The following is a 115,343-nucleotide window of genomic DNA, read 5'->3' on the forward strand; positions in this document are numbered from 1 at the left end:
CCATGTGGATCTATCAAAGATTTTGCTGTCTTTTTGATCACACATTTTTGTTTGTGTGATCCCATCCACAGTATCCGGTTGTCAAGGTGCCAAAGGTGTTTAACCTTTGCGCCGTTTTGCGGCGCGAGAAGATATAATAGCAATCACGCAACAGCAATTCAACAACTTTTTTGCAATTTTTCAAATTATTTTTTGATTGGAGTGAATTTAGCGCGAAAAGACCGGTGTATAACCACTGTATATAAGCAATATGGCTAAACACAAACTGGCAAACTTCGCCATAAAAAAGCCAAAATGACTAGTAAGGCAAAAAATTGACTTCATTTAACGAATGCATTGAAGTTCATATCGACATTCCAAAGCACGCCGAACAAACACTGCAATTATTAGAGGATGCAGGATTCGAGGCTTGGGTTGTTGGAGGCTTTGTTCGCGATGCGCTACTGAACCGCCCAGCAACCGATATAGATATTGCGACTAATGCACACTGGCGCGATGTTCAATCTGTATGCGAAAACTTCGGAATGCGCACATACGAAATAGGGGTGAAGCACGGAACACTTACTGTAGTGCCGCCAGATGCAAGCGCAATTGAAATTACCACATATCGCGCCGATGGCAATTACGCCGACAGGCGCCATCCTGACAGTGTGGAATTTCTTAATAATATAGAAGAGGATTTGAAGCGACGAGACTTTACTATAAATGCTATGGCTTACCATCCGCAGCGCGGATTGCTAGACCCGCAAGGCGGAATGCAAGATATGCAAGAAAAGCAGATCCGCATAGTAGGTAATCCGGAAAAGCGCTTTCAGGAAGATGCGCTGCGCATATTGCGGGCGTGCAGGTTTTCGTCGCAGCTAGGTTTTCGCATAGAAGAATCGACCTATAAAGCAATGGTGATGAACAAGCATTTACTTGCTGGAGTTTCTACGGAACGCATAACACACGAACTAGATCATTTGTTAATGGGCGACTATGTGCATGATGCAATAATGCAATGTGTTGACACGTTGGTCTTTGTGGTGCCAGAACTTGCAGCAATGGATGGATGCGAACAAGTAACTAAATGGCATATGTTCGATGTTTTGGAACACACGGCTTATGCGGTGCAATATTGTCCCAAAAACAGGCTGATACGCTGGGCTGCATTTGCACACGACATGGGTAAACCCGCAGCTGCCTTTTTCTCGGATGACGGAGTGGAGCATTTCTACGGACACGCAAAGGTAAGCGCGAAGATTGCCCGCGGCATGGCCGAGCGATTACTTATGTCGCAAAAATTCCGCGCCGATTTGGAAGTTTTGGTGCTTCGCCATGACGACACAATAGAGCCCACACCGCGTTCAGTAAGAAGAGCTATTGCGCATTTAGGCGGTCGTGTGGATTTATTCCGAGCGTTGCTTGCATTGAAGAGAGCTGACACGATGGCGCATTCCACAGAAAGCGCTGCATATCTTGAAGTTATAGACCAGTTAGAACGCGTGCTTGAAAATGTTTTAGAAAGCGATACTGCGTTTTCCGTTAAAGATTTAGAGGTTAACGGCAGCGACGTGTTGGCTATTGGCGTACCCGAAGGACCACAAGTTGGGCAACTTTTGAATGCAGCTTTAGATGCGGTCATGGACGAGCGCGTGCCCAACCGCCGCAAAGAGCTGATCGAATTTCTTAAATCGGTTGAAATTGCTTGACGATGGTGCCGGCAATCCGTAATATATCGGGTTGCGCTAAAGTCCAATCGGACGCGCGAGATGTCGTTGGGGTGTCGTCTAATGGCAGGACAGCGGTTTCTGGTGCCGTATGTGAGGGTTCGACTCCTTCCACCCCAGCCACAATTTCGTGTATACTAGCGTGGCACATTGAAATGGCTCCGTCGTCTAGCGGTTTAGGACGCCGCCCTCTCAAGGCGGAGGTCGCCGGTTCGAATCCGGTCGGAGCTACCAGTAATTACGAGCCGCCCGCGGGCGGCTCTTTTCTTAACCAAGCACCATGATATTAGTGATCTTCTCTCTTCTGCTTCTTCTTTTCCTGCTTTTGGGAGAAGCGTGCTTCCTGTGCTTCGCGCCTTGATTGAGCGCGGTGCGCTTTCATAAGGTCTGGCGGCTTAATCATAAGATTAGGCATATAGGCAGAAAAGTGTGTCTGTTTTAGTCGATTGCATATTGATAGGACGCGCTGTTGTGGAACTCTGACCAAACCAGACCGTGTGTTGCCTTCGTCACTTTTTAGGCGAAAAATGGTCAAAACTTCCGACTTTCCACAGTCTATAATGCCAAATTACGCCAATTACGAATCAAAATAGAATTGGAGAACCTTGTTTGCCCAGTGTTCTCCACAATTCAAGTTAGCTATGTGGCGCTATGACCATGGAAAGCCGGAAGTTTTGACCATTTTTCTAACTTTTTTGAACTAGTATGCGGATGAGTTGAATCGTAATCTAGCGTCCGGGGTGTTGAGAGTTTACCCAAAAGCCATTCAACAAACACTTTAAGCCATCTTGCGGAGGTATCGTTTTCCTAACGCTAGAGCCTCCGCATAAGCTACATCTTCACCTCTGCCTTCAGGCTTTTGTAAATCCTTTTTCTTCATCTTGCCGCCACAGATTGCATATTTTCTAGTAAACACAGCTCACACCTGTTCATAACTGACTTTTTCTTGGAAAAAGCTTGTCTGAACAGGCATGTCAAGTCAGAATCCTACACACTTTTTTGCCTATATGAAAGTCGAGCGGCATCGACTTCAAAGGCATCTATTTGGTATCTGAACAGGGAAAACAGCATGAACTTTTACACACTTTTCTGCCTATATGTCTAAGATTACTATTGACAGAATATACTTTATAGAGAATAATCATAACTAAGTATTATTCTTATTTATGGTGAAAGGAATAATTATGCAACTTTCCGCGCGTAACGTACTTAAAGGAACAATACAAAACATAGATGAGGGTGCTGTTAATGGCGTTGTAGCGATTGACATGAACGGACAAACCGTAAAAGCTGACATAACCATGGACGCCATTAAATCAATGGGTCTGAAAACCGGAGAGCAAGCATATGCTGTCATAAAAGCAAGTTCTGTAATGTTTGCAGCGGGCAACGAGCGAATCAATAATCTTTCAGCACGAAATCAGATTCATGGAACTATTGCAGACATCCAACAAGGCGCGGTTAATGGAATAATAACGTTAGAAATTGCCGATGGGATATGCATTAAAGGATCTATCACCAATGAAGCCATCAATCAATTAGATTTTAAGGCGGGCGAAAAAGCCCTAGCTGTTATTAAATCGACCGACGTTATGGTTGCGATTGATTAGCGAATTTTTACGCCAAGTTATTTCAGCTTTCTTCTCTTCTTCTTTGAGCCATGTTTGCTTAATTGCAAACATGGCTTTTTATTTTCAAACGCTTTGACGTATGCAGCATCCACTATAACGCGGCGATTATTGCCTCTACTGAGTCTTTTGCATCACCTAGCAGCATTTCAGTGTTTTCATTAAAGAACAGTGGATTTTGCACTCCCGCATAACCAGCATTGCCCATACTTCGCTTCGACACAACAACTGTGCCAGCCTCCCAAACATGCATAACGGGCATGCCTGCTATGGGAGAGTCGGGTTCTGTTTCAGCCGCAGGGTTCACGGTATCGTTCGCGCCAACCACAAGAGCTACATCCACATCGGCGAAATCGTCGTTTACTTCATCCATTTCAAAAACATTATCGTATGGAACTTTCGCCTCGGCTAAAAGCACATTCATGTGCCCCGGCATGCGTCCGGCAACCGGATGAATAGCAAACTTCACATCTATTCCACGGTCTATTAGCTTGCGCGTAAGGTCTGCCACAGGATATTGCGCCTGTGCCACCGCCATACCATAACCGGGAGCCACAACAACTTTTTTCGCATTCTTTAGCTGCTCAGCCACCTCTTCAGGCGTAATCTCGGTATAGTCGCCCATCTGCTGGTTCGAACCACCCGACGCAGGTGCCGAAGAATCGCCACCAAAACCGCCAAGAATAACAGATGCAAAAGAACGATTCATTCCCTGACACATTATGTAGGACAGATACGCACCAGATGAACCAACCAATGCGCCAGTAATTATTAGCAAGTCATTCCCAAGAGTAAAGCCAGCCATTGCCGCTGCCCAACCAGAATACGAGTTCAGCATAGAAACAACCACTGGCATATCGCCGCCACCTATGGCGAGCACAAGATGTGCACCAAGCACAAGCGACACAACCGTTAGCAAGCAAAGCGGCAACATTCCATCTTCAACACCGCGCGTATTGATAAACCACACAATAAGCGCGATAGAAGCCACAACCATAGCCAAATTAATGAAATTACGCCCCGGAAGTGTAAGCGGTCTGCCTGACATTTTTGCCGATAGTTTCAAATAAGCAACTATAGAGCCAGTAAGAGTAACGGCACCTATAAATACCGCCAAGCCAACTTCGCCCATATGGAAAGCGTTTTCGTATCCAGCAGCACCGGGTTCCATAAAAAATGAATTAAAACCTACAAGTACAGCCGCCGCACCTACAAAAGAATGCAGCATAGCCACAAGCTCGGGCATGCCTGTCATCTTCACATGCAGCGCTTTCCAAACACCAATGCAAGCACCTATAGCTATAGCTACAAGAATAATAACTATTGTGCTGATAGCAACTTCTTCGCTTTGCGCTACCGCAACCACTATGGTTGCCACCAGCGCCAAAACCATACCTATTATTCCAAGTGTGTTGCCTCGCTGCGCAGTTTTTTGTTTCGATAAACCCGCCAGCGCCAGTATGAACAATAACGCCGCAAGAATGTAAGCTAACGACTGAAAGCGCACAAGCGCATCCCACATAGCAATGTTGAAGAATGTTATGCCCGATTCGCTTATAAGCATTATATTTTCCATTATTTGTCAGAGCTCCTTTGAAACATCTTCAACATGCGATGTGATACCAAAAAACCGCCAAAGATGTTGATGGACGCTATGACCATGGCAATAAATGCAAGCACCGTAACAACTATATTGCCTGTACCGGCAAGCAATATAGCGCCAACTATAATAATGCCGCTTATGGCATTTGTAACCGACATAAGTGGAGTATGCAGCGAATGCGTAACAGCGGTTATAACGTAGAACCCAACCACTACTGCCAGCATAAACACTATGAAATGATTTGCCATATTAGCCGGAGCAACCGCTATAAGTAACACCGCCAAAACTCCGAGTAATATTTTCCACCATAGTTTCTTCCAACGCGGAGTGGGCGTTACCTCTTCCTTAGCTGCAGCATTGGTCTGCATCTGCGCTTTCTGCGTACCAGATGCAGCCGATACACTTACCGGAGGCGGTGGCCACATAGTTTTACCCTCACGCGTTAGCATCATGCCGCGTACAACTTCATCTTCTTCATTTAATTGAACGCATCCGTCTTTGTTGGGAGTTATCAGCTTGAATAAGTTGACAACATTCTGCCCAAACATTTGCGATGCCTGCATAGGAAGGCGATTTGCCAAATTTGTATAGCCAATTATGGTGACACGATTCGGCGTGGTTACTACTTGGTCTACCTTGGTAAGCGCCGTGTTGCTGCCCTGCTCTGATGCCCCCATATCTACAATTACGGAACCGGGCTTCATAGCTAGCACAGCCTCTTCCGTAAGAAGCAAAGGTGATGGGCGCCCCGGAATTTGTGCCGTGGTAATTATAATGTCGCTTTTGGCAGCCTGCTCAGCGTATAAGCGCTGAGCTATGCTTTGCTCATCCTCTGACATTTCCTTGGCATAGCCATCGGTAGATTCTTGCTTTACCGGTATCTCGATAAATTCGCCACCGAGCGATTCTACTTGATCGAACACTTCCGGACGCACATCGGTAGCAGCCACCACAGCGCCCATAGAACTGGCTGTTCCTATAGCGGAAAGCCCCGCCACGCCTGCACCTATAACATACACGCGCGCTGGTGGCATTTTTCCAGCAGCAGTAACCTGACCCGGGAACAAACGACCAAACGCATCCGCCGCTTCTATAACAGCTTTGTAGCCCGCTATATTCATCATAGACGAAAGCACGTCTAGCGACTGAGCACGCGAAATGCGCGGCACACAATCTAGCGCAAGTACGGTTATTCCCATATTAGAGAACTTATCCAACAACTGCGGATTTGCACGCGGGTTAACACGAGTTATCAGCAATCCCCCGCGCTTTATTTGCGCCAGCTGTTCATCGGGCGGCGTATTCATGCATACGACCACATCGGCACCCCATGCGCAAGCCTCATTTACAATTTGCGCACCCTGTTCTTCATATTGCTCGTCATAAAAATCTGCTTTTATGCCGGCATTGTGCTGAACCAGAACTTTATAGCCTAGCTTCAACAAACGCTCTATGTTATTCGGCGCAACACTTACACGTAATTGATATCCGTAAGGTTCTTTGGGAATACCAATAGTCATTTGCTTTTCAGACATTACATTATCTCCTGATTATCTAAATTCCCACATATGGTCTAGTGGTCCCGAGCCGCGCCCTAAATTCAGTTGCGCCCCAAGAGCACCCGCAACATACGCCTTTGCACTACGTACAGCCTGCTCAACACTAAGCTCGTCTGCCAAACCACATGCTATAGCAGACGAAAGCGAACAACCCGTACCGTGCGTATTCGGATTATCGATACGTGCGCCACGCAACCATACGGCACTACCATCCGGCAAATACAACAAATCGTTAGCTTGGTCAGGCAAACTGGTTCCGTGCCCACCTTTTACTAACACCGCAGGTGCACAATTGCACGCATCCTGCACACGCCTAGTTATTTCAGCCGCTGCTAGATGCATATCAGCTTCGCTATGTATGGACAGCTCAGCCAGCGCCGCAGCTTCAGGAATGTTTGGCGTTATCACGGCAGCCATAGGAAACACGTTGCTAACAAGCGCTTCTATGGCATCGCTTGCGATAAGAGCAGACCCGCTAGTAGCCACCATAACAGGATCTACCACAATGTTTTCAGCTTTGTTACGAACAAGCGAATCGGCAATAGCATATACAATTTCTACACTCGAAACCATACCTATCTTGACCGCATCGGGACGTATGTCGCTAAACACAGCATCTATCTGCTTCGACACAAAAGCTGGGTCTATATTTTCCACACCAAAAACGCCCGTAGTGTTTTGCGCGGTAAGTGCCGTTATTGCGCATTCGGCAAACATCATATGAGCGGTTATTGTCTTGATGTCAGCTTGAATGCCTGCGCCACCACTAGAATCGCTGCCCGCTATAGTAAGCACAACTTTCACAGATTTGTACTCTTTTTCTCTATAAGATTAATAATGTCGTCGGTATTAAGAAGTTTAGCGGCGTAGCACTTCTGCATATATTCCAAACCTTCAGCCTGTTCACCAACTAAAAAAGTTGCGGTAGCATCGGGCACCACAACAATATTAAAGTTGTTGAAATATGCATCAGCCGCTGTGTGTCGCACGCATATATTAGTGTCGAAGCCCACTAGTATAAGCGTACCCACCTCTAATTCGTCCAAAAGCAAACGAAGGCTTGTCTGGAAGAAAGCCGAATAGCGCCGTTTTTCAATTATGTAATCGGATTCGCACACATTAATTTGCGGCGACACTTGAGCCTCGGCGCTGCCCGCTATGCCATGTTCGCCCCACAATAAAAGTTCGCGATCTATTCCCGGAATGTGCGCATCATTTGTGTATATGACTGGCATTTTTATGCCATGCGCAGCATCAACCAGACGAGCGGTTTGTAAAGTTGGAGCCAGAAGCACATCGCTTAGCTGACCACTTTCCACATCACCTAATTCATCAATAACCACAAGCGCGCTAGATTTCAAATCTATCTCAAAGTCTGCACCTTTAGTATTGCTAGATTTGTCCAGCATAACAAGTCTCCCTCCTTTGAGCGCAAGATACGATTCTATCCCATTACAGCCCTAGGTCTACCACATTGTTTTCCATAAGTTGATTAACTGTTCTCATAGCGCACATTTTTCCGCACATGGTGCAAGTTCCTTCGTTCGTTGGAGGTGCACTTGCGAAGTATTCCTTAGCACGCACAGGATCAAGCGAAAGTTCAAACATTTCATCCCACGCCACGCGCCTTCTAGCGTCGCTCATTTTGTTATCGCGCACGCGCGCATCCTTAACACCCTTAGCTATATCAGCTGCATGTGCCGCAATTTTTGTAGCTACAAGCCCTTCGCGAACGTCGTTTTCGTCAGGCAAACGCAAATGCTCGGCGGGTGTTACGTAACACAAAAAGTCTGCACCACTAGCAGCTGCCACCGCCCCTCCTATAGCTGCGGTTATATGATCGTAGCCCGGTGCTATATCGCACACAAGCGGACCTAGCACATAAAACGGTGCATTGTGACAAAGGCGCTTTTCCATCTTCATATTAGCTTCTATCTCGTCTAGCGCCATATGGCCCGGTCCTTCTACCATAACCTGCACGCCTGCATCCCACGCACGCTTGGTTAGTTTGCCTATTTCTATAAGCTCGGCAATTTGGGCGGCATCGCTAGCATCATATGTGCTGCCGGGACGCATTGCATCTCCAATAGATATGGTTACGTCACAAGAATGCAAAATGCTTAACACTTCATCGTAGTGTTCGTAAAACGGATTTTCGCTGCCTGTAGCTTCCATCCAAGCAAATATAAGTGAGCCACCCCGGCTAACAATGTTTGCAAGACGCCCTGTTTCCTTAAATGAATCTATAACGCGCCGGTTCATACCGGCATGAACCGTAACAAAATCTACCCCGTCTTCAGCATGCTTTCTTATAACATCTAGAAAATCTTGCGCGGTTATGTTTATAAGAGCCTTTTCAAGATAGCCTATGGCGTCATACATTGGCACAGTACCTATCATGGCGCTAGAGCGCTCTACTAAACGCTTGCGAAAATTTTCCGTTTTGCCGCTATTGGAAAGATCCATTATTGCATCGGCACCAAGAGAAAGGGCGATGTCTACCTTCTTCCATTCTTGCGCTTCATCTGCCATATCTCCCGATATACCCAAATTCACATTTACTTTTGTGGAAAGAGGAATGCCACTACACAAACTACCCACGCCGCCAGCTTTTAGCGATGCGTGATGAATGTTTGCCGGAATGGCAATGCGTCCGCATGCCACCGCTTCGCGAATGTCGTCGGCACAAAGGTTTTCAGCAATGGCTACAGCCTGCATCTGCGGAGTAATAATTCCGGCGCGCGCAAAATCTATTTGCGTAATGCACTCTTGCGCCGCTCTTTGATGTGACAAATTAGCAGTTGAAATAGCAGAATTGTTCATGGTTCTCCCTTCGCTGGCATTATCCAAACAGGTTCTGCGGGTCGGGCGATACGCACCCCTCTCAGCCTGACTAAATCAAGCTCCCCAACTATTTGATTTCAACAAAATTATAGCCCACTGTACCAGCAAGCCTGCTAAGAAGCGGGAAGGCCTATAAGCCGGGTTCTGTCTAGGACGACCATTTATCTTGGATGCACGTCACCGTGCACCTCTAGCACGCTACCCGAACGCACGGCAGGCGAACCGTATAGCGTTCCTACTCGCGCTTGCTCCGGATGGGGTTTGCCAAGCCATATCGTTGCCGACATGCTGGTGCGCTCTTACCACACCGTTTCAGCTTTTCCCCTAATGCCTAGGCATCGGTTGGAGTCTTCTTTTCTGCGGCACTTTCCGTCGGGTTGCCCCGCCCAGCCGTTAGCTGGCATCCTCGCCTGAGGAGCCCGGACTTTCCTCACGCACAAGGCGCGCAGTCGTCTAGCCTTCCCGCGTCGTGGTATTCTAGCAAAATAATGAACAAACTGCTGAAGTAGAGAGGAATTAGCCAAGTGAAAACTTGCGCTTTAGTAGGAGCATCCGATTTCAACGCAGATCAATTCAAAATCATGGATGACGCGGGCGTATTCGACTATGTTATGGCAGTTGACGGCGGATTTGCACATTTGGAATCTATAGGACGCAAGCCCAATATGGCTATAGGAGATTTTGACTCGCTGGGTTATGTGCCACGCGGTTTGCATGTAGTGCGCCATTCTGCCCACAAAGACGAATCCGACATGGAACTAGCTTTAATGCGTGCTAAATCCCAGCGGTTTGACACGATATACATATTCGGAGGACTGGGACGCAGGCTAGACCACACTCTAGCCAATTTGCAACTGTTCGCTAAATTCGCCGAACGCGATATATCGATTAGCGCCATCGGCGACGATTCGCTTGTAACATTTCTAGCAGGTCCCGATGTTTTAGAAGCTCCTGCACGCGAAAGCGGAACGGTATCTGTTTTCGCCATGAATGACAAGTGTTGCGGCGTATTTGAACGCGGACTAGAGTGGGAACTTGACGACTACACACTAGATAACCGTACATCGCTGGGCTTGTCTAACGAATTCAAAGGCGAAGCGATAATGATAGGTGTTGAACAAGGTACACTAGCTGTTTTTCTGCCGCTTTAGGCGCTGTTTTAGCTTCTGAGCCGTCGGGCAAAAAGTGCGCTGCAGCATACAAATGCAGCTACAGCGCACATACTAAGTTTATGTTGCGATGCTTTCTGTAAGCAAGCGCTGCGCATGCTTGTTGTGCCTATATAGCCACCACCTCAGCCGCGGCGTTGCCACCAGCTTCACTCGTCTGGGTGCGCATACGCCCAACTACAAGCGCAATTCCAAACACCGCCGCTGCAAACAACAGCATAATTCCTATATCGCAGCCTATAGCCGCAAGCGTTGCATAGTCGGACGACCCTAGTTGGCACGCGCGACTAAGCGCATCGGTATACCAATACCCGGGTAGAAAATGCGCAATCATATTTACCTCGGGTGTCATAATATCCATAGGCACCCACGAGCCACCGAGGAAAGATAAAACCAAGCCCAATATATTTCCGACAGCATTCATAAGTGTCTCGCCCACATGCAGCTGACCCATCAAAAACGCTACACTAAGTGGTATTAGCGCAAATACGAACGGCACTATTGCCATCATAACCTTGCCAAGCAAAGGAACAGCAGCAAACGATTGCGGGAAACAAACAGCACCCAAAATATATGTTAATGCCCAGAAAATCATCATAACGACAAGACATGCCAACATTGTTTGCGCACTATATCTGATATAGCTTATAGGTGAAGCTAAGTTGCGCCGCCTAACTTCCGCGCGGTTTAAAGTAACCAGCATCATGCCTACGCACACGATAATCCCCGCAAAGTAAACATACATGTCAAATTGCAGATAGAACATGAATTTGTCAGTCTCGGTCGCATCCGTTTCGCTTGGTATTATTTGCACATCGGCGTATACCCTAGATGCCTGCATAGCAAGTTCTATCAATTCATTAACTGGTTTATCTGGCATAGCTGCGGCGTAAGCACTAAGCGAGGACAGGTATTCCGCTAAAGCAGCATCCACCAAAGCACCTTCCGCAGAATAATAGCTGTATATGCATTCCATTTCCGGCAGAGGTTCCGCATTTTTAGCAGCTTCCATAAATGCCTCGCCGTAACCATCGGGAATAATAAGGAGATAGCTGCATGTATCCTTCGCCACCGCATCTTGTATTGCGAAGTCGCTATCCTCTATAGCAATTCTGTCGCCCTGTGTCGTCAGAAATTCGCATACCCCTTCTGATACCTGACTGCTATCGCGGTCTATAACAGCGTAATCTACCTGATACTTTTCGTATTCATCCGTAGAAGCAGGACTCATAAGACTGCTTGCCATAAAAACAGCCATTAAACTTAGCCAAACGCCGTAAACAAGGAAATAAACCGGACGGCGCGCAACCAATTTCATCGCACACTTAAAGACTTGCATAGCGTTGCCTCCCTAAGAAACGAGCGGCCACCAGAAAGAAAACCACTGCCATAATTGCAAGAATTGCCAAATGCTGCATACATGGAATTAACGTGTCGTAATACATAAGCGAAAACATTGCCTGTGACACCTGAACAGCTGGATTGATATACTGCGATGCCGGGAAAGCTACAGCAATGTCGTCGGCAAGCTGCATAGTAGGCTGTCCATATAACCCAGCAAAAAACGAAGCGAAGCAAACAATACCTGTCAATATGCCTGACTTAGCACCTATCGAAACTTTAGGAATGCTTCCTATGAGAGAGCCCAGAGCTGTTGCCATAAGCGACGAAGCCGCCAATACCGCAATGCAAGAAAGGTTGCGTGTGCCAAAATCGACACCTACTGCATAGCGCATAAACAAAAATGCCACAAGCAAGCAACAAAACGACATTAACCAGCTGGCAAGTATGCATCCAAAAAGCGACCGCACACGCGATGTGCCGCCCAAAGCACGCCTAGCCCCTAGTGCACTTGTGTTCGGCAAAAGCGCCCCAACAGCCACAAGACCTGCTTGCGCTCCAAACATAGATGCCATACCAAGAAGTGCAAAATAGTAACGCACCGATTCGCGTGGCGCGTTCTCGGTGACATCTATTTTCTCGGTAACATTAGCGCTAGCTATAAGACTTTCAATAAATGCCGGATCTGACATTAAGGCAGGATTGTCTTTCATTAAGCTAGTAATAATTTCGTTCTTATTGCAAAAAGAATCCATCAAAGTTACCAAAATAGATTGGTATACCTCTATCATGCTGGCTGAATTCGACCGATTTCCTCCCTGTAAATGAACCACAGGTAATCCTGCAGAATCTGCCGTAATGTAGCCTACATAGGGGTCTTCAGCGTTCTCGGAATCGTTCAGCACATCTTTAGCCTGCTGCTCGTTTTCAACGCTGTAAACATCAAGTATTGCATCTTCTGAAGATATAGCGTCAATAAATTGTGGCAGCGCAACCGACTCTTCATATGCTGCATCCTCTACCACTACAGTGCGTATAGTGCTTCCCTCTGCAACATCATCTAAGCCCTGAAACATCATCATAAAACAGCATGAAAGCACTATCGGAAACGCTAACCCCCAAACCAGTATCCCTTTATTTCTAAGAAGGGACAATAAAACATATTTGAATGTATTAGCCATTGCTTACCCACCTTAATCGCGAAGATCGCGACCAGTAATCTCTAAGAAAACGTCGTTTAATGTAGGGGGCTCAGCCCAAATGCGTCCGGGATGCGCGCCAAATACAGTTAAACACTCTAAGATGTCAGCCACATTGTGCTGCCCGCTATTGCAAACAATCCTTAGCGTTTTGCCTTCATATTCAGCGCGCTGCACGCATTCCAAACCCTGCACCTTAGCGCGCGCAGCCTCTGGAAGATCGACAATGTCCATCTCTATGCGCTCGCCTATGCCAGTCATAACTTTCAGCTGCGTGTTAGTACCTATGGCAAGCGTGCGACCCTTGTCCATAATCATTATGCGACTGCATATTTCTTCGACTTCTTCCATATAGTGGCTCGTATAAACCACAGTTGTGCCGGCTTTGTTCATATCCAAAATTCCCTGCAGAATTGACGCGCGGCTTTGCGGATCTACCGCAACAGTGGGTTCATCGAAAAATGCCAATTCAGGCTTGTGAGCTATTCCGCATGCTATGTTTAGACGCCGAAGCAAGCCGCCAGACAGTTTTCGCGGACGAAATTTTGTGTAATCCTGCAAGCCCGTGAATTCTATGGCATCGTCCACACATTCTTTACGCCGCTTCGCATCGGAAACATATAGACCGCAAAAATAGTTTATATTTTCACGAACATTCAACTCTTCAAACACAGCCACATTTTGAGGCACAATTCCTATACGCTTTTTTAAGTCGTAGCGTGTAGGGCTCATAGGCTCGCCAAACAGTTTTATTTCACCTTTGTCATATGTAAGCAATTGCAAGATGCAATTTATTGCTGTGGTTTTCCCGCTACCATTCGGTCCCAACAATCCGAATACCTCACCCTGCTTTATTTCCATATTAAAATGGTCTAGCGCCAAGGTAGATCCGTATCGTTTCACTAGGTTCTTAACCTCTACAACATCCACATTCGCTCCTTCTTCCAAACTACAACACCGCATATTTTGAATATTGGACAAAAATAGCGGTAGTGATATTTGTCACTAACTAAGTTTGCGCAGGTCAAAGCGCTAAACATTACAATCGTCACAAGCAATTCAGGCGCTATAATTTTGTTATGGAAAGATTAGTTGACAGTTCGGTTATGTGGATAATTTGCTTTGCGTTCATGGGAGTAAGCGGAACAGGTGAATTTTCAATTGTTGGAGCACTAATATCTCTAGTTACTCTGTGTGCAGCCATAGTAATTAAAAATACTTATATCCGAGGCGCGGTGCTAATTTTATCGTGTGCCATTTGTGCAGCATGGGCGCCAGCACTTCCCTTTCTGCCTGTCGTAGTAGGTCTTAGCATGTTTGAACACACGCCTGTTATACAGGCTGCTGGAATAATTGCTTGCGCTTTCGCCGCAATTAAGTTTGGTGCCACTCAAACTTTGCCATTGCTTGCCTTATGCGTGGCAAGCATTGTTTTAGCCATACGCACATCCCACGATTTTGCAGCTAAACGCGGTATGCGAATTTCGCGCGACGTTATGCGCGAACAGATGATTGACTTATCTGCGCGTAATTACACGATGGAAAAAGAGCTGGAGAAAATTCCCGCCGACTATACATGCGAAGAAAACAAAGTAGACCCGCTAGAAAACCTAACTGACAGAGAACGCCAAATTGCAACACTGGTAGCTGAAGGGATGGACAACCGCGAAATAGCGGAGCAGCTGTTCCTAAGCGAAGGTACAGTACGCAACAACATAAGTTCCATTTTGGCAAAAAAGCAGCTAAAGAATCGAACCCAACTAGCGGTGTTATGTCTTTCGAAATGAGTTGTATGTAAGGAGAGGTCTAATGCCAGATTAGCATTAGACCCCAAATGTTTTAATCAACGTCTTCAAAGTCGTCTTCTACATCTCCAAAGCCAGAGAGGTCTTTCTCGTATGTGCTGGCAACAGGAGCCGCAGGAGTTGCGATATTTTCTGATTCGGGAGTAGTGTAGTTAACTGCAACATTTTCATCATAGACAACATCGATTTCACCCGCAGAAGGAATAGCCTCAATATCGTCATCATATCCTAAGTTGTTTAGCTTAGTAGTTGCATCGTCTATCATATCGCGCAGCATTTCAGCGTATTCAGTACGCGCATCTTCGCGATCATCTTCTAGCCTATGGATTGCATCTATAACTTCTTGCTTGTCAGCGTTTGCACGCGCCAAAATGCGCTCCGCTTCGTCGCGCGCATCCTGCATAGTCTCAGAAGCCTGCGTGTTCGCCTTCACAATTATTTCGTCCGCAGAACGCTGCGCAATAATAAGCGCCTGCGAAATGGCGGCATCGTTTGCCTGCTTGTCAGCCAACTGGCGCTCTAGTTCGGCAATTATGTCGTCTTTCTCAGCTATTAAGCTAGCGTATTCAGAAGCATCAGCGCTGCTAGCATCTCTGTCTTCCGCAGCTTCTACATCCTGATTAATAGAAGCCGAATGTTGAGCATCCTGAGCTTCAGCAAGCTGATCTTCTAATTCGATTATACGATCATTCAGAATGTCAATTTCATCTGCTACGTGCTCTAGGAATACATCGACCTCATCAACATCGTAGCCTTTTCGATCGATTGAAAAACTTTGGTTTTGAATGTCTTCCGAGGTGATTGCCATTTTTGTTTCCCTTCGCTGGATGAACTTAATATTCACCCTCTAAATTTATCCATGCGCTAGAACAGCCAATATAAAAGTACCTCGACTAATTGTAATGCAATAATCGCAACTATAGGCGAAATATCTATCATTCCCCCAATAGGAGGTATAAAACGCCGGAATAAGTCGAGATATGGGTCGCATAATTTCCCAAGCGCGTTTTCAATGTCTGCCAAAACGCCACGCTTCGTAGGAATCCACGACATAAGCACGTATACAAAAATGATAAACGTATAAACATTAATAAGTTGTGCAATTATAAATGTGAGCATTATGCAAGCTCCTTTGCCCGCGCCATGGCGGCACGCACGCCGTCTTTCAGAGCACTTGAGAAGCCACCTTCCTGCATAGCAGCCAACGCCGCAAGCGTTGTACCGCCGGGAGAGCAAACCGAAACGCGAACTTGCTCAGGTGTCTGATTTGTTTTGCACATCATATCAAAAGTACCCAATCCGCTTTGAACAAGCAATGCGCAAGCTGTTTCGTAGGAAAGACCAGCATCTGCGCCAGCAGCAGACAGAGCTTCTATCATTAAAGCAAAATATGCCGGTGCTGCCCCGCTAAGTGCGCAAACAGCATTTATTTGGTCTTCTTCAACCTGCACGGCAAGACCAAGACAGTTGAATAAGTCGCACACCAAGCGCACATCTTCCGCAAACGCTGTTTGCCCAGCGGCTACTGCAGTAGCTCCTTTACCAACCTGCAAAGGCGTGTTCGGCATTGCACGCACAACACGCACACCAGAGTTAAGTTTGCCCTCTATCGTAGAGGTGGTCACGCCTGCAGCTATACTTAAAACAAGCGGAACTTCCCCTTGCGATGACGCAAGTACTGCAGACAAGTTATCCAGCACTTCGCCTAAAACCTGCGGCTTCACGCCCAACACAATAATTGAGCAATCGGAAATATCATTCATATGACGCTGTACCCGCACGCCATAACGCTTCGCCAAATAGTCGCAACGTTCTTGCGTGTGCCCAACCACGACAAAATTTTGAGCAGAAAGAGCAGCAGCCGCACCAGATTCAGCCGCCAACCAGCCAGCCAATATGGCTTCGCCCATTTTGCCGCATCCGATTATGCAGATATTCATGCGCTCACAAATTCCTAGAGTATTCCCTGCGTATGTAAGCTAGTCTGTTCGCTTTCGGAAAGCCCGGGACCTACCGTTATAGAAAACACTTTGCTGCCGATGCATTCCACATTAGCGCCAAGCGCGCTTGCAACTCCAAATGAAAAATCAAGCAGCCGCTTCTCAAGGCTTTCAGGAGTAGATTTGAACACTAAAACTACAGCATCGCCCGCACGAAGCATGGAAGCCACTTCGGACACTTGCGAATATTCTGTTGGCTTCAAAATGCGCAAGCCACGATTAGCTGCATTCGATGCCGTAGAAGACGACAAAGCTGCATTGGCGCTGGCAGCTCCTATAACTCCCAAACGCGAAGAAGCGCCGGAATCTGACTTCTGCGAAGTAGACGAAAAAAGCGAATCTAAACCATTCGCATGCCGCCTAGATGCTGCAGCTGAAACCTCGGCAGCCCCTTCAGGAGTCATAGAACGCGGAAGCGAAGAGTCCATCATTGTGCGCCCAACAACCGACCCGGTTGTACGGCTGCGTGAATAGTTTCTGGCTCTGCTGCTGTCGCGCACGTCAGAGTACGAAACCAAACGAGGTACAGAAGCGCCTACTTCACGTGTGGTTACAGTATTGCGGTTGCCATACCCACCATGTGGCGGAGTGTAGGCACCATCGTCATAGTCATCGTAATCGTCTTCGTAGTCATCTTCATATTCGTCGTATTCATCATATTCGTCGTAATCGGCATCAGTTTGTCTGCTACCAAACCCGAGCTTTTCTTTTATTCCGCCGAACATATCTCCCATATTCGCCATTTTTAAGCGTCCCCTTCACCGCTAGCAGCCGTTATGCGACCGCTTTATACGGATACAGATTCATCTAACAACATTACCTTATATTGCACTTTTTTATAAACATCACGCGAAATCATCACTAAATATGGCACGTCCTATACGGACAATGGTAGAACCTTCCTCTATAGCCACTTGCCAATCTTCGCTCATGCCCATTGAAAGTTCGCAGAAATCTTGCATGCGCTGTGTGTCCATTTTAGCCTTCGTGTTTTCAAATAACTCTCGTAGACCCGAAAAACAATGTCGCGCAACATCTAAATTGCCCTGCGGTGCCATAGTCATAAGACCTTTTATGCGCAAATTTGGAAGACCGGCACAAAATCGAACTAAGTCTGCCAATTCTTCAGGACTAACACCGCTTTTGCTTTGCTCTCCCGAAACGTTCACTTCCAATAAAACGCTTTGCACCTTGCCAATATTGGCAGCTGCATCGTTTATTTTTGCAGCATGTTTCTTCTCGTAAAGCGAGTGTATTAAATAAGCATTTTGAACTATTTTACCAATTTGGCGCGACTGAATATTTCCGATGAAATGCCATTTTTCATTAGGAAATGCCTGCGCTTTTTGGACAAGCTGATCTGGACGATTCTCTCCAAATTGGTCGGCATTAGCTTCTATTGCTTGCTCTACCCCACTAAGTCCGACAGTTTTCGAAACAGCTAAAAGCGTAACGCTATCAGGCGCACGTCCAACACGCTCGCATTCGTGGCGCACCTGCGCAGCCACTTGCTTATATTGTTGCGCAATTCCCATTGTTGCTCCTAACAAACGCGCACGGCTATTGCCGAATGTCTTCCGCATTTTCCGCCAGATGCGCGATATGAAAAGTAATTTTGTGAATTACAAACTGTGCATATACCGCAATTGACAATGCGTCGCGCGTCAATACCAATTGATTTTAAATCGAATTCGATGGCGTAAGATAAATTGACACAATCGGCACCCGATAGAACACTTTTGCCATACTGTTGAATGAATTGCTCCCGTACATCTTGACCTGTTTGGAAGCAACATGCGCCAATATGTGGACCTATATATACATTAATACTGCTAGCAATTTGAGTTATGTCGGGTTTAATTGTGGTATGCGCTTCTAAATCTATAAGCATTCGTACTGCTTTTACGGCAGTTTTAGCTATAACGCCGCGCCATCCTGCATGAGCTACTGCAAAATTTCCCGACGGAGCCACGGCTATAACCGAAACGCAATCGGCAAAACATAGAATCGGTGCAATATTGCAAGCGCTTACCACTATGGCATCGGCACCTTTAGCTGCCTTCGCCCGCACACTATCAAGTTCACTTTCTGAATTAATGCGAACAACATTGCAACCATGAATCTGATTTAGGGTTACAGCGTGCGCATGCCCAGCGCCTAAAGCCTCTAGCGCTAATTCCCTATTCCTAGTTACAGCGGCTGCATCATCACCAACATGTGAGCCTAAATTAAGAGTATCAAACGGAGGCGCGCTTGTTCCACCTGCGCGCCCAGTAAACGCTATGCGCACACCGCACGCACGGAAAAGCGCATCGTCAGTCAGAAACGAAATGCCCGACGATGCGCTTTCGCGCAGTTCGGGCATTTGGAGATAATTAGGTTGCATGCAAAAACCGACAACGCTAGCTTTGACGCCTTAGAAAATCGGGAATGTAGTCGTTATCGGTAAAGCGGCTACCGGAAGAATTGCTACCAAATGATGTCTGAGTTGCTGGTTGTACGACAGGAGCCGGCTCGGGAGATGCAAACATATCCTGCATGGCTGGGCGCGCCGAGAAATCCATTGAAGACTGTGCTGGAACATTTGAGAAACCGGTAGCAATAACGGTAATGCGAACTGCATCTTTCATCTCTGGATCAATTATCTGACCGTAGATAATGTTTGCGTTTTCATCAGCGCACATTTCTATAGTGCGTGCAGCATCCGACACTTCAGTAAGCGTTAGATCGGGACCACCAGCAATAGAGAACAGCACGCGGCTTGCTCCCTGAATAGATGCCTCAAGCAAGCTGGAATTTGTGGCTTGCTGCGCTGCATCGAGTGCGCGATTTTCGCCAGAGGAAAGACCGATGCCCATCATGGCGGTGCCGGCATCTTTCATAACGGTACGAATATCTGCAAAGTCAAGGTTGATAAGACCCGGAATTGTAATTAGGTCGGTTACGCCCTGAATACCTTGACGCAGCGTATCATCAGCGATGCGGAACGCATCAACCATGGAAGTTTTCTTATCTACAATTTCAAGCAAACGATCGTTTGGAATTATGATTAGCGTATCTACCTTACCAGCCAAAAGTTCGATGCCCTGCTCAGCTTGGTTGCGACGCAAGCGCCCTTCAAAGCCAAACGGCTTAGTTACTATACCAACGGTAAGCGCACCAATTTCCTCGCGAGCAATTTCAGCCACAATAGGAGCAGCGCCTGTACCAGTTCCGCCACCTTCGCCGGCTGTAACAAAAACCATATCGGCTTCAGCTAGCGCCTCGCGTATTTCAGAGCGACTTTCCTCTGCTGCCTGACACCCCACCTCAGGGTTCGCCCCGGCACCAAGACCGCGAGTAAGCTCTTCACCAATGTGTATAGTTTTATCGGCATCTGACATAAGCAGTGCCTGCCTATCGGTGTTTACGGCGATAAATTCAACCCCGCGCACACCAGACTCGACCATTCGGTTAACTGCGTTAGTGCCGGCGCCACCGACGCCTACTACTTTGATGACCGCCAGATGATCGCTTGTGTAGTTCGGCATTTAGAATCCTCCAAGCTGCTGCGTTATAGTGCTGCGTTTTTTATTCGCGCACGCGCGCCCTGTGCGCACGGCATAAGTAATAAGAAATTGTACACCAAAGCGCACCTGATGCAATCATAAATACAAGTTATGAACGTAGTATGTTGTCGGTAAGAAGCATTCAGAGCAACCAAATGGGCTTTTATAGGTCTTCCTCATCACTAACAACTTCTAAATGCTCGTGTTCGCTTATGTCGCTAACTGGCTTCTCTAAACCTTCAATGGTTATTCCGTTTTTCTCGGCGTAATCCCAAAGTGCCGCATGAATAGCCTCTTCTGCCAAAAGCGAACAGTGAATTTTTACCGGCGGCAATCCGTCCAGCGCGTCCATAACAGCTTTATTTGTAACTTCAAGCGCCTGTTGCACAGTTTTACCTTTTATTAATTCGGTAGCCATACTAGAAGTAGCAATAGCAGCACCGCATCCAAAAGTCTTAAATTTCGCATCTCGTATAATGTTTTGATCGTCTATATCTAAATAGATGCGCATGATGTCGCCACAGACAGCGTTTCCAACAGTACCGCATCCGCTGCATCCTTCTATTTCACCCACATTGCGTGGATTAGTGAAATGATCCATTACCTTTTCGGAATAGTTCATCGCCATTGTTGTTTTCTCTCTTTCATATGATGGCAAAACAGGCTTTACAAAAGTGCTATTTGCGCGTTTAACCTTTTCAAGACCTGCTGCTCTATTGCTGGTAATTAATTAACGTTCGCCATACCGCTATTCTTATAACCGTCCATTATGCCTGCATAATGACCATTTTTGTAATCTTCGTACAGCGGGCTCATGCTGCGAAGATTCTGCAATGTGTTTTTCAGTGAATCAATAGCGAAATCAATATCTTCCTTGGTCGTATCGCGCCCAAGACTTATACGAAGCGACCCGTGCGCTATCTCGTGCGGAAGCCCTATCGCTAAAAGCACGTGGCTAGGATCAAGCGACCCAGATGTGCATGCGCTACCAGAAGATGTGCATATGCCGCGCGCGGCTAATTGCAATAGCATGCCCTCGCCCTCAATAAATTCAAAGCTGAAATTAATATTGTTTGCCAAACGGCTTTCCCAGCTACCATTTAGCTTGGCGTGGGGAATTTCATCTAAGATGCGCCGTATTGCATAATCGCGAATTTCCAGCTGGCGATTATATTCAGCTTCAAGATTGCCGATGGCAAGTTCTACCGCTTTCGCAAAGCCAATAATGCCGGGTACATTTTCAGTAGTAGCACGACGACCCCGCTCTTGTTGACCGCCATCTAGCAAATTGTCTACCTTGGTGCCGCGGCGAATATACAAAAGCCCAACACCTTTTGGACCGTTTAGCTTATGCGCGCTTGCTGAAAGCATATCTATTCCCAGCTCGCCAATATTCATTGGCAAATGAGCAAACGCCTGAACAGCGTCTGTATGGAATGCAACGCCACGCTCTTTAGCTGCAGCGGCAAGTTCAGCTATGGGCTCTATCGTGCCGATTTCGTTATTGGCAAACATAATGGTGGCTAAAATTGTGTCTTCGCGAATAGCTGCCTTGAAATCTGCCACAGAAATAAGCCCGTCTGGGTTAACCGGAAGATAAGTAACCTCAAAGCCATCCTTTTCGAGCGCCTGACACGTATGTAGTACAGCATGGTGTTCTATTGCACTAGTTATTATGTGACGACCGCGCTGTTTGTTTGCATGCGCATAACCTTTGATAGCCCAATTGTCCGCCTCTGTTCCACCGGATGTAAAAAATATTTCCGTAGGCTTGACACCTATAAGGTCGGCTATCGTTTGGCGTGCTTGCGCAACCGCATCTGAAGCGCTTTGCCCAAGTGGATAAATTGAAGAAGGATTCCCAAATTCATCCATAAAGTACGGCAGCATAGCATCAAGAACCTCTTGGCGAACAGGCGTTGTTGACGCATTGTCTAAATATACCTGCTTCATTGCATAACCTCTTTGTCTTATGTATTCGAATTTAAGTCTAGTTTTTTACTAGACTTAAATATAGCGTCGTGATATACATTGTCAAGATGTAAAATTCATCAGTATAGTTACAAACCCGAATTGAAAAGATATAAGGCTAGATGAAGATATCCACCAAAACACGTTACGGAATGCGCTTTATGATAGATGTCGCCGAGCATTGGGGTAGCGGCTGCATATCGATGAAAGACGTGGCAGATCGCCAAGGAATTTCGAAAAAATACCTAGAACAGGTTGTGGCTCCGCTGGCGCAAGCTGGGCTATTAAATGTAACGCGCGGCAATCGTGGAGGATTTCAACTTTCGCGCCCGCCCGAAGAAATAACCCTAGCCGATATAGTAAATGCCAGTGAAGACGGAATAGAGTTGCTAGATTGCTTGGGTTGCCTAAGCGCATGCGAGCGCGAAGATAACTGCATATCTCACAATGTGTGGGGCGGCATGCAGCACGCAATAATCAATTATCTGGAAAGCCGCACTCTGGCAGATGTGATTAAAGAAAGCGCTGGCACCGCTAACACTTAGGAAAGTTGCTGATAAAAGCAAGTACGATTACCTGTATGACATGCTGGTCCTGCTGGATGCACCAATGCAAGCAGCGTGTCGGCATCGCAATCGTAGCGCACTTCTACAACTTCTTGCGTATTCCCGCTTGTAGCGCCCTTGTGCCACAATGCATTGCGGCTGCGCGACCAAAACCATGTTTGCCCTGTGTCTAATGTGCGTCGCAGCGATTCTTCATTCATCCATGCCATCATAAGCACTTCTAGCGTATCGGCATCTTGAACAATACAAGGAATAAGCCCTTGTTCGTTGTATTTCAATTCGCAAACTTGCACCAATATCACCTCAACTTCGCGAAAAACTGTAGGCAGCTATAGGCGCACAGGAATTCCGTGACGCGCCATGTCTTCTTTAACTTGCCGAATAGAAAGTTCGCCAAAATGAAAAACGCTAGCAGCTAAGACCGCATCTGCCTCGCCCTCTAAAATGCCCTGCGCAAAATGTTCCAACTTGCCCACGCCTCCACTAGCAATAACGGGAATATTTACTGCCCGCGCCACTGAGCGCGTTAGCGCGCAATCGAAGCCTTCACGGCTGCCGTCCCTATCCATACTGGTAAGCAATATTTCGCCCGCGCCACGTCGCGCAGCTTCTTGCGCCCACTGAACAGCATCTATTCCGGTAGCTTTGCGCCCGCCTGCAACATACACTTCCCACTTATCAGCACTACCAGCACAATGTTTTGCATCTATTGCCACTATGATGGCTTGCGTTCCAAATGCCTTAGCCGCAGAAGTTATTAGCTGCGGATTAGCAACAGCTGCCGAGTTAACCGATACTTTATCGGCTCCGGCAGATATCATGCGTCGTATGTCTTGAACGCTGCGAAAGCCACCACCAACCGTATAAGGTAGGCGCAGTTGTTCGGAAGCGCGACTGGCTAAATCAACCGTAGTTGCCCTATCGTCGCTTGTGGCGGTTATATCTAAAAAAATAACTTCATCGGCGCGCTCATCGTCATAGCGCTGCGCAAGCTCTATTGGGTCGCCCGCATCGCGCAAATTCACAAAATTCACGCCTTTGACAACACGCCCATCGCGCACGTCCATACAAGGAATTACACGTTTGGTAAGCACTTAGCTCTCCAAATCTTTTATCGTAAGCGGCTTTTCAAGTTGCTCTGCGAAATCCGGTTCAAACTCTAGAGTTCCCGCACAAGCAGCTATTCCATCAGCCACGCTAAACGCACCTTCATATATTGCGCGACCGACTATAACGCCCTCTATAGCGCTTGAAACGCGCGCTAATTCCACAATATCAGCCAACATGGCTATTCCGCCGCTTGCCACCACCGGATTGCCAAACGCTTGCGACATTTCTACATATGCCGCCGCCGAAATGCCAGTGCGCATACCATCGCGCGCAATGTCGGTATAAACCATGTGCTCAAACCCGAGCGCTCCCATCTTCTGCGCCAGTTCTAGGGCGTTCACGCCAGCGCCCTGCACCCAACCTTCTACTTTTACATCGTGCTTGTCGGCATCTATGCCACACGTAAGCATATCTGGACCAAATTTCTCACGTGCCGCCTGAGCCATATCTGGATTCTTAACCAACGCCGTTCCAAGCACCATGCGCGAAGCACCCACATCAGCCAAGCGCCTACATGTATCAAGGCTGCGCACGCCGCCGCCAACTTCCACCTTCAAGTTAGTACGTTGCAGAATGCGCTTAATTACATCCAAATTTTTAGGCTTGCCTTCTTTTGCCCCATCAAGATCGACCACGTGCACCCACTGTGCGCCGTCTTCCTCAAACAGTTGCGCTTGAAGCGCTGGGTCGTCTTGATAGACGGTAACTTTTGAATAATCACCGCGCGCCAGCCGCACAGCCCGTCCGTCTAATATGTCTATAGCGGGAAGCAGATACATAGCTTAACCCTTCCTAACGAAGTTAACGAAATTGGCTAGCACTTTAGCACCAGCGTCTGAGCTTTTTTCGGGATGAAATTGTACGCCGAAAGCATTCCCTGTTTGTACTACACTCGGAAATGTTATGGAATGCGTAGTATGCGCAATTGTAGCTGCGCTTTCTGGGGCAACATAGCTGTGAGTGAAATAAAAGTGCGTGCCACTAGCAATGCCCTCAAGCAATGCCGCGCTATTATCGCTGCGCGTAATATCTATTGTGTTCCAACCAACATGCGGAACTTTGTACACCTTATTAGCCGCATCGGTGCGTGGCATACTGCTGACTATTCCGCGAATAAGACCTAGCCCCGGCGTAGGAGCATTGTTTTCTGCATGCTCTTCGCCGCCTTCAAACATAAGATGCTCTCCCAAACATATACCCAAAAACGCCACGCCACGCCTATGTGCTTCAAGTATTGCCTGATCCTGACCTAAATCGCGCATTGTGTTCATAGCATCGGTAAATGCTCCAACCCCGGGCAACACTATAGCATCTGCACGAACAATAACATCGGCATCCTGCGAAATAGCCACCTTCGCGCCAGCCGCTTCAAGCCCTCGTGCAACCGAGCGCAAGTTTCCTTTCAGATAATCAACTACAACTATCAAAGCGAACCTTTCGTGCTGGGCAAGTTGGTGGCTATACGCGGATTTATTGCCACCGCCTGACACAAAGCGCGCCCACACGCCTTAAACGCCGCTTCAATTATGTGGTGTGCATTTTCGCCATCGAATTGCTCCATATGTAGAGTAAGGCGAGCATTAGTTGCCAGCGCCACAAAAAATTCCTTTGCCAGCTGCGTATCAAAAGTAGATATTGCCTCTATTGGCACATCCATGCGCCAATACAGCGCGCCACGCCCCGATATGTCTATCGCAGCCATAACCAGCGCTTCATCCATAGGAACGGCAGGGCTAGCAAACCGATTAATGCCGCGCATATCGCCCAGCGCCTCACATATCGCTTGTCCTATAACAATGCCGGTATCTTCAACCGTATGATGCGCATCTACCTCTAAGTCGCCTTTTGCGCGTACAGTTAAATCGAATAAACCATGACGCGCAAACGCATCCAACATATGGTCAAAAAATGCAACCCCGGTCTGTATATTAGATACACCCGTGCCATCCAAACATATCTCAACAGATATATCTGTTTCGCGCGTTTTGCGTTTTACTTTCGCACTACGCTTGTTCGTGCCCATAATGCCACCTCAATCTTTCCGCAGCGCAAAATCGCGCAGGGTTCGCAAAAATGCGCTATTTTGCTCTGGCGTTCCAACCGTAACGCGCAACGTGTTTTCCAATAGCTTTGTGCTGCTAAAATCGCGTACTAAAATGCCATTATCGTATAGGTATTGCCACGCTTGCTCTGCATGAGAGATGCGGAACAACACCCAGTTAGAATCGCTAGGAAAAAACTGAACCCCCGGTATAACTTTTAACTCCGATATAATTCGTTCGCGCTCGGATATTATGTCGTGAATAGCAGGCTCAAACGCATTGCGATTGCGGAAAACCACACGTGCTATAGCCTGACTTACAGCATCTACCGAATAGGGCTGGCGAACTTTCATGTATTCGCGAATTACAGCGGGATGCGCCAAAATGTATCCAATGCGCACGCCCGCTAAACTGAATGCCTTACTGAAGGTGCGCAAAATTACCAAATTCTCATGCCGCTCAAGATAGGGGCGCATAGTTTCGCGCGAAAATTCGAAATAAGCCTCGTCTACCATAACCAACGCATCTGTAGAATTTAGCAACTTCTCCAGAAACACCTGCGGCGCGCGCAGACCGGTCGGGTTGTTCGGGCTGGCTATTATAGTAAATGCTATATTATTTGTCGGATCAGCCAGCGCTGCCAAAACACGGTCTTCATCTATAGAAAAATCTTCCGAAAAACGCTCTATGTTCATAATGGGCGTGTTTGTTAAACGGGCGTTTGCCTCGTAAACAGAAAATGTTGGAGGCAGGTTTAGGAACGTGCGTCCAGCCCCTCCCCAAGCCAAGGCTGTGTCAAATAGAAGCTCATCACCGCCATTTCCCACTAATACCCATTCGCGATCTAATCCATTAGCCTGAGCTATTTCATCGCGCAAATCGTTAGCTAGCGGGTCGGGATAGCGGTTCAAAGACACTTTGCGCACAGCTTCGTCTATTTGAGATCGTATATCAGGGTCTACATCACGCGGGTTTTCATTAGCCGACATGTACATTTGCGCCGACAGATACTTCGGATCGTAAGGTATGATTCCGGCTAGCTGAGGCGCCGATTCACGCACCCGATTCATCGCGCACTTCCCTCTGTTGAGTCTTCACAAGTGCAGCGCGAACCCGCCTTCGTATCAGATGATGCACTTGTAATATTTGCCTTGCCCATGCGCAGCGCCACCGACTGGGCATGCGCCCAAAGCCCTTCGTGCATGGCAATTTGTATTATGTGCTTCGCATCATTTTGAAGCGCATCTTGCGAATACTGAATTATTGAGCTCTTTTTCACAAATTCATCTACAGAAAGCGGACTAGCATAACGCGCCGTGCCCCCGGTGGGCAGTGTATGATTTGGACCAGCCACATAATCGCCCACAGCTTCAGGTGTCCAGTCTCCTAAGAAAATAGCGCCAGCATTTTCTATTTGTCCGAGATAATCCATAGCATTGCGCACGTGCATTTCCAAATGCTCGGGCGCTATAACGTTCACAGTTTGTATCGCCTGATCCATATCGTTCACTATTACTATAAGCCCCTGACTGGCAAGCGACTGGCGAGTTATATCTGCGCGCGTGGAATGCTGCAAATGCTCTTCTATTGCAGCTTCTACCGCGTCAGCATATTCCGCATCTTCGCATATTAAATAGCACGCAGCTAAAGGATCGTGTTCTGCTTGCGCCATTAAATCTATAGCTACCAAAGCAGGTTCTGCTGTGCCATCGGCTACAACGCATACCTCAGATGGACCAGCTATCATGTCTATTCCGACATCGCCCGATACAATCTTTTTAGCAGCGGCAACATACGCATTGCCCGGTCCAGTTATCTTACACACAGGACTAATAGTTTGCGTGCCGTAAGCAAGCGCCGCTACAGCCTGTGCGCCACCCACTGTGTATACCTCGGTAACACCAGCCAATTTCGCTGCAGCCAATATTGCTGCATCAACATGTCCATCTTTTGTGGGAGGCGTTACGCATGCTATTCGTTTTACGCCAGCCACACTTGCTGGAAGGGCATTCATTAAAACAGTGGAAGGATAAAGCGCTCTGCCACCCGGCACATATATACCAACAGAATTAAGCGCACTTACCTTTGCGCCTACAATTGCGCCATCCTCCCGTGCGAATAGCCAACTCTGCTGTATTTGGCGCTCGTGGAATTCGCGTATCTGGCGGGCTGCATGACGAAGGGCTTCCATCGTTTGACTGTCAACATGTTCATGCGCTGAATCCAACTCTTCTTTTGAAACGCGCAATCTGGTCAGCTTAACGCCGTCAAAACGCTCTGTTAGCTCAAACAGCGCCTCATCGCCGCGCTGGCGCACATCTTCCACAATCTCGGTTGCCGCCTGCAATGCTTTCACATTAAAAGCGCCCGTTCTGTTTATAAGTGAATCCTGAAAAGGCTCACATGGTTTAAGCTGGATGCGTCGCATCATGTTTTGCTCCCTCAACTTACTTTGTTCCGCCGGCGATAGGATCATATTCGGCAGTCTTTGCGCTATCCGCTAGCTTTCTGGCTAATTCTACTATTCTGGAATCGGTGCGCAATGCACATGGATTCGCGAAAAAACGCGCGGTAGAATCTAGCACATCTTCTACAATTTCTAGTTTATTTTGGCGAAGAGTGGTGCCCGTCGCAGTTATATCAACTATACATTCTGCTATGCCAGTAAGCGGCGCAAGCTCTATATTTCCATTCAACTTTACAATCTCTACTTGCATGCCTGTTTTTGCATAATGACCTAGTGTTATGCGGGGATACTTCGTAGCCACCCTGATAGAGCCTAAACGACGATAGCGCTCAGCTATAGCTTTAGCTGATCCTTCCGGACGTGCCACAACAAACCGGCAGCCTCCAAAGCGCAAATCGCTAAGTTCTACTATGGAAAGCGCTGCTTCATCTATAGAATCGCGTCCGCAAATTCCGCAATCAGCTGCACCAGATGCTACGAAGGCTGGCGCATCGGACGGACGCACTATTATGTATTCTGCACCCGAAGCTTTTATTACCAACTGGCGACCCGGATTGCGCAATTCATCCACATTAAGACCGCACGCCTCTAGGCAGTTAATTGCCTGCTCGTTAAGTGCCCCTTTAGGAACAGCTATGCGAAGTGGGCGGCAAGCCGGCAAACTGCTTGCAGTTTTGGCAGTTGACGCTGCCGCTTTAGCAGTCTGCGCAATTTCGGCTTCCGCAGCAGCAGCCTCCATGGCGCGCTCTAAAAAGAATGCAAAACCGGCAGCTGGGCGCGCATTGCCATACACGCCTATCATGTTGTCGTAGCGCCCGCCAGACCCTAAAGGCGACCCTAAATACGGAGAATACGCCTCGAACACTATGCCCGTGTAATAATCAAATGAACTAATAACCGAAAAATCTACGAGAATTTCTGCTTGCAAATTGGCGCTTTGCAAGTTTTCGCAAAGAGATTGTAACTGATCGAGCCCATCGGTACATCCCAGCGGCGCAACAAGGCTGCGCGCCTCGTCTATCGCATTTATGCCGCCTCGAATGCGCGGCAGATTGCGTATAGCCTGAGCATAAGCCGGCGCTGTAGATGCATCTAAATTCGCAAGATCGGTAAGCCTGTCAACTTCCACAAAATCTGATGCATGATAAGCATTAAGAACGGCGCTCTTCCAAGCATCTGGCGCACCCGAGCGCTCTAACAGCGAACGAAGCGGTGCAACCGTAGCAATAGCAAGCACCACATTGGATACACCAGCAACGCTAAGCGCTTGCACACATAAGCCGACTACTTCAGTATCGGCTTCGACGCAATTTGTAAGGCTATCGCAACCAATGTTTTCTATGCCAATTTGTGTTAGTTCACGCGCTAGCGCTTGAGCTTGCCCGTCCATTTCGCGAAACACGCGCTGCGTATAGCGGAATTTCAAAACTCCGTTAGCATCAGGCATGCGCGTTGCGCACATACGGGCAATTTGCAAAGTTACATCGGGGCGCATAGCCAAAAGATCGCCTTGCGAATCGAAGAATTTGAACGACGAAGACGGAAGCCGCCCAGCACGCGCCATAACATCCATAACCTCTAATGTGGGCGTTTCAATAGGCAAATAGCCGCGCGTCGCAAAAAGATCTTGGACGCTGCGCGTTATATGTTCTCGTTCGGCAGCTTCGCTAGTTAACACGTCTCGAAATCCAAGCGGAGTTACTAAATTCATCTTGCTTGAACCTTTCATCTTCTTTTGGCAGTTTTACACCGTCGGATATGCCCATTTAAGGCATGCGCCTTCAGTTCATACCCTCGGGGGTCAAGCAGAGTAACACTTTAGCACAGTAGAGTAATAAAGTGTAGTTCAATTTTTCAGATAACTAGCGCTTCTGGAAAAACTCATCATGCCACGCAAGGAAAGAATATATCGACCATATCTTTTTCATATTCGAACCCTTGCCTTCCAAATGCGCATCTAGCAAACCATTGAGCGCCTTTGTGTTGAACAGCTCTGATGCAACTCGGCTGTTAAATGCATCACGTACACGATCTGCAAATTCAGGACGGCGCAACCATACAGCCAAAGGCGTAATAAATCCAATCTTTGGCATATCGGCAGTCTTTTTTGGAAGTGTTGCCTCCGCAGCTTTACGTAGCGCCGGCTTTGTTTGTTCATGCGTAACGCGATAACGTGAAGGTATTTGTAACGCCAAATCTAGCACATGCTTATCCAAAAACGGCACGCGCAATTCAAGCGATGATGCCATAGACATGCGGTCGGCTTTCTGCAAGATGTCGTATTGTAGCCAAAAAGCCAAATCGGCAAATTGCATCTGCGTTACCTCATCTTCGTGCGCAACCTGCGCAAATACGGGCGCAGTTATGCTGTCGGGCGTTGGACAGTCAGGCATGTCACGCAAATACTGTCCACAGTCGCTAAAGTTGAAGACATAATTGCTGCGAATATAGCGCTGCGGCAATGAATATCTTCCCCGCATCAAAAATCGGCGACCGTGAAATTGCGGCATCTTTGCCGCCACATTACCCGCCAACATACGTAACGCCCTAGGCACGCGCATATAAGGCTCGTAAGATAAACATTCCTGATAATAGGGATACCCTCCAAATAGCTCGTCAGCACCTTCACCGGACATAACACCTTTAACTTCACGCGCCGCTAAACGAGCTAAATGGTAAAGCGGCACAGCCGACGGATTTGGCAGAGGTTCATCCATATGGTACTGAACAGCACCCGCGGAATCGAAAAAACCAGCTGCCGATATAGTGCCCGCAATATTGCGCACGCCTATACGCTCAGCCAATTCACGCGCAGCACCTAACTCGGAAAATTCTTCTTCAGCGTAGCCAATAGAAAACGTGCGCACATCCATTAAGTCTTTTGCATGCGCCGCCACAAGACTAGAATCGACACCAGCCGACAAAAAGCAACCTACCTCCACATCGGCTGCTGCATGCGCCTCGCTAGATTCAGCCATGCAAGCCGCTATGCGGCTAGCCCAATCGTCCATACTAAGTGCATCGTCAATGTTGTAGCGAAATTCGCAATAGCGCCGCACTTCTAGCTTGCCGTGCGCCCAAGTGGCACAATGCCCCGCTTGTAGCTTTTCCACACCAACAAAAAGTGTTTGCTCAGTGGGAATGTACTCGAAGCACATATATAAAGGCAGCAAGTTTTCGTTTAGGCGCTTTTCAAATTCTGGATGATGCAAAAACGCTTTAGCCTCAGAAGCAAAAAGAATACCATCACGAACTTTATAGAAATACAGCGGCTTAATGCCAAACGGGTCGCGCGCAAAAAACAGTGTATGCTGCTTGCGGTCGTAAACAACAAACGCAAACATACCGCGCAGACGGTCCAGCACAGAACTGCCCCATTCTTGATACCCTTTTAGCAAAACTTCGGTATCGCATTTTGTGCGAAATGTATAACCTAAACCTCGCAGCTGTTCGCGCAGTTGTGCATGGTTGTAAATTTCGCCATTAAAGCATATGACATAGTTTCCATCTTCAGTCTGCATGGGTTGATCGCCGCCCTCAATGCCAACCAAGGCAAGCCGACGAAAGCCAAGCGCTACCACTTCGTCATCGAAATAGCCATCGGAATCTGGACCGCGATGTATGATGCTATCAGCCATATTGCGCAAAACAGATCTGCGGTCGTAGCTACGATCGGTTGACACAAACCCAACAAATCCACACATGCTTGCCGCCTATTCCGCTAGCTGCGCACCCGCAGCAGCAATTGTGCTATCAACTAAAACTCGCAACGAGTCTACTACAGCAATGGGCATACACGCCGAATCTGCCTCATACGCAACAGAAAGTTCGGTGCAGCCCAATACCACACCATCACATCCCATAGCTGCCATTGCACCGCATGCATCTGCAAGCGCACCCTGCGGCACACTTACTCCGCTTTTCACCCAATCGTTAATAATTTCATTTGTCTTATGCTGTATTTCCGCATTTGGATATATACATTCCAGCCCAAAATTGCGAAGCGCCTTGCCGTATACATCTACCTTGACCGTGCCTTCGGTAGCCAGCACGCCTACACGCTTAATCCCTCGGCGCCCACATTCGCGCGCAGTATCAGCCACCATGTTAAGCACCGGTATATCGACAGAACTTGTCAACTCGTCAAACAGTGAATGTGCCGTATTGCACGGCATGGCAATAAACGAACATCCTGCACTCTGCAAAAGACGAGCACCGCTAATCAATTTAGGCAACGGCGAATCTTCGCTGTTTCCCAACAAAAACTGAGTACGATCGGGGATGCTGGCATCATTTAGCACCAGCGTACATATATGGTCCTGATCGCATGCAGCCCTCGTGCGCTCAACCAATTGCTCCGAAAAGCAAACAGTAGCCGCAGGTCCCATTCCGCCAAGAACCCCTACAAGCACATCGCTCTTGTTCACTTCGCAACACTCTCTGTACTGTATGATATAGAAACCGGTGCACCCTCGGCAGCCTTGCGCCTATCCGATGCAATAACTTCATCCATTACTTTCCCATAATTGCGCATGTGTACACGCGGATACACAACGCGACGCATAAAGCTTGCTTCGCCGCTGTAAGCCATAGGGTCAAACACATTTCCTTGTGAATAAATGCTTTCCACCTCGGCTTTTAGGTTGGGGTCGCTAAGACACGACATTATTGTTTTCTTCGGAACAGCCGAATACAGCCTGCCATCCACCTGTTTTTGAATATCATCGCTGAATTGCTTGTTTTCTATTAGGTCTTCCACAACCCACTTCGCCACGTTCTGACCACCCATGGTTACGTAGTAATTGCTGCGCCCCAGCCTAGAATTCAGCTCGAAAAATCTATATTGCCCGTCGCGTTCGTCAACTTTAATATCGAAGTTGGCAAAACCGGTGTAACCAACGTGCTCTAGCAAACGAACAGCATCTGCCACTACACTGTCGTTTGAGCGGCTGATTATAGCCACCGGGTTTCCAAGCGCCAGCGGTCTTTTATCCTCTAGCAGCACCTGCCCAAACGATGCCATGCGCACTTTACCATTCCTGTCACTGTAGGTAGTAAGTATGCGCATATGAGAATCGTCGCCCAATACAGGCTTTTGCAACACCAGCTTACCCACATACCCCGCATCGCGCATATTAGATATAAGCTCTTCCAATTCTTCACGACTATGCACGAAACATACTTTGCGTTTCCCCGGGAAATCTACATAGTGATAATCGGCAGAAGACGCAGGTTTAACATATATTGGAAATTCAAATGGAAGCGATGCTATTTCTTCTAAACTGCCCTGCGCCACATCGTACACAACAGTTTCGGGAACCGGCACGCCAAGTTCGTCGCATATATGAAAGAAGCGGTCTTTAAGCACAAGGCTATCGCGCAGCTGCTCAGACACATACGGAATTATGAAGTGCTTTTCTAATTCCGCACGATTCCTAGTTATTAAATCGACATACCAGTCGCCACAGCCGAACAAAATAAGCTGCTTATCTGGACGTTCATCAGCAATATCACTTAACTTGCTAAGAAATACCTCTTCGTAGTCCATTCCGGGAATCATACGCATTTCCATTGTGCTGGAACTGTCGCACATGCGGCTATGCTGCTGACTAATTCCTATAGACTTGATTCCATACGCTTCATGAAACGCTCTAGCCAAACTGTAAGCCCCTCTATCGGCACCTAGAATAACTGGCTGAAAAATAACTTCATCCGAATGCATCCGTGCTCCTTTGACACTGCGCTGTAAGTCTTACGCATCAAGCTTTTGTGTCAGAAGCTCGTTTATCATTTGCGGATTTCCCTTACCCTGCATACGCTTCATGCACTGACCTACAAAAAAACCTATCAAACCTGTTTTGCCACCTTTGTATTGCTCTACTTTGTCGGGGTTTTCACCCAAAACCGCATCTATTACGGCTTCTATAGCGCCAGCATCGCTTACTTGCTGCATACCGCGCGCCTCGACTATATCTTTCGGGTCGGCATCTTCATCGATAACCGCCGCAAATACCTCCTTTCCCTGCTTAGACGATATAGTGCCATCCGCAATAAGATGCACCAGCTGCACAGCACGCTTAGGTGTTAGCGCAGAGGCATCCAACGAGGCACCCGTATTGGCATTTAGCCATGCCGCCACATCGTTAATCGCCAAATTCGCTAGTGGCTTCGCAAGCTTTTCAGCATTCTTGCCACCTGTCTGCTCTACCTCAGCCATACATTTCTCGAAGAATTGCGATATAGAACGGTGCTCTACCAAATGCCTAGCATCGTATGCGGAAAGACCGAACGATTCCTCAAAGCGCTTCGCCTTATCGTCGGGTAGTTCGGGAAGTTTTGCGCGAACGCATTCTATAAATTCATCCGATAAATCGTATGGCGCTAAATCGGGTTCGGGGAACAGACGATAATCGTCAGCCGATTCTTTCACACGCATAACAATGGTGCGCTTGGCAGTAGGATCCCAGTGGCGCGTTTCTTGATATATTACGCCGCCTTCCTCTAACACCTCAGCCTGACGGCATATTTCATACATAAGTCCATCGTGCAGATTCTTAAAGGAATTCATATTTTTAAGCTCGGTTTTTGTGCCTAGCTCTTTAGTTCCGCGGCGACGCAGGCTTACATTGCCATCGCAGCGCAAACTGCCCTCTTCCATACTGCAGTCAGATATACCAATAGCCAGATAAATTTGGCGCAGCTTTTGCATAAAAAGGCGCGCTTCTTCAGGCGTTCGAAGATCGGGCTCGGTAACTAGCTCGATTAGCGGAGTGCCGGCGCGATTGTAGTCAACCAGTGAATGAGTGGCACCCGCTATACGACCTTCACCACCACCTATGTGAACCATCTTGCCCGCATCTTCTTCCATATGTATGCGCGTTATGCCCACATGCGCCACATATCCATCTTCTGTGCGAGTTATGTTGCCCTGCGCATCGCCCGGCTTCATATCTGAAATACCATAGCGCTCGTTTGCATTTACGCCATCTACATCTAAATCTAAATGCCCGCGCATACAAAACGCCACCGGACCCTGCGTGGTCTGAAAGTTTTTCGCCATGTCGGGGTACATGTAATTTTTGCGATAGAACATAGAATGCTTTTCTATATCGCAATTAGTTGCAAGACCCGCCAGCACAATGCTTTCTATAGCCGCCTTGTTTGGCACAGGCAACGCACCCGGCAAACCCAAGCATACCGGACATGTATGCGTATTAGGCGGCGCACCAAATTCAAGTTTGCACCCGCAGAACATCTTAGTATTCAGCGTGGTAAGCTCGGCGTGAATTTCAAGACCTATAACGGGTTCCCATGTTTTTAGAATGTCTTCCAATTTCCGCATCTTATTCACCCGCCTTTTCAGCGAACGCAGGAGCAATGGGCGCTTTGCCGTAAATCGACTCTAGCGCTGCAGCCACACGGAACATGTTCACGTCTTTGAACGCAGGGGATATAAGTTGCGCACCTATGGGTAGGTTCGTTTGCGACCCCAGCCCCACAGGCACCGACATTCCACCGTTGCCCGCTATGTTTATAGAAATGGTGAACATATCTGATAAATACATTTGCGCCGGATCGCCTATTTCGCCAAATTTGAACGCCGTGCGCGGACTAACCGGGCTAAGAATGCAATCAACTTTTTGGAAAGCGTGCTCGTAGTCTTGCGTGATAAGGGTGCGCACTTGCTGCGCCGGATAATAATAAGTGTCATACACGCCGGAAGATAACAGGTAACTGCCAAGCATTATGCGACGGCGCGCCTCGGGACCAAAGCCTTTAGAGCGACTAGTTTCGTATTGCGTATCTAAGTCAGTATGACCCGGATCGCAGTAACCGTAGCGCACCGAATCGAAACGCGCCAAATTGCTAAACGCTTCGCACGGACCCAGCACATAGTAAGCGCTCATTGCCGCTTTTGCGTGTTCAAGCTCTATTTCTACCAGCTCGGCACCTAAGTCAGCTAGTTTTTGTGCAGCCTCTGTTATGCGGCTGCGCACTTCATCTGTAAGCCCTTCGGCTTCCATAAATTCTGGCACTATACCTATGCGCATACCCTTTATACCTTCGGCAAGATTTGCCGTGAAATCTACATCGACGCATTGACTGGTGCAATCGTGTTCATCGAAACCAGATATGGCATTCAGCGCCAAAGCGGCATCTTCCACGCTGCGAGCAAATGGACCAACCTGATCTAGGCTGCTACCAAAAGCCACCACGCCATAGCGCGAAACAACGCCATATGTTGGTTTTACGCCCACAATTCCGCAAAAACTTGCAGGCTGACGGATTGAACCACCCGTGTCTGACCCAAGCGCCACAGGCACAAGCCCCGCCGCTACAGCAGCAGCACTTCCGCCCGAGCTGCCGCCCGGAACGCGCTGGAAATCCCAAGGATTTAGCGTGGGACCAAATGCGCTTGTCTCGGTCGAACTGCCGAAAGCAAACTCGTCCATATTCAGTTTACCGACAGGTAGGGCGCCAGCGTTTAGAGTATATTCAACACAAGTAGCTGTATATGGCGATACATAGTTTGCCAGCATGTTTGAAGAGCATGTTGTATGCGTCCCCAGTAAATTCATATTGTCTTTAAAGCCCACCGGAATGCCTGCAAGCGCACCAACTTCATCAAACTTTCCGCTGGCTATGGCGCTGTCAACTTTTTTAGCGGCGCTTGCTGCCATATCGGCTGTAAGTTCTAGGAAAGCGTGCATTTGCTTGTCTGATTGCTGTATGCGGTCTATGGTTGCGCTGGCAATTTCAGCAGCTGTAAATTCCTTAGCAGCAAGCCCAGCCTGCAAATCGCGAACACCCATAGCTCCAAAAGCGGTTTTTGCAGCCATTAGCGATCGCCTCCGTCCCCTAGAACCGACGGAATAAGAAAGCATCCGTCTTGTTGCTTAGGCGCATTCTGCAATGATTCTTCCTGCGTAAAGCTTGATCGCTCGGTGTCTTCACGCATCACATTTGCAAGTGCCCCTATGGGGTGAAATGTTGGCGGCACACCGGTTAAGTCGTATTCAGTTATTGGAGCCAAGCCGTCGATGATGGAGTTCAAATCTACCGTCATCTGCACCACTTCGTCCTCCGTCATGCCTATGCGCGCGTACTCAGCAATGCCGCGTACATCGGCTTCAGTAAGATGTTGCGTCATAGAATCTCGCCTTCCAGCACGTGAACTGGTCGAAAAACAACTCGAACCATAATAACGCAAAGCACTCTAAAAGCATGCCATTGGCACCCCGATTAATGAACTTGAAATAATCCTCAGCCTAGTAAAATCGATAAAATAACCAAAATGCAACTAAACATTAAACTTGAAATGCATCACATCGCCATCTTGGACTATGTAGTCTTTGCCCTCTTGCCGCAACTTGCCGGCTTCGCGGCATCCTTTTTCGCCACCATTGGCAACATAATCTTCAAAGCTAGCTGTTTCGGCTTTGATGAATCCGCGTTCAAAATCGCTATGAATAACGCCTGCAGCTTGCGGAGCCTTTGCCCCTACCGGCACAGTCCAAGCCCTACTCTCGGTTTCGCCGCTAGTAAAGAACGATTGCAACCCAAGCAGCGCATACGCTTCACGAACAAGCCGCGCCAAACCGCTTTCGGAAAGCCCCATAGCTTCCAAATATTCAGCAGCTTCAGCCGGATCAAGCTCTGCCAAATCAGCCTCGACCTTCGCGCTGATAGGCACAGGATCTAGTCCATCTATCTCGGGCAGATCGGCATCTAACTGATCTTCATCAACATTTGCAATGTATAACATTGGTTTCATGGTTAGTAAATGAAGCCCATAAAGTGCTGCCTGTTCGTCTTCAGTTAGGTCAAGCGTGCGGGCTCTGTGTCCATCGTTTAACCCAGCAAGCACTTTCTTTGCTACCTCAAACTGCGCAACGGCAGCCTTATCCCTCTTAGCTTCTTTCTCTAAACGCGGAAGCGCCTTTTCCACAGTAGCTATGTCAGCCAAAATCAGCTCGGTTTTAATCGTCTCCACATCGGAAAGCGCATCCACACGCCCAGCCACATGCACTACATCCGGATCGGTGAAGAAGCGCACAACCTCACAAATTGCATCGGTTTCGCGAATATTTGCCAAAAACTGATTGCCAAGCCCTTCCCCTTGGCTAGCACCAGCCACAAGACCCGCAATGTCTACAAACTCCACCGTAGCGGGCACAATTTTTGCAGGGTTGTCAATTTTAGCCAGCGCATCAAGACGCGCATCGGGCACCGGCACCACACCAACATTAGGCTCTATTGTTGCAAACGGATAATTCGCAGCCAGCCCACCTTTATTTGTAAGCGCCGTAAACAACGTAGATTTCCCTACATTTGGCAGACCAACTATACCAATTGAGAGAGACATGAAACTCCTAACTAAAGCGTAATAACATGCATAGTATTCAATATGTAAGCAACCAAAATTACTACAACGAAAATTGGCGCAATATATTTAATCATAACCACAAACAACTTCTCGCCGTTAAATTTACTCGACTGCTTCACTTCGTCAACTATGACTTTCGGCTTTATTATCCAGCCGATAAAAATGCAAGTAAGCAGCGCCACAATAGGCATCATAATAGTGTTCGACAGGAAATCGAAGAAATCGAGCAATTGCGAATCTTGGTATTCACCTATGCCGAATAATGTATACATCAAATCGACCGACAGCATATTGTCGTAGCCCATATTCACAATTACGCCTACCACGGTAACAAACGCTGCGCAAACAGCAATTGAAAATGCGCGACCACGACCTGTCGCATCGTCCACAATAGAAACAAGCGTTTCGAAAAGCGAGATGCAGCTGGTCAGCGCCGCAAAAAACACAAGTGCAAAAAAGGCGAAACCTACAATGTTTCCCATTATGTCGCCTGCAAAATTAAACCCGTTAAACACCTGCGGAAGCACGCCAAACATTAGCCCCGGACCCGCTTTTGCCGCAACCGCATCAGCGCCGCCTTGAACCGCTACAGCTGCCGGAATTATCATCATGCCAGCAAGAATAGCTATGCCGGTATCAAAAATCTCAATACGGCGCACCGAATGCTCCAAGTCTTCTTTTTTTGAAAAGTAGGAACCGTAGGTAATCATAATTCCCATAGCTAGCGACAAACTAAAAAACATCTGCCCCATAGCCGCCACCACAAGTTCCACGCTAAATTTTGAAAAGTCGGGAATTAGATAATACGCAAGACCATCAAGCGCGCCCGGCAATGTAAGCGAGAAAGCAGAAATTGCTATCGCCATGATGATAAGCGCCACCATAAGCACTTTACTCACACGCTCGATGCCGCGCTTCACGCCCAATGCCGCAACCGCAACCACCATTAGGATAAATGCAATCATCCAAGCGTAAGTTTCAGGGTTTTGAAGAATGAAGCCCGTAAAGTATCCATCATCGGCTATAACAGAGGAAGGCGTGAACAGGTAAGAAAACATGTATTTCGTAACCCAGCCGCCGATAAGCGCATAGTACGGGGTAATTATGAACGGCACCGCACTAGCCAGTATCCCAATTATCATGTATTTCTTGCCGAATGCGCGGAAAGCACCTATGGCTGATTGACCGGTTTTTCTGCCGAGCGCAGACTCCGCCATCATTAGGGCGAAACCAAACGTAATAACTAGCAGTATGTATACAAGCAGAAACGCACCGCCGCCATACTTAGCAGCAAGATACGGAAAGCGCCACAAGTTTCCCAAGCCAACTGCAGATGCTGCAGCCGCCAAAATAAAGCCCCATTTTCCAGACCACGATGACCTGCCACTAGACGCTGCTCCATCATGACCGTTGGATTTCACGGGCGCATTTGTTGTCTGACCCATCGTTCTATCCTCCGATTCTGTTTCGCACGATTATATCCGCTCGAACAACTGAAACCGAATCCAAAGCATTAAATGTGTCGTACAGTATGAGTAGAGGTAATTACTACGTTAAATTAAACAAGACGTGAAGCATCCACGGAAACAAGATGCCCATCATGGGTTTCAAACAAGCACAGCCGCCCATCGCCTTCATATATACAAGAAAAACGCGATGGTACATGCGCGGGCGGTACTCTTTCGGGCTTTTCCGAATCGCCATTAACAGCGCTAGCCACATCGGCATATTTAATGTATTTGCGCTTCGTTTTGCTCATGGTTTCAATATTCGACATGCCATAGAAAAAGGCCCTGACCGGGGGCATTTTCACCAGCAGCTTGGCGATTTCGCGCAGCAAGCACATCTGTCATCCAATTAGGTTCACGCTTGCCGCGCCCCACAAGCACAAGCGACCCAACAATAGCCCGCACCATAGAATGCAGAAAAGCATTGCCTACAACCTTCACCACAAGCATGTTTTCGCCCAATATGCAATCTTGCGAAAACGAAATTTCATGCACGTTGCGATGCGTAGGCTTTCCTTCAGCGGATGCAGCCATACAGAAACTTTTGAAATCGTGCTCTCCAATTAAATATTGTGCAGCCTGTTGCATTGCTTGCACGTTCAACGCCTGCGAAACATGCCAGCTGAAATTGGCTGCAAAAACAGGCGGCGTATCCTGCTGGCATATGTAATAGCGATATTCGCGATATTTCGCATCGAAGCGCGCTGAAAATTCACACGGGCGCAGCTGCACATCTCGCACCGATATATCGTCGTGCACAAGCGCGTTCATCGAGCGCAAAAACGCGCTGCTGCCGCGCTGCTGCATTTCGTCTTCCGCAACCTGAAAACTGACCACCTGCCCAAGCGCATGAACACCCGCATCGGTACGACCAGCACACACGGTTTCAACTTGCCGGCGAAAAATTAGCTGGAGCGCATGTTCTAGTTCGCCCTGCACAGTAAGCTGCCCGGGCTGGCGCGCAAACCCGCTAAACGCTGCCCCGTTATAGGCCACCAGCACCGAATATGTAGTCATATCATCCATGACTACATTTTATGCGATTAAGAAATGCATTCGGCGCATAAAGTCGGAAAGGTGAAGTGAAGGCTGCGCAGCTTCTTAGCGCAGCCTTTCCGGTTTTACCCTAAACAGCCCTGCCGAATAGTTGATTTAGCTCGTTGCGCATTATTGGAGAACGAGCATCTACCGTTATAGGCAATTCCGCGCGGAAATTATGCCCATCGGATTGCGTTATAAGAATGCACACGCCATCGCGCCCGGGGAATTGCCGCAGAATACGGTTCAACCTTTGTGAGCGATTAGCGTCAAATTCACCAGCGCGCAAACGCAGCTCTAAATGCTCGGGGGCACGACTGCCTTCCTTGCCTTCTAGTTGTATAGCCTCTATTTCGTTCGCCAAAATTTGGTTGCCGCGATCGTTTGCTTCAAACTTGCCGCGCACGCGCACTATTGAATCTTCCATTACGGCATCTTGGAATTTCTCAAAATCGAAGGTGATGCACTCTACCCAACCAGTTGTATCCTCTAGCGTAAATGTTGCCATCTTCGTACCGCGTTTCGTTAGACGTACATTAACACCGGAGATAAGCCCCACATAGTTCGATATTTTTACATCATGCTTCGTCTCGGCTAAATCGCCCAAGCTGCAGCGCGACATGAGAGCTATAGCATCTTCATACGGATCAAGCGGATGCCCCGACACGTAAATGCCCATGGTGTCTTTCTCGTTCTTTAGCTTTAAGCGCAGCGGCCACTCCACGCCATCGGGTGCGGGTACTTCTTCTTTGAAGCCCGAATCTTCTATGTCGCCAAACATGTCGAACATGGAAACTTGTCCGCGATCGTTATCGCGCTGACGACGCGCAACATCATCAAGCAGCGAAGTTTCGTCTACGAAATGTATCAACTGTTTGCGCGTATAACCCGTAGAGTCGAACGCACCACCCATTATTAAAGCTTCAAGCGTTTTGCGATTCCAGCACTTATAGTCAACGCGATTCACAAAATCGTGCAAACTACTAAATGCTCCATTGCGCTCGCGCTCGGCAATAATTTCTTCCGCTACATTGCGTCCAACACCGCGCACGCCGACCAAACCAAAACGAATACCACCCTCAACCGGCGTAAATTCAGCATTCGATGAATTTACATCAGGCGGCAAAACCGCTATGCCACTATGCTTGCAGCTGGCAATGTAGCGTATCAGCCTATCGGTTTTGCCCATGTAGCTAGAAAGAACAGCCGCCATGTAATCGTTAGGGTAATGCGCTTTCAAAAACGCTGTGCGCATAACAAGAATCGCATATGCCGCTGAGTGCGATTTATTAAAAGCGTACTTAGCGAATTTCTCGGCATCGTTCCAAATTTGCTTGGCAATTTCAAGCGGAAAACCGTTTTCTACCGCGCCATTATTCCAGTCTTCCTGAAGCTCTTTCATAACGTCGAGCTTTTTCTTGCCCATAGCCTTGCGCAACTTGTCAGCCTTTCCAGCCGAGAAGCCACTCATCGCCATAGAAATCTGCATGATCTGCTCTTGATAGACCATGGTGCCATATGTTTCTTCCAAAATAGGACGCAGGCGCTCGTCGTAATAGTGAATTTGCGTTTTACCCGATGCGACTTTTACATAGTCGTCCACCATGCCCGACTCTAGCGGACCCGGACGGTTCAACGCAATTGAAGCCACAATATCGGAGAAGCGTCGCGGTGGCAGACGCTTGAACAGGCTTACATAAAGCGCACTTTCAACTTGGAACAAACCGTCCATATTGCCCGAGCGCATAAGTTCAAATGCAGCCTCATCGTCGGTCGGTATTTCTTCAGGAATTATTTTTTCGCCGGTGCGAGCCTCTATGTTGCGGCACGCGCGCGACAACACACCCAGCGTGCGCAGCCCCAAAAAGTCCATCTTCAAAAGACCAAGTTCGGGGGTGTAGTGCCCATCGTATTGGGTAATTATGCCGCCACCCTTAGTGTCGCGCTTCATGGGTACATGGTCGCTCATAGGATCGCGGCAAATAATTGTGGCGCAAGCATGCACGCCTTCACCGCGCACATGCCCTTCAATTGACAAAGCTCCATCCAGAATTTTCTTCGCCACTTCATCGGTTTCATAAGCAGTTTTTAGGTCGGGGTTTTTGGCAATAGCATCTTTAATACTTATACCCAACTCATCTGGAATCATCTTCGATATGCGATCGCCCGAACCATAATCGAAGCCCAGTACACGCGCGGCATCGCGCACAGCATTTCGCGCCTGCAACGTACCAAATGTAATAACGCCCGCTACGTGATCTTCGCCATAAACTTGCTTTATGTGCTCAATAACTTCACCGCGCCGTTCATCGTCGAAATCGACATCAATATCGGGCATTTCCACGCGCTCGGGCGACAAAAAGCGTTCGAACAGCAAGCCGTTAGTCAGCGGGTCAAGATCGGTAATTCCCATGGCGTAAGACACAATAGCGCCTGCAGCAGACCCACGTCCGGGACCAACTCCAATACCCTGACTGCGTGCCCACTCTATATATTCCTGAACAATAAGGAAGTATGCCGGAAAACCCTGCTGGATAATAATGCTCATCTCGTAGTCGGCGCGCTCTTGCGCCTCGGGAGGCACCGGCACTCCATAGCGGCGCTCAAGACCCGCTTGTACCTGCTTGCGAAAATAGCTTTCCTCCGTTTCGCCTTCGGGTAGAGGAAATTTAGGCAAGATACTGTCGCGCTCAAGTTCAACGTTGCACTTCGCCGCCAGTTCTACCGTGTTATCACACGCTTCCGGGAAATCAGCCATAACGGCTCGCATTTCTTCCTCAGTTTTCATGTAGAACTGATCGTTTTCAAACTTCATCCGCTTAACATCGTTCACAGAAGCGCCCGTACCTATGCATAGCATAAGATCTTGCGCGGTAGCGTCTTCCTGAAGCAAATAATGAAAGTCGTTCGTGGCGATAGTTTTCAAACCAACTTCTTGCGCCACTTTCACCAGCTGATGATTTAGTTGCGTCTGCGTAAGACCACCGTCGGTGGTAAGCCCTTGGTTTTGCAGCTCTATATAAAAGTCGCCCTCGTCAAAACATGCAGCCAGCGTTCGTGCCCACTGTACAGCTTCATTAAATTGCCCTGCGTCTATCATGCGTGGAACAATGCCCGCGATGCATGCCGATGCACCTATTATTCCGCTACCGTATTTCTGCAATTGCTCTAGCGTTGTACGCGGCTTGTAGTAGAAATTATCAACGTGGCTTTCGCTAACAAGCTTTAGCAAGTTGTGATAACCCTGCGTAGTCTTCGCCAACAACAATAGGTGATAAAGCCTAGGTTTAACATCGGTTCTAAGTTCGCTGTCGGTCGTAAAATAAACCTCGCAACCATAGATTGGTTTTACAGTTTTACCAGTTTCCGCCTTTACAGCTGCACAGGCATCGCACAGTTCCACCACACCGCTCATAACACCATGGTCGGTTATTGCTACTGCGGGCATACCTAAGTCAGCTGCGCGACGAACCATGTCTTTAACATGGGTTATTCCGTCCAAAAGAGAGTATTCAGTATGATTGTGCAAATGCACGAATGCCATATCTTGCGCCTCGGTTCTATGATTAATGCGCCATGTTGTGTTTTGAATGCGAATGCGGCGCTTCGTTTGTCTATGCCATCATAGCAGCATTCAGACTTCGCGAACATCGAACATTCTATGCATTTTCGATTGATTTTACATTTGACGGCATATTAGGAGACGCAAACTGTAAATAGCGCATTACAAGACAGGATACAGCATCTGCGGTTTATTGTATAAATATTGCTTGTTTTTAGAAGGAGGCGCAAGGAATATACGTTCCCTGCGCCTCCATATTGTGAGTTTACGCCCTGCGTGATGCTGTATCTGTCTTGTTTGCTTTTCGGCGACGCATGCAAACAATTGATGCCGCAAGAGTTACCGCAGACACAAGCGCCATAACAATACCCGTTATAAGCAAGGCTGCGTTCATAGGATTATCTCCCGTTTTAGCCAGAGAAGTGCCCGCAGCTAATACGTTTTGTGCGGGAAGCTTAGTAGGCACACGTACATATTTCGTAACGGTATTAGTGTTAGGCTTAGTAGGACTTGTGGGCTCAACACCTCCGGGTTCATTATCACTTGGATTCGTTGGACCGGCGGGCGCATTAGATGCAAGCTTATAAACTATATCTGCGCGCTTTAGAGCGCCAGTGTCTGTATCGCGCGTGTCTACTCTACTTGCCAGTATGTAATCTCCAACATGTTCAGGTGTATCTGCTATGGCATATGAATAGATACTTTTAGCGCCAGCATTGTATTTAGGAAGCTCTATGAAAGCATCTTGTGTGTTTTCCCCTGCATTTACTTCCACAAAATCCATCTCATCTTCGCCTGCTTGTTTAGAAAGAGACACACGAAGAGGCGAAGTGTCTTTATCCGAGCTACCTTCCCACTTCACACTGTATTCCACTTGCGTGAGATGCAGCGTGTGATTAAACGCAGGATACATGGCTTTTGATTTCTCTGTTTCTATATCAGGAGATACTGTACATGAAATAGATGAAGCCCTATCCGCTTTCACGCTCTCATGCATTGGATCTATTACAGATGCAAGCCATGTACTTTGTGCATCTATACCCTCTATGGTGGCACTTTGATCGGGCGCTAGGTAAAGCACTCCGTCTTCTGTAAGATGTACGCCGTCCACATCTCCTGCAGTTGTACCGTTTGCGGCACGCAAAGTGCCATCATCTGCAATGCGCACTTCGCATTCAAGCACAGTACCTGATAAGTCTTTAACCTTTAAGGCGTAGGTTCGCGCATCATCTGACGCATCAATATGTATTACATACGGAAAAAGCGCATCTTTTGCAAACTCGGGAAGTGAAGTGTCATCAGAGTAGTCGCGCTGGGCGCAAAGCATGTTTGTTATAGAAATCTTGCCCGTAGTATGCGTCTCTGCTTCCTCGCTTGTAAGTATCAAATTTTGGAAAGGCAGATACAGGGCAACAGATTCACCTTCAGGTATTACGCCTTCAAAGATGCCGCTATATCCACTTACTTGGTTTTCTGTTATGTGCAAGGCTCTGTCAGATGTATCACTACCATCTGTAAGGTGCTGTATGACCGAATATGTAATGCCACTTGGAAGACTCGGAAAGTGCGCATAGTCGCCACAGCGCAGATAAACCATAAGCTCTACCGTGTTTGCACTAGAGTTATACGCGGGCTCTGTGCTGTAAGAAGAGCCTAGCGGGATATCTTCTTCTGCAGCCCTAGATACGGGAAGTGGCTTGTTTGTTTTTGGCTCTTGTTCACTAGCTGCAGCAGAAGATGTGCTAGAAGACGAGCTAGCAGCAGAGGATGAAGCGGAAGACGAATCAGCGGACAAACTAGCAGAAGATGAGCTGCCAGAGGCGCTAGCAGAAGATCTCTCAGAAGAGCTGTCAGATGTAGAAGCTGCATCCACAGAAGAAGATTCTGCCTTATCAGCCGTGTCACTTTCGGGTGTTTCATTCTGCTTTGTCTGTTGTTCATCCTCTAGTGGTTCACTAACACAAGGAAGCGAACGAACCTCAGATGCAACCGCTTCAACACTTCTGGCGGCATTCTGCTCAACTACATCTTTGTCGCTATCATCTCGCGCATATATATCTGGAATGAAACTAGCTTTATCATATATGTAACCTTCAGGCGCACTATCAAGTTCAAATTTGATGGAGTATGTATACGTGCGCTCAATATCTCCCTCATTTTTTATGTGCACCTGCGCGCCTTCTGTATTGATAAGTTCAGTATGCATTAGAAGTCCGCCTGTTACGTCAGACGGAATTACAGGCGCAACCGGCGCATCAGGGGCTTGCACAACATCGCGGTTATTAACCACATCTAGGCGCGTTGCAGATAAGGTTGAAGGCACCATTAAGCAAAGCGACACAACAAGACACACCGCACTTACAACCAGTGTTTTTACTCTGAAAAGCTTGTGTGTCTGTTTGTTTTTAATGCGGTTGGTACGCATGTCTCTCATCCTTTTCTGCATCGTCTTTAACTATGTTGGACTGAAGGTACTTAATGCCCTAGATAATGCCCTAGACATCCTCTGTAAGGGATTTCAGCATGTCATATATATCTTTTGAGCACGGCATAGTGGCTTGCTCGTCAAAGTAGTAATTGCCATCCGCGCCTATACAGGGTTCATCTACCTCTGCCCATGCGCCCTCTACATTCAGGTTGTAATCCCAACCACCTGAATAGCTCACATGTGCACTGTCGATAAGAAGTCCAGTTACTTCTTCTGGTTGAAGCAGCGCTGCCCAGTAGTAATAGCCATCCTTGTCATATACCCATACATTGGTCGGAGCACTACCACTCTCACATGCCTTTTTATAATCAGAAATAGTCATTACAGAAGACTCAGGAATGGCGCGGGCACTATGTTCAACCCACATACCTTCCGTACCGTCATAGAGTGTCTCTTTTGCACGCAACTTATCTCCCGCTTTCCAAGATGCATAGTCAACGAACGCTTGCTCATATGTTCCGCGTACATCGTTTGCGCTACTTTGCAGGTTCTTGTTAAAAGTTGGCATATAGTAGGCACCACTGCCGCCAAATGCTATGTCTACCTTACCTTTTGCGTATGTACCATCTGCTCTATATTCAAGCGGTGTGTCTGGCTCTATATCTTGTACTGTCTGACTTGTGGAATACCTCTTAGTAGATAGCTCGTGACTAAGTTTTACACGCACAAGAACAGGCTGCGCTTCTTTGTCTCCATCATCCGATGCATAGTTTTCGAAGTATACGTTTTTATCTCCGTCAGATTTAAAGCCTGAGAAATCGTCATGTAGACGAGCGCCTGTGATGGTGTTCATATTTCCATCGGTGTTAGAAGTGGTGGCACACTCTACAACAACACTAACTTCAATCTCGCCTGTTGCGCCATTAAATGTAGCTTCATCGCCGTTATATTTCTTGCCATCAATTACAAAAGTGGGACCAAAAACGGTAATTCCAGAAGATGTAATCTTGCCACCGCTTGTAAGGTTAAGTGTATGGCTTCCACTTGCGTTATACATCTTCAGTGTTACCCCTACAGGAATATCTATATCACTTGAACTTGCGCATTGCCCTAGAATCTCAACTGTATCTCCCGGATGTGCAGCACTTATAGCCTCACTAAGAGAATCGTAAGGGATACTATTAATAAGCGCATATGTAAGACGATTGGGATAGCTTACAGATACTTCTGCAATACGATTAGCACACGCTGCATCTGCGGCAGAAAACGCACCAGTATAGGAAGTGTCAGACACACTAAATGAATCCCTACCATCTGCCAATATAAGCATGTCTTGATATTCAGTAAGAATTGATTGCGCTATACAGGCAGATACTAAGTAATTACCTTTGGAATTAACATGCGTAGAGTCGCTTAAAAATGCAAAATCGTTACCATTGCCTAGATAGGTTTGCCCTGCATCACGTATTACAGTACATCCGGGTATAACAAAATCTACCACTCCAGCCTGTTCAACCGCTTCAACGCAAGCTTTAGAGTTCTCATAGCACTCATCCACTGTACCTGAATAACCATCTCTTGCACCGATACCCATATTGGGCTTTTTGCTTGCACTCTCTTTATCAACCCAATCAGCAAACCATGCAATCTTAGCTCCCGGTTGGCGAGAACTATCATGTAAAAGGTCTACAACTCTCTGCAGTCCATTCTTAAACTCATCCGGCGTACACTGAGAAGCCGACTCCATCCAATCTTGCACAACAATTACATCCCATGCATCTTTTGCTTGAAGTTTTGCAACGTAATTAGCTCCGCAAGCATTAATACCCGTTATGTGATTTATCTGCGTACAACGAGAATGATATGCGTTTGTCTTAAAAAGCCCATGTCCACCAGCTGAGTTTCCAGCAAGCTCAATTTTTATATTTGTATCTAACCCAACCGACCTGAGGCTACTACATAGCGCTTGATCAGATGAGGTATTCAAAAATGTATGGCTATTACCAATCCTTAATACACGTAATTCCTCAAGCTTTAACTGTATGTTGGGATGCGATTCAGCATATCTACCTGCACAAGAATTCATATGGGCATACATTTCGAATTGTCTATTCTGCGGAAATGCATCATCTGCAATGTTTGTTACAGAATCAGGTACTTTGATGGTATTTAGATTCGTACAGTCCTTAAAAATGTTTGATGATATAGATGTAACACCATCGCTTACAACAATGTCAGTAATACTTAAGTTCGCAATATCGCTATACCATTGAGCTTCAAAACTTGAGCCCTGAATGCTAGGCATACCGCCTGTACCAGATATACTCAAAGTACATTTATTGCTGTTGCTATTAACAACACTATAAGTAAGCGACGAATTAGGAATATATCCTGATTTTGCAGTATCTGCAAATGCCACAAAAGGCACTAGCAGCATTACTGCAAGCAAAAGCATTATGAACTTAATTGCAATACTTTTTATATCCTTTATAGCTGTCATCGCTTACCTTTATCTTTCCATATTTACTAACTAATCAATCTTTAAATAATGAACAGGCTGTTAAATTATTCTTTTAAGAAAAGTTATTGTGGTGGGGCAGCGATATAAAAATTGGACTATTCGCTACCCCAACATTTATTTCTAATACGAAGTTCAATTTGCGATAAATCATTAGAGATTTATGCCGTTATTGACAAATTACTCTAATACCGAATGACAAACATGGGTAAAGCGCATATCGGCCATGTATGACTCGGAGAAGAGTTAGTCATCCACTCTACATCTGAATCCGTAGGATCCAAGTATACAATGCTTATACCGTTGAGAGGTTGACCCTCCTCTAGACTCATCCAGCTAGCCGAACTAACAAGTAACGAAGTATTTGCATTAAAATTAGAAAAAAGATTTTTCACAATTGCTTCGCCGGTTAACATCTCAGATGGCATATTAAGCCCAGTAGAGTTTGCAAATGTAGGACCTACTATAGAGCTTATAAAAGTATCGTCCGTATCCCCAAGCGTCGGTAGTGTAATCTTCTGCTTTACGATTGTGTTGTCACCACTGTTTCCAGAATTGTTATATGCATAATCTTTCGCAACAGCACAGCTAGCAATAGTTGGTTTATTGGCAAGCCATCCATCTGTTTCGGCACTGTTAATATAGGCGTTTACCCATGTCTTATCGAAAGATACACCATCCTCTATTGGTTTCGCTGTTGTATCTATGTCAACCTTATTCTCTTGCGAAGTTAAAAGCACAGCCTCACGGGTTTTTTCATTGCGACCGATAATCGTGAATTTGGTATCATCAATAGTAACCTCGCCTGACCCAATTTCAGCAGTAGCAATTGCAGCACTCTGGGTTGCGTTTATACGACCGAGCGATTTAGCAAGCATGTTGTAGATACCCTCAGACATCGGCATTATGGCATCTTTGTCAAAGTAATATTGACCCTCTTTCACACAGGGCTCATTTATGTCTGCATAGGTACCCTGAACATCAATGGTATACGTCCAGCCACCAGTAGAATTTACAACAGCATCGTTGATGAGAAGACCAGTAACTTTCCCCGGATTAAGGGGTTCAGACCAGTAGTAGTAGCCATTCGCACTGTCTGCGTCATATACCCAAGCTGCAGGAAGGGAAGGATTAGCTGCTTTGGCAGTTTCCCAATCAGCAACTGAAGCATAAACTTGGCAATCAGGAATAGCTTTAGCCTTGTGCTCAGTAGCTGCAATAGTATTGCCGTTATAGTCTTTTCCGGCTTCACTTATTGCCTCTTCATTTGCCCAGTCTTTGTAGTTGGCGGGGTTGTTGTTTATACTTCTGACATCATTTGCAGGGTCATTAATTTGCTTGTTAAAGGTTGGCATATAGTACTCGCCACTACCACCCATTGTGACTGTAATATTATTTGCTGCATAATTTGGAGTAAGTGCAGAGCCAGCCGCTACAACCTCAGTAGATGTTGTTTTATCTCTGGTTGTATATTCATGAGTCAGCTTCACGCGGACCAATACAGGATTTGCAGCGATTGTGTCGCTTTCTTCTGCAAAGTTTTCAAAGTAGACATTCTTGTCGTGTTTGCCTTCTTCATTTTTAAAACCCGCAAAGTCATCATGCAGACGAGCTCCTGTATAGGATGCAAGTTCGTTTTCATCAACATTAGATGTAGTAGCGCCCACTACAGCAGCAAAGGTAGCAGGTACACCAATAGCAAGTGCAAGTGTTACAGCCAAACCTGCTGTTAGCGCCTTCTTTCCCTTCCCCTTTTGCTTAGGCTCTGTTACTGTCGTATAAGACATTTTTAGAGCTCCTTTCTCTCATATAGTCTCTAGAAACTTGTCTAACTTTGCACGCAGGGGTGTCTTCACCGCCCTTGCGTGCGCCCCTAAATTTCTTCGCTATCTAATTGCACCACCTCCCTTCAGAGGCATATACGCCTGATATGCATCTTTGCGTGTTCTAGCTTTTCTATCTGTTATGCAAGAAATAGCAAAAACTAATAGAGCGACGGATATAACCCACCCAACACCAACCATCCACCACTCCCTTACAAGCTGTATTACTGCTCCGGCTATTGCACTTGATGCCACAACTTTGCCCACTATGTTTTCAGGGGATACTAGTATTTCATCAGGTGTTTGATTCATAACACCCTGCGTTCTAAACACTCGTTTGATGGGATCAGTTTCGTCTGCGTAAACATCTACTATGCGATGGGTAATAGATGTGCCTGTTGCAGTTAGATATGTAATGTCGTCGCCTTCACGAAGACTTGTTGGATCTGTTGTGTGTGTTATGACAAGCGTGCCTTTAGGATAAACGCTCTCCATTGAAGAAGATGCCACTATTGCAGCTGAGTACCCCGCAAAACTTATAGGTGTGCCACCAGATGCAAATATTTTCGCCCCCACAATAGCCGCGCACACCAATACAAGGCACACTACAAATACGATATTTGAGGCGACATGGCGCTTTTTTGCTGGGGGCTTATTTGCGGTAGTATATGATTGAACCACCCCGTGTTTAGGATAGCGGCGCGCGCCCTCAGGGAAATAAGCATCGGGATAAGCAGGATTGCTAAGACTTTTTGTCACATAAAAGCTAGCAGGGACAGAACCTGCGATTTGGTGCCGGGCGCCGCCGCTTTGCCCTACCCCACGGGACGGTTGGGGTGGGTAAGCGGAATTTGCCGCATGCGGAACCATACCGTACATATGTCCGCATACAGCATCCTTAGATGAAACATATTCTGTTTTCGTAAGGGTTTCCTTAGAGTTTATGTTCCCTTTCGGGAAAAACCCTAAATCAGTGAACCCCCCCCCTCAATCTTTTTTCCGTTTGGGGAGGAAGCCTCGGCAGGACTGGCGACAAAAATGAATTCATCCATAAATGCAGAAGGAACAGTTATGCACTCTGGAACACTTGCAGAAGGCATCTGCTGTATTTTTGCATTACGTAGAACCATCTTTGACAAAACACTCTCTTGTTTCTTAAAAGTGCCAATCGAACAGATTGCATTAAACCACGCATTAACCTATTCGCAAACCCGCGACTCGCCAATACTTGCTTTTCTCCACAAATCGAACATCGAAGCAACTTCTCAGCAACTTCTAGACTTAACTGCAACCTAACTGCAATTCTTCCTAGAGTAACTGCAAAAGGTTGCGCCTAACTTGAAGGACGATTAAGCACTTACAGCCCAAAGAACCAATTGCATAACGTGCAAATACAAGCTTGCAGAAAGTTTTTTACGGAAAAGTGGTCAAAACTTCCAGCTTTCCACTGTGAAAAGCACAGAATAGCGCCTATAGATGCACCATCAAATACTGTTTGCCCAGTGTTCTCCACAATTCAAGCTACCTTCATGGCAATCCGACCGTGGAAAGTCGGAAGTTTTGACCACTTTTGCCAATTTATTTCTCTCGCTACGTATTTCTGTTAAGCCGCTTTCCGTTTGCTTGCCCGAGATGCGCCTGTTTCAACAATGCATAGCAAACGCTGCTTGCACGCCACCGGCGGAAAGCGCATCTTTTACGATGCGCACCGAATCATATTGCTCCAATCTATGGTTTCGAACATGGTCGAAACTGTGAAACAATTTGGTGATTGTTTCTATTGCAGTCGAAACCCTGCGGTGAAAACAAACATTTCAGTGCGCGGTAACTTCGCAACTTGGCTGCAATTCTTAGGAAGATATAACAAGAATGCGCTCTATGCGTTTATTGATTAATTGCTTTATATATGGGATGCGCTGTTCCAATGCGGGGTTTAGTGCAAAAATTTGCTCTACTTCCTCGGCACTTATAAAAACTTCACAAAGAGACACAGTTAGTAACATTGAAAGTAAGCGCAGACAGGTACAACTATCGCATTACGCGGCGGATAACACCTATTCTTTCTTCCACTTCATCAACAACAGTTTTTATGCGACGCTCGGGGATATTAGGATTCTTAGACAGTATTTCATGCAAGCTATCAGTGTATCCGTCTAGCGCATCAGAGGTAAACCAATCAAAATAGCCATCGAATAGACGAACCTGATCTATTGGTTTCATGCCCCCATACTTAAAGGGCTTTGCCTTGTACAGAAAATCTGCCGGGACTTCCAATAGTTCAACATTAGACCACAAGCAAGAACCGGTATCGAACACCGGAGCCAAGCGCGTAACCTCCAGCGTTTCAACATTGCGAATTATTCCAAAATTACGGTAATGCCGATCGCGATTCGCCAATATATAATCGCACACAAACATCTTAGCTAGTTGCGTCATAACCTCGTGCGCATCTAACCCTAAATCGACACAACGCTTAACGTAAAATTGCAGTTCAGACAGGTTATTCGGCTGTTTCACATTGCGAATTACATCCCACGCAGCTATAAGTTCTTCATCGGGTTCTAGCATGTTTTCGCAAGCTGAATACACGCGCCGTCCATCTTCAAAAAGCGTATACGGCAAATATTCACCTGCATTCATTAGACGCGAATGCAATTCCGTTGCAGCAACTTCGTTGTAGGGCTCTTGGTTAACGAAACCAACACCGGCTTTCAGCAAAATGCGCTTACCGCCAACTATCTTCCATTTCTTCAGAAGATCGCCGCCTAGCGTGCTGTTCGGCGAAGATAAGTTAATGTTTGCATAGTCCGGAGCATCAGGAGACGACCCAGACGAGTCTTGCCCCAAGGTTAGAAAACCCAAATCGTCAGTAAAATCGTTATCGAAAAAGTTAATCTCTTCCCAAGTTTTAGGATCGTCTTCATTGTTCAGCCAATAGCGATCCGACAGCGACAAGCCGAAACTTTTCTCCGCAAGCACCAGTGTGCTTGCAAGATTTAAATTTTCCAATAACCTATCTATCTGAGCGCGAGAAGCCGGTATAGCACGCGCAGCCCACCAATAATTTATTTCGCTTTTGGTTATTTCGCCACGCCTATCATGTATACCTATCGGAGCCGCTTCTAAACATTCGGTTCTGGTTATGCGCGTAGCCTTATGCTGTTCCATATCGTACTCAAACGCCAGCACAGGCGTGTTTTTATTCATAAGAATATAATTTGCTAGACCCATAACCAATTCACCCCGCTCTGCATACCGGAAGCATTTCAATCTCGATTATAGAGGATACAGACAGAAAATATGAAGAGGGTCTAGGCACATTACCCAGACCCTCTAAAAACAGGCTCAATTCAAGCGGTTAGACCCACTTAACTCAGAGGCTATTTCCCCTCGTCTACATATCGAATCTGGCGTTCGTACCACTCTAAGCGATCGCGGCTAGACTCTAGTTCCGCCTTATCCTGCGCAGATTCATGCACAGCCTCTAATTCCTTGATGTGCTCACGCATTTCATCGGCACGAGCCGCCATAGACTCGCGGTCGATATCTTTCACGTTCTTACCGAAACGTCCGAGCACCGTCAAGATGCCGTTATACATCTGCGTAGCACCTTCGCTTATCAGGAATTCTTCCTTCTGCGAACCAGCTTCGTCAAGATTCAGCGTACAGATGCCGGATTTGCTGTTCAGCGCTACCAACAGTTCGTGACCAGCTAAAACGCCATACGAACCTTCGCAACCCGGAACGGATGCGTAATATACGCTGTCATCGAACAGCTTGCGCGTAGGCGTGGCTACGACACAATGGAACGTGGAAGCCATTTATGCCTCTTCCTTCATCTTCTCGTAAGCTTCGTAAACATCCTCAATGGGACCCTTGTTCTGGAAGCACTGCTCGGGAATGTGGTCGCACTTGCCATCAAGAATTTCAGCGAATGAACGTACTGTATCTTCAACTGGCACATAAACGCCCGGTACACCAGTAAATACCTCGGCTACATGGAACGGCTGACCCAAGAACTTCTGGATCTTACGTGCACGGTTAACCGTTAGCTTCTGGTCTTCAGACAACTCGTCCATACCAAGAATGGCAATAATGTCTTGCAGGTCTTTGTATTCCTGCAAAATCTGCTGCACGCCCACAGCTACGCGATAGTGCTCATCGCCGACAATTTCAGGATCTAGTGCACGGCTGGTAGATTCCAGCGGGTCAACCGCAGGATAAATGCCCAGCTCGGCGATAGAACGCGAAAGAACCGTCTTAGCATCCAAGTGAGTAAACGTGGTAGCAGGTGCGGGGTCGGTAAGGTCGTCAGCAGGAACGTAAACAGCCTGAACCGAAGTAATGGAACCGGTTGTTGTAGAGCAAATGCGCTCCTGTAGGTCGCCCATTTCGGTTGCCAATGTAGGCTGATAACCTACAGCTGAAGGCATACGACCAAGCAGAGCCGACACCTCAGAACCAGCTTGGGTAAAGCGGAAGATGTTGTCAATAAACAACAACACATCCTGACCCTGATCGCGGAAGTATTCCGCCTCGGTCAAACCTGCCAGACCGACGCGCAGACGTGCTCCGGGAGGCTCGTTCATCTGACCGTACACAAGGCAAGTCTTGTTAATAACGCCAGACTCTTCCATCTCTAAGTAAAGGTCGGTACCCTCACGAGTACGCTCACCTACGCCGGTGAACACCGAAGTGCCGCCGTGCTCCTGAGCCAAGTTGTTAATTAGCTCTTGGATAGTAACTGTTTTACCTACACCAGCACCACCGAACAGACCGGTCTTACCACCCTTTACATAGGGCTCGATAAGGTCAACAACCTTAATACCGGTTTCGAACGTTTCCGTCGAAGTAATAAGGGTGTCGAACGGGGGCGCCGGATGGTGGATAGGCATCCATTCCACATCGGTTGGCATAGGCTTGCCATCTACCGGCTCACCCATAACATTCCAAATGCGTCCCAATGTCGATTGCCCAACGGGCATCGTAAGCGGCGAACCTGTGTCAACGGCTTCAACGCCGCGAACAAGGCCGTCTGTAGAAGTCATAGCAACAGTACGCACAATGTCGCCCGGAAGCTGGGTTTGCACTTCAAGTACAGTGCTGAACTCGCCGGCGGGCGTGGTCGCATTCACGGTAAGAGCATTGTAGATAGACGGCATAGCGTCTGGCGGAAACTCAACATCTACAACAGCGCCAACTACGCGAACAATACGTCCGGTTGCACCCGTTGTCTGACTCCTTTCTTGATAAGTAGTATCAGCCATTTATTCCTCCAAAGCTGCAGCGCCACCAACGATCTCGGTGATCTCGGTTGTAATAGCGCCTTGACGTACACGGTTGTATACACGAGTCAAAGTAGCGACCATTTCATTGGCATTATCCGTCGCCGACTTCATAGCATTTCTACGAGCGCCTTGCTCACCAGCCGCCGAGTCCAACAGCGCAAAGTTCACTGAGTTGCGAATATAGCGCATCATCAGCCAATGCATAACGGTTGAAGCGTCAGGTTCATAATCAACATCACCCGGCGGAAACTCGTCTGAAGGCTCGCGGAACTGCATGAAGATATCTTCTTCTGCCTTCACAAGACCTAATATTTCAGCATAGCTCTCGCGGCTAATCGGAAGAACCTGCTGCATAACAAGCGTTTGCTCGGCTGCGTTCTTTGCGTGGTTGAAGACAACGTAGACTTCATCTAACGGATCTTCATCCTGAGCGTATTGCGGAGCGATGTATTTCGAAATCTCCACCGACTCCTCATACGATGGGTCGGCTGACAAGCCAGCAAATTCAAACACAGGCTTCACACCGCGATAGCCGAAATACCCGATGGCTTTTTTGCCGCAAGCGGCAACTTCCACCTTCATGCCAGCGGCTTCTTTCTCGTGGATTAGCCCATCGGCGGCGCGCAACACTGTGCTGTTAAAACCACCTGCAAGACCGCGGTCTGATGTTACAACCACCACAAGAGCACGCTTAGCATTGTCATGAACGCGCAATAACGGCTCAGAATCGATAGGTGCATGCGGCGCTGTGGATACAAGCATATCCGATACCGCACGAGCCCAAGGAAGTGCACCTTCCATTCGCTCGGTTGACTTGCGGATTTTCGCGGCAGCCACCATTTCCATGGTGCGCGTTATCTGCTTCGTCGATGAGACGGAGTTGATTCGTCTTTCTATGTCGTGAAGGTTTGGCATTTACCTTACCTCCTTTTTACTCCGTCGTCGCGAAGGACTTCTTGAACGCACTTATTGCTGCGTTCAGGTCAGCCTCTATCTGGTCGGTCAGCTTCTTCTCCGTGTTAATAGCATCTATAATGCCCGCATTGTTCAGGCGAATGCTATCTAGCATTTCAGTACGGAAACGCACTACATCAGCAAGCGGCATATCGTCTAGGTAGCCTTTGTTGCCTGCATAGATTGCAATTACTTGCTCAGCTACAGGCATAGGGTTATACCTGCCCTGCTTCAGTATTTCAGTCATATGTGAACCACGAGTCAGCTGGTCTTGCGTAGCCTTATCCAAGTCGCTACCAAACTGGGTAAACGCTTGTAGTTCACGATAGCTTGCCAGATCGAGACGCAATGAACCAGCTACCTGCTTCATAGCCTTAATCTGCGCAGAACCACCAACACGAGAAACCGAAATGCCTACATCAACCGCAGGACGCTGACCTTGGAAGAACAGGTCGGTCTGCAAGAAGATCTGACCGTCGGTAATGGAGATAACGTTCGTCGGAATGTAAGCGGACACGTCACCTGCTTGCGTTTCGATGATAGGAAGTGCAGTCATCGAACCGCCGCCGTTCGCGTCGCTCATCTTCACCGCGCGCTCTAGTAAGCGGCTATGCAGATAGAACACGTCTCCAGGATATGCTTCACGTCCGGGCGGGCGGCGCAGCGTCAGCGACATCTGACGATAAGCAACAGCCTGCTTGGACAGGTCGTCATAAACGATTAGTACGGCGCGACCCGGATTGTCCGGACCAGCCGGTTGACCATTTTCGCCGTTATAGATAAAGAATTCGCCCATTGCAGCACCAGCCATAGGAGCAATGTATTGCAACGGAGCAGAGTCAGACGCATTCGCTGCCACAATAATTGTCTTATCCATAACGCCATGGCGCTCAAGCGTTTCAACAACACCAGCCACAGTAGAAGCCTTCTGACCAATGGCAACATAGATACAGATCATGTCTGTTTCTTTTTGGTTGATGATAGCGTCGATTGCGATAGCGGTCTTACCAGTTTGGCGGTCGCCAATGATAAGTTCGCGCTGACCACGACCAATAGGGATCATCGAGTCGATAGCCAAAATACCTGTCTGCATAGGTTCGTCAACCGGACGACGAGCAGTAACGCCCGGAGCCTTAAACTCTACAGGACGCGTGCCTTCTGCCTGAATTGGACCTTTGCCGTCTATCGGCATACCCAGCGGATTCACAACGCGACCCAGCAGACCTTTGCCCGCAGGAACCTCAACGATGCGGCCGGTAGTACGAACCTGATCGTTTTCCTTGATAGCAGTGACATCGCCAAGAAGAACGGCGCCTACTTCATCTTCTTCGAGGTTTTGAGCCAAACCGTAAACGGTCTTGCCACCTTCCCCGATGAATTCGAGCAATTCGCCAGCCATCGCATCACGCAGGCCGTCTACACGGGCAATTCCGTCACCGACCTGAATGACCGTGCCGACTTCGCGCGACTCCACGCTGACATTCAGCGCGTCGAGCTGCTTGCGCAGAGCTTCGTCGATTGTCTGAGCGGTGATTTCAGTCACTAGCTTTCACCTCCATCTGTTTCCTTTAGTGTGTGACGAGCGCGATTCAGCTGGCTTATCATGCTAGCGTCAATACGCATTCCATTCACACTCATAACTATGCCGCCCAAAATAGACTTGTCGACGCTTTCGTTTAGCATCGCTTCAAGACCAAGGTCGGCCTGAACTTTATCCTTGATAAGTTTGCGCAGATCGTCGTCAAGCGAAACCGCTGTAACCACATCTACCACGCAAAGATTGAGCTCCTGCTTCATAAGCTCAGCGTACATGCGAAATACACGCGGGAGCTCTTCGGCGTCGCCATTTTCCGCCATTATTGATGCAACCTTGCTAAAAGCTATGTTGCAGTCGGCGAATGCAGCCTCGGCCAGTTGGCGGCGCTGCTCTGGAGTGTAATCAGGGTTAGCTAGCGCTAAGGAAAGATCCATATCAGAATACATCAGGGTCTTCACCTGATCCATTTGGTTGCGCACTTCTAACACCGCATCTTTACCGCCAGATGCGTTAGCCGCATTGAACATCGCCTCCGCATAGACGGCGATCTTCTCACGCTGTACGAGACGATTAGTTGCCATTGAAGCTACCTGCCTCTTTGACATAACGCTCTATGATGGCGCGATGCTCGGCATCAGACAAATCTTCACCAATAAGCTTTTGAGCCACATTGATTGATGTGTCAGCTATAGATGCCTGCAGCTCAGCTATTGCAGCCTTCTTCTCGGCTTCAATAGTAATCTTCGCCTTGGCTATCATTTCGGCTGCCTCGGCGCGCGCCTTCTCTTGTATGTCGGCCTTCACAGCTTCGCCTGTAGCACGTGCATCGGCAACTACTTGAGTAGCCTGCACCTTAGCTTCTGCTAGCTGTTCTCTGTACTCTGCCAGCACACGTTCGCTTTCAATCTTCGCTTCTTCGGATTTTTTCAAAGCCTCGCGAATGGTATTCTCGCGCTTTTCTAGCATCCCATTAAACATAGGCCAGCCGAACTTCGCGAGGATTATCCAAAGAAGGATGAACGCCACGAGCATAGGAACGAATTCCATCATGTCGGGGAGAATGGCAGAGATTCCGGCACTTTCAGCCTCTTCGGCACCTTCAGCAGCAAAAGCCAGTATAGGCGTAGCGGCTAGAGCCGCAGAAGCCCCAACTATTGCACTGACTGCCTGTTTCGCTCTTGTTCTCACGTGTCTACCTCCTTCCAGCCTTTAACGGCAAATTGTTTTTTGCCTGAAGGACTAGAGGATGAACGCCAGAACGAAGCCGATAAGCGCCAGCGCCTCAGCAAGAGCAGCGCCGATGATGAAGTTGGTGAACAGACGACCCTGAACCTCGGGCTGACGAGCAGTGCCAACGCAGCAGCCATAGCAAGCGATACCGATGCCAAGACCAGGTCCAATGGCGCCAAGGCCGTAGCCGATGACCTTGAGAGCAGAGAGTACGAGTTCGATTTCCACAGTTTCCTCCTTTTACCGTTTTTGAGCCTGTTTTCCCAAAAACATTTCTTTTTATGATTACCAGCCGGAGAGCCGGATAATCCCTAAACGTAACGCACGTTTTGCGCTAGCCGAATCGTCAAATACACCTAGTTATTAGTGTGCCGAAGTGGCTAGGCTAATATAAACCGAAGTTAGCACGGTAAATACGTATGCTTGCAAGAAAGCCACCAGAGTTTCCAGCGCATACATAACTGTTAGCAGCAAAAACCACGGCACCGATATAACGCCAGTAGCTATATCTATTGACTGGATGCCCGTAGTTAAAAAGATGCCACATGCCAAAGCAAAGATGCCGAGAACCATGTGCCCTGCAAACATGTTGCCATAAAGTCGAACTGCCAACGTGAGCCAGCGAAGCACAAGCGAGATTAGCTCGAAGAACCATATGATGGGCACCATAACCACCGGCAGCCCTGAAGGAGCAATTGATTTTATGTAGCCCCAACCACCATGAGCCCTAATTCCCTGCACATTAAAGTAAATGAAAGAGATGGTTGCAAGAGCCCAAGTGACCGATATGGTTCCTGTAGGTGTTTTGCATCCGGGAATAAGTCCAACAAAGTTAGATATCAGAATAAAAAAGAAAAGTGTCGCTAAAAACGGCACATGCTTTTTGAAGCCATGACCGATAACGCCTTCGCCCATGTCGTTACGCACGAACTGATAGCCATACTCGACAGTATTAATGAACTTATTAGTTGGAATCAGAGTTAGCTTGCGTGCGGCTACTAAAATAACCACAAGCGTGAGAATCCAGCAGATTATCATCCATAAGGTGTACTGAGTAAGACCAAACGTGCCATTTCCGATAACGATAGCGGAATCGAAAGACTCCTTAAGTTCAGGTACGTGTTCCGACAATACTTCGAGAGCGTTCACGCGGACTTCCCTTCTAATCTATCTTCTAAGCATCTGCCACAGAGCAAAGCCAATTGCAGCAGCACTAAGAGCCAATACTTCAGCTAACAAAAATGCAATGCCTCTGTCGTGGTCGTATCCGAAGAACAAAGCTGCAAAAGCGAAAAGAAGCGCAAACGAAACCACTAATCCCAGCATGAGCACAATCATAGAAGCTGCGGTGCCTCCATGCGTCGTGCGCTTGGTTAATTTGAGCCCAATAACTAATGGGACAAATCCCACAAGTCCGGCTAAAACGCCAAGCAAGATTGCTAGAACCATTCACGCTACCTCGTTTGCGTGCCTTGCGCATAAGCGCAACTTGTCTCCAAACGTTACAGAATGATAAACGGATTCGGATAACTACGTTACCTTTCTGAAATAATTAAAGGTGAACGGTGCCACGAATCCCGGTCAAATCGCATGAAATAGGGTGAAGCAGGAAATTCTATTGCGCAATTATGGCAAACTTCATTCTTTTTTTAATCTTGAGGGCGGAATTCACGCATCAAAATTCCCGACTCTTTAAGAAGCTGCATGGCTAGTTCGTCTGGATAAGGATTCTGATAAACAATTTCTTTTATACCGGCATTTATTATCATCTTTGCGCACACGACACAGGGTTGCGTGTTTACATATATACTTGCGCCGTCTATATCGGTGCCGAAGCGAGCCGCCTGTATTATTGCGTTCTGTTCAGCGTGAAGACCACGACATATTTCGTGACGCTGACCTGATGGCACCCCAAGCTGTTGGCGTAAACAGCCAGTTTCAGCACAATGCGCAAGTCCAGAGGGAACGCCGTTGTAGCCTGTAGCCAAAATGCGACGATCTTTCACTATGACCGCACCCACGCCTCTGCGCAAACACGTAGTGCGCGTAGCAACCTGATTTGCAAGAGTCATAAAATATTCGTCCCAGCTAGGACGTGCATCTTGTACTGCGCTGTTCATTTAGTATTCCAATCCGGGATATAAAGGATGTGCTTCCAAAAGAGATTCAGCCCGCTTGTGCACCTGTGCTTTCACCTGTTCGTCGGTAGAATTAAACAATGTAGTTGCGATTAGCGCACCCACTTCGCGAAATTCTGTAGCATTCAGACCGCGTGTGGTAGCAGCCGCGCTGCCTACGCGAATGCCGCTAGTAACAAACGGACTGCGCGTTTCATTGGGAATGGTGTTCTTATTCACGGTGAAGCCAACTGTTTCCAGCAGCTGCTCTGCCTGTTTGCCGGTAACACCAGATGCCGTAAGATCGACTAGACATAGATGATTGTCGGTACCGCCGGACACAAGGCGCAAGCCGCCTTCTATCATGCCGGCGCCCAGTTCGGTGCAATTGCGGACAACGTTTTCCATATACGTCTTATATTCAGGGCGCTGCGCTTCGCCAAAAGCTACAGCCTTGCCAGCAATAACATGCATAAGCGGTCCGCCCTGAGCACCGGGGAACATCGCCTTATCAATTTTCTTCGCTATTTCTTCGCTATTTGACAAAATGAATCCACCGCGAGGTCCGCGCAATGTTTTATGGCTAGTTGACGTTACAACATCGGCATGCGGAACGGGGCTTGGATGCAAACCGGCAGCCACTAATCCTGCGATATGTGCCATGTCTACCATTAGATATGCGCCTACACTGTGCGCTATATCGGCTAAGCGTTCGAAATCTATTATGCGCGGATAAGCGCTTGCGCCGGCTACTATCATCTTTGGGCGCACGTCGTTGGCTTGGCGCTCTAGCGCATCGTAGTCGATCATCTCGGTTTCGGGGCTAACGCCGTAACTGACCATGTTGTATAACAAGCCAGAAAAATTCACTGGACTTCCATGCGTAAGATGCCCGCCATGTTGCAGGCTCATTCCCATAACGGTGCTGCCCGGCTCTACTAGCGCTAGGTATGCGCCAAAATTTGCCTGCGCTCCGGAATGCGGCTGAACGTTGGCGAATGTAGAACCAAATAGTTCGCAAGCCCGCTGGCAAGCTAAGGTTTCGACCATGTCAACTTTTTCGCAACCACCGTAGTAACGCTTTCCGGGATAACCTTCAGCATATTTATTAGTTAAGACGCTGCCCACAGCTTGCATAACAGCCAGACTGGTGAAATTTTCACTAGCGATTAGCTCTATGGTGCCACGTTCGCGCACAAGTTCTTCGCGCAATATGCTTGCTACCTGCGGGTCGGTTTGCTCTAGAGCCTCGATGGGCATTGTCCACTCCTTTGGCTAGTTACTTGCTAGTCTTTGGGTAATTCGCAATTTCGTGAATCTGCCATTTTTTGTTTCGCGAGTTCGCGAGTTTGCGAGTTCGCGAGTTTGCGGTTTTGCGAGTTCGCCATTTCGCGAGTTCGCCATTTCGCGAGTTCGCCATTTCGCCATTTCGCCATTCTAGCTTTCTATACAGTTAATTTTCTGCACACGCCCGGCATGACGACCCTCGCCAAACTGCGTGTTCAAAAATGCATCTAATATGAGCTTATTGGTTTCTATGTCGATAAAACGCCCCGACAGCGCCACTACATTTGCGTCGTTGTGTTCGCGCGCCAGTTCAGCAAATTGCGGATTTATTGCATTTGCCGCCCGTATGCCGTGCACCTTGTTGGCAGCTATTGCCATTCCGATGCCAGTTCCGCACACCAACACGCCGAAACGAGAGCTATCATCAGCCACGCTGCGCGCTACAGCTTCAGCGAAATCGGGGTAGTCTACTCTGTCGTCGTTTTCTGGTCCCAAGTCTGCCACATCGTGACCTTTATCGCGTAGATACTGCGTTAGTTGCTGTTTTTGCTCAAATCCCGCGTGATCGCTTGCAATGCTTATACGCATGATAGCCTTCCGCTCAATTCGTTATGTCTTTGGCTGCACGGCTAGAGTATAGCAGCGCATCGTTAATATCGGCGGCTGTTATGCAGCCTTCTCGGACAATCTTCGGCGTAGCGCTTGTGCAGTCAATCACAGTTGACGCAATGCCGAAAGATTGCAAGTCGGACATGGCATTGGAAAGTCCGGATTGCGAATATGTAGCTTCAACTTTAGCCTTAGAATTGCTGTCTTTGCCTTCGTTTTCGGCAGCAGGGTCTAAAACGCACCCAGCTTGCACTACAAGCTGCGAGTCAACCTGATATACATTTGCGGGCGCTGGATGCCCGGAAACATTTGCCGACGTAGCAGCCAAAGGACCACAAGCCTTTATTAACGAAAGAACCTGCACGCTGTTTGGCATGCGCAAGCCCAGCGTGTGGGAGCTAGGCATAAAAGCCGCAGGTACATGCGAATTTGCGTTCGCTATTAAAGTGAGGGGTCCGGGCCAGAAATGCTTAGCAAGCAAGTGCGCATATTCAGGCACGTCTTCACCGTACTTGCACAGCGCATCAGGCGAGGCAACAAGCCACGATATAGGCTTATTGTAGCTTCTATTCTTCAATTGATATAAAACTTGCGGCGATTGTGCAGCCTGCACCGCAATACCCAAACCAGCCACGGTTTCAGTATTAAACACTAGTGCGCCACCTGTACGAAGGTGAGCAACAGCTTGCGGGAAATTCGCCTTAGTGGTCTGTAGAGCAATACGGCGCATTACGGCAAGTGCCACACGAATACCATCGGTGGCGGCACTAGTTATTCCGCCGGCATAGCCCGCACCTTCTCCGGCGGGAAATAGACCTTCCAAACTAACAGACTGCAAGGTTATCTTATCTCGCAATATTCTTATTGGACTAGAACTGCGCGCTTCAACTGCGGTCATAACCGCATCGGGGTTCGCGAAGCCATGAAGTTTCTTGTCCATTTTCGGAATAGCTTCAGCAATGCTGTCTGCCACGAACTCTGGCAGACATTCGCGAAGATTAGCCCAAACAACACCACGCGAATACGTAGGACGTACAAATGTTTCACGTGAAACATTTTTTATCGAATTTGCGCCATCCAAATCATTTTCAGGAGAAACAATTGCCTGTTCAGAATTATATTTACAAGAGGATAAATTATCCGATGCAGTCTGGGTGGCGCGAAATACCTGTTCAGGATTATGCTCAAATGAGTTATGTACAAATGTTTCACGTGAAACATTTTTTGACAAGGATGTCGCACGTGAATTTGAAGACTTCGACAAAGCTACATTAGAGTCGGCGAGAAACGACCCTACTGTTTGAGCAGGAGCAGAATAAGGCAGCGCTTGATCGGCAGAAGCAGAATAAGGCAGCGCTTGATGGGCGGACGAAGAACAAAGTAGACCTCGGTCAGCAGGAGCAGAATAGGGTGGCACTTGGTCGGCGGGAGCAGAATAAGGTAGCGCTCGGTCGGCTGATACGGCTTCCGAATTTGCCTTTGTAGTCTTTAGCGCCAAATTGTACGCAGCACATTCCAAATTCCGCTGAAAACGAACTCCTTCCATCACGTCTTCGCCCGGAAAGTCGCTTGGATGCACCTCAACCAAAAGTGCGCTGTTTGCATTTTCACCATCGCGCGCATGAGTGCTCATGCCGTTTACGCACACACCACCATTTTCGCTAGCAGCAGCCACAACTTCTCCCCCGGGACACATACAAAACGTGTAAACACCCCGGTCGTCTTTTGTGCGCACCGCTAACTTGTAGTCGGCTGGCGGAAGCGCCGCATGCCCCGCAGCTTTTCCATACTGCGCCTTATTTACAAGTTTTTGCGGGTGCTCTATTCGCACACCAACCGCAAAGGGCTTGCGCTGCATAGCTGCCCCCGCATCTAGCAGCATCTGGAAAGTGTCGCGCGCAGAATGCCCAATGGCTAAAACTATAGAACTAGCACAGCGCTCTTTTTTATTACCGGTTTCTAAATTTAGAAGTTCGGCAGTCCAGCTTGTATAGCCCTCATCTGGGGAAACATTACTCTTGCTGGTAGGGCGTATGCCGATCAACTGCGTGTTGAACAGAAATTCACCACCACTTTGTTGTATAGCGCTGCGAATTCCCTGCACTGTTTTTGGAAGATAGTCGGTCCCAATATGAGGTTTTGCGTCTACCAAAATGTCGTCAGGTGCGCCCGCTAAAACAAATTCGTGCAAGACAGCGCGAATGTAGGGGTCGTTCTTTCCGCATGTAAGTTTGCCGTCGGAAAAAGTGCCGGCACCGCCTTCCCCAAACTGTATATTACTGTTTGTGTTTAAAGCGCCACCCGCGGCAAATTCCTGCACCGTTTTTTCGCGCTGGTCTACAGCTTGTCCGCGCTCTATTACAACAGGGCGCAAGCCGGCGCGAGCAAGCCACAGCGCACAGAAAAGCCCAGCCGGTCCAGCGCCTACTACTAAAGGACGATCTATTTCGGCTTTAGCAAACACATCTGACATATCGGGAATAGGAGGCGGACAAAACGGCTTGAATGCGCGTACAGTTACGCCTTTTGCAGTTTTGTATGGCCATTCAGAAATGCTAGATTCACTGTTGTCAGCCAACGGCGCGGCGAATGCATTCTGCCCCGCATTTTGCACGAATTTAAACGTGCACGAAATAACGTAGTGAACGTTGTTTTTCTTTCTGGCATCTACACTTTTTCGCGCAATACGCAAATCGTGAAGATTAGCTGCATCAACCCCTATGGCGCTAGCAACTTCGCGCCTAAGCAACTTACGCTTGCGCGGCAGCATAGCGTTTAGCGAAACTGGTATATTCGACGCAACATATTTCACTAGCTGCGCACCGCCGAAACGCCAGCTAGTATGCCACTAGCAAATGCCCAATGAAGGTTATAACCGCCGCACGGACCGTCTACATCTATAGCCTCGCCCGTTATGTGTAATTTGCGCACATCTCGCACCTGCATTGTGCACGCATCTATTGCCTCGGGCAAAAACCCACCGCGATGCACTTGGCAGTTTTTTACATCCCCTATGCCTCTATATTCAAGAGTGAATGATTTTAGCTGTTCTGCCAACTTATCAAGCAACGCTAAACTGCATTTGTCTTCCGCGCGAAAGCCAGCACGCCCTAGCACTACATCAGCCACCGATGGCAGCAACATGCCCGACAAAAAATTGCTCCACGAAACGCTGCCAAATGTGTTCGCCAATTCCCGCGCCCGATCGCACAAAAATTGATGTATTTCAGCCTTAGGAATTTCCGGTAGAAAATCAATAGAAATGTTGTCACCCATCTGCGCCAAACGAGACAAGTTAAACATCATTATTCCTGACACACCATATTTACGGAAAAGTAATTCGCCCCGCTCTGTGTGCATAATTTGCCCGCTGCGAATAAGACTGGCGCTGCATCTTACGCGAATATTGTCTAGCGGCTTTGTATATTGCGTATCGGTGGCTATAGGTCCAAGCATGGGTGTAGGCCGCTCGTATGGAATGTTGTGTGCCACTATATTAGACGCGCCGCCTCCGCAAGCCAGCACCACCGCATCGGCGCGTTCAAGCGCCCCACCACGCAGACGCATCGTGAAACGCGCGCCACGCTTGCGCGGTGGCTCCACCGATTCCACAACGCAACCCAAGCGAATTTGGACATCGAATGTTTCCAAAGCGCGCCGCAAAACATCTAGGACTGAAGATGCTTTATTCGCTTTCGGGTACAGCCTGCCATCGTCTTCGCAGCGCCACATAAGACCGTGCGCTTCAAAAAACTTGACCACACCATTATGTGTCAGCGTAGATGAACTAGAAGCAGATGCGGACGAACATCTATCGCCATATAGACTAGCAACACATTGTTCAAAAGCTTCTAGCGCTGCCGAGGCAAAATTGGCACTGTGATATTTGCGCACATCTATGCTGGCATTCGAAAAATTACACCGCCCATTTCCGCTTGCCAAAATTGGACGCCCTATCTTGTCGGTAGCTTCATAAACAACCACCCGCACATGCCGCCCAGTTGCACGCGCACTTTCAACAGCAGCCACCGCAGCCGCTAACCCAGATGCACCCGCCCCTATTATCGATATAACGTATTCCATGTAAAATCATATTATGGCTGAATTGAGCGCTATATGTTTCGAGAATGTAGTGTTCTCGTATGGCAACCGCCGAATAATCGACGGGCTAACGCTGCGCGTGCACGCCGGAGAATTTGTAGCGCTAGTAGGCGAAAACGGATGCGGGAAAAGCACTTTGCTGCATCTGACTTGTGGGCTTTTGCAGCCATCGTCAGGTACGGTTCGCATATTTGGCTGCAGCACATCAAAAAATAAAGGGTTTGATACTAGGCAGTTATGCGCAATAGTTTTTCAAAACCCAGACGATCAACTAGTAGCTTCCATAGTGGAAAATGAAGTTGCATTCGGTCCGGAAAACATAGGATTGGCGCGCGAAGAAATACGCCGCCGCGTAACTTATGCATTGAAAGCCACTGGTTTGGAAGGATTTGAACATCGGCAAACCAATTCGCTTTCAGGGGGTCAAAAGCAACGATTAGCTTTAGCGGGAGCGCTTGCAATGAAGCCCCGTGTGTTGCTGCTAGACGAAGCATCAAGCATGCTAGACCCCGAAGGCAGAGCCGACTTCATGCGCAATATTCACAAACTTGTTGCAAACGGCATGACCGTTTTAATGGCAACGCATTCAATGGAGGAAGCTGCGCAAACCGACCGCATAGTGCAAATACATAACGGAAAAGTATCAGAGTGCCAAAAAGATATCTTAAAAAAAGATGCGCCGAATAGCCCCGTGTTTTTTCGAAAAAAAGAGGCAGACAATACAATCATGGATTTTTCCAAATTACCGCTTCTGCTTGATTTCGACAATGTGTCGTACACCTACGACCAAGACGGCGATTCGCGCCAAGCTTTGAAAGATATAGTTGCAAACCTGTACGAAGGTGAATTTGTAGCCGTTATAGGTCGCACTGGAAGCGGCAAAAGCACGCTTATTCAGCACGCTAACGGATTGTTGCACCCGACTAAAGGGCGTGTTTTATTCCGCGAAGAAGATATTGCCGATAAACTTGCCTCAAACAAGGCTCGTCGCAGCGTAGGGCTAGTTATGCAGTATCCCGAAAAGCAACTTTTTGCCCCAACAGTATATGAGGATGTGGCGTTCGGTCCCCGCAATTTAGGGCTTAGCTTGGAAGACATAGATTCGCGCGTATGCGCTGCGCTGGCACAAGTCGGGCTAGATATGCGCGATTTCGCCAATAGAAACCCATTTCAACTGTCGGGTGGGCAAAAACGCCGAGTAGCCATTGCGGGTGTTTTGGCAATGAAGCCCGATGTGTTGGTTTTAGACGAGCCGTGCGCTGGCTTAGACCCACATATGCACGCCGAAATAACCCAGCTTCTAAAACAGTTGCACAATGAAGGGCAAACAATATTAATGGTTACTCACAATATGGAAGATGTTGAAGCGCTTGCTACCAGAGTTATACAGATGCGCGACGGTCGAATAGTCGAATAGCCTATTCGAATTGATACAAATCGCGTGTAGCTACTTTGAATTCTTCGTACACATCGCGCACAACAGCTTCATCTTCTATAAATTCAAAGGAATAGGGCTGTCCGTCTTCATCTAGTTCGGTTACTTCCAACACGATAACCTCGCCAGATGATAAAGCAGGAGAGTAGTCATCAATTTGGAAAAAGAAACCATAACGGGCATCCCCGTGCAGCAAGAGCCCTAAAAACTCTAGCTGCACGAGATCGCCATTTGAATCTTCAAACGTAAAAGTTATACCCTCTTCTGCAGGTGGACAGAAATTTGGTGCGCTACCTGTACGTATTGCGTCTGCCATATTATTCGTCAGCACCTTCAGAATCGTCTTTCACGAAGCGGATGCCTTCTATGCCGGTATCGCTTTGCATTTCTGCGTCTTTTTGAGGCGCGCTCTTTTGCTGATGATTCTTTTGACCTTTAGGTTTATCGGGACGCTTTCCCCTCTTTTGCGATGCTGTATTTTTTGCATCATTGGTGGCAGGCTTACTTTCAGCCTTATGTTCCTGCGCAGCATTATTGGCAGCTTGGCTGGCAGCCCCACTACCAACCCCACCAACCGGCGCAACACCCGCACCTGCATCAGTGGCAATTTTATCCATCTTTTTCTTGGCTTTCTTTTCCGCCTCTAGGCGAGCCACCGGCACCTGCTCTATCTCGGGAGAATTTGCGCTATCAAACTGGAACAGACCGATTTGATTGCCGTACTTCTTCTGCAGTTTCTGGAATTTCGGCTCGCGCGATTTCCACATGCTATACAGAGGCATAGCTACAGCAAACGACGAATACGAACCAGCCAACAAGCCGATAGACATAGCAAACGCAAAGTCTTTCAGTGTTTCACCACCGAACAAAAGCATTGCAAAAACCGGCACGAACGAAGTTAACGTGGTGTTTATGGTACGCACAAACACTTGGTTAATAGAGTGGTTTGCCATTGTCATAAAGGTGCAGCGTATAGCCTCGCCTTTCATATTGTCGTTCACGCGGTGGAATACAACCACCGTGTCGTACAAAGAGTAACCAAGAATAGTAAGTAGCGCAGCAATGGTGTTGGGGTTAACTTCGCGACCAACCAGCGCATAAATTCCCAGCACTAATATAAGGTCGTGCAGAAGCGCTACAACTGCAATAACGCCCATTTTGTATTCGAAGCGAATAGCAATATAGACAATAATTAGCAGCATGGAAACCACAAATGCAATAAGCGACGACTGAATAACGCTAGCACCCCAGTCGGGACCTATGGTGTCTACGCTTATTTCACTTGCCGGAATGCCCAGCGATTCTGCCACCGTATGTCCAGTAGCAGCGGCAGCTTCAGCATCGGTTGTGGCAATGCGCACAAGGAAGCCATCTACACCATTTGCGGTAGTGGTTTGGATAACCGCATCAGGTTCCCCAGCTTCCGTGAAAGCACTGCGCAATTCTTCAGTTTGTAAATCGCCCGTGTTGGTGTAAGTAATAGACGAACCACCAACAAATTCAATACCGAAATTGAACCCGCGTATTCCCATAATTGCAAAACATGCAACCATGGCAACAGCGGCTACTGTAAGGAATATCTTTCTGTAACCCAAGAAATTAATATCGTGCTTGATGAAGCGCCCGCGCACCTTACGCGCCGTATTCACCACAACAGATTCTGCCTGTTCGCCGCCGCGTGCACGTGCCATTTCGTCAGATTCGTCGGCATTCATCTGCATAGCCGTTTCAGCATCGGACACAGACACACCTTCAGCCTGCGCGATAGCTTCGTAACTCTTTGCGGCATCTTGGCTGTCTTTAATGCCCCAGAAACCCGGATGATGCGCAATAGACTTTGGCGCAAGCAAGCGAATAAGCGGTGCCTTAAACACAAGCATCATAACGATGTCGCACACAATGCCAAGCGCCAGTGTAAGACCGAAGCCCTTGACTGATGCACTAGCCAAGAAGAACAGAGAAAGCGCCGACACCATAGAAACAAGGTCGGCATCGATAGATGTAAGAATGGCATGACGAACACCTGTAATAGAGGCTGCACGCACACTTCTGCCCATGCGAATCTCTTCACGGAAACGCTCTAGCGTCAGAATTGACGAGTCGGCAGCCATACCAATTGTAAGCACGATACCGGCAAGACCAGCAAGCGATAAGCTGAACAGTCCAAATGCGGAAAGACCTGCCAAAATTCCAAGGTATAGGCATGCAAACACCAGCATAGCACCAGCGGTAATAAGACCAAGACCCTTGTAGAAAACAAGCAGATACAGCATAACAAGCGCAAGACCAATAAGCACAACAATAAGACCAGCATATAGCGCATCTTGACCGAGTGTAGGTCCTACAACTTGGCTTTGTGAGTACTCAAAACTAACAGGAAGCGAGCCAGACTCTAGAACCGTCTGCAGCGCCTTAGCTTCTTCAAGCGTGTAATTGCCGGTAATAGAAACGTTTCCATCGGGAATCTCGGACTGTACTGCAGGGGCACTTTCCACCTGATTATCAAGAATGATTACTATCTTGCCCTTACTTGAAGCAAGCTCAGATGTAGCTTCAGCAAATGCCTGTTTCCCTTCAGCATTAAGGGTTAAGTTAACGGCATAATAGGCGCTGGTTTCGCTAGCGCGATCGACAGTAACATTCGTTATCTGGTCGCCTGTGATAAGAGGAGTATATGTACCCTCTGGCACTTCTAGCGGCACTTCTTCTTCAGTGCGGAAACTGTTGCCATAATCGTCTTCAATGGTGGCATATTGCCCGAAGTCGCCATTTTCAATCTTTTGCTTTACCTCGGCATCGGTAAAGCTGTCCAATCTAGAAAACACCAGCTGACCAGTACGACCAATAGTAGACAAAGCCGTTTGCGTATCTTCCAAACCGGGAATCTGTACAAGAATTTGGTCGGTACCCTGTACCTGTACGGTAGCTTCGGATGCGCCAAGCGCATTAACGCGGTTTTCAATAATAGCACGACTGGTTTCCATATCTTCTGTAGTTATGGCGCTGCCGTCGTCAGTCTTCGCCGTAAGTACAACCGATAATCCGCCGCGTATATCAAGACCCTGATTAATTTTCTCAGAAGGCGGCATGAACAACACTACCGAAACAACTACTAACAGTATTGTTAAAACCATTAACCAAACATTACGCCTATTTTTGTTGTGCGTATTCTTCTTAACATTTCGCTGCAATGCCATTTGCTAGTCTCCCGTAAATACGTAAAACACTTCCTGCGCCCGTTCAAGCGCTAACTTTCATATTTTGCCACAACAAGCAAGCAATCAGACAAAATATGGAGAAATGACAAGAATATAATCAAATGTGCTCATTTAATGCGTGATAGATTGCTTGTGTGATAGCTCCTTGGCTAACATTATGAAGTCATCTCGTGAAACAACCACTTGCGCCCAAACTTATGCCAAACTTGCGCCACCAACATATATTGGCGCAAGTTTGGCGTAGCATTGGCGCAAGCTGGAAACAGAAAGGATCGATATGTCACCTTCCGAGTTCGAAAGTCAGCTCGCACAGGGCGAAGGGCAGACCATCGAGTTCAAGCGATGTAGCACGTTCCCACATGCAGACACATTCGAAACCGTATGCTCATTTGCAAACAGAATCGGTGGCAACATATACCTAGGAGTCGAAAACGACGGCAGTATAAGAGGAGTCGACCCACTCTCGATCCTCGACATAGAGCGCAACATAGTAAACGTGACGGGGAATCCCGCCGTATTCACACCCTCACCCGCACTGGAGTTCGAGAAGATAGAATACAATAACAAGCTCGTTATCAGGATCTGGGTTCCCATGGGTCCCTCAGTCTACCGATACAAGAATGTAATCTACGATCGTATCGCAGACGTGGATGCCAAAGTTACAAACGACGATCAGATATCTCTCATGTACATACGAAAGAAGTCCTATTACTCGGAGCAGAAAGTCTTTCCCTACATAGAGTTCTCGGATCTCAGACCCGACCTTATAGACCGCGCAAGGAGCATGGCAGCGACCAATCGACGCGACCATCCATGGACTAACCTCGACGACAAGCAACTCCTACACGCCGCGGGGCTATACACCCACGACAGAGAAAGGGGTCTAAGCGGATACACGCTCGCGGCAGCCCTCCTTCTAGGCACCGACGAGCTTATTAGGTCCGTATGCCCCGCATATCTTACCGATGCCATAGTACGAATAGAGAACAAAGACCGCTACGACGACCGTCTGATGGTTAGGACCAACCTCATGGAAGCATATGCCCAATTGAGCAGCTTCTGCCGCAGACACCTACCGGACCGATTCCTGCTTGAAAACGATCAGCGCGTAAGTGCACGAGACGTGATTGTGCGAGAACTCATCTCCAACGTGCTTATCCACCGCGAGTTCCTTAGCGCCGTGCCAGCTCAGGTGACAATTGACGAGCAGGGAATACACACGAGAAACGCAAGCAAGTCCGTGTTCAACGGACAGATAACACTCGCCGATTTCTCCCCGCGCCCGAAAAATCCCCTAATAGCCGACTTCTTCACACAAGTTGGTCTAGCGGAGGAAATGGGTAGCGGTACGCGAAACCTTTACAAGTACTCGTTAGCATACACCGGCACAGAGCCAATCCTGATCGACGGCGACATGTTCAAGGCCGACATTGCAACAAGCACTGCACCCAGAGCTGTGATCGAGAAGACCCAAGATATCGTACTGCGCACCCTTGATGAACTGCTGAAAGAAACCGATTCCGCAACAGCCGTGCAGATAGCCGAAAGAGCGAACATAAGCCTGAGAAGCACTCAGAGACACCTTAGCAACCTGATCAAATCAGAGGAAGTGGAAGCGCTGGGCTCTACGAACTCGCGTGCATATAGAAGAGCTCGACGTTGTGAATGAGCGATGGTGATAAGCACACAATCGCAAACGCTTAACATACAGAAAGCTCATATCGCTTTCGATATGGACCCCTGTCGTATCGCTGGAGTGCGTTACAAAATTAAAGTTAGACTTATTCAATCCATCGAGCGGATGGATAGCAAAATGCGCTTTTACAGGCATTTCTGAAAAATGAAAAAGGAGAAAAGGTCGTTTTTTTAGAAGTTGAAAACGTCTACCTTTTTAGAGCGTAAGAAACAAATAAAAAGTTTTATAAATGTTCCATTTCCCTTGGTAAGCGGTTTAACAAACGACTCTTAGTATTATCTAATTCCATCTTGTCTAAGCCATAAATCAAATGTAGATGGACTTACCTTCAGACGCGCTGCTGCTTCTTTTCGAGTAATATTTCCCGCAATATAAACTTGCTTTATCTTGCCGTATATCTCGGGGCGTTCAATTTTCGGACGACCAAAACGCACTCCGCGCGCCTTGGCAGCAGCTATGCCTTCTGCCTGACGCTTATGCGTGTTCTCTCGCTCAAGCTGCGCTACATAAGAAAGCAACTGTAAAACAATATCGGTTATTAATACACCCGTTAAGCCGCCCATGCTTCTTCGAGTATCGAGTAAAGGCATATCCAGCACCACTATATCTGCGCCTTTTTCCTTGGTGATATGCCGCCATTCACTCAGTATTTCCTCATAATTGCGGCCCAAGCGATCGATGCTCTTTACATAAAGCACATCTTTTTCTTTTAGCTTTCTAAGCAAACGCTTATATTCCGGTCGCTCAAAGTCTTTCCCACTAGCTTTATCTGCATAGATTTTATTCTTATCTAACCCAACCTTCGCAAATGCATCGAATTGCCTTGCAAGATTTTGATCTTTCGCAGATACCCGCGCATAACCATAGTTTCTCTTATTCATAATTAACCTCCCATTATCTAAACTCCTTCCCTATTAAAATGCTGTGTCACAAAAAGACAGTTTTAGAAGCAGCACCATTTTGTGACTTTCTTAGACGTGCCTAATTGTAGAAAGCGGAAAGCCAGCCGGCAAATTTCGAATGGCGCAGTATCGCCTAGACGAGTATAGGCTGCGCCTTGTTGCGGCAACATGCCCTACGCCGTAAAACATGCGCCTTGCTGCACACGCTACCCCACGCCTCAAAAGCGTGTATGCCTGCACTTGATGAATTATTTCTTAGATTGAGCAGCTATGGTGTAGGTAGTAGTAACGCCGCGACGCAATATGCGCATACATAAAAGTGCAGTTACCGGCACCGCCAGCGCCAGCACAGCACCAAAATCGAAACTAGCAGCGGCACCAAAATTGTCAACAATAATGCCGCTTACAGATGGTCCAAATGCCATACCGCACGTAGCGCCCGCATTCATCCAAGTTATAGCTTCTGTAATGCGGCTGCCCGGTACCGCACGTTCGCATGTAGCATTCGCCGTTATTAACATAGGCGCATAAAATAGCGCCGCTATTGTAGACATTATGAAAAGCGAAAGCGCCGAATTGACCAAAAACATGCTGCCATACGCCAAGCCAATAGCCACAGACGCGCCCACCAATTGTGCGTATTGCGGAATTCGTATATGTATCATGCCGAACAAAATTCCCGTTAACATAGAAACGCAAGATGCCACAATAAGCACTATGCTGGCTATATTGGGATTGCCAAGCTCTTCTGCCAAGGCAACAGTAGTAGCGTCGAACACACCAAAAAATGCACCCGTAAAAAACATTAGCGCAAACAGTACGCGCACAACTGAAGAAGTGCGCAGCACGCTTTTTTGCCGTACTGGCTGATCGGTCTGCGCCCGCTGCAATTTCTCAGATGTATCACTTGTGCCCCAACCGGGCGTTGGCTCGGTTGCGCGCGACATCGTAAGAAGCAAGACCCCAATCACAAACGAGACACCGCCTGCAAATAGACCCGCAATAGGTGTAATAGCTGAAGCTAACGCAATCGAAATAGACGGGCTGAACATAAATCCTACATCGTCTAGTACGCCTTCATATGAAAACATGGTACGCAAATCGGGTGCAGCGCTACCCAGCCGCCCCGACCTTATCAAAAATGTCCAGCGCGCACGCGCCAATGCTTGCGGATTTGGCATAAAACCCATAGGAATTGCTGCCACAAACAGCACCCATTCCGGACCATGCATCACCACGTTCGCAAGCATAATTGCAAGACCAGCTATTGTTATAGCTGCGGCAGCGGGCACTACTTTATGCTGCCCAAACTGATCGACCAATTTTGATACGCGCGGCGATATAAAAAACGTAGACAACGCAATAACTGAAGATGTAAGCCCCGCAATAAAAAACGAATATCCAGCAAGCGTAACCATAGTTACAGTGCCGATATTCATCATGTAGGCATAAAAGCGCATAAGAAAACAGCCTATCTCGAAAGCGTAGGCTTGACGCACGCGCAGAAGTCCTGCATAAATTTTCGGATCAAACTTACCCATTCGCCTACCTAATAATCTTTTGCAGCAGGACTTGCCATCCATGCCGCCAAAAAAGCATCATATTCACCCGCCAACACCGCTTCTCGCGCACGCCGCATAAGATCTAACAGGTAATGAAGATTATGCAGACTTAATAATATACCGCCTAGCATTTCATCCTGCTTTACCAAATGGCGAATATAAGCGCGCGTAAAATGCGTGCAAGTATAACAGTTGCATTCGTGGTCTAGCGGCGTAAAGTCGTGCGCAAATTTAGCGTTGCGCATATTCATGCGCCCCGTGCTGGAAAATGCGGTACCCATACGAGCCGTGCGAGTAGGCAGCACGCAATCGAACATATCCACCCCTTCAGCTACAGCTCGCACAAGCGTTGTAGGATTGCCGACACCCATAAGATAGCGCGGGCGCGTCTGCGGCAGAGCGCGCGCTACCTCACCCAGCGTCTCAAACATTACCTCGTGGCTTTCGCCTACCGAGTAGCCGCCTATCCCAAAACCGCCAAAACGCCTACCGCCGAAAGCCAGCGAATCCTGCTCTATTTCCAGCAAACGACGCACGCTTTCAAGACGTAAATCTAAGTGCATCCCACCTTGCACAATGCCAAAAAGCGTCTGATCGGGTCGCGTATGCGCAGCCAAGCACCGGCGTGCCCATGCGCTAGAATAGTCCACCGCGCGTTGCACAAAATCCCTACTTGCAGGATAAGGCGCACACTGGTCAAGCTGCATTACTATGTCTGCGCCTATTAATTGCTGGATACGCATGTTCTCTTCCGGAGTCCAAAACACATGACTACCATCGTAAATGCTTTGGAACTCTACGCCGTCGTCGTGCAGCTTTACAGTATCAGCCAAGCTAAAAACCTGAAAACCCCCAGAGTCAGTTAGCATAGGTCCGTCATATTGCATGAACTCATGAATTCCGCCGGCTTCTGCCACTAAATCGGCACCCGGGCGCATAGCCAAATGGTACGTGTTCGCAAGCACCACCTGAGAATTTAGCGCATGCAGCTGATCTGGCGTTATACCCTTTACAGTTGCATGCGTACCCACCGGCATAAACATAGGAGTGCAGAAATTTCCGTGCGCTGTTGTATATGTTAGTGCCCGCGCATTGCCACATGTGGCATCTATTGTGCATTCGAAAAGCTGCATATTAACTACCTATTTTTAACTTGCCTGCAGAGCCTGCTTCATGATTTCCCGCCACAGCATCGGCTACTATAGCTGCCTTCGCCTGTGCATCTGCTAAATCCAATCCGGGCAAAGCGTTTTTAGAAAGCGCTCGTTGCATCTCAGAAGAATCCACCACGCCGCATGAAATTTCACGCGCTGGATTTAAGCATTGCGGCAACGTATCCACCCACGCTTCGAAGTCTGCCATAGAACCATGCTTTATGGTGCTCAGATCAAAATTGATCGGGTCTAGCAAATAATCAGTTACAAGATAACCATCGGCACCCAGATCGAGAAACGACATGTCCTCCATGGTGTTATTTCCCACCATAAGCACGTCTTCTCCGCGCAAGTTCATGGCGGCTAAATTCTCGGCGTAATAAGTCTGCTTGGGCTTCACAGAACATGAATTCTCATATGACGTAATACGCGCAAACAAACCCGGCTCTACCCCAGCCCATGCCAATCTATGTTCAATCGCGCGTCTAGGAAACATTGGCATTGTGGTCAGCACCAAAGGATAGCCCTTCTGCGCCAGTTTGCGCACAACGCGCCCAGCCGCCGGATTACCCTGAAAACCATCGCCAATGTGCGGAAAGTCGTTCGCATAAAAATCTGTTGACATTTGCCTTACGCGCTTGCGCTCGGCATCGCTGTCAATTCCGTATACTTGGCAAAATTCATCCCAAAATGCCTGCTCGTTTGTATGGTCTTCCGCATGGGTAGCCATCCGCTTAGTTCCCGCCTTCAAAGCCAACATAAACAATTCCGGATCCATACCATGCATACCCATATAAGTAGCTATCCGCTTAAAATAAGCGACCATAAATTCATCTATGTCCATCGGCAAAAGCGTGCCGTCTAAATCGAAACAAATGACGCGATATGTTTTAGCGTTTTGCATATATGCCTTCCCGAGTACTCCCGCGAAATGTATGCGGATTATTTGCAGTGATTTACATGGTAGTATAGCGTCGTGATTTCTTTCAAAGAAAAACCCGCGAAATTACTACTGCATGCGTGCTGTGGTCCGTGCTCGATGGAGCCGGTTCGCCTGTTGCGCGAGCGTGGCGTAGAGCCGCATATTTATTACGCAAATTCCAACATAGCGCCCGCCGAAGAATACGAACACAGGCGCGACACTATAGTCAAATGGGCAAATGAGAAAAAGTTGGAATTTACCGAGGGCGAATACGCACCCGAAATATGGAAGCAAGCAGTTGCCAATAGTAAAAGTCGAGAAGCGCGGTGTCGCGCATGTTACAGAATGCGATTTGAAGAGTCGGCAGCGTATGCAAAAAAGCACGGGTTTGACGCGCTAGGCACAACGCTTTCCGTGAGCCCCTATCAGTACACGCAAATAATTCGTGAAGAACTTGAACGCGCCTGTAAAAATGAAGGCATTGCATGCTTGTTCGAGGATTACTCGCCTTACTACAGCGAGGCTACTCGTCGCAGCAAAGAAGCTGGAATGTATAGGCAGAATTATTGCGGATGCCTTCCGTCGAAAGCTGAGGCTGACAAGCAGCGAGCGCAGCACAAAGCAGAGCGCGAAGCCAAGAAGGCGGCGCGGGCAAAAATAAGACAAGCCCAAGAACAAGAATTGCAGGCTAAACGACAGCAACGCGCCGAATACGACGCGAAGCAAGTTCGTAAGCGGGCAATATTAAAAGAGCTGCGCAGGAACAGCAATGGATAATTTAGAAAACTTCAATGCTAGACATATATAAAGGTACAAACTGCTATGAAAACCGCCGATTTTGATTACGAGCTTCCTCCTGAACTTATTGCGCAAGCGCCGGCACCGGTGCGCGATAAATGCCGCATGCTTGTCCTTCATCGCGAAAACGGCAATTTGGAAGACAAAATTTTTCGCAACATAATTGATTACCTGCAACCGGGCGATTTACTTGTAGCCAACGAAACGCGAGTATTGCCCGCACGCTTATTGGGCACAAAACGTGGAACTGGAGGAGCAGCAGAGGTGTTTTTGCTGCGCGAAGCAGCCGGACCCGAACCGCGCACTAACAAATTGGCTTTTTGGGAAGTGTTGGTAAAGCCCGGGAAGCGCCTAAAGCCCAACAGTGGTGCTGTGGTAGATTTCCACGACGCAAATGGCAAAGTTGCGCTTTCTGCAGAAATAATCAACTGGGCACCAAATGCGCAAAAAGGCGAGCGCATTGCGCGGCTTTCTACAGAATTGCCATCGCTAGACGAGGCACTACATGCAGTAGGCAACACCCCCCTGCCGCCCTATATCAAAGATTACACGGGCGATAAAGAGATGTACCAGACTGTTTATTCCAAACGAGAAAGTTCAGCCGCCGCACCCACCGCCGGTCTGCATTTCACGCCTGAATTAATTGAAAGCTGCAAGCAAAAAGGTATTGGTTGGGAAACTGTGGAATTAGAAGTAGGTTTAGACACGTTTCGCGTGGTAGATGAAGAAAACGCCGAAGACCACGCTATGCACACCGAATTCTACACAGTACCAAAACGCACTGCATGCGCTATTGAAGACACAAAGGCGCGCGGTGGGCGAGTAGTTGCAGTAGGAACTACAAGCGTAAGATCGCTTGAGAGTGCTTGGAATGCCAGTGCGGAAAAACTTGAAGTGCGCAATCGTGAAGCCACGTCACTTTTTTTGCTTCCGGGCAGTAAATTCAATGTGGTAGACGCGCTAATAACAAATTTTCATGTACCGCGCTCTACATTAATGATGCTAGTTTCCGCTTTTGCCACTCGCGACCAAATAATGACTGCCTATGCCCATGCCATAGCTAAGCGTTATCGCATGTTAAGTTTCGGCGATGCTATGCTAATAATTTGACTGCGACTTACTAACGCGCAAATGCCCGTCTGTTTAGGCTTGAATTGATAAAAAATGGTCCGCTCAGAGGCGGACCATTCGGATTTCACATTCAGCTTACTTATTTCTTTACAACATTGCTGGCTTGCAGTTTGCCGTTCTGACCAGTAGTAATGTCGAAAACGACAGCAGCTCCCTCATCAAGAGTCTTAAATCCGTCCATCTGAATTTCAGAGAAGTGGACAAATAAGTCTTCGCCATCTTCCTGAGAGATGAAGCCATATCCCTTGTCAGGGTTGAACCATTTCACAGTACCTTCAGCCATGCTCTTTCCTCTTTCTTCCCCCCACCGTGGGAGATTCAATACCGACGCGCACCTCGCACGCCTCTGCTCTGTATTCAGCGCAATACAACTATACGCTACTTAAGACTGTTTTATGCAATGGATTTTTACAGTAGTCGAAAAATTTACGAACTGTTACTTTTCTATTCTTCATCGGCAAGAAAATCTTTTACAGCAGCATCTGCAAAATCGGCTTCAGGTATGTCTTCAGCTGAAGTCATATCGCTGATATCATGCCCGTAAGCTGCCGCAATAGCCCGTGCCTGATCTGCGCGAAGTTTTGCCATATCGGTTTCTCCAGCATCTTCTCTATACGAAGCTGCAAGCATAAGCGAGCGCGCAACATATTCTGTTATTGCAGGATCGGTTCCCGATATCTGCATAATAGATGCAATAGATTCAGGTGCAAGCGAAAGTAGCATATCGCCATCCATGTCGACCGACTCACCTATAGCCGTCTCAAGCATCTCTGCCGCACCTTTAGGGTCGCGATCTTCGGTACGTCTTTGCATAGCGCGCATTATTCCCGCTGCAAAATCGACCAGCATACGTACCAAATAATCTTGTGTAAGCAATTTATTCCTTCCTTCAACTTATGTAACAGTACATTGTTACATAGAAAACTAGTCTATACATCTTTTGGCGGCGCAATGCCAATGTGTTCCCAAGCGCGCGCTGTAGCCACGCGCCCTTTCGGAGTGCGCACAAGAAGACCTTGTTGCATCAAATATGGCTCGTAAACATCTTCAAGCGTGTCGGTTTCCTCAGAGAGCGCCGAAGCTAACGTGGTAAGCCCTACAGGTGCTCCGGAAAACTGTACGCACAATGTGTGAAGAATGCGATTATCCATAGCGTCTAATCCCAAATCATCCACTTCAAAAAAGCTAAGTGCTTGCGCTGCAACATCTTCAGTAATGTGCCCGTCGCTTCGCACCTGCGCCCAATCGCGCACGCGCTTTAACATACGATTAGCTAAACGTGGAGTACCGCGTGATCTGCGCGCTATTTCCAAAGCGCCCTCTTCATCTATATGCACATCTAAAATATGAGCCGAGCGCGTGATGATAGCAGCTAACTCTTGTGGTGTGTAATATTCAAGCCTGTAAGCTATACCGAATCTGTCGCGCAACGGACCTGTTAAAAGACCTGTGCGAGTTGTTGCCCCTATCATAGTAAATCGCGGAATGTCTAACCTGATAGAGCGTGCAGCAGGCCCCTTTCCCACCATTATGTCCAAAGAATAGTCTTCCATGGCAGGATACAAAACTTCTTCAACCATGCGATTCAGGCGATGAATTTCGTCAATAAATAGCACATCGCCTTCTTCAAGGTTTGTGAGTATAGCCGCTAAATCGCCCGTTCGCTCTATGGCTGGTCCGCTTGTGGTACGAATATGCGCGCCTAATTCACTTGCCACAACAGATGCTAATGTAGTTTTCCCTAAGCCCGGAGGTCCACTAAAAAGAATATGATCCAATACATCATCTCGCGACTTAGCCGCCTCTATCATAATTTGCAGCGACTCTTTAACTTTCGATTGCCCCAAATAGTCGTCAAAATATTTCGGACGAAGCGATCTATCGAAGGCGATATCTTCTTCTAGCAATTCAGGCGCAACGCTGCGCCCGCGCCCTGTTGTAGAAGCATTCGCTCCAGCCTCGAAAACAATTCCTTCTATTTCAATTTCGTTAGCCAAATCAACTTCCTAGTCGTTTCAGCGCATATTTTACCAGTGAACTTTCCGTAGCTCCTTCAGGTGCCCCGTTCATTGCAAGTTCTATTTCGGAAGACGTGAATCCCATAGAAAGCAATGCCTCTACAGCGCCAGACATACGCTGGTCTACAACAGACCCAGAATCGTCTTGGTTGAATAAACTGCCAGAAAAATCGTCAAGCGAACCTTTTAATTCAAGAATTATACGCTGAGCGGTTTTCTTACCAACTCCGGGAATTTTTGAGACAAGCGCGCTATCTTGTGCTGCCACCGCATCGGCTAATTTTCGCGAGCTAAATGTAGAAAGTGCTGCCAAAGCTACTTTTGGACCCACACCAGATACCCCTATAAGCTTTTCGAACATAGCCTTTTCATCATCTGCCAGAAAACCGTATAGTGTAATCCCATTATCGCTGACATGCATATATGTACGCACATAAACAGATGAGCCTATCTCAGGTAGTTTAGATAGCGCAGTCTGCGACATAAAGACCTCATATCCAATACCTCCAACATCAATGAAAGCGCTGTTCAATAGTTTGCCAGCCAATTGTCCGTTCAGAAAAGCTATCATGCGCTACACCTATCTTCACTTTAAGCACAGCTACAGGCAGTAAAAGCCTGCGACACCAATGGCGATTCATGCGTTGTATAGCAAATAGCTGCAGCTAACGCATCAGATGCATGATCAGGTTTTGGAGCATTGCTAAGAGCTAGCAATTTTTGCACCATATACTGCACCTGCTCTTTTTCAGCACCACCTGTTCCAACCACAGCCAACTTTATCTGCCTCGGAGTGAATTCGCCAACGCTTAGCCCACCTTCAGCACATGCAACAAGCGCCGCACCACGAGCCTGCCCCGTAGCAAATGCAGCAGTTATATTTTGCCCAAACCAAACCGTTTCTATGCCCACACATATTGGATGAAACCGCTGCACCACAGCACTTATCTGATCGTGTATCTTCAAGAGACGCTTCGATAAATCAACCCCAGAAGGAGTAGAAACACACCCGTAAGCCATGCATTCTAAGTGCGCACCTGTCTGCCGAACAACGCCCCATCCGGTATTTGCCAACCCGGGATCTATCCCCAATATGATGCGCTCAACAGCCAAAACGCCTCGTTTCATCTATATTACCGATTCGCAAATTATAGAACATGTGTTTGTATATCGCAATACCTTATACTACAAAAAAGCTCCCCTCAGGAAACATTTTATAAGAGAAACTTTGCAACTTAACCGCAACACTAGGAATACGCTAGGAGCCATGCGCAAAGAGCAAGATGCGCACTAGGGGCAGACGGATTGACTGCAGTCCAAACTTTCATCACTGAAAAATCATTCCCTAGGTCAAAGCGCCTTCAAATCTAGTATTTAGAAAAAAGATTTGAGACATTCACGAACATGTTCAATAAACGACGGATCGTCACTTTGTTTCACCGATTCTACAAAGCGCGGATTGCGCGCTTCCAGATCAAAGGCTCTCACCTGCTCAACAGCAACAACACCATATATCGTAAGTCCACTTGGCATATCAAGATGAAGAGGAAATTTATCCCGTCTTGTTGTAATAGGACAAACTAAAAAAGAGATGTTGGCAACCTCGCAACTCAACTGCAATCAACTCAACTGCAATCTAATGAAATGTCCACGCCCCCTTACCGCCGCAGAAATACAAATACAAAGCAGGTTGAAGCTTCCTAGTTCAAAAAAGTTAGAAAAATGGTCAAAACTTCCGACTTTCCACTGTGAAAAGCACAGAATAGCGCCTATAGATGCATCACCAAATGCTGTTTGCCCAGTGTTCTCCACAATTCAAGCCAGCCATACGGCAATCCGACCATGGAAAGTCGGAAGTTTTGACCACTTTTGTCAATTTATTTCTCTCGCCACGTATTTGAAACTTTGCAACTTAACGAGGTTGATTGCAATCGCAATATGGACATGTACAATCTTAATGTGAACGGGTGCTCAGATTAAGAATTCAATCAACATTCAACTAGCAACCGCAACACTGCAAAGTTTGTATAGCAGATAACTCCCGACACATTTCTGCAAGATTTGCACTCATTAAAAGTTGCAACTATGGGAACTTGCGATGTCAATAGGTGTTGCAAACAGTTGGTTTTGACATGAAATCTATATGTCACTTGATATCGCATTTTTGATACACAGATATAAGGTTTGCAATCTAGTCTTGATTAGAAGATTTATAAGTCTTCTAGAGAAAGAATAGATTGCTATGGATAAAGAAAAACTTGTTTCTATTACTAATCAATTTATGTTTAATCGTGTAATGATTCAAAAAGATATATGTAAAGAATTCTTAGAGTGTGTATTAGGTAAGCAAATTGATGATCTGATTTATAAAAACGCTGAACAAGCAATAGAACCTAGACTAGATTTTAAGAGTGTTAGATTAGATTTGTTTGCTAAGACAAAACATGAAGTTTTTGACATAGAACTACAGGTTCAACAAAGAGCAGATATCGCTAGGAGATATAGATACTATCAAGCATCTATTGATACTACATCGCTTGATAAAGGGGCAGACTACGATAAGCTAGACACAAGCTATATTATCTTTGTTTGTAATCACGATCCTTTCAAAGCAGGACTTCCTGTATATGAGATAGAACCAATATGTAGACAAGACACATCTTTAGATATAGACAGCGGCATACACTGGATTGCTCTTAACTGCAAAGACTATGCAAAGACAAAAGATAAGCATCTACTTTCTTTTATGGAGTATGTCTTCACTGGTAAAATAGATAAACAAGACAAGCTAGTTACATCTATTGCTAGTGCAGTAGATAAAGCCAATAAAGATAGAGAGTGGGTGAATAAGGTGTTTTCTGTAAGTACAATAGGAGAAGATTGGGAGCGAGAAGTACGTATAGCCCGCAGAGCTGCTCTAAAAGAGGGAGAAGAACGAGGACTAGAGCGAGGAATCTTGCAAGGACGCGCTGAAGCCGCACGCTACGACTCTCTTATCGAACACCTATTTGCCGCCGGACGTGAGGGCGATGTTCTTAAAGCCTCTAAAGACCCAGCCTATCGTGAGCGGCTTTTTGCTGAGTTTAATATTTAGAGTCAAGCATCAACCAAGTTATAAGTACTTCATTAATTACGCTTGAATGTAACTCTTTGGTACGATTCTTCTGGGCACAATACCTGCAAAAGAAAAACTCCCGCACCTGTAAGGTTCACGGGAGTTTTTTGCACTATATAAACGGGTTTACTTAAAGAAACCGTCGTAGTTGTGCATCTTAAGTTGGCTTTCTACCTTGCTCATAGTGTCTAGCGCAACGCCAATCATAATCAGAATAGACGTGCCGCCAAACGACTGAATAAGTTGATTACCAGTGAAGTAGAAAATAATTGTAGGCACTACCGCAATAAGCGCAATAAAAATACCACCGGGTAACGTTATTCGCTTCAGCGTATTCCTGATATACGCAACCGTAGCCGAACCCGGACGTACTCCGGGAATAAATCCACCTTGCTTGCGAATGTTATCTGCCGTTTCCTCCGGATTAAACACCATAGAAGTGTAGAAATACGCAAAGAATACAATCAGAACAAGCGTTAGGATCCAGTTAAGCCAACCAGTTGAGCACCAATCAGCAAAAGTGGTTAGCCAGTCTACATTGAAAATGGCAGCCAACTGTGCTGGCAAGTACAAAATACAGCTAGCAAAGATGATAGGTATAACACCAGCAGCATTCACCTTTAACGGAATGTATGTATTCTGCCCGCCCATCATTTTACGACCAGAAACGCGCTTAGCATAATTTACCGGTATGCGGCGCTGCGCACGTTCGATAAAGATAATAAGCGGTATGCAAGCCAAAACGACAATAAGAATAAGTACGGTTATGGCAATGCCCATGCCTAAATCGGCAGTCAGATTAATTGAACTGAAAATAGCGGACGGAACGCGGCTAACAATGCTAATGAAAATGATTAGCGACATGCCGTTGCCAATACCGCGCTGAGTAATAAGCTCGCCCATCCACATTATGAATGCGGTGCCTGCCACCAATGTAAATACAATTATTACGCAGGTAAGCCAATATGGAACTTCATTAGAGAAAGTTACTCCGTATGCCGGCGACTGGAAAAGTAGCAAATAACCAACAGCATTAATTAAGCCAAGTGCCAGTGTAAGATAACGCGTAACCTGCGTAATCTTCTTACGACCAGAATCGCCCTCTTTTGCCCAGCGCCCAACAGCTGGTATAACACCTTGCATTAGCTGCATAATAATTGATGCAGTAATGTAGGGCATAATGCCCAGCGAAAACACGCTGAAGTTAGACAGAGCGCCACCAGTGAACAAGTCAAGCATACTCATGGCAACGCCCGAATCCTGATACGCCGTTGCAAACTCGTTAAACGGAATACCAGGAACAGGTACATATGCGCCAAAGCGATAGAGCGCAAGAATGGCAAGAGTAAACAGAATCTTCTTCCGCAGCTCTGGTACTTTGAACGCGTCGACTATGGAGCTTAGCAAGGCTCTTCGACCTTTCCTCCGGCTGCTTCTATCTTTGCCTTAGCGGAAGCAGAAATCTTATCAACCTTCACAGTAAGAGCCTTTGTAATCTGACCATCTCCTAGAACCTTTACGGGATCGCAGGAATGCTTAATTACGCCCTTGGTCTTCAAAGTGTCGCAGTCAACCGTTTCGCCTGCTTCGTATATACGATCAAGCTTACTGACGTTAACAGCGATGTATTCAACACGATTCGGATTACGGAATCCGGGAAGCTTTGGAAGCCTACGTGCCAGAGGAGTCTGACCACCTTCAAAGCCTGCACCTTTACCGCCACCAGCGCGAGACTTCTGACCGTTCATGCCGCGACCGGCAGTTTTACCTTTACCGGACGCAGGACCGCGACCAACACGCTTACGCTTGTGGGTAGAACCCTCAGCAGGCTTCAAATCTTTAAGTTCCATTCAAATCTCCTTTTTTCGCGTCTTTCGACGCTCGCTTTCACTATAAAAAGTCTTTTGTAAAGTTAGCATACGACTGGATAAACTTTTGACCGCCTTTGTAAGACGGTCAAATTTTTACAGTTCTTCCACTTCTATCAAATGCTTTACCTTAAATATCATACCGCGAACGGACTCGTTATCTACCACATCGTGGCTTTTGCCAATACGACCAAGACCCAACGCGCGCAGCGTGCGATCCTGATCATACTTGCGACCAATCTGGCTTTTTACTTGCGTAAGGCGCAGAGTTTTCTTTGCATCAGCCATTACTTCTGCTCCTTCCTGCCAAACATCTTGTCAACAGTAGTTCCGCGACGCGCAGCCACTGTTTCGGGGCTTTCCATAACCTTCAAACCTTCTGCAGCCGCCTTCACGATGTTCATAGCATTGCTAGTGCCAAGGCTCTTGGTTATAACGTTCTTAACACCAGCCAATTCCATGATGGCGCGAACTGGACCACCAGCCATAACACCAGTACCGGGAACAGCCGGCTTAATAAGCACGCGACCAGCGCCATATTCGCCAATAACTTCGTGCGGAATGGAGCCTTCCTCAGTCAGCGGCACGGTGAACATGTTTTTCTTCGCGTCCTCTACGCCTTTCTTGATGGCGTTGGGAACCTCTTGGGATTTACCCAAACCAAGACCAACCTTGCCATTTCCGTCACCAACGACAACCAATGCAGTAAGCTGCATACGACGACCGCCCTTGACGGTCTTGGAGACGCGGTTAATGCTAACTACGCGCTCTTCCAGTTCTGGAACAGCGTTTTCCTGTTGTTTACGGGCCATATACGTCTCCTCCTAGAACTTCAGGCCGGCTTCGCGAGCTGCGTCAGCCAGAGCCTTCACGCGCCCGTGATACAGATTTCCGCCACGGTCGAACACGACTTCGTTAATACCCTTATCCTGTGCCATTTTGCCTATGATAGTGCCCAGTTCAGCTGCACCAGCAACCGTTGAGGCTTTAGCGCCAGTCTTCTTGAACTCAGGACCCATTGTAGACACGCCACAAATGGTCTTACGGCTAACATCGTCGATAACCTGAACATACATATTATTGTTAGAGCGGGTAACGCACATGCGCGGACGAGTTGCAGTACCCGACACTTTACCGCGAACGCGACGATGGCGACGCGCAAGACCGGATTGACGCTTGAGTATTGATTTCTGCATTTTCCGATCTCCTTCTTATTCCTTACCAGCTTTGCCGGCTTTACGACGCACATATTCGCCTTCATAGCGAATACCCTTGCCCTTATACGGCTCGGGCTTACGCCACTTGCGAATATCGGCTGCAACTTGACCAACCTGCTCTTTTGATGCGCCAGAAACAGTAATTTCGTTTTGCGAGGGAACTTCAAATGTAATTCCTTCAGGCGCTTTCACTAACACAGGATGCGAAAAGCCCAGCTGCATCTCTAGGTCGCGCCCCTTTAGCGCTGCACGATAACCAACGCCGACAAGCTCGAGCTTTTTGGTGTAGCCCTCGGACACGCCAATAATCATGTTGTGAAGCAAGCTGCGGGTAAGACCCCAGTATGCATTCGTCTGACGCTCGTCGTTAACAGGGCTAACTACTACAGAATCGCCCTCTTGCTTGATAACCATGGTAGGCTGGAAAGTACGAGTTAGTTCGCCCTTCTTGCCTTTGACGGTAACAGTGGTGCCGTCAATATTCACTTCCACACCCGATGGTACAGAAATTGGCATCTTTCCGATACGAGACATTGCGCACCCCCTACCAGATATAGGCGATAACCTCGCCGCCAATACCCTTCTTGCGGGCATCGCGGTCGGTCATAACGCCAGCCGAGGTTGATATGATTGCAGTACCAAGACCGCCGAGAACACGCGGCAGTTCGTCTTTACCTGCATAAATACGAAGACCCGGCTTGCTGATGCGCTTAATGCCGCGAATGGTCTTCTGTTTTTTTGGACCATATTTCAGCGTAATGGTGAGGGTGCCACGGGGTTCGCCGTCTTCAACCTCATATCCGCCGATGTAGCCCTCTTCGTCCATTATTCGGGCGATCTCTACCAGCTTTTTACTGGTGGGCATAGACACAGAGTCCTTAGCCGCAGACTGTGCGTTACGCACGCGCGTTAGCATGTCTGCTATGGGATCGGTCATTGTCATTTCAGGTTTCTCCTTTGGTTAGTGATGAGCCTCACATCTGGTTCGCATACCGCCCCTAGCGGCTGCGCCTTCTATGCGGGCACACCCGTACTCCAAGACATCCGGTTTACCAAGATGACTTAGTTACGCCGGGCAGCTTGCCTTCATTAGCCAGTTCGCGCAAGCATATGCGGCATAAGCCAAACTTGCGATAGTAAGAGCGAGGACGCCCACAACGCATGCAGCGATTGTGCTGGCGCGTAGAATATTTCGGCTCTCGCTTGGCCTTGGCAATCATCGATTTCTTAGCCATGCATTCCTTCTTTCTTGCGAGTCAAATGACTCTGGTCGAGGTTACACGAAAGGACCGTATGGTCCTATCGCTTTACTTGCTCTTGAACGGGAAACCGAGGTCGGCTAGCAATGCTAGAGCGCCCTCGTCGTTTGCCGCGCTCGTTACGAATGTTATGTCCATACCGCGCGTATGGTCTATTTTGTCGTAGTCCACTTCGGGGAAGATGAGCTGCTCGGTAACACCCATGGAATAGTTGCCGCGCCCATCAAAGCTGGTGCGAGACATACCACGGAAGTCGCGAATACGCGGAATAGCAGTTGCTACCAAGCGATCGAAGAACTCCCACATACGATCGCCGCGCAGAGTAACCTTGCAGCCAATCGCCTGACCTTCGCGCAGTTTGAAACCTGCGATAGATTTCTTTGCGCGGCAAACCATCGGTTGCTGACCTGTGATAACGCGCAAATCGCTAATGGCGCCTTCTAGCTGCTTGCTGTCTTGAGCAGCTTCACCAACGCCCATGTTTACAACGATCTTTTTCAATGTAGGGATCTCGTTTACATTATCAAGTCCCAGTTCGTCCTTTAATTTAGGACGTATTTCGTCTAAATACTTTTTCTTTAAACGAGGCATATCTGCCATTTTCTTACTCTCCTTCGTTTTTTCTTGACAGGAGATTTCCGACCCCCTGCCCTTAAAGGCATTTACTCCAAGCGATTGCCGATATTGCCTAGCGCTTGGCTTCGCGCGTCGAAAAAAAAGCGATTTTATATCACATTTTTCTAGCGCTGCAGAATCGCGCTACGGCAACATCCGCAATCGCCATTCTGTCCATCTAGAGCTTTTACAGCGGGGTGCTGCGGAAGCCCTAATCGATATCCTTGCCGCACTTCTTGCAAACTCGAATTTTCTTGCCGTTATCATCGCGACGACGAGCTGCACGTGTAGGTTTCTTGCAGCTAGGACAGATAAGCATAACATTGCTTACTGCTAGCGGAGCTTCTATCGTAGAGATTCCACCCTGAGGATTAGCCTGCGTAGGACGCATAGCTTTCTTTATGGTGTTAATTTTCTCAACTACTACACGCTCGGTTTCAGGAATGGTGCGCAGAACCTTACCTTCTTTGCCCTTATCCTTACCAGCAAGAATGGTTACAGTGTCACCCTTCTTTATGGGAAGAATATTGCGCTCGGTTTTCTTAGTTGCCATCTTTAGCACCTCCTAGAGCGTTTCCGGTGCCAAAGACACGATCTTCATGTACTTCTTATCGCGCAGCTCACGAGCAACAGGCCCAAAGATACGCGTACCGCGCGGAGTGCCATCGTTGTTGATTAGCACGCACGCATTCTGGTCAAACTTGATATAGCTGCCGTCGGCGCGACGAACCTCTTTCTTAACGCGCACGATAACGCAACGAACAACCTCGCCCTTTTTGACGGCGCCATTTGGTTGTGCTTCCTTAACAGAGCACACAATAACGTCGCCCAAGCCGGCGTAACGACGCTTGCTTCCGCCCAGTACCTTTATGCACTGAACCCTGCGCGCGCCGGAGTTGTCAGCCACATTGAGCATGGATTGCATCTGGATCATGCTTTTCCTCCTACTTCACATAGCAGTGCAAGCGCGCCGCTATTTGGCTTTCTCGACGATCTTCGACAGGCGCCAGCGCTTCATTTTGGAAAGCGGGCGTGTCTCCATTATTTGAACAGTGTCGCCTTTGCCGGCTTCATTGTTTTCATCGTGGGCATGAAACTTTTTAGTGGTAGTAATCATTTTGCCGTAGATAGGATGCGGTTTGCGCTCTTCCACGGACACCACAATAGTCTTATCGTTCGCATCGCTTATAACGACGCCCTGACGAACTTTGCGTAGATTCCTTGTTTCTGACATCTTCTGCTCCTTTACGCGCTCAACTCGCGGGCACGCTGCTCGGTGAGGATGCGCGCGATGTCTTTCTTGACCTGCTGCACACGAGCCGTGTTATCCAACTGGCTAGTAGCCATTTGGAAGCGCAGGTTAAAAAGTTCTGCGCGGGCGTCTTTGAGCTTCTCGGTCAAGTCTTCTGCAGAAAGCTCGCGAATCTCTGATGCTTTCATTTAGTCCTCCTGCTTCTGGCTCTCGCGAGAGACGATCTTGCACTTAATGGGTAACTTCATTATTGCTAAGCGAAGTGCCTCATGCGCAGTTTCTTCGTCCACGCCATCTATCTCAAACATAATGCGTCCGGGCTTTACAACAGCTACCCAAGCCTCGGGTGCGCCCTTGCCCTTACCCATGCGGGTTTCAGCGGGTTTCTTAGAGATGGGCTTATCGGGGAAGATGGTGATCCAAACTTTACCACCACGCTTCATATGACGAGTCATAGCAACACGGGCAGCCTCTATTTGACGGTTGGTAATCCAGTGGCGCTCGAGCGCTTGAATACCATAGGTGCCATGATTCAGACGTGTACCACCCTTAGCGTTGCCCTTCATGGAGCCGCGCTGCACCTTGCGGTGCTTGACACGTTTAGGCATTAACATTTATCTGCGACCTCCTTCATTGCGGCCGCCACGATCGCCGCGACGTCCACGCTGCGGACGGCTTGAACCCTCAAGCGCAGGCTCTGGAGCTTTCTGTCCGGGCAGTACGTCGCCGTGATATACCCAAACTTGTACGCCAATGGCACCCATCTGAGTGTTCGCAGTAGCGAAGCCGTAGTCTATCTTTGCACGCAGAGTTTGCAGCGGCACACGACCTTCGCGATACCATTCACGACGGCTCATTTCAGCGCCACCTAAACGACCAGAGCATTGAACGCGAATGCCCTTTGCGCCAGATTTACGAGCGCTTTGCACTGCCTTGCGCATTGCGCGACGGAATGCGACACGACCCTCAAGTTGCTCAGCAACCGACTGCGCTATAAGCTCTGCATCTAGTTCAGGACGGCGGATTTCCACTACATTAATGGCAACCGTACCGTTCGCAACTTTCTCTAACTTTTTGCTAAGAGCATCAATTTCGGCACCTTTTTTGCCGATAACGATGCCGGGACGCGCAGTGGTTATGGTGACGGTTATTTTGTCGCCCGCGCGCTCAATTTCTGTCTTCGAAACAGCGGCACGCGCCAGCTGCTTGTCAAGGAACTTGCGAATAGCAAGATCGTTTTCCAGAGTTTCCTTATAGTCTTTGTCGGCATACCAACGGCTGCGCCAATCTTCGGTGATGCCTAGGCGGAACCCTGTAGGGCTGACTTTCTGACCCATGCTTTAAGCCTCCTCTCGCGGTGCGACGATGATCGTGATGTGGCTAGTGCGCTTATTGATGCGACTAGCTGAACCTTTAGCGCGTGGACGAATACGCTTCAGCGTTGGTCCTTCGTTCACAAACGCCGTCTTCACGACCAGATTGTCGGTGCGAAGGTGGTTGTTGTGTTCTGCATTCGCTACAGCCGAATTCAGCGTTTTCAGCACAGTCTCGGCAATTGCGCGCTCGGAAAACGCAAGAATCTCACGGGCACTCTCTATGCCTTTACCACGGATAAGGTCCACAACGACGCGGGCCTTGCGCGGCGACACGCGAACGTACTTGGAAACAGCTTTAACTTCCATTGTGCGCGCCTCCTATCGCTTTCCCTTGTCGGCGGAATGACCGCGGAATGTGCGGGTGGGAGAAAATTCGCCCAGCTTGTGGCCGACCATAGATTCAGTAATGTATACGGGCACATGCTTGCGACCATCGTAAACAGCTATGGTGTGACCTACCATTTCCGGGAAGATGGTGCTAGCACGGCTCCATGTTTTTATAACATTCTTCTCGCCCGCTTCGTTCATCGCCTGTATTCGACCGAGAAGGCGCGGCTCAACGAATGGGCCCTTTTTTAAACTTCTGCTCAACTTTTACTCCTTGCTCGGTTACTTCTTACGACGTCTGATAATCAGGCGGCTTGAAGCCTTCTTCTTGTTGCGAGTGCGATGACCCTTAGTTGGAACACCCCACGGAGTTACAGGATGACGACCAGAAGTCTTGTTCTTGCCTTCACCGCCACCATGAGGATGGTCAACCGGGTTCATAACAGTACCGCGAACGGTTGGGCGAATGCCCTTCCAGCGATTACGACCAGCTTTGCCAACTTTGATGTTGGAATGCTCGGCGTTGCCAACCTCGCCCACGGTTGCGCGGCAGGTAAGCAAAACGCGGCGCATTTCGGAAGACGGCATACGCAGAATTGCATATTTGCCCTCTTTACCCATCAGCTGAATGCTAGTGCCAGCTGAACGTGCCATGCTAGCGCCTTTGCCGGGCTGTAATTCCACGCAATGTACCAAAGTACCTACAGGGATATTTTCAAGCGGTAAAGAATTGCCGGGCTTAATGTCAGCCTCGGTGCCGCTCATTACCACGTCGCCCACTTTCAGACCCTTTGGATGAATGATGTAGCGCTTTTCGCCATCAACATAATGCAGAAGTGCGATGCGCGCTGTGCGATTAGGATCGTATTCAATGGTTGCAACCTTAGCAGGAATACCATCTTTATCGCGCTTGAAATCGATAATACGATAGCGACGCTTCACTCCGCCACCCTTATGGCGACAAGTGATGCGACCGTTGTTATTGCGACCCGCCTTGTTAGGCTTCTTCGCTAACAGAGATTTTTCCGGCGTCGAGGTTGTTATTTCCTCGAAGTCGGAAACAGTCTGAAAGCGACGCCCGGGGCTGGTCGGCTTGTACTGCTTAACGCCCACGTTGTTCCCTTCTTCTATGAAGCTGCTGTTCGCGCGCCTCTACGCACACCAGCGGCTTCTTCCTACTTACGATGTAAAACCATTGCCGCTGCATAGATTAGAGGCTCTATACTGCGACTCGGTCTTACAACGCGCCCGGGTGTGTCCATACACCTATAGACGCAAACGAAGATTTTAGCACAGATTCTACATTTTTCACAGAAAAATCTGCTGAATATAGACGAAAGAATGCCCGGGCTAAAAACTACTATTCAACACTATTCAGCGCTTTGATATTCAATATTGGCAGTTTCAACCAACCACTTATTAGCTTTTAGACGCTCGGCGCTTTCTCGCATAGCGAAACCGCGACCAGATTTTTCCATCTGTTCGCGCATAGCCTTTGGGTCAGCCTGCGGATTCATAGCACGGCAAGCCTCCAGAACATCATCATCGGTAAGCGTCATTTTCTGATGGCGGAAAATGGCATCTAACACAAAACCAGTCACCAACATTTGACGAACCTGAAGCATCATCATCATGCCAATTTGCTGATCCCCGCCGTTTTCTTCCACAAACTCTTCCCATGTTTTACCTTGCTGCTTCAGCCCTTGACGATACTGCGCAAGCAAGTTCTCGCGCATAGCCTCGTAAGCCTCATCGGGAATTTTGCCTTGAAAACGCTTCGCTGCTTCTTCAGCAGCTATCTGACGTACATAATCGTCGTACTGATCGCGCCCTTGCTTGGTTAGATTGCGCTTGATATCGGCGCGCAATTCGGCAAGTCCTCTATAAATAGGCATGTTTTTTTGCACCCAAGCATCATCTATGATGGGCTTTTCTTCCTTTTGAAACTCCAACACAGTAACGGTTGCGTCAACTTTTTTCGTTATTGGATTGAAGTCTTTATCGAAGTCGGGTCCATCAAATGTAAATTCCTTGGTTTCGCCAGCCTCCATGCCTAAAACTTCGTTTTCGAAACCTTCTGGCATATAACCTTCACCAGCAGTATAAGTGCGACCATCGGTGCTTAACTGCGTCATTTCTTCGCCATCTTCAAATGCCTTCATGGCTATGCGCACATGGTCGCCCTTTTGCACCTTGCGACCTTCTGGACTATCAGAATCGGCGATGAATGCCTTGTAATTGTCAGCCATCTTATCTATTTCTGCATCAACCACAGATTCATCAAGTTGGAATTCGGGAATTTTGATGCTTATAGGATCGTATGATGTTAGCTCGTATTCCGGCTTGGGCTCTACCTCTAGTTCGAAGCGGAATTCTTGACCACGCTTAAATGCCGATTTCGGACTAGGAGTCGGCGGATACAGGGGCACCAAATTTTTTGCATCTAATGCCAAGGGAACAAGCGCTTCTTGCGCGCCTGCTTGCACAATAGAATCTAGGTCTTTTACACCCATCTGCTCTTCTACTAGCTGCGGTACACTTTTGCCCTGCTCTGGTCGAATGCCCATACTCTGGGCAAATGCTATCTGTGCGGCATCTAGCGCATTGATTACTTCTGCAGCTGTTGCAGTTGCTTGCAAAAGTATTTTGCCATCTGCAGTGTTTTTCTTGCTAACCTTCATTACTGAACCTCAATTTCTAATTGGTTTTTCTTACTTGAAATTGTAGCAGCAAGATATAACCGTAAAACACTACATTCGCAAGGTATTTACGTTCTATAAACTATGTTCTTGTTTGGCTTTATTTAATTTTTCAGCATAATTGTGCTAACTATGTCAGCTGCATGTTCGGTGGCATCGCAGCATCTCTCCATGCGCTCGTAAATGCGCGACCATACCAGCACATGCATAACAGCTTCGTTATCTTCTACGTGAAGACGACGCATAGCCTGCTTGTACAGCGCATCGGCCTCTTCTTCGTAAGAATTAATGTCTACAACAAGCTGCTTGAACTTCTTATTCTTCTTGAAAGTATGGAATTCTGCCATCATGCGGTCTAGCGCCTTAACCGACTTTTTGATTAGCTCGGCGAATTGCAGAGCATCTTCTGGCATAGTGCGAATGTCGTACACATACATGTGTCCAAGCACATCGTCTATATAATCAAGCACGTTATCAAGCGCTTGCGCCAGATTCACAACATCTTCGCGATCGAAAGGCGGCATGAAATCGATAGCGGCTGCGGTAAAAATGTCGTGATTAATACTGTCTCCGCGATTCTCAAATTCATGCATTTCAACCATTGTGTCGGAGTACCCGCTGGCATCGGTAAAAGAGCGCATAGCTTCTATTAGCAGGTCTGCCTCTTCAACAGCTAAACCAGTAAGCTTCTCGTATGCCTTAAAGTAGTTCAGCTTAACCTTTGCCATGACGAGTCCCTTCTAAAGTAGGAATAAGAATAGTTTTGCAAACACAAATCCCATTATGCCGCAGCCGGGGAAAGTAAGCACCCACGTTTTCACCATGTCTATGGCAATGGACCATTTCACAGCCTTTGGGCTTTTGGCTGCGCCAACTCCCATAATAGCTGTAGTATTTGTATGTGTAGTAGACACAGGCAAGCCACCAAACGTGGCTACTATTAAGCTAACGAATGTTGATGCGCTGGCGGCAAAACCCTGAAATGCCTCAAGTTTTACCATATCGACCCCGACGCTTTTAATGATGCGCTCGCCGCCTACCCCGGTGCCAACACCCATAGAAAGCGCGCATAGAAGCATAAGCCAAACGGGCAAAGTAAGCGAACCTGAACCGGTGCCCATACCGGCAGCCATCAAGATTGCCAGAATAAAAATGCTCATAAATTTTTGACCATCTTGCGCGCCATGCATAAAGGCAACGCCCGCACCAGAAAAAATTTGCGCCCACCTGAAAAAAGTGTTTGCGTTCTGGCGGTTAACGTTGCGGAATAGCCTCTTTATAATGTTATAGAAGACCCAACCAAGACCAAAACCCATAAGTGTAGACAGCAAAATGCCATATATAACTTTTATCCATTCATTCCAGTTTATGGCATCAAAACTGCCCATTAGAGCAATTGCGGCACCAGTTAGCCCCGCAATTAGCGAATGTGATTGCGAGGTAGGTATGCCAAACCACCATGCGACGCTACCCCATACAATAATGGCTACCATAGCAGCCATAAGTGTTACCAGAGCTTTGTAAGAATCGCCACCAAAATCGACCATTCCGAAAATTGTTTGCGCTACAGCAGGTGATATGGCAGAAATTACAAGTAGCCCTACGAAGTTGCATGCTGCAGCCATCATTATGGCGCGGCGCGGCTTCATTGCCCTAGTAGACACTACTGTCGCAATTGCATTAGGTGCATCAGTTGCACCATTCACGATTATGACACCAATGTTCAATATCGTTACAGCCAGCAAGAGCGGATTGCTGATAAGCTCAGTAATAAAAAGCGACCAGTCGATCGTCACAAATAGCCTTTCGCTAAGACCTAAACTGGATATATTATTACATTAAATTTCGTCGGGTTCATCTCCGAATAGAGAGAAGGTGCGACGCTCGTTGCCGATGGTAGTAAAACTGTTATGCCCGGGAAGAACCGCAGTATCGTCGGGCAGGGCGGCAAGCTTCTTCATAGATGCCGCCATATCGACCACAGACCCGCCTTCAAAATCGGTTCTGCCAGTTGTACCAGCAAATAACGTGTCGCCCGATATAAGCACAGCTAGACCATCGGCGTGATTACCGAATTGCGGAATACAGAATAGACATATTGAGCCTTTGCTGTGACCGGGAGTTTCTATAACTTTCCACTCCATATTGCCCACGCAGACCACATCGCCATTTGCAACCACGCGATCCACTTTGCAAGGTGCAGCTTTGCGCGAAGTGCCTATGTCTTGCGGATTTTCAATAAACGGCGCATCGGCAATGCTAGCTATTACGGGCGCACCGGTAGCTTTCCGCAGTTCAGCCGCAGCACCCATATGATCCCAGTGTGCATGTGTTATAACTATTGCATCAAGCTTTGCGCCGCCTAGCGCTTCTAATATTATTTCGGCATCTTGCGAAGGGTCTACAACAAAAGTGCCCAACCCATCAGAGATGATATACACATTATTCTGCAGAGGCCCCATAACTAAGAATTTAACATCTACGCACAAACCATTTACGGTAACAACGTCAGCCATAGCACACTTCTTTCTGCGTCAACACACGACAACGTTTTTATGTTTATCAGTCAACCAAGTAGCAGAGCATTAACGCACAGCGACACAAACGTAATTATCTACTGTTACGTATGCTGTTAACTTTTTATTAAACACCTGCAACTACAAGTTTCATAGGCTTAATCGCATCTATTTCGCTACGATATTGAATCATTGATTCCCACAAATCTAACTTTTGTTGCATTTCCATCCAGACAGCCGCATCCATGCCAAAAAGATTCTGCAATCGAAGAGCCATATTTGGACTTATTGCACGCCGCTCATGCACAAGCTCGTTTACGGTTTGCCTAGAAACTCCAAGCCTGTTAGCCAATTCGGCCACACTTAGACCGTACTCAGACATAAACTCTTCGCGCAACATTTCTCCGGGATGCGTAGGGCGCCGCTTCATATATTTCATATCGTCACGCCTTGCGTAGCTCATAATTACCCCTATCAATGATAATCGCAAATTTCAACGTCTAATGCATTGCCGTCTTCAAATCGAAAGCAAATTCGCCACTGCATGTTTAAGCTTATAGAATATTGACCCTCTCTATTGCCACGCAGTTTGTGTAGGCGATTACTTGGCGGAAGCTCAAGTGCCTCAACCGTGCTAGAAGCATCAATCTGATCTAACTTACGCAACGCTTTCGCTTGAATGTCCAAGCTGATCTTTTTCGATTTCCCAGTTTCATAGAACTTTCTAGTTTCTTTGTCGGCAAATGTTTTAATCAATCGCGCTCCTTTATTGGAACAATTGTAACGCGAAACGTGACTAATTACAAATTGCTATCCATTTTGATTTAGCTCACGCAGACTGGAAGTCCTACGAGTTAATGAACAGCCATATAAAAGAAACGCTTTAAAATTGCCCCTAATTTGTAGGGGCAATTTTTTGACCGGGCATCATGCGGCGAGCATCAAAAACACCTTCAACCGCAGCAAGTTCACGAATCGCTAAATCGATCATAGACAAATCGCCCACTTGAAATAAAAAGCGCATTTCAACCAAGCCGTCCCGATGTGTATTCGTCGTACATGAGATAACGTTCGCGCCTACATCCGACAAAACGCGCGTTACGTCCAAAAGCAAATTCATGCGATCTAGCGCTTCAACGTATATTTCCACCTTAAACGTTGATTCGCGCGGAGCATCGCCTGCCCACGATACATCAATTATTCGCTCGGGATTGCGGCGCAAATCTTGCGCATTCGGGCAATCTGCCCTGTGTACGCTAACCCCACGCCCGCGAGTAACAAAACCGATTATTTCATCACCCGGCACCGGATTACAACAACGCGACAAGCGCACCAATACATCGTCTATCCCCTTCACCACAACACCGTGGCTGGAATGCGCCTCGTGTTTCTTGGGGCGCTTCACGCTGGTTATCATGGGTGCCATAACACCGGTAGAGCCAGCCCCAACACCGGGTGCGGGTGTCTTAGCGGCTTCATTTGCGCTATCGACCAGTATTTTCAACAGACGATTCGCCACATGCTGCGCGCTTTCTTTGCCGCGCGCAAGTTGGACAAACATATCGTCGGCATCGTTGAAGCCCATAGCCTCAGCCACGCTCTTTAGCGCTTTCACGCTGCGCGCGCTGGAAAGCCCTAAACCGTGCTTGCGCATTTCGCGCATAAGCATGTCATGACCTTCCTGCCTATCGCTTGAACGTGTCTGCTTGCTGAAATAGCCGCGTATTTTGTTGCGAGCCGAAGGTGTTGCCACCATGCCCAGCCAATCGCGTGAAGGACTTGCATTTTTCGATGTTAGCACCTCTACGCGGTCGCCTACTTTCAACTTGTACGACAGCGGCACTATTTGCCCATTCACTTTAGCGCCTACACAATGATTGCCCACTTCGGTATGCACCGAATACGCAAAATCAATTGGCGTGGCACCGGCACGTAGCGTCTTTACATCGCCGTTTGGCGTGAACACATACACATCGGCATTATCGAGATCCATCTTCAGGTTCTTGAGAAATTCGCGCGAATCGTCCGCTTCATCCGACCAGTCAATCATTTCGCGCAGCCAAGCCAACTGCGAATCAAGTTCGTCACGACTTACGCGACCGCCGCCTTCCTTATAGCGCCAGTGAGCCGCCACGCCATATTCGCTTGCACGATGCATCTCTTCGGTGCGAATTTGCACTTCCAACGGACGACCCGTAGGTCCCATAACTGTAGTATGCAAACTTTGGTACATATTGTATTTCGGCATTGCAATGTAGTCTTTAAAGCGCCCGGGCATCGGGTGCCATAGCGTGTGCACAGCGCCAAGCGCCGAATAGCAATCTTTCACCGACTGGACAATTATGCGCACCGCAATAAGGTCGTAAATCTCAGAGAAACCTTTGCCCTTTTTCGACATTTTCTGATAAATGGAATACAGGTGTTTCGGGCGCCCCATTATGCGCGCCTCTATGCCCACTTTGTCCATTTCCTCATGCAAAATATCAACAACGTTGTTCAGGTATTCCTCGCGCTCGGTACGCGTGTCAGTTACCATGCGGCTTACCTGTTTATACTTGTTCGGCTCTAGATAGAAAAACGATAAGTCTTCAAGTTCCCACTTCACCGAATTTATGCCCAAACGATGCGCAATTGGCGCATATATCTCAAGTGTTTCGCGGCTTTTGAATATGCGGCGATCTTCGCGAAGACTGCTTAGCGTGCGCATATTGTGAAGCCGGTCAGCCAGCTTAATAACAATAACGCGAATGTCTTTACCCATAGCTACAAGCATCTTGCGAATAGTAGCCGCCTGTTCGTCGGACAAAGAACCTACCTCGATACGCGTTATTTTTGTAACTCCCTCTACCAGCTGACGCACATCTGGACCAAATTCCCGCTCTACGTCTTCAGCAGTTACCGAGGTGTCTTCTACCGTATCGTGCAAAATGGCTGCACACAAAGTTTCGGTGTCCATGCGTAAATCCGCCAGAATTTTTGCCACTTCTAGCGGATGGTTTATGAATGGCTCACCCGATTTGCGCAACTGTCCGTTATGGGCTTCACGCGCAAAGCGGAATGCACGCAAAAGAGTAGCCTGCTCATCGGCGCTCATGTATTCGCTAGTTAAGTTTTCAAGTTCGGCGAATACTTCTTCAGGAGTAAGCATCTTAGTTGTTTGCTCTGTCAATGTTGCCATACTAGCGTCCTTCACGCTTCATATCAGGTGTTATGGGGTGCGTAACCCGCACGGATAGATGATCTAAATCGCTACGCATAGCCCACTTGCGAAATGCGCGGAAAATACTCAGTTCATCCAACCCTTCACGATAGCGCACCGAATCGGTTAATTCACATTTGGGCGCACCAATATTAACGCGTATTTTGTGCTGCGTCACCCCGTTATTGTATGTTTCCTGAGTCTCAATAAGCCCCAGCTCGCGAAATACAGATATGCCACATGCAGCAGCGGTAGGCGAAACTATACATATATTATTGCTGGCTTCCCTAGCCAAATCTTCAAAACTAATGCAAAGAAAACCGTCGGTTGCTTGCTTTTGCAGCGCGCATAAACAGCGATAAACTTGCGCCATAACATCGCGATTAGGAGTAAGGTCTGCCAAAATGCTCTCGTTTATTGACACATCGGCGCTGCCGTACAGAAGATGAATCCACGCATCTTTTCCATCACGCCCCGCACGACCTGCCATCTGATTAAATTCAACCTCGTTAAAAGGCATATGATATAAAACCACATTTCGAATATCGGGAATATCGATACCCTCGCCAAACGCCGACGTAGCAACAAGCACCTGCACCGCGCCCGCGCGGAATAAATCTTCTATGCGCTTGCGTTCAGCACGCGTTAAGCCCGCATTGTAGAAACCTATCATGGGTGCCAGCTGCGGAACACGACGACGCAGCCTGCGCGCCACGCCCACCGACTGTTCGCGTGAATTTACATATATGACAGTTTTGTCGCCAGCAGCAACTAAATATGCCAGATAATCGTCGCGATTACGTATGTTACGCTGGTCGTTCACATGTAGGTTATCGCGCGCACAATCGTCTACCACGCTGCCATCTACAGGAATGCTGTCGCTTATATCTTCTGCCACTTCAGCGGGTGCTGTAGCAGTTACTGCAAGCACGACCGGACCGCCCAAACGACTTACAACGCTACCCAGTTGCGTATACGCCATGCGCTGCCCAGCTTTAGCCATTCCAATATGGTGCGCCTCGTCTACAACCATAAAACCAATGCGCCCACTTGCAGCTAATCTGTCGGCATGAAAACTTAGATATTCAGGCGTTGTAAGAACTATGTCTATACCGCCATCGGTCAATCCTGCGTAGACCGCTTCGCGCTCACTCTGGGAACATTCGCCATTTAGCACAGCACAATTTAGCCCAAAACTACTGAATTGTTGAGCCATATGAAAAGCTTGATCAGCCATAAGCGCGCGAAGCGGATACACAAACAAGCTGGCTTTATGACACACTAATGCCTGCATAGCGGCATACACTTGGAAAATTAGCGATTTGCCGCGCCCTGTAGCCATAACGCCAAGCGTAGACTTGCCCTCTGTTAAGCGATCGAGGATTTGTCGTTGTGCCGGGTGAAGCGTTCTCTTGCCAATAATGGCTTCAATTATTTGCGCCTCTAGTGCTTTCGGATCGCGTTTTCCGAGTTCCTCCCAAGCGGCGCGCTTGCTTACTACCTTCCAAGTGCGCTGTTCTGAATTCGCAGAAGGTGCGGCTGCGCATGTTAAAGCCGCACTTATAAGTTTGCTTTCTTGCCCAAATAGCTTCTCGAACAATTCGGGCACGGAAGGATCTATACACGCGCATAAAGCGCCGCACACATGCGCTGGAGCCAGTGTGTCTAGCATAGCTTTTACGCTGCGCCGCCCACGCCATTCGTCAATTTGTACGCTGAACGCAGCATCAACTACAGAATCGTTATGCAGCAAATCTTGGATATTTTCGCAATGGAACAAAATTGCGCCTATGCTAGTTCGCCCATTCGTAAGGTTGCACGAAAAATGATTTTTGTCGGCACCTACAGCGCGACAATTCTCAAGCGTTACGTTGCGCGCCAAAAAATGTGGTACAGGATTTTCTTGCCCGAATGGCGCGAGTGCATCCATCATCTGCACCGATTGCAACGTAAGTTCATCTAGGCTAACGATTGCATCCACTTCCGTTATGGGTTTGAATTCGCTTTCGGGCAGCATCTGCATATATTCCTGCAAGCGCCGCGTAAATTCCGGAAGGTTTTTTGCGGGAAGAGTAACACCAACCGCTGCTTCATGTCCACCAAAGCGCGTTAGTAAATCTTCCACGTTTTCTATGGCAGCAAACAGATTCACATTGCCCACTGAGCGCCCACTTCCGCGCGCTTCATCACCATCTATGGTGAACAATATAGCCGGCACGCCATACATTCCAACCAGCCGACTAGCCACTATGCCTTTTACGCCCTCGTGCCAGCCTGCGCCAGCAACCACCAATATGCGCTGACCGGCATAAATTTCGCTAGCTTGCGCTTTTGCCACTTCAGAAAGCTGCGCCTCTATTGCACGGCGTTCGTCATTTACCTGTTCTAATCGTTGCGCCAATTCGAAAGCTTCAGGATAAGAGTCGCACATTAGCAAATCTAGTGCCAGTTGCGCATCTCCCATACGACCAGCCGCATTCAGGCGCGGCACCAATGTAAAACTAAGCGATGTAGAAGTTATGGGCTTTCCGCTAGAACCGCTAGCTTCAATTAGCGCGGCAATGCACGGGCGCACTTCATTATTCATATGTGCAAGCCCATCAGCTACAAGCGCGCGATTCTCATCACGCATCGGCATAAGATCGGCTACGGTACCAAGAGCCGCAAAATCGGTATAACTGCGCCAAAGATACGGAAAACCGCGGCGGCTGCCCAGCATTTGCACAAGCTTCAGAGCAACTCCGACACCGGCTAAAATGTTGCTTGGGCAACCATCTACTGTTTTCGGATCGCATACAGGGATTCCCACAGGAACACTAGAGCCCGCTTCGTGGTGATCGGTTACGGCAACAGAAACGCCATCGGCAATTATTGCCGCCACTTCTTTAGCGCAAGCTATGCCGCAATCTACCGTGACTATAAGATCGGGTTGTAGCTGCTTCATGCGTTCATACGCTGCAAGCGATAACCCATAGCCTTCTTCGAAACGCTTTGGAATGAACGGGGTTGCCTTTCCGCCCAACGCCCGTATGCCACGAGTAAGCACTGTAGTAGCCGATATGCCATCTAAGTCGAAGTCGCCAAATACTACTATATGCTTATGCGCATCTATTGCCTGTTCAACCGAATTGGCGACATCTGCCATGCCGGGAAGATCGTAGGGGTTAAGCCAATCGCGCTCTAGCGATGGCGACATAAAGCTGCGCGCCGCAAACGGCGTATCAAAACCGCGCGCCACAAGTGTAGCGGCGAGAAAATGCGGCATATTCAATTCGCGCTGCAAGCACGCCACAGCATCAGGCGCTGCGGCGCTTACTTTGAATTGAGTTGACATTCATTACCTATCGTGCAAGTTTTTCTTGCATAAGATTGTCGCATATTCCGAGCGTAAATTTACACCACGTTAGCGCGGTCATTAAAAAAACTGATACTAAATATTTAACTATCGGGAAATGGCAAGACGAATTGGCTGTGCCACTACTACAGCCGCAATTAACTTAATTGTATCTAGCAAAATAAACGGCGCTACGCACGCCGCAAATGCAGCTTCTGGACCAACACTTGCCACCAACATAAATTGCGCCCAACCCGTAACGTATGAAACAAACGTGAAAATAATTCCCGCCACAAGCTGAAATATACACCCAAGTAAATTTGCGCGTATACGCTGCCACGCACTAGGTCTTACTTGGTCTGCTTGCGCTTGTTCCATGCGTTTGGCGCAGTATTTATCCGCCACAGGCATTGTTATATACAAGAAAAGCGCAGCTAATATTACGCCCGGTAGATAGCCCAAAAGAAAGCCGCCTGTTGGTCCCATAATAACCCCAATGCCGCCCCGCATTCCCGAAAAGAGCGGCAACCCTACAGCGCCTAATACTAAATACCCCGCTATAGCGGCTATCGATTCGCTTGGACGCAATATGCAAACAATAAGCGGAATAGCAAACATTTGAAGTGTAAAAGGAATAGGACCCATTGGAATTGTGACCCAAGCACATACAGCAATAATCGCAATTGACAACCCGACAACAGCCACCGATCTGGCGCGACTTGTCCCGGTAGACTTAGAAGACTCGGCAGACATTTCATCTAGTTTTTTATAGTCGGTCTGAGGCATTCAAACACCCCCAACACTAAATCCTGCTCTACTTGAGCCCCGAGCAAACATTTGAAAAGTAATTAAGCATTTGAAAAAGCAATTATAAGTGAACTGGTAATAATTACAATATCTAAATTAGAAATCGCGGCAATCAAAGTGCAATATGCGCTTCGCCTGATAAAACTTTTCGCTTGGCACCTTCCGCATCTCTGACAACAAGCGCGCCCGTAGAATCTATGCCACACACAATGCCTTCAGCAATTAGCGAACCGTCGGCACGCTGCACGCGAACCTCTCTGCCTGTTAAAGCTGAATTCGCATTATATTCTTCCAAGAACGTAGCGAATCCGGTTTGTATCCACTCGGTATAACAATTGAGAAAATTTTGCAGAATGGTCCTGCATACTAAATCAATTGAAGGCGCATTAGAGCGCACTATATCTGATACATAAGCGGCTACATTTTTGCCACCTACATCGTTTGATGAATGCGGTTTTTGCACATTCACACCAATACCTATACATATAGCGCCGCTATGCTGCTCGTTAGATATACCGCACATTTTCTGAAAAGCACCGCTGTTTTTGTCGGCTGACATGCAAAGCACAATATCGTTTGGCCACTTCACCAAAACGTTGTTGGTGCTGCTAAGTTCCGCCAGTCCAGCAATAGCACGACGCACAGCTATGCCCACCACTAAACTAAGTGTTGGAAGTTGCGCAGGCTCCACCGCAGGACGCAGCAATACCGACATGTAAAGACCACCCTCTGGGCTTTTCCATACTCTGCCCTGCCTGCCATAACCTGCAGCTTGCACACGCGCACAAACCACTTCACCTTCGGGCGCACCTTTATCAATGCTCTGCTTTATAAGGTCGTTAGTAGACGACACTTCATCAAAGTAAGTTATACGGAAGAAGCTCAAGCTATCTTGCACGCCCGACCCAATCTATCCTGTTCGGGAATTTCCTCTAATGCCACGCCATTAGCTAACACATGCCCGGGAAGCATTTCGGACACGGGCTTTACCACAAAATCGCGCTCGGTTGCACGCGGATGAGGAAGCGTAAGATCGTCTGTAGAATAGTTGTACATCTGATAATCAACAATATCTATATCTATGGTTCGGGGACCATTTTCGCGTTCGCGCACGCGACCCAAACTATTTTCTACAGAATGTAAGTAATCAAGGAGCTCTTTAGGTGCTATGCCTGAACGCAGCAAAATTGCTGTATTTACAAACTTATCTTGATTTTCATAATATGCCGGTTCGCTTTCGTAAAACGAAGCCATGTCTATTATCTGCGAATCGGGAAGTTGGCATAGCTGCCCAACTGCATAGTTAATTTGCGCAATTTTAGCTTCCTGCTCTTCACCAGATTCTGCCACAAGAGCCACATTCGACCCAAGCGACAGCACCACATAAGGTCGCAATTGCGAAAGCGCTGCAGCTGTTTCGGCAACATTATGGGTGCGCACCACACTGGCACCCAATTCGCAAGCCATAAGCGCCTCTACCGCCGATGCCGTATCGCGCGCTTTAGGATCGGGGTCATCTATGTGATAAGCATAAGCAATGTAGCTTTTGCGCGATGGAGCAGCCATAACCGGATACCCAAGTCGAACAAACTCGTGAATGTTGCGCATTAGTTCTATTGTCTGCTTTGCGGTCTTTCCAAACCCCGGGCCCGGATCTATGCAAATGCGTTCATGCGCAATTCCCAAATTTTCAAGCTGTGCGGTGCGCTGGCGCAGCCAATCGCGAACTTCTGCAACCACATCGGTGTACTCCGTGTTGCTTTGCATAGTTTCGGGGGTGCCGCGCATGTGCATAACGACTAACCCCGCTTCGCAAGAAAGCGCAACTTCTTGCATAGCAGGATCGGTAAAACCAGATACATCATTTATGATGCTAGCACCCGCCTCTACAGCAAGCCGCGCCACGTCAGCATGACGAGTGTCCACTGAAACACACATGCCTTCCGCACATAACTGCTCCACCACAGAACCTATGCGTTGCCATTCTTCATCTGCGGAAACCTCAGATGCGCCGGGGCGCGTAGATTCGCCACCCACATCTATTATGGAAGCACCCGCTTCTATTAATTCCTTCGCATGCGCTACAGCGTCGTCTGGGCAAATGAAATTACCCCCGTCCGAAAAAGAATCGGGCGTAACGTTGAGCACGCCCATGATTATGGGCGTGCTGATGTTAAATTCAAATTCTCTGCAATGCCAGCGCATTTATTCCTTCTTGTCGTTTAGACCATACGGGTCTGCATATGGATCGTTTTGATTGTTTTGCTCGGCGGGCGGCAAATCAACATGCACTTCGCCGGGAAGCGGCTCTTGTTCGTTGGCAGCGTTAGCATCCACAGTGGTTGCATCCACAAGTTCAGGGTGCTCAGTGGCATCTTTTGCCCGCGCAGCAGCCTCTTCAGCTTCTTTAGCAGCAATTATCTCGTCTTCGCGATCTAGATACTCTTGCCATTTATTATCTAGCAAAGCTTGACACGCTTCGCCTTCTACCGTCTCGCGCTCTAGCAAAACGCTAGCCATTAAATCCATCTGATCGGCATGCGCGCTAAGGATAGCATGCGCCCTATCATGCGCCTCACGCATTATCTTCGACACCTCATCGTCTATGCGGCGCGCCGTCTCGTCTGAATAATCCTGCGTATTGCCATAGTCGCGCCCGAGGAATACCTCATGATTAGGCTGCCCGAAAACTTGCGTACCAAGCGGGCTCATGCCGTATTGTGTAACTATAGCGCGCGCCATCTTCGACGCACGCTCTAAGTCGTTGCTGGCACCTGTGGTTATATCGTCACAGAAAATTTCCTCCGCTACACGTCCACCCATGAATACAGCCAATTCGTCCTTCATCCCGGAAAGAGAATTAAGAACTTTGTCTTCATCGGGAATAGAAAGCGTGTAACCCAGCGCCCTACCTCGGCTAATAATAGAAATCTTATGCACCGGGTCGGCGTGGTCAAGCAGGTGCCCCACTAGCGCATGCCCGCTCTCGTGATAAGCAATTATATGCTTCGTGTCTTCATTCATAACGCGACCCTTGCGCTCCGGTCCCGCTATCACGCGCTCAAGCGACTCATTCACTTCACGCATAGTTATTATCTTCTTGTCTTTGCGCGCGGTAAGAAGTGCTGCTTCGTTCATCAAATTTGCAAGGTCGGCACCGGTAAAGCCCGGAGTTATTTTGGCTATCGCAGCCAAATCAACATCGCTTCCAATGGGCTTATCCTTCGAATGAACTTCAAGAATGCGCTGCCGTCCGCGCACATCAGGCGTATCTACAACTATTTGGCGATCGAAACGACCGGGACGCAGCAGAGCTGGGTCTAAAACATCGGCGCGGTTCGTAGCGGCTATTAGCACCACCGACTCTGTGGCATCGAAGCCATCCATCTCTACTAACAATTGGTTTAGCGTCTGTTCGCGCTCGTCATGCCCACCGCCAAGACCGGTTCCGCGCTGGCGACCTACAGCGTCTATCTCGTCAATAAATATTATGGAAGGAGCAGCTTCCTTTGCATCCTTGAACAAATCGCGCACACGACTTGCGCCCACGCCTACAAACATTTCCACAAAGTCGGAACCAGATATGCTGAAAAACGGCACGCCCGCTTCGCCAGCAACTGCCCGGGCAAGTAAAGTTTTACCAGTACCCGGAGGTCCAACCAACAAGCATCCGCGCGGAATTTTAGCTCCTATAGATTGGTATTTCTCAGGATTTGCCAAGAAATCCTTCACTTCGCGCATTTCCTCAACCGCTTCATCCACACCCGCAACGTCTTCAAATTTCACATCGGGGCGTTCTTCGGTAGTCTTTTTAGCCTTGTTCTTACCAAAACTCATCTGAGAATTGTTTGCTTTCTGCATTTGGCTAAAGAAGAAGAACAGCAAAGCGCCTATAAGCAAAATTGGCAGCAATGTTGTAAGAATAGAAAGCCACCCGCTTGGAAGGGTTATTTGGTATTGAATTTCAGGGTGTTCCGCCAAAATATTGCCAAGCGAATCGGCACCCACATAAACGCTGGAATAATTGCGAGCCGTACCCAGTTTCTGCACTTCCAGCGTGCGTGTACCAACACCGCCTAGCTTTTGCCCGTCCGGATCATGCTGCTGCGCCATAAGCGCATTCATGGAACCAAACGCTTCATTGAAAGCATCCAAAATGCCCGCACCCGCGGTGCTAGCTGGATAATATTTACCGGTTACAGTGTAGTCGCTTGCAGCGTATACAACACTTTCAACGCGATTTTGATCGAGCGCTTGCACAAATTCACTAGTTTCAAGCGAATCTGTAGCGTTTCTGTTGCCCATGTTCATAAACTGGCTGCTAATGAACGCAACCACCAACAACATTACAACAACAAGTATGATGGTAGTGCGCTGCTGATTCGGCTTGCCATCTTTCTGACCGCCGGGCTTGCGTTGATTTTGTCCACTTTGTTTGTTTGGTTTATCTGACATACTGAAATATATTCCTTAACTGTATATCTCTGACTTTAAAATACCTAGATATGGAAGGTTTCTATAGCGCTCGGCGTAATCTAGCCCGTAGCCAACGATGAATTCATCGGGGCATTCGAACCCGATATAGCGACAATCTAGCTGTGCCTGACCTTCGTGCTGTTTGTGTAAAAATGCAGCAATTTGCACGGAAGCCGGCCCGCGCGACATTAGATTTTTGCGCAAATATTTCAGGGTAAGACCCGTATCTACCACGTCTTCCACAATGATGACATGGCGACCTTTTATGTTAGTGCTTAGGTCTTTTTGGATACGCACTGTGCCTGAACTTGTAGCGCTATCGCCGTAAGAAGATACACACATGTAATCCATTTCAACCGGCAATTTCACGGCGCGCGCAAGATCGGCTGCAAACACAGCCGCACCACGCAACACGCACACCATAACTATTTGGTCGTGCGCGGCAATTAAGGGCTGATAGTCAGCCGTTATGGTGGCACCTAATTCGCTAACACGCTGCGCTATTCGCTGTTCATCGAAAAGCTGTCGTGAGATATCATCATGCACTACAGTTCCCTTCACAAATGTTATAAGTGTTCAGTTTATCATTTCAAAGGCACTATTTAATAACAGCTAGATTACGAACACACTTGCAACATTTCGAAAGCACATAAATAGACGCATCGAAACACAATAGCTAAATACTTATGTCGTCATAAACAAGCCCATGCTCGGTTTCCAAGTACTTCACAAAATTATGCGCAGTCATTGCCTTTATGGGGCACTTCGAAGACATATCTGCATCGCGAGTTATCATATAGTCAGCCCCAATATGTTTCGGCGAAAAAGCTATCAAATAATCTTCCACATCGTGCCATTCAGATTCTAACGCCGCCTTAATATCGGCAGCATAAGTGCCACACGGCAACACGAATTCCAAAACCGATAGAAGCGCCTGTTTGACTTGTTTTTCCGTGGCGCTTTTGCGCAAAACATAATAAGCATCAGCAAAAGATTGCGTGCTTACCCATAGTTGCACATCTCCAAATGTAGAAGCGATACAAAGTTTACGAATATCAAAAACATAGGGCTCTCTGCACGCAATAAGATCTATCAAAGCATTTGTATCAAGCAAGAGTTTCATATTTTCCACGTCTTACCTCATGTGCCAAATTTTTATCGTAGGCAACACTGCTAGGAATATCTATATTAAGACTACAAGCCTGAAACGCAGCCTTTAACCGGGCTGTTTCTTTTTTCGAAAGAGTGCGCTTTTTATTAACTTTACCTTTGTGCCCACTAAGTGGAAGCGAATGCTCAGCAACCAAATATTCAAATGCAGCATTAACTAATGCGCTAGGACTAGACCCCAGCTTTTCAAGTTGAATGCTTCCTTGTTCATAAAGCGCATCAGGAATGCGTGCCGAAACCATTTTGCTCATAATGCCACCTCATAAACTGTATGACGTATGACATTTTCTTACTATTATTCCTAATTGTCAACCAAGGCAATATGCGTTTTTAATAAATGCATAGTTTGGTGCTGCATCTTCTCTGCATTGTTAGCTGGCGAAATCGGGAAATTCGCGCAACAGACGTTCTACGGGAAGCCCTATTATGTTGTCTAGCGCACCTTCGTAGCTTTCCACCAGCGCACGACCTTCGCCCTGTATGGCATAGGCACCCGCTTTGTCGAACGATTCACCTTTGCGTAAATAAGCAACTATTTCATCTTCGGTAAGTTGACGAAATGTAACACTACTGGCTTCAGCAAATGTACGATAAGCCATTGAAATATTTTCAGCTTCCGGTGCAGCCATCATCCAAACCGATACAGCGGTTATAACCTGATGGGTGCAACCCGATAATTCGCGCAGCATGCCTTTTGCATCTTCCAAATTTCGCGGCTTGCCAAAAATGCGCGAGCCTTTCACCACCATGGTGTCTGCCCCTATAACCGCAAACATACCCACCGGCGATTCCGCCAAAAGCTCTTGCATTACCGCACCCGCTTTACGCTCTGCCAGTTTCTTGGCAGCCTCTGCCGGCATAATAAGCTGATCGGGCTCTAGCTGCTCATCTACCGCCTTATGCGGCGTGCGCACAGTGAATTTCACACCGGCATCGCGCAGCAAATCGCGCCTGCGCGGGCTACCGCTAGCCAAGATAATATTCAAAGGCGCATTTAAAGGCGCATCTGTAGCATCCATAACAACTCCTATTCGCACACCATTCAAAGCCGCACAATCGCTAGCAAGTTTACTGCACTTGTTACCTGCGCATGCTGCCGCTTCAAGGTAGTATTATTCAAATCTGCATCGCTAATTATCTATCAAGAAGCTACGACCGGAAAGGCGCAAATGGCAAGCAAATATTTCGAATACAGCAACGAAGCCGTGGAATTTCTAAAAGCCAAAGATGCCAAACTGGGTGCCGCGATTGATGCTGTCGGGCACGTGTATCGCGAACTTGATAACGATTTATTTTCTGCCGTTGTTCACACGATAATAGGGCAGCAAATTTCCACCGCCGCCCAACAGACCGTATGGCGACGCATGCAAGAAAAGCTAGGCGAAATTACGCCGGAAAGCATCAATGATGCCAGTGTAGATAGCCTTCAGTCGTGCGGAATGACGTTTCGAAAAGCTGAATATATCAAAGATTTTGCCGCCAAAATAAAAGCCGGCGAATTCGATTTGGACGCAGTAGAACACATGAGCGATGCCGAAGCTATAGAAGCACTATGCTCGCTAAAAGGTATAGGAAAGTGGACCGCCGAAATGCTTTTGCTGTTCTGCCTAAACCGCATGGACATATTAAGTTTTGGCGATTTGGGCATTCATCGCGGAATGCGCATGGTTTACCACCACAGAAAAGTAACACGCCAGCTGTTTGAGAAATATAGACGGCGCTACAGCCCCTACGGAAGCGTGGCTAGCCTGTATTTATGGGCGATATCGCACATGAATGTGCCCGGCTATAGCCGCGACTATGCGCCCAAAAAAGCCAGATAATGCGGTTAGCTTATGCAACCAAAGTTCGCAATAGTTCTTAATGCTAGAATTAAAAAATGGGAATAGTTGAATTATTTATAGTAGCAGTTGGTCTTTCGATGGATGCTTTCGCTGCATCTGTTTGCAAAGGGCTCTGCATGCGGAAAGTGAACTGGCATCACGCCGCAATTGTTGCCTTATTCTTTGGCGGGTTCCAAGCAATTATGCCTGTTATCGGGTGGCTTTTAGGCGTATCGTTCGCCGGCGTAATAGAGCCTGTCGATCATTGGATTGCCTTTATTTTGCTTGCATTCATAGGTGCCAAAATGCTAATTGAAGCTGCGCACGAAAAGCCCGAAAGCATAGACTGCTCTACTACCGTACCAAAACTAGATATGAAAGAGCTGCTTGCACTTGCAATAGCCACAAGCATAGATGCTTTAGCTGTGGGTGTATCGTTCGCGTTTCTGGGTGTAAACATTGCGTTGGCGGCAGTTGTTATAGGGCTAACAACATTCGCGCTTTCG

At 47.8% G+C, this 115,343-nt stretch carries 113 protein-coding genes, 2 tRNA genes, 1 other RNA gene and 1 riboswitch (1 of these 117 running past the window's edge); of the genes, 15 read left to right on the forward strand and 101 right to left on the reverse strand.

What is annotated here, in order from left to right:
• Nucleotides 1–314 precede the first annotated feature (314 nt).
• The 4 genes from G7Y46_RS03250 (at nucleotide 315) to G7Y46_RS03265 (ending at nucleotide 3,319) form a co-directional block, all read left to right on the forward strand.
• Nucleotides 315–1,691: a CCA tRNA nucleotidyltransferase gene (locus G7Y46_RS03250; protein ID WP_165252461.1), complete on the forward strand. Its 1,377-nt coding sequence runs from the start codon at nucleotides 315–317 to the stop codon at nucleotides 1,689–1,691.
• Nucleotides 1,692–1,758: 67 nt separating this feature from the next.
• Nucleotides 1,759–1,832: transfer RNA gene (locus G7Y46_RS03255), tRNA-Gln, on the forward strand.
• A gap of 34 nt (nucleotides 1,833–1,866) precedes the next feature.
• A tRNA-Glu gene (locus G7Y46_RS03260) sits at nucleotides 1,867–1,943 on the forward strand.
• A 950-nt stretch (nucleotides 1,944–2,893) separates the two neighbouring features.
• Nucleotides 2,894–3,319 carry a TOBE domain-containing protein gene (locus G7Y46_RS03265; RefSeq protein ID WP_165252463.1) on the forward strand — a complete coding sequence of 142 codons (426 nt, stop codon included), beginning with the start codon at nucleotides 2,894–2,896 and terminating at the stop codon, nucleotides 3,317–3,319.
• A 112-nt stretch (nucleotides 3,320–3,431) separates the two neighbouring features.
• On the opposite strand, the gene G7Y46_RS03270 is transcribed toward G7Y46_RS03265, so the two are convergent.
• The 6 genes from G7Y46_RS03270 to rnpB all read right to left on the reverse strand — a co-directional run bounded on the left by G7Y46_RS03270 (nucleotide 3,432) and on the right by rnpB (nucleotide 9,808).
• Nucleotides 3,432–4,913 (reverse strand): NAD(P)(+) transhydrogenase (Re/Si-specific) subunit beta, encoded by a 1,482-nt coding sequence (locus G7Y46_RS03270; RefSeq protein ID WP_277424162.1) that lies wholly within the window; start codon nucleotides 4,911–4,913, stop codon nucleotides 3,432–3,434.
• Nucleotides 4,913–6,475: a Re/Si-specific NAD(P)(+) transhydrogenase subunit alpha gene (locus G7Y46_RS03275; protein ID WP_241157034.1), complete on the reverse strand. Its 1,563-nt coding sequence runs from the start codon at nucleotides 6,473–6,475 to the stop codon at nucleotides 4,913–4,915. The genes G7Y46_RS03270 and G7Y46_RS03275 overlap by 1 nt, the downstream gene beginning before the upstream one ends.
• 15 nt (nucleotides 6,476–6,490) lie before the next feature.
• The gene (gene thiD, locus G7Y46_RS03280) at nucleotides 6,491–7,303 is read right to left on the reverse strand and encodes a bifunctional hydroxymethylpyrimidine kinase/phosphomethylpyrimidine kinase (protein WP_165252465.1); all 813 of its coding nucleotides are present in this window, start codon (nucleotides 7,301–7,303) and stop codon (nucleotides 6,491–6,493) included.
• Nucleotides 7,300–7,908: an isochorismatase family cysteine hydrolase gene (locus G7Y46_RS03285; protein ID WP_165252467.1), complete on the reverse strand. Its 609-nt coding sequence runs from the start codon at nucleotides 7,906–7,908 to the stop codon at nucleotides 7,300–7,302. Before G7Y46_RS03285 ends, thiD begins: the two co-directional genes overlap by 4 nt.
• 43 nt (nucleotides 7,909–7,951) lie before the next feature.
• Nucleotides 7,952–9,322, reverse strand: a complete 1,371-nt coding sequence (thiC, locus tag G7Y46_RS03290; RefSeq protein ID WP_165252468.1) for a phosphomethylpyrimidine synthase ThiC — start codon at nucleotides 9,320–9,322, stop codon at nucleotides 7,952–7,954.
• Nucleotides 9,310–9,418: riboswitch (TPP riboswitch) on the reverse strand. Its footprint overlaps the gene before it by 13 nt.
• 42 nt (nucleotides 9,419–9,460) lie before the next feature.
• An RNA gene (rnpB, locus tag G7Y46_RS03295) (RNase P RNA component class A) lies at nucleotides 9,461–9,808 on the reverse strand.
• A 59-nt stretch (nucleotides 9,809–9,867) separates the two neighbouring features.
• Here rnpB and G7Y46_RS03300 point away from each other — a divergent pair.
• The gene (locus tag G7Y46_RS03300) at nucleotides 9,868–10,494 is read left to right on the forward strand and encodes a thiamine diphosphokinase (protein WP_165252470.1); all 627 of its coding nucleotides are present in this window, start codon (nucleotides 9,868–9,870) and stop codon (nucleotides 10,492–10,494) included.
• Nucleotides 10,495–10,621: 127 nt separating this feature from the next.
• Here G7Y46_RS03300 and G7Y46_RS03305 read toward each other — a convergent pair whose 3' ends face one another.
• Genes G7Y46_RS03305 through G7Y46_RS03315 form a run of 3 tightly spaced genes read right to left on the reverse strand, consistent with a single transcriptional unit; the run spans nucleotide 10,622 to nucleotide 13,982 of the window.
• Nucleotides 10,622–11,851, reverse strand: coding sequence for an ABC transporter permease (locus tag G7Y46_RS03305; RefSeq protein ID WP_165252472.1), 1,230 nt, complete (start codon nucleotides 11,849–11,851; stop codon nucleotides 10,622–10,624).
• Nucleotides 11,838–13,034, reverse strand: coding sequence for an ABC transporter permease (locus G7Y46_RS03310; RefSeq protein WP_165061391.1), 1,197 nt, complete (start codon nucleotides 13,032–13,034; stop codon nucleotides 11,838–11,840). The genes G7Y46_RS03305 and G7Y46_RS03310 overlap by 14 nt, the downstream gene beginning before the upstream one ends.
• Nucleotides 13,035–13,046: 12 nt before the next feature.
• The gene (locus G7Y46_RS03315) at nucleotides 13,047–13,982 is read right to left on the reverse strand and encodes an ABC transporter ATP-binding protein (RefSeq protein WP_241157035.1); all 936 of its coding nucleotides are present in this window, start codon (nucleotides 13,980–13,982) and stop codon (nucleotides 13,047–13,049) included.
• 149 nt (nucleotides 13,983–14,131) lie between these two features.
• Here G7Y46_RS03315 and G7Y46_RS03320 point away from each other — a divergent pair, with 149 nt between their 5' ends.
• Nucleotides 14,132–14,839: a LuxR C-terminal-related transcriptional regulator gene (locus tag G7Y46_RS03320; protein WP_241157036.1), complete on the forward strand. Its 708-nt coding sequence runs from the start codon at nucleotides 14,132–14,134 to the stop codon at nucleotides 14,837–14,839.
• A 52-nt stretch (nucleotides 14,840–14,891) separates the two neighbouring features.
• Here the strand turns inward: G7Y46_RS03320 and G7Y46_RS03325 are convergent, their stop codons facing one another.
• The 9 genes from G7Y46_RS03325 to nifS all read right to left on the reverse strand — a co-directional run bounded on the left by G7Y46_RS03325 (nucleotide 14,892) and on the right by nifS (nucleotide 22,358).
• Nucleotides 14,892–15,665: a DivIVA domain-containing protein gene (locus tag G7Y46_RS03325; RefSeq protein WP_165252476.1), complete on the reverse strand. Its 774-nt coding sequence runs from the start codon at nucleotides 15,663–15,665 to the stop codon at nucleotides 14,892–14,894.
• 56 nt (nucleotides 15,666–15,721) lie between these two features.
• Nucleotides 15,722–15,976: a YggT family protein gene (locus G7Y46_RS03330; protein WP_165061382.1), complete on the reverse strand. Its 255-nt coding sequence runs from the start codon at nucleotides 15,974–15,976 to the stop codon at nucleotides 15,722–15,724.
• Nucleotides 15,976–16,797, reverse strand: coding sequence for a pyrroline-5-carboxylate reductase (gene proC, locus G7Y46_RS03335; protein ID WP_165252478.1), 822 nt, complete (start codon nucleotides 16,795–16,797; stop codon nucleotides 15,976–15,978). Before proC ends, G7Y46_RS03330 begins: the two co-directional genes overlap by 1 nt.
• Nucleotides 16,798–16,811: 14 nt before the next feature.
• A complete protein-coding gene (locus G7Y46_RS03340; protein ID WP_165252480.1) occupies nucleotides 16,812–17,600 on the reverse strand; it encodes a cell division protein SepF in 789 nt (262 codons plus the stop codon).
• Between the two features lie 102 nt (nucleotides 17,601–17,702).
• Complete coding sequence (locus G7Y46_RS03345; protein WP_165252482.1) at nucleotides 17,703–18,392, reverse strand: YggS family pyridoxal phosphate-dependent enzyme; 690 nt, start codon at nucleotides 18,390–18,392, stop codon at nucleotides 17,703–17,705.
• Nucleotides 18,393–18,400: 8 nt separating this feature from the next.
• Nucleotides 18,401–19,243, reverse strand: coding sequence for a polyphenol oxidase family protein (locus G7Y46_RS03350; protein WP_165252484.1), 843 nt, complete (start codon nucleotides 19,241–19,243; stop codon nucleotides 18,401–18,403).
• A 16-nt stretch (nucleotides 19,244–19,259) separates the two neighbouring features.
• Nucleotides 19,260–20,387, reverse strand: coding sequence for a cell division protein FtsZ (ftsZ, locus tag G7Y46_RS03355; RefSeq protein WP_165061367.1), 1,128 nt, complete (start codon nucleotides 20,385–20,387; stop codon nucleotides 19,260–19,262).
• A gap of 181 nt (nucleotides 20,388–20,568) precedes the next feature.
• Nucleotides 20,569–21,027 carry a Fe-S cluster assembly scaffold protein NifU gene (gene nifU, locus G7Y46_RS03360; protein WP_165061429.1) on the reverse strand — a complete coding sequence of 153 codons (459 nt, stop codon included), beginning with the start codon at nucleotides 21,025–21,027 and terminating at the stop codon, nucleotides 20,569–20,571.
• A 104-nt stretch (nucleotides 21,028–21,131) separates the two neighbouring features.
• Nucleotides 21,132–22,358, reverse strand: a complete 1,227-nt coding sequence (gene nifS / locus G7Y46_RS03365; RefSeq protein ID WP_165061364.1) for a cysteine desulfurase NifS — start codon at nucleotides 22,356–22,358, stop codon at nucleotides 21,132–21,134.
• A gap of 140 nt (nucleotides 22,359–22,498) precedes the next feature.
• On the opposite strand from nifS, the gene G7Y46_RS03370 reads away from it, so the two are divergent.
• Nucleotides 22,499–22,921 (forward strand): Rrf2 family transcriptional regulator, encoded by a 423-nt coding sequence (locus tag G7Y46_RS03370; RefSeq protein ID WP_165252486.1) that lies wholly within the window; start codon nucleotides 22,499–22,501, stop codon nucleotides 22,919–22,921.
• Here the strand turns inward: G7Y46_RS03370 and hisI are convergent.
• The 23 genes from hisI to G7Y46_RS03485 all read right to left on the reverse strand — a co-directional run bounded on the left by hisI (nucleotide 22,918) and on the right by G7Y46_RS03485 (nucleotide 52,584).
• On the reverse strand, nucleotides 22,918–23,235 hold the full coding sequence (gene hisI, locus G7Y46_RS03375) for a phosphoribosyl-AMP cyclohydrolase (protein ID WP_165252488.1): 318 nt from the start codon (nucleotides 23,233–23,235) through the stop codon (nucleotides 22,918–22,920). The genes G7Y46_RS03370 and hisI overlap by 4 nt on opposite strands.
• 36 nt (nucleotides 23,236–23,271) lie before the next feature.
• The gene (gene hisF / locus G7Y46_RS03380) at nucleotides 23,272–24,036 is read right to left on the reverse strand and encodes an imidazole glycerol phosphate synthase subunit HisF (protein WP_165252490.1); all 765 of its coding nucleotides are present in this window, start codon (nucleotides 24,034–24,036) and stop codon (nucleotides 23,272–23,274) included.
• Nucleotides 24,037–24,831, reverse strand: coding sequence for a 1-(5-phosphoribosyl)-5-[(5-phosphoribosylamino)methylideneamino]imidazole-4-carboxamide isomerase (gene hisA, locus G7Y46_RS03385; protein ID WP_165252492.1), 795 nt, complete (start codon nucleotides 24,829–24,831; stop codon nucleotides 24,037–24,039). It abuts the gene before it with no gap.
• 3 nt (nucleotides 24,832–24,834) lie between these two features.
• The gene (gene hisH, locus G7Y46_RS03390; RefSeq protein ID WP_165252494.1) at nucleotides 24,835–25,479 is read right to left on the reverse strand and encodes an imidazole glycerol phosphate synthase subunit HisH; all 645 of its coding nucleotides are present in this window, start codon (nucleotides 25,477–25,479) and stop codon (nucleotides 24,835–24,837) included.
• Nucleotides 25,476–26,075, reverse strand: coding sequence for an imidazoleglycerol-phosphate dehydratase HisB (gene hisB / locus G7Y46_RS03395; RefSeq protein ID WP_165252496.1), 600 nt, complete (start codon nucleotides 26,073–26,075; stop codon nucleotides 25,476–25,478). Before hisB ends, hisH begins: the two co-directional genes overlap by 4 nt.
• Nucleotides 26,076–26,084: 9 nt before the next feature.
• On the reverse strand, nucleotides 26,085–27,164 hold the full coding sequence (gene hisC, locus G7Y46_RS03400; RefSeq protein ID WP_165252498.1) for a histidinol-phosphate transaminase: 1,080 nt from the start codon (nucleotides 27,162–27,164) through the stop codon (nucleotides 26,085–26,087).
• Nucleotides 27,161–28,525 carry a histidinol dehydrogenase gene (hisD, locus tag G7Y46_RS03405; protein ID WP_241157038.1) on the reverse strand — a complete coding sequence of 455 codons (1,365 nt, stop codon included), beginning with the start codon at nucleotides 28,523–28,525 and terminating at the stop codon, nucleotides 27,161–27,163. The genes hisC and hisD overlap by 4 nt, the downstream gene beginning before the upstream one ends.
• A gap of 16 nt (nucleotides 28,526–28,541) precedes the next feature.
• Nucleotides 28,542–30,272: an ATP phosphoribosyltransferase gene (gene hisG / locus G7Y46_RS03410; RefSeq protein WP_165252500.1), complete on the reverse strand. Its 1,731-nt coding sequence runs from the start codon at nucleotides 30,270–30,272 to the stop codon at nucleotides 28,542–28,544.
• A 151-nt stretch (nucleotides 30,273–30,423) separates the two neighbouring features.
• Nucleotides 30,424–32,265 (reverse strand): asparagine synthase (glutamine-hydrolyzing), encoded by a 1,842-nt coding sequence (asnB, locus tag G7Y46_RS03415; protein ID WP_165252502.1) that lies wholly within the window; start codon nucleotides 32,263–32,265, stop codon nucleotides 30,424–30,426.
• Nucleotides 32,266–32,274: 9 nt separating this feature from the next.
• A complete protein-coding gene (locus G7Y46_RS03420; RefSeq protein ID WP_165252504.1) occupies nucleotides 32,275–32,988 on the reverse strand; it encodes an amino acid racemase in 714 nt (237 codons plus the stop codon).
• The gene (locus tag G7Y46_RS03425; RefSeq protein WP_165252506.1) at nucleotides 32,985–34,283 is read right to left on the reverse strand and encodes a carboxylate--amine ligase; all 1,299 of its coding nucleotides are present in this window, start codon (nucleotides 34,281–34,283) and stop codon (nucleotides 32,985–32,987) included. The genes G7Y46_RS03420 and G7Y46_RS03425 overlap by 4 nt, the downstream gene beginning before the upstream one ends.
• Nucleotides 34,284–34,313: 30 nt before the next feature.
• Nucleotides 34,314–35,903 carry an Asp-tRNA(Asn)/Glu-tRNA(Gln) amidotransferase subunit GatB gene (gene gatB / locus G7Y46_RS03430; RefSeq protein WP_165252508.1) on the reverse strand — a complete coding sequence of 530 codons (1,590 nt, stop codon included), beginning with the start codon at nucleotides 35,901–35,903 and terminating at the stop codon, nucleotides 34,314–34,316.
• A gap of 1 nt (nucleotide 35,904) precedes the next feature.
• Nucleotides 35,905–37,401, reverse strand: coding sequence for an Asp-tRNA(Asn)/Glu-tRNA(Gln) amidotransferase subunit GatA (gatA, locus tag G7Y46_RS03435; protein ID WP_165252510.1), 1,497 nt, complete (start codon nucleotides 37,399–37,401; stop codon nucleotides 35,905–35,907).
• Nucleotides 37,401–37,712, reverse strand: a complete 312-nt coding sequence (gene gatC, locus G7Y46_RS03440) for an Asp-tRNA(Asn)/Glu-tRNA(Gln) amidotransferase subunit GatC (protein ID WP_165061331.1) — start codon at nucleotides 37,710–37,712, stop codon at nucleotides 37,401–37,403. The genes gatA and gatC overlap by 1 nt, the downstream gene beginning before the upstream one ends.
• 150 nt (nucleotides 37,713–37,862) lie before the next feature.
• Complete coding sequence (gene ychF / locus G7Y46_RS03445) at nucleotides 37,863–38,927, reverse strand: redox-regulated ATPase YchF (protein ID WP_165061328.1); 1,065 nt, start codon at nucleotides 38,925–38,927, stop codon at nucleotides 37,863–37,865.
• Nucleotides 38,928–38,938: 11 nt separating this feature from the next.
• Nucleotides 38,939–40,393 carry a sodium-dependent transporter gene (locus tag G7Y46_RS03450; RefSeq protein WP_165061325.1) on the reverse strand — a complete coding sequence of 485 codons (1,455 nt, stop codon included), beginning with the start codon at nucleotides 40,391–40,393 and terminating at the stop codon, nucleotides 38,939–38,941.
• A gap of 113 nt (nucleotides 40,394–40,506) precedes the next feature.
• Nucleotides 40,507–40,725, reverse strand: coding sequence for a hypothetical protein (locus G7Y46_RS03455; protein WP_165252512.1), 219 nt, complete (start codon nucleotides 40,723–40,725; stop codon nucleotides 40,507–40,509).
• Nucleotides 40,712–41,473, reverse strand: coding sequence for a tRNA pseudouridine(38-40) synthase TruA (gene truA, locus G7Y46_RS03460; RefSeq protein ID WP_165252514.1), 762 nt, complete (start codon nucleotides 41,471–41,473; stop codon nucleotides 40,712–40,714). The genes G7Y46_RS03455 and truA overlap by 14 nt, the downstream gene beginning before the upstream one ends.
• A 109-nt stretch (nucleotides 41,474–41,582) precedes the next feature.
• Complete coding sequence (gene dnaE / locus G7Y46_RS03465; RefSeq protein ID WP_165252516.1) at nucleotides 41,583–45,038, reverse strand: DNA polymerase III subunit alpha; 3,456 nt, start codon at nucleotides 45,036–45,038, stop codon at nucleotides 41,583–41,585.
• Nucleotides 45,039–45,321: 283 nt separating this feature from the next.
• Nucleotides 45,322–47,481 carry a hypothetical protein gene (locus G7Y46_RS03470; protein WP_165252518.1) on the reverse strand — a complete coding sequence of 720 codons (2,160 nt, stop codon included), beginning with the start codon at nucleotides 47,479–47,481 and terminating at the stop codon, nucleotides 45,322–45,324.
• Nucleotides 47,482–47,551: 70 nt separating this feature from the next.
• Nucleotides 47,552–49,984 carry a DUF4886 domain-containing protein gene (locus G7Y46_RS03475; RefSeq protein ID WP_165252520.1) on the reverse strand — a complete coding sequence of 811 codons (2,433 nt, stop codon included), beginning with the start codon at nucleotides 49,982–49,984 and terminating at the stop codon, nucleotides 47,552–47,554.
• Nucleotides 49,985–50,187: 203 nt separating this feature from the next.
• Entirely contained in the window at nucleotides 50,188–51,789 is a 1,602-nt protein-coding gene (locus tag G7Y46_RS03480) for a hypothetical protein (protein WP_165252522.1), read from the reverse strand.
• A 99-nt stretch (nucleotides 51,790–51,888) separates the two neighbouring features.
• Nucleotides 51,889–52,584, reverse strand: coding sequence for a signal peptidase I (locus G7Y46_RS03485; RefSeq protein ID WP_165252524.1), 696 nt, complete (start codon nucleotides 52,582–52,584; stop codon nucleotides 51,889–51,891).
• Between the two features lie 312 nt (nucleotides 52,585–52,896).
• Between G7Y46_RS03485 and G7Y46_RS03490 the strand changes: the two genes are divergently transcribed.
• Nucleotides 52,897–53,121, forward strand: a complete 225-nt coding sequence (locus tag G7Y46_RS03490) for a hypothetical protein (protein WP_165252526.1) — start codon at nucleotides 52,897–52,899, stop codon at nucleotides 53,119–53,121.
• Nucleotides 53,122–53,853: 732 nt separating this feature from the next.
• Here G7Y46_RS03490 and G7Y46_RS03495 read toward each other — a convergent pair.
• The 15 genes from G7Y46_RS03495 to G7Y46_RS03565 all read right to left on the reverse strand — a co-directional run bounded on the left by G7Y46_RS03495 (nucleotide 53,854) and on the right by G7Y46_RS03565 (nucleotide 68,930).
• Nucleotides 53,854–55,056 carry a hypothetical protein gene (locus G7Y46_RS03495; protein ID WP_165252528.1) on the reverse strand — a complete coding sequence of 401 codons (1,203 nt, stop codon included), beginning with the start codon at nucleotides 55,054–55,056 and terminating at the stop codon, nucleotides 53,854–53,856.
• Between the two features lie 149 nt (nucleotides 55,057–55,205).
• Nucleotides 55,206–55,646: a F0F1 ATP synthase subunit epsilon gene (locus G7Y46_RS03500; protein ID WP_165061292.1), complete on the reverse strand. Its 441-nt coding sequence runs from the start codon at nucleotides 55,644–55,646 to the stop codon at nucleotides 55,206–55,208.
• On the reverse strand, nucleotides 55,647–57,092 hold the full coding sequence (gene atpD, locus G7Y46_RS03505) for a F0F1 ATP synthase subunit beta (protein WP_165061289.1): 1,446 nt from the start codon (nucleotides 57,090–57,092) through the stop codon (nucleotides 55,647–55,649). It abuts the gene before it with no gap.
• On the reverse strand, nucleotides 57,093–58,028 hold the full coding sequence (gene atpG, locus G7Y46_RS03510) for an ATP synthase F1 subunit gamma (protein ID WP_165252530.1): 936 nt from the start codon (nucleotides 58,026–58,028) through the stop codon (nucleotides 57,093–57,095).
• A gap of 16 nt (nucleotides 58,029–58,044) precedes the next feature.
• The gene (gene atpA / locus G7Y46_RS03515; RefSeq protein ID WP_165061283.1) at nucleotides 58,045–59,610 is read right to left on the reverse strand and encodes a F0F1 ATP synthase subunit alpha; all 1,566 of its coding nucleotides are present in this window, start codon (nucleotides 59,608–59,610) and stop codon (nucleotides 58,045–58,047) included.
• Entirely contained in the window at nucleotides 59,610–60,185 is a 576-nt protein-coding gene (gene atpH, locus G7Y46_RS03520) for an ATP synthase F1 subunit delta (protein WP_165061280.1), read from the reverse strand. Before atpH ends, atpA begins: the two co-directional genes overlap by 1 nt.
• Entirely contained in the window at nucleotides 60,175–60,792 is a 618-nt protein-coding gene (gene atpF / locus G7Y46_RS03525) for a F0F1 ATP synthase subunit B (protein ID WP_165252532.1), read from the reverse strand. The genes atpH and atpF overlap by 11 nt, the downstream gene beginning before the upstream one ends.
• Nucleotides 60,793–60,843: 51 nt before the next feature.
• Nucleotides 60,844–61,062: an ATP synthase F0 subunit C gene (atpE, locus tag G7Y46_RS03530; protein ID WP_165061274.1), complete on the reverse strand. Its 219-nt coding sequence runs from the start codon at nucleotides 61,060–61,062 to the stop codon at nucleotides 60,844–60,846.
• Nucleotides 61,063–61,197: 135 nt separating this feature from the next.
• Entirely contained in the window at nucleotides 61,198–61,983 is a 786-nt protein-coding gene (gene atpB / locus G7Y46_RS03535; RefSeq protein WP_165061271.1) for a F0F1 ATP synthase subunit A, read from the reverse strand.
• An 18-nt stretch (nucleotides 61,984–62,001) separates the two neighbouring features.
• Nucleotides 62,002–62,283, reverse strand: coding sequence for a hypothetical protein (locus tag G7Y46_RS03540; protein ID WP_165061268.1), 282 nt, complete (start codon nucleotides 62,281–62,283; stop codon nucleotides 62,002–62,004).
• Nucleotides 62,284–62,483: 200 nt separating this feature from the next.
• Complete coding sequence (locus G7Y46_RS03545) at nucleotides 62,484–62,954, reverse strand: cytidine/deoxycytidylate deaminase family protein (RefSeq protein WP_165252534.1); 471 nt, start codon at nucleotides 62,952–62,954, stop codon at nucleotides 62,484–62,486.
• Nucleotides 62,955–64,211 carry a serine hydroxymethyltransferase gene (gene glyA / locus G7Y46_RS03550; RefSeq protein WP_165252536.1) on the reverse strand — a complete coding sequence of 419 codons (1,257 nt, stop codon included), beginning with the start codon at nucleotides 64,209–64,211 and terminating at the stop codon, nucleotides 62,955–62,957. It abuts the gene before it with no gap.
• 177 nt (nucleotides 64,212–64,388) lie between these two features.
• Entirely contained in the window at nucleotides 64,389–64,826 is a 438-nt protein-coding gene (rpiB, locus tag G7Y46_RS03555) for a ribose 5-phosphate isomerase B (protein WP_165252538.1), read from the reverse strand.
• 13 nt (nucleotides 64,827–64,839) lie between these two features.
• Entirely contained in the window at nucleotides 64,840–67,659 is a 2,820-nt protein-coding gene (locus G7Y46_RS03560; RefSeq protein WP_165252540.1) for an FAD-dependent protein, read from the reverse strand.
• Complete coding sequence (locus G7Y46_RS03565; protein WP_165252542.1) at nucleotides 67,659–68,930, reverse strand: FAD-dependent oxidoreductase; 1,272 nt, start codon at nucleotides 68,928–68,930, stop codon at nucleotides 67,659–67,661. The genes G7Y46_RS03560 and G7Y46_RS03565 overlap by 1 nt, the downstream gene beginning before the upstream one ends.
• 13 nt (nucleotides 68,931–68,943) lie before the next feature.
• Between G7Y46_RS03565 and G7Y46_RS03570 the strand changes: the two genes are divergently transcribed.
• Nucleotides 68,944–70,365 carry an energy-coupling factor transporter ATPase gene (locus tag G7Y46_RS03570; RefSeq protein ID WP_165252544.1) on the forward strand — a complete coding sequence of 474 codons (1,422 nt, stop codon included), beginning with the start codon at nucleotides 68,944–68,946 and terminating at the stop codon, nucleotides 70,363–70,365.
• 1 nt (nucleotide 70,366) lies between these two features.
• On the opposite strand, the gene G7Y46_RS03575 is transcribed toward G7Y46_RS03570, so the two are convergent.
• Nucleotides 70,367–70,699 carry a DUF1292 domain-containing protein gene (locus tag G7Y46_RS03575; protein WP_165252546.1) on the reverse strand — a complete coding sequence of 111 codons (333 nt, stop codon included), beginning with the start codon at nucleotides 70,697–70,699 and terminating at the stop codon, nucleotides 70,367–70,369.
• A gap of 1 nt (nucleotide 70,700) precedes the next feature.
• Nucleotides 70,701–73,580, reverse strand: a complete 2,880-nt coding sequence (gene secD, locus G7Y46_RS03580) for a protein translocase subunit SecD (protein ID WP_165252548.1) — start codon at nucleotides 73,578–73,580, stop codon at nucleotides 70,701–70,703.
• Between the two features lie 298 nt (nucleotides 73,581–73,878).
• On the opposite strand from secD, the gene G7Y46_RS03585 reads away from it, so the two are divergent.
• Nucleotides 73,879–75,270, forward strand: a complete 1,392-nt coding sequence (locus G7Y46_RS03585) for an RNA-binding domain-containing protein (protein ID WP_165252550.1) — start codon at nucleotides 73,879–73,881, stop codon at nucleotides 75,268–75,270.
• A gap of 302 nt (nucleotides 75,271–75,572) precedes the next feature.
• On the opposite strand, the gene G7Y46_RS03590 is transcribed toward G7Y46_RS03585, so the two are convergent.
• From G7Y46_RS03590 to G7Y46_RS03605, 4 genes are all read right to left on the reverse strand, one after another.
• Nucleotides 75,573–76,178 (reverse strand): recombinase family protein, encoded by a 606-nt coding sequence (locus tag G7Y46_RS03590; RefSeq protein WP_165252552.1) that lies wholly within the window; start codon nucleotides 76,176–76,178, stop codon nucleotides 75,573–75,575.
• A gap of 269 nt (nucleotides 76,179–76,447) precedes the next feature.
• Nucleotides 76,448–77,740, reverse strand: a complete 1,293-nt coding sequence (locus G7Y46_RS03595) for an MFS transporter (RefSeq protein ID WP_165252554.1) — start codon at nucleotides 77,738–77,740, stop codon at nucleotides 76,448–76,450.
• 8 nt (nucleotides 77,741–77,748) lie between these two features.
• Nucleotides 77,749–78,894 (reverse strand): tRNA guanosine(34) transglycosylase Tgt, encoded by a 1,146-nt coding sequence (tgt, locus tag G7Y46_RS03600; RefSeq protein WP_165252556.1) that lies wholly within the window; start codon nucleotides 78,892–78,894, stop codon nucleotides 77,749–77,751.
• Between the two features lies 1 nt (nucleotide 78,895).
• Nucleotides 78,896–79,819: an HAD family hydrolase gene (locus tag G7Y46_RS03605; protein ID WP_165252558.1), complete on the reverse strand. Its 924-nt coding sequence runs from the start codon at nucleotides 79,817–79,819 to the stop codon at nucleotides 78,896–78,898.
• A 72-nt stretch (nucleotides 79,820–79,891) separates the two neighbouring features.
• On the opposite strand from G7Y46_RS03605, the gene G7Y46_RS03610 reads away from it, so the two are divergent.
• Nucleotides 79,892–80,614 (forward strand): epoxyqueuosine reductase QueH, encoded by a 723-nt coding sequence (locus tag G7Y46_RS03610; protein ID WP_346773612.1) that lies wholly within the window; start codon nucleotides 79,892–79,894, stop codon nucleotides 80,612–80,614.
• Between the two features lie 45 nt (nucleotides 80,615–80,659).
• Entirely contained in the window at nucleotides 80,660–81,745 is a 1,086-nt protein-coding gene (gene queA, locus G7Y46_RS03615) for a tRNA preQ1(34) S-adenosylmethionine ribosyltransferase-isomerase QueA (protein WP_165252562.1), read from the forward strand.
• Between the two features lie 100 nt (nucleotides 81,746–81,845).
• Here the strand turns inward: queA and G7Y46_RS03620 are convergent, their stop codons facing one another.
• From G7Y46_RS03620 to ruvC, 5 genes are all read right to left on the reverse strand, one after another.
• Nucleotides 81,846–82,049, reverse strand: coding sequence for a cold-shock protein (locus tag G7Y46_RS03620; protein WP_165061209.1), 204 nt, complete (start codon nucleotides 82,047–82,049; stop codon nucleotides 81,846–81,848).
• 161 nt (nucleotides 82,050–82,210) lie between these two features.
• A complete protein-coding gene (locus G7Y46_RS03625) occupies nucleotides 82,211–82,642 on the reverse strand; it encodes a hypothetical protein (protein WP_165252564.1) in 432 nt (143 codons plus the stop codon).
• A gap of 53 nt (nucleotides 82,643–82,695) precedes the next feature.
• Nucleotides 82,696–83,763: a Holliday junction branch migration DNA helicase RuvB gene (gene ruvB, locus G7Y46_RS03630; RefSeq protein ID WP_165061203.1), complete on the reverse strand. Its 1,068-nt coding sequence runs from the start codon at nucleotides 83,761–83,763 to the stop codon at nucleotides 82,696–82,698.
• A gap of 1 nt (nucleotide 83,764) precedes the next feature.
• The gene (gene ruvA, locus G7Y46_RS03635; protein WP_165252566.1) at nucleotides 83,765–84,355 is read right to left on the reverse strand and encodes a Holliday junction branch migration protein RuvA; all 591 of its coding nucleotides are present in this window, start codon (nucleotides 84,353–84,355) and stop codon (nucleotides 83,765–83,767) included.
• 20 nt (nucleotides 84,356–84,375) lie between these two features.
• Nucleotides 84,376–84,912, reverse strand: a complete 537-nt coding sequence (gene ruvC, locus G7Y46_RS03640; RefSeq protein ID WP_165061197.1) for a crossover junction endodeoxyribonuclease RuvC — start codon at nucleotides 84,910–84,912, stop codon at nucleotides 84,376–84,378.
• Between the two features lie 1,114 nt (nucleotides 84,913–86,026).
• On the opposite strand from ruvC, the gene G7Y46_RS03650 reads away from it, so the two are divergent.
• Nucleotides 86,027–86,878 carry an Rpn family recombination-promoting nuclease/putative transposase gene (locus tag G7Y46_RS03650; RefSeq protein WP_165252570.1) on the forward strand — a complete coding sequence of 284 codons (852 nt, stop codon included), beginning with the start codon at nucleotides 86,027–86,029 and terminating at the stop codon, nucleotides 86,876–86,878.
• A gap of 147 nt (nucleotides 86,879–87,025) precedes the next feature.
• Here G7Y46_RS03650 and secY read toward each other — a convergent pair whose 3' ends face one another.
• The 34 genes from secY to G7Y46_RS03820 form a co-directional block, all read right to left on the reverse strand.
• A complete protein-coding gene (gene secY, locus G7Y46_RS03655) occupies nucleotides 87,026–88,306 on the reverse strand; it encodes a preprotein translocase subunit SecY (RefSeq protein ID WP_165252572.1) in 1,281 nt (426 codons plus the stop codon).
• The gene (rplO, locus tag G7Y46_RS03660; protein ID WP_165062852.1) at nucleotides 88,300–88,749 is read right to left on the reverse strand and encodes a 50S ribosomal protein L15; all 450 of its coding nucleotides are present in this window, start codon (nucleotides 88,747–88,749) and stop codon (nucleotides 88,300–88,302) included. The genes secY and rplO overlap by 7 nt, the downstream gene beginning before the upstream one ends.
• A 114-nt stretch (nucleotides 88,750–88,863) precedes the next feature.
• On the reverse strand, nucleotides 88,864–89,055 hold the full coding sequence (rpmD, locus tag G7Y46_RS03665) for a 50S ribosomal protein L30 (RefSeq protein WP_165062851.1): 192 nt from the start codon (nucleotides 89,053–89,055) through the stop codon (nucleotides 88,864–88,866).
• Nucleotides 89,055–89,579 (reverse strand): 30S ribosomal protein S5, encoded by a 525-nt coding sequence (gene rpsE / locus G7Y46_RS03670; protein ID WP_165062850.1) that lies wholly within the window; start codon nucleotides 89,577–89,579, stop codon nucleotides 89,055–89,057. Before rpsE ends, rpmD begins: the two co-directional genes overlap by 1 nt.
• 12 nt (nucleotides 89,580–89,591) lie before the next feature.
• Complete coding sequence (gene rplR, locus G7Y46_RS03675; protein WP_165062849.1) at nucleotides 89,592–89,963, reverse strand: 50S ribosomal protein L18; 372 nt, start codon at nucleotides 89,961–89,963, stop codon at nucleotides 89,592–89,594.
• Nucleotides 89,964–89,978: 15 nt separating this feature from the next.
• Nucleotides 89,979–90,518, reverse strand: a complete 540-nt coding sequence (gene rplF / locus G7Y46_RS03680) for a 50S ribosomal protein L6 (protein WP_165252574.1) — start codon at nucleotides 90,516–90,518, stop codon at nucleotides 89,979–89,981.
• 10 nt (nucleotides 90,519–90,528) lie between these two features.
• Complete coding sequence (gene rpsH, locus G7Y46_RS03685) at nucleotides 90,529–90,927, reverse strand: 30S ribosomal protein S8 (protein WP_165062847.1); 399 nt, start codon at nucleotides 90,925–90,927, stop codon at nucleotides 90,529–90,531.
• A gap of 106 nt (nucleotides 90,928–91,033) precedes the next feature.
• The gene (locus G7Y46_RS03690; RefSeq protein ID WP_165062846.1) at nucleotides 91,034–91,219 is read right to left on the reverse strand and encodes a type Z 30S ribosomal protein S14; all 186 of its coding nucleotides are present in this window, start codon (nucleotides 91,217–91,219) and stop codon (nucleotides 91,034–91,036) included.
• 72 nt (nucleotides 91,220–91,291) lie between these two features.
• A complete protein-coding gene (rplE, locus tag G7Y46_RS03695; RefSeq protein ID WP_165062845.1) occupies nucleotides 91,292–91,843 on the reverse strand; it encodes a 50S ribosomal protein L5 in 552 nt (183 codons plus the stop codon).
• A gap of 226 nt (nucleotides 91,844–92,069) precedes the next feature.
• On the reverse strand, nucleotides 92,070–92,411 hold the full coding sequence (gene rplX / locus G7Y46_RS03700) for a 50S ribosomal protein L24 (RefSeq protein ID WP_165252576.1): 342 nt from the start codon (nucleotides 92,409–92,411) through the stop codon (nucleotides 92,070–92,072).
• A gap of 12 nt (nucleotides 92,412–92,423) precedes the next feature.
• Complete coding sequence (rplN, locus tag G7Y46_RS03705; protein ID WP_165062843.1) at nucleotides 92,424–92,792, reverse strand: 50S ribosomal protein L14; 369 nt, start codon at nucleotides 92,790–92,792, stop codon at nucleotides 92,424–92,426.
• Nucleotides 92,793–92,831: 39 nt separating this feature from the next.
• Nucleotides 92,832–93,092: a 30S ribosomal protein S17 gene (gene rpsQ / locus G7Y46_RS03710; protein WP_165252577.1), complete on the reverse strand. Its 261-nt coding sequence runs from the start codon at nucleotides 93,090–93,092 to the stop codon at nucleotides 92,832–92,834.
• Nucleotides 93,093–93,103: 11 nt separating this feature from the next.
• Entirely contained in the window at nucleotides 93,104–93,298 is a 195-nt protein-coding gene (rpmC, locus tag G7Y46_RS03715; protein ID WP_165062841.1) for a 50S ribosomal protein L29, read from the reverse strand.
• Nucleotides 93,299–93,724, reverse strand: coding sequence for a 50S ribosomal protein L16 (gene rplP / locus G7Y46_RS03720; RefSeq protein ID WP_165062840.1), 426 nt, complete (start codon nucleotides 93,722–93,724; stop codon nucleotides 93,299–93,301).
• Nucleotides 93,725–94,447, reverse strand: coding sequence for a 30S ribosomal protein S3 (gene rpsC / locus G7Y46_RS03725; RefSeq protein ID WP_165062839.1), 723 nt, complete (start codon nucleotides 94,445–94,447; stop codon nucleotides 93,725–93,727).
• 3 nt (nucleotides 94,448–94,450) lie between these two features.
• Nucleotides 94,451–94,792, reverse strand: a complete 342-nt coding sequence (gene rplV / locus G7Y46_RS03730) for a 50S ribosomal protein L22 (RefSeq protein ID WP_165062838.1) — start codon at nucleotides 94,790–94,792, stop codon at nucleotides 94,451–94,453.
• 12 nt (nucleotides 94,793–94,804) lie between these two features.
• Entirely contained in the window at nucleotides 94,805–95,077 is a 273-nt protein-coding gene (rpsS, locus tag G7Y46_RS03735) for a 30S ribosomal protein S19 (RefSeq protein ID WP_165062837.1), read from the reverse strand.
• An 18-nt stretch (nucleotides 95,078–95,095) separates the two neighbouring features.
• Nucleotides 95,096–95,926 carry a 50S ribosomal protein L2 gene (gene rplB, locus G7Y46_RS03740; protein ID WP_165062836.1) on the reverse strand — a complete coding sequence of 277 codons (831 nt, stop codon included), beginning with the start codon at nucleotides 95,924–95,926 and terminating at the stop codon, nucleotides 95,096–95,098.
• A gap of 257 nt (nucleotides 95,927–96,183) precedes the next feature.
• Nucleotides 96,184–97,494 carry a trigger factor gene (locus G7Y46_RS03745; protein ID WP_165252579.1) on the reverse strand — a complete coding sequence of 437 codons (1,311 nt, stop codon included), beginning with the start codon at nucleotides 97,492–97,494 and terminating at the stop codon, nucleotides 96,184–96,186.
• A 122-nt stretch (nucleotides 97,495–97,616) separates the two neighbouring features.
• Nucleotides 97,617–98,240: a DUF47 family protein gene (locus G7Y46_RS03750; protein WP_165062834.1), complete on the reverse strand. Its 624-nt coding sequence runs from the start codon at nucleotides 98,238–98,240 to the stop codon at nucleotides 97,617–97,619.
• 12 nt (nucleotides 98,241–98,252) lie between these two features.
• On the reverse strand, nucleotides 98,253–99,308 hold the full coding sequence (locus G7Y46_RS03755; protein WP_165062833.1) for an inorganic phosphate transporter: 1,056 nt from the start codon (nucleotides 99,306–99,308) through the stop codon (nucleotides 98,253–98,255).
• Between the two features lie 42 nt (nucleotides 99,309–99,350).
• Entirely contained in the window at nucleotides 99,351–100,028 is a 678-nt protein-coding gene (locus G7Y46_RS03760; RefSeq protein ID WP_165252581.1) for an MBL fold metallo-hydrolase, read from the reverse strand.
• Between the two features lie 127 nt (nucleotides 100,029–100,155).
• Entirely contained in the window at nucleotides 100,156–100,491 is a 336-nt protein-coding gene (locus G7Y46_RS03765; RefSeq protein WP_206214166.1) for a HigA family addiction module antitoxin, read from the reverse strand.
• Nucleotides 100,492–100,502: 11 nt separating this feature from the next.
• Nucleotides 100,503–100,784, reverse strand: coding sequence for a type II toxin-antitoxin system RelE/ParE family toxin (locus G7Y46_RS03770; protein WP_165252583.1), 282 nt, complete (start codon nucleotides 100,782–100,784; stop codon nucleotides 100,503–100,505).
• A 139-nt stretch (nucleotides 100,785–100,923) separates the two neighbouring features.
• Nucleotides 100,924–103,206, reverse strand: a complete 2,283-nt coding sequence (locus G7Y46_RS03775; RefSeq protein ID WP_165252585.1) for a bifunctional (p)ppGpp synthetase/guanosine-3',5'-bis(diphosphate) 3'-pyrophosphohydrolase — start codon at nucleotides 103,204–103,206, stop codon at nucleotides 100,924–100,926.
• Between the two features lies 1 nt (nucleotide 103,207).
• Entirely contained in the window at nucleotides 103,208–106,561 is a 3,354-nt protein-coding gene (recJ, locus tag G7Y46_RS03780; RefSeq protein ID WP_165252587.1) for a single-stranded-DNA-specific exonuclease RecJ, read from the reverse strand.
• Nucleotides 106,562–106,669: 108 nt separating this feature from the next.
• Entirely contained in the window at nucleotides 106,670–107,347 is a 678-nt protein-coding gene (locus tag G7Y46_RS03785; RefSeq protein WP_241157039.1) for a biotin transporter BioY, read from the reverse strand.
• A 133-nt stretch (nucleotides 107,348–107,480) separates the two neighbouring features.
• Entirely contained in the window at nucleotides 107,481–108,266 is a 786-nt protein-coding gene (locus tag G7Y46_RS03790) for a biotin--[acetyl-CoA-carboxylase] ligase (protein ID WP_165252589.1), read from the reverse strand.
• Complete coding sequence (gene folP, locus G7Y46_RS03795; protein ID WP_165062827.1) at nucleotides 108,251–109,573, reverse strand: dihydropteroate synthase; 1,323 nt, start codon at nucleotides 109,571–109,573, stop codon at nucleotides 108,251–108,253. Before folP ends, G7Y46_RS03790 begins: the two co-directional genes overlap by 16 nt.
• Nucleotides 109,574–111,823 carry an ATP-dependent zinc metalloprotease FtsH gene (ftsH, locus tag G7Y46_RS03800; protein WP_346773613.1) on the reverse strand — a complete coding sequence of 750 codons (2,250 nt, stop codon included), beginning with the start codon at nucleotides 111,821–111,823 and terminating at the stop codon, nucleotides 109,574–109,576. It abuts the gene before it with no gap.
• Nucleotides 111,824–111,838: 15 nt separating this feature from the next.
• Nucleotides 111,839–112,390 carry a hypoxanthine phosphoribosyltransferase gene (hpt, locus tag G7Y46_RS03805; RefSeq protein ID WP_165252591.1) on the reverse strand — a complete coding sequence of 184 codons (552 nt, stop codon included), beginning with the start codon at nucleotides 112,388–112,390 and terminating at the stop codon, nucleotides 111,839–111,841.
• Nucleotides 112,391–112,520: 130 nt separating this feature from the next.
• A complete protein-coding gene (locus G7Y46_RS03810; protein WP_165252593.1) occupies nucleotides 112,521–112,967 on the reverse strand; it encodes a PIN domain-containing protein in 447 nt (148 codons plus the stop codon).
• Nucleotides 112,951–113,265 (reverse strand): hypothetical protein, encoded by a 315-nt coding sequence (locus G7Y46_RS03815; RefSeq protein WP_165252595.1) that lies wholly within the window; start codon nucleotides 113,263–113,265, stop codon nucleotides 112,951–112,953. The genes G7Y46_RS03810 and G7Y46_RS03815 overlap by 17 nt, the downstream gene beginning before the upstream one ends.
• 120 nt (nucleotides 113,266–113,385) lie before the next feature.
• The gene (locus G7Y46_RS03820) at nucleotides 113,386–114,033 is read right to left on the reverse strand and encodes a Maf family protein (RefSeq protein ID WP_165252597.1); all 648 of its coding nucleotides are present in this window, start codon (nucleotides 114,031–114,033) and stop codon (nucleotides 113,386–113,388) included.
• Nucleotides 114,034–114,183: 150 nt separating this feature from the next.
• On the opposite strand from G7Y46_RS03820, the gene G7Y46_RS03825 reads away from it, so the two are divergent.
• Nucleotides 114,184–114,837: a DNA-3-methyladenine glycosylase gene (locus G7Y46_RS03825; RefSeq protein WP_165252599.1), complete on the forward strand. Its 654-nt coding sequence runs from the start codon at nucleotides 114,184–114,186 to the stop codon at nucleotides 114,835–114,837.
• A 137-nt stretch (nucleotides 114,838–114,974) separates the two neighbouring features.
• Nucleotides 114,975–115,343 carry the 5' portion of a manganese efflux pump MntP family protein gene (locus G7Y46_RS03830; RefSeq protein ID WP_241157040.1) on the forward strand. Its footprint extends 129 nt past the window's final position, so only the first 369 of its 498 coding nucleotides appear in the window; it begins with the start codon at nucleotides 114,975–114,977; the stop codon falls past the right edge of the window.

The sequence above is a fragment of the Adlercreutzia sp. ZJ304 genome (genome assembly GCF_011039075.1).
GTDB lineage: Bacteria > Actinomycetota > Coriobacteriia > Coriobacteriales > Eggerthellaceae > Adlercreutzia_A.

What these genes read in the sequence shown, in the direction of transcription:
- G7Y46_RS03265 (WP_165252463.1), top strand. Translation starts at nt 2,894, where the DNA reads ATGCAACTTTCCGCGCGTAACGTACTTAAAGGAACAATACAAAACATA.
- G7Y46_RS03270 (WP_277424162.1), bottom strand. Translation starts at nt 4,913, where the DNA reads ATGGAAAATATAATGCTTATAAGCGAATCGGGCATAACATTCTTCAAC.
- G7Y46_RS03275 (WP_241157034.1), bottom strand. Translation starts at nt 6,475, where the DNA reads ATGTCTGAAAAGCAAATGACTATTGGTATTCCCAAAGAACCTTACGGA.
- G7Y46_RS03285 (WP_165252467.1), bottom strand. Translation starts at nt 7,908, where the DNA reads ATGCTGGACAAATCTAGCAATACTAAAGGTGCAGACTTTGAGATAGAT.
- thiC (WP_165252468.1), bottom strand. Translation starts at nt 9,322, where the DNA reads ATGAACAATTCTGCTATTTCAACTGCTAATTTGTCACATCAAAGAGCG.
- G7Y46_RS03305 (WP_165252472.1), bottom strand. Translation starts at nt 11,851, where the DNA reads ATGCAAGTCTTTAAGTGTGCGATGAAATTGGTTGCGCGCCGTCCGGTT.
- G7Y46_RS03310 (WP_165061391.1), bottom strand. Translation starts at nt 13,034, where the DNA reads ATGGCTAATACATTCAAATATGTTTTATTGTCCCTTCTTAGAAATAAA.
- G7Y46_RS03320 (WP_241157036.1), top strand. Translation starts at nt 14,132, where the DNA reads ATGGAAAGATTAGTTGACAGTTCGGTTATGTGGATAATTTGCTTTGCG.
- G7Y46_RS03325 (WP_165252476.1), bottom strand. Translation starts at nt 15,665, where the DNA reads ATGGCAATCACCTCGGAAGACATTCAAAACCAAAGTTTTTCAATCGAT.
- G7Y46_RS03330 (WP_165061382.1), bottom strand. Translation starts at nt 15,976, where the DNA reads ATGCTCACATTTATAATTGCACAACTTATTAATGTTTATACGTTTATC.
- proC (WP_165252478.1), bottom strand. Translation starts at nt 16,797, where the DNA reads ATGAATATCTGCATAATCGGATGCGGCAAAATGGGCGAAGCCATATTG.
- G7Y46_RS03340 (WP_165252480.1), bottom strand. Translation starts at nt 17,600, where the DNA reads ATGGCGAATATGGGAGATATGTTCGGCGGAATAAAAGAAAAGCTCGGG.
- G7Y46_RS03345 (WP_165252482.1), bottom strand. Translation starts at nt 18,392, where the DNA reads ATGGGAATTGCGCAACAATATAAGCAAGTGGCTGCGCAGGTGCGCCAC.
- G7Y46_RS03350 (WP_165252484.1), bottom strand. Translation starts at nt 19,243, where the DNA reads ATGCAACCTAATTATCTCCAAATGCCCGAACTGCGCGAAAGCGCATCG.
- ftsZ (WP_165061367.1), bottom strand. Translation starts at nt 20,387, where the DNA reads ATGCCGAACTACACAAGCGATCATCTGGCGGTCATCAAAGTAGTAGGC.
- nifU (WP_165061429.1), bottom strand. Translation starts at nt 21,027, where the DNA reads ATGAACTATTCCGAAAAGGTAATGGATCATTTCACTAATCCACGCAAT.
- nifS (WP_165061364.1), bottom strand. Translation starts at nt 22,358, where the DNA reads ATGAAGCAGGTATATTTAGACAATGCGTCAACAACGCCTGTTCGCCAA.
- G7Y46_RS03370 (WP_165252486.1), top strand. Translation starts at nt 22,499, where the DNA reads ATGAAGATATCCACCAAAACACGTTACGGAATGCGCTTTATGATAGAT.
- hisA (WP_165252492.1), bottom strand. Translation starts at nt 24,831, where the DNA reads ATGTATCTGCTTCCCGCTATAGACATATTAGACGGACGGGCTGTGCGG.
- hisB (WP_165252496.1), bottom strand. Translation starts at nt 26,075, where the DNA reads ATGGGCACGAACAAGCGTAGTGCGAAAGTAAAACGCAAAACGCGCGAA.
- hisC (WP_165252498.1), bottom strand. Translation starts at nt 27,164, where the DNA reads ATGAATCGGGTGCGTGAATCGGCGCCTCAGCTAGCCGGAATCATACCT.
- hisD (WP_241157038.1), bottom strand. Translation starts at nt 28,525, where the DNA reads ATGATGCGACGCATCCAGCTTAAACCATGTGAGCCTTTTCAGGATTCA.
- hisG (WP_165252500.1), bottom strand. Translation starts at nt 30,272, where the DNA reads ATGAATTTAGTAACTCCGCTTGGATTTCGAGACGTGTTAACTAGCGAA.
- asnB (WP_165252502.1), bottom strand. Translation starts at nt 32,265, where the DNA reads ATGTGTGGATTTGTTGGGTTTGTGTCAACCGATCGTAGCTACGACCGC.
- G7Y46_RS03425 (WP_165252506.1), bottom strand. Translation starts at nt 34,283, where the DNA reads ATGCATTCGGATGAAGTTATTTTTCAGCCAGTTATTCTAGGTGCCGAT.
- gatB (WP_165252508.1), bottom strand. Translation starts at nt 35,903, where the DNA reads ATGCGGAAATTGGAAGACATTCTAAAAACATGGGAACCCGTTATAGGT.
- gatA (WP_165252510.1), bottom strand. Translation starts at nt 37,401, where the DNA reads ATGGCTGCAAAAACCGCTTTTGGAGCTATGGGTGTTCGCGATTTGCAG.
- gatC (WP_165061331.1), bottom strand. Translation starts at nt 37,712, where the DNA reads ATGACGCAACATCTTACTGAAGCCGATGTACGCGGCATTGCTGAGTAC.
- ychF (WP_165061328.1), bottom strand. Translation starts at nt 38,927, where the DNA reads ATGTCTCTCTCAATTGGTATAGTTGGTCTGCCAAATGTAGGGAAATCT.
- G7Y46_RS03450 (WP_165061325.1), bottom strand. Translation starts at nt 40,393, where the DNA reads ATGGGTCAGACAACAAATGCGCCCGTGAAATCCAACGGTCATGATGGA.
- G7Y46_RS03455 (WP_165252512.1), bottom strand. Translation starts at nt 40,725, where the DNA reads ATGTCGAATATTGAAACCATGAGCAAAACGAAGCGCAAATACATTAAA.
- truA (WP_165252514.1), bottom strand. Translation starts at nt 41,473, where the DNA reads ATGACTACATATTCGGTGCTGGTGGCCTATAACGGGGCAGCGTTTAGC.
- dnaE (WP_165252516.1), bottom strand. Translation starts at nt 45,038, where the DNA reads ATGGCATTCGTGCATTTGCACAATCATACTGAATACTCTCTTTTGGAC.
- G7Y46_RS03470 (WP_165252518.1), bottom strand. Translation starts at nt 47,481, where the DNA reads ATGCGTACCAACCGCATTAAAAACAAACAGACACACAAGCTTTTCAGA.
- G7Y46_RS03475 (WP_165252520.1), bottom strand. Translation starts at nt 49,984, where the DNA reads ATGACAGCTATAAAGGATATAAAAAGTATTGCAATTAAGTTCATAATG.
- G7Y46_RS03480 (WP_165252522.1), bottom strand. Translation starts at nt 51,789, where the DNA reads ATGTCTTATACGACAGTAACAGAGCCTAAGCAAAAGGGGAAGGGAAAG.
- G7Y46_RS03490 (WP_165252526.1), top strand. Translation starts at nt 52,897, where the DNA reads ATGCACTCTGGAACACTTGCAGAAGGCATCTGCTGTATTTTTGCATTA.
- G7Y46_RS03495 (WP_165252528.1), bottom strand. Translation starts at nt 55,056, where the DNA reads ATGGGTCTAGCAAATTATATTCTTATGAATAAAAACACGCCTGTGCTG.
- G7Y46_RS03500 (WP_165061292.1), bottom strand. Translation starts at nt 55,646, where the DNA reads ATGGCTTCCACGTTCCATTGTGTCGTAGCCACGCCTACGCGCAAGCTG.
- atpD (WP_165061289.1), bottom strand. Translation starts at nt 57,092, where the DNA reads ATGGCTGATACTACTTATCAAGAAAGGAGTCAGACAACGGGTGCAACC.
- atpG (WP_165252530.1), bottom strand. Translation starts at nt 58,028, where the DNA reads ATGCCAAACCTTCACGACATAGAAAGACGAATCAACTCCGTCTCATCG.
- atpH (WP_165061280.1), bottom strand. Translation starts at nt 60,185, where the DNA reads ATGGCAACTAATCGTCTCGTACAGCGTGAGAAGATCGCCGTCTATGCG.
- G7Y46_RS03540 (WP_165061268.1), bottom strand. Translation starts at nt 62,283, where the DNA reads ATGGTTCTAGCAATCTTGCTTGGCGTTTTAGCCGGACTTGTGGGATTT.
- G7Y46_RS03545 (WP_165252534.1), bottom strand. Translation starts at nt 62,954, where the DNA reads ATGAACAGCGCAGTACAAGATGCACGTCCTAGCTGGGACGAATATTTT.
- glyA (WP_165252536.1), bottom strand. Translation starts at nt 64,211, where the DNA reads ATGCCCATCGAGGCTCTAGAGCAAACCGACCCGCAGGTAGCAAGCATA.
- rpiB (WP_165252538.1), bottom strand. Translation starts at nt 64,826, where the DNA reads ATGCGTATAAGCATTGCAAGCGATCACGCGGGATTTGAGCAAAAACAG.
- G7Y46_RS03565 (WP_165252542.1), bottom strand. Translation starts at nt 68,930, where the DNA reads ATGGAATACGTTATATCGATAATAGGGGCGGGTGCATCTGGGTTAGCG.
- G7Y46_RS03570 (WP_165252544.1), top strand. Translation starts at nt 68,944, where the DNA reads ATGGCTGAATTGAGCGCTATATGTTTCGAGAATGTAGTGTTCTCGTAT.
- G7Y46_RS03575 (WP_165252546.1), bottom strand. Translation starts at nt 70,699, where the DNA reads ATGGCAGACGCAATACGTACAGGTAGCGCACCAAATTTCTGTCCACCT.
- secD (WP_165252548.1), bottom strand. Translation starts at nt 73,580, where the DNA reads ATGGCATTGCAGCGAAATGTTAAGAAGAATACGCACAACAAAAATAGG.
- G7Y46_RS03585 (WP_165252550.1), top strand. Translation starts at nt 73,879, where the DNA reads ATGTCACCTTCCGAGTTCGAAAGTCAGCTCGCACAGGGCGAAGGGCAG.
- G7Y46_RS03590 (WP_165252552.1), bottom strand. Translation starts at nt 76,178, where the DNA reads ATGAATAAGAGAAACTATGGTTATGCGCGGGTATCTGCGAAAGATCAA.
- G7Y46_RS03595 (WP_165252554.1), bottom strand. Translation starts at nt 77,740, where the DNA reads ATGGGTAAGTTTGATCCGAAAATTTATGCAGGACTTCTGCGCGTGCGT.
- tgt (WP_165252556.1), bottom strand. Translation starts at nt 78,894, where the DNA reads ATGCAGCTTTTCGAATGCACAATAGATGCCACATGTGGCAATGCGCGG.
- G7Y46_RS03605 (WP_165252558.1), bottom strand. Translation starts at nt 79,819, where the DNA reads ATGCAAAACGCTAAAACATATCGCGTCATTTGTTTCGATTTAGACGGC.
- queA (WP_165252562.1), top strand. Translation starts at nt 80,660, where the DNA reads ATGAAAACCGCCGATTTTGATTACGAGCTTCCTCCTGAACTTATTGCG.
- G7Y46_RS03620 (WP_165061209.1), bottom strand. Translation starts at nt 82,049, where the DNA reads ATGGCTGAAGGTACTGTGAAATGGTTCAACCCTGACAAGGGATATGGC.
- ruvA (WP_165252566.1), bottom strand. Translation starts at nt 84,355, where the DNA reads ATGATAGCTTTTCTGAACGGACAATTGGCTGGCAAACTATTGAACAGC.
- ruvC (WP_165061197.1), bottom strand. Translation starts at nt 84,912, where the DNA reads ATGAAACGAGGCGTTTTGGCTGTTGAGCGCATCATATTGGGGATAGAT.
- G7Y46_RS03650 (WP_165252570.1), top strand. Translation starts at nt 86,027, where the DNA reads ATGGATAAAGAAAAACTTGTTTCTATTACTAATCAATTTATGTTTAAT.
- rplO (WP_165062852.1), bottom strand. Translation starts at nt 88,749, where the DNA reads ATGGAACTTAAAGATTTGAAGCCTGCTGAGGGTTCTACCCACAAGCGT.
- rpmD (WP_165062851.1), bottom strand. Translation starts at nt 89,055, where the DNA reads ATGGCTGATGCAAAGAAAACTCTGCGCCTTACGCAAGTAAAAAGCCAG.
- rpsE (WP_165062850.1), bottom strand. Translation starts at nt 89,579, where the DNA reads ATGGCCCGTAAACAACAGGAAAACGCTGTTCCAGAACTGGAAGAGCGC.
- rplR (WP_165062849.1), bottom strand. Translation starts at nt 89,963, where the DNA reads ATGCAGAAATCAATACTCAAGCGTCAATCCGGTCTTGCGCGTCGCCAT.
- rplF (WP_165252574.1), bottom strand. Translation starts at nt 90,518, where the DNA reads ATGTCTCGTATCGGAAAGATGCCAATTTCTGTACCATCGGGTGTGGAA.
- rpsH (WP_165062847.1), bottom strand. Translation starts at nt 90,927, where the DNA reads ATGACAATGACCGATCCCATAGCAGACATGCTAACGCGCGTGCGTAAC.
- G7Y46_RS03690 (WP_165062846.1), bottom strand. Translation starts at nt 91,219, where the DNA reads ATGGCTAAGAAATCGATGATTGCCAAGGCCAAGCGAGAGCCGAAATAT.
- rplE (WP_165062845.1), bottom strand. Translation starts at nt 91,843, where the DNA reads ATGGCAGATATGCCTCGTTTAAAGAAAAAGTATTTAGACGAAATACGT.
- rplX (WP_165252576.1), bottom strand. Translation starts at nt 92,411, where the DNA reads ATGGCAACTAAGAAAACCGAGCGCAATATTCTTCCCATAAAGAAGGGT.
- rplN (WP_165062843.1), bottom strand. Translation starts at nt 92,792, where the DNA reads ATGATCCAGATGCAATCCATGCTCAATGTGGCTGACAACTCCGGCGCG.
- rpsQ (WP_165252577.1), bottom strand. Translation starts at nt 93,092, where the DNA reads ATGTCAGAAACAAGGAATCTACGCAAAGTTCGTCAGGGCGTCGTTATA.
- rpmC (WP_165062841.1), bottom strand. Translation starts at nt 93,298, where the DNA reads ATGAAAGCATCAGAGATTCGCGAGCTTTCTGCAGAAGACTTGACCGAG.
- rplP (WP_165062840.1), bottom strand. Translation starts at nt 93,724, where the DNA reads ATGTTAATGCCTAAACGTGTCAAGCACCGCAAGGTGCAGCGCGGCTCC.
- rpsC (WP_165062839.1), bottom strand. Translation starts at nt 94,447, where the DNA reads ATGGGTCAGAAAGTCAGCCCTACAGGGTTCCGCCTAGGCATCACCGAA.
- rplV (WP_165062838.1), bottom strand. Translation starts at nt 94,792, where the DNA reads ATGGAAGTTAAAGCTGTTTCCAAGTACGTTCGCGTGTCGCCGCGCAAG.
- G7Y46_RS03745 (WP_165252579.1), bottom strand. Translation starts at nt 97,494, where the DNA reads ATGAAGGTTAGCAAGAAAAACACTGCAGATGGCAAAATACTTTTGCAA.
- G7Y46_RS03750 (WP_165062834.1), bottom strand. Translation starts at nt 98,240, where the DNA reads ATGGCAAAGGTTAAGCTGAACTACTTTAAGGCATACGAGAAGCTTACT.
- G7Y46_RS03760 (WP_165252581.1), bottom strand. Translation starts at nt 100,028, where the DNA reads ATGGCTGACGTTGTTACCGTAAATGGTTTGTGCGTAGATGTTAAATTC.
- G7Y46_RS03765 (WP_206214166.1), bottom strand. Translation starts at nt 100,491, where the DNA reads ATGAGCTACGCAAGGCGTGACGATATGAAATATATGAAGCGGCGCCCT.
- G7Y46_RS03775 (WP_165252585.1), bottom strand. Translation starts at nt 103,206, where the DNA reads ATGGCAACATTGACAGAGCAAACAACTAAGATGCTTACTCCTGAAGAA.
- recJ (WP_165252587.1), bottom strand. Translation starts at nt 106,561, where the DNA reads ATGTCAACTCAATTCAAAGTAAGCGCCGCAGCGCCTGATGCTGTGGCG.
- G7Y46_RS03785 (WP_241157039.1), bottom strand. Translation starts at nt 107,347, where the DNA reads ATGCCTCAGACCGACTATAAAAAACTAGATGAAATGTCTGCCGAGTCT.
- folP (WP_165062827.1), bottom strand. Translation starts at nt 109,573, where the DNA reads ATGCGCTGGCATTGCAGAGAATTTGAATTTAACATCAGCACGCCCATA.
- ftsH (WP_346773613.1), bottom strand. Translation starts at nt 111,823, where the DNA reads ATGTCAGATAAACCAAACAAACAAAGTGGACAAAATCAACGCAAGCCC.
- G7Y46_RS03810 (WP_165252593.1), bottom strand. Translation starts at nt 112,967, where the DNA reads ATGAAACTCTTGCTTGATACAAATGCTTTGATAGATCTTATTGCGTGC.
- G7Y46_RS03815 (WP_165252595.1), bottom strand. Translation starts at nt 113,265, where the DNA reads ATGAGCAAAATGGTTTCGGCACGCATTCCTGATGCGCTTTATGAACAA.
- G7Y46_RS03820 (WP_165252597.1), bottom strand. Translation starts at nt 114,033, where the DNA reads ATGGATGCTACAGATGCGCCTTTAAATGCGCCTTTGAATATTATCTTG.
- G7Y46_RS03825 (WP_165252599.1), top strand. Translation starts at nt 114,184, where the DNA reads ATGGCAAGCAAATATTTCGAATACAGCAACGAAGCCGTGGAATTTCTA.